Raw genomic sequence first — 115,343 nt, 5'->3', positions numbered from 1 at the left:
CGCGAACCGCCTGCGCAAGCAGGAATTGATGTTCGCGATTCTTAAAAAGCGCGCCAAGGCTGGCGACACGATTTTCGGCGACGGCACGCTCGAAGTGCTGCCGGACGGCTTCGGTTTCCTGCGCTCGCCCGAGACATCCTATCTCGCGAGTACGGACGATATCTATATCAGCCCGTCGCAGATCCGCCGCTTCAATCTGCATACCGGCGATACGATCGAAGGCGAAGTCCGCACGCCGAAAGACGGCGAACGTTACTTCGCGCTGGTCAAGGTCGACAAAGTCAACGGGCAGCCGCCCGAGGCCTCGAAACACAAGATCATGTTCGAGAACCTCACGCCGCTGCACCCGAACAAGCCGCTGCCGCTCGAACGCGAAATGCGCGGCGAAGAAAACGTCACGGGCCGGATCATCGACATGATCTCGCCCATCGGCAAGGGCCAGCGCGGCCTGCTGGTGGCGTCGCCGAAGTCGGGCAAGACCGTGATGCTGCAGCACATCGCGCATGCGGTGAAGGCGAATCATCCTGACGTGATCCTGTTCGTGCTGCTCATCGACGAGCGTCCGGAAGAAGTGACGGAAATGCAGCGGTCGGTGCGCGGCGAAGTGATCGCATCGACGTTCGACGAACCCGCCGCGCGTCACGTGCAAGTGGCCGAAATGGTCATCGAGAAGGCGAAGCGCCTGGTCGAAATGAAGCACGACGTGGTGATTCTGCTCGACTCCATCACGCGTCTCGCGCGTGCGTACAACACGGTCGTGCCGGCGTCGGGCAAGGTGCTGACGGGCGGTGTCGATGCCAACGCGCTGCAGCGTCCGAAGCGGTTCTTCGGCGCGGCGCGCAATATCGAGGAAGGCGGGTCGCTGACCATCATCGGCACGGCGCTGATCGAAACCGGCAGCCGCATGGACGACGTGATCTACGAAGAGTTCAAGGGCACCGGCAACATGGAAGTGCACCTGGAACGCCGCCTCGCGGAGAAGCGTGTTTATCCGTCGATCAACCTGAACAAGTCAGGCACGCGCCGCGAAGAACTGCTCATCAAGCCGGACCTGCTGCAAAAGGTGTGGGTGCTGCGCAAGTTCATTCACGACATGGACGAAGTCGAAGCGATGGAATTCCTGCTCGACAAGATCCGTCAGACGAAGAGCAACTCCGAGTTCTTCGACATGATGCGCCGCGGCGGGAGTTGATCCCTGCTCGACACAAAAAACCGCCTGCACCGTCAGGCGGTTTTTTTATGCTCGCGGGCATGCCGCGCTTCGTACAATCGATCTGTCTTCACGATCCGCACGACCGATGGCCAATCTTTTCACCCGCTGGCTCGGCGCGCAACGCCGCGAGCGCGCGCTGCGCAAACACGCTATCGACGACGCCCTCTGGCAACGCACGCTCGATGCGTTCCCGTTCTACCGCCACCTGAACGCGGCCGACCGCGAGCGTCTGCGCGAGACGACGAGCCTCTTCATCGCGCAGAAGGAATTTTCGACTGCGCATGGACTCGAGCTGACGGACGAGATGATCGTGTCGATCGCCGCGCAAGCCTGCCTGCCGGTGCTCAACCTGGACCTCGATCTGTATGGCGGCTGGGTCGGCGTGATTATCTATCCGGGTGAGTTCGTCATCAGGAAGACGGTGGAGGATGAAGCCGGCGTCGTTCACGAGATCGAGCACGACGCGAGCGGCGAAGCATGGGAAGGCGGGCCGGTCGTGCTGTCGTGGGAAGACACGCAGATGGCCGATGCCTCGGACGCGTACAACGTCGTAATCCACGAGTTCGCGCACAAGATCGACATGGTCAACGGCGAAGCCGACGGGCACCCTCCGCTCTTTCGCCGCTGGCACGCGCCGCTCGACAACGCCGCCTGGTCCGATATCTTCGATAACGCCTACGACCAGTTCTGCGCCCGCGTCGATGCCGTGCCGCAGCGGCGCTGGAGCCGTTTCGAGCGCGAATCGCTGATCGATCCTTATGCGGCGGACCATCCGTCGGAGTTCTTCGCCGTGTGCAGCGAGGCGCTCTTCGTCACGCCGGACGCATTCGAATCCGAGTACCCGGAGCTCTATCGGCTGCTTGCGCGGTATTACCGGCAGGATCCGGCGAACGTCGGTGCGCTGACCGGCTACTCCGCCTGACCGCAAAAAGTGTCGAGCGGCTGATTTTCTGGCATAATCGCCATTTTTCGACCCCAGGCAAGTGACTCGCGAAAAGCGCCGTGAAACGGTGCGGCGGGTTGGCTACCGCCAGATACCAGGAAAGACCATGAAAGAAGGCATTCACCCGAATTATCGCGAAGTCCTGTTCGTCGACATGTCGAACGACTTCCGTTTCGTGACCCGCTCGACCATCCAGACGCGCGAGACCGCCGAATTCAACGGCAAGACGTACCCGCTCGCGAAGATCGAAGTGTCGTCGGAATCGCACCCGTTCTACACCGGCCAGCAGAAGATCATGGACACGGCCGGCCGCGTCGAGAAGTTCAACAACAAGTTCGCACGCTTCTCCGCCAAGAAGTAAGTTGGGCTTCAGGTTTCAGCAAAAAGGGCAGCTTCGGCTGCCCTTTTTTGTCGGCGCGCGGTTTGTGCGTCGCGCCGCTGCATCGCAAGCGTGGAGCGTCGTCCCGCATTGAACGCTGCAACCCGCGACACGACTACAATGCCGGATGCTCCAGCCACGCTGCGTTTCGGCGCATCTCTCAGGCCCGTCTTTTCACCAAGCTTCTCGCATGCGATCTGTCGTTCGTCTGACCGCCTCCGCCACCAGCGCCCTGCCGCGCTGGCTGCTGCTCGCCATCTGCATCACCTATGCGTCGTTTGGCCTCTTTGGCCGCGATCCCTGGAAGAACGAAGACGCGGCCGGCTTCGGCGTCATGTGGACGATGGCCAACGGCGACGCCCGCGACTGGCTCCTGCCGAACCTGATCGGCAAAGCCGCCACCGGCGACGGCCCGCTGATGTACTGGCTCGGCGCGACGTTCATTCGCGTGCTGAGTCCATGGGTCGATGCGAGCAACGCATCGCGCGTCATTACCGGGCTGCTGTTCTGTCTCGCGTGCGCGTTCGTGTGGTACTCGGCCTATTTGCTTGGCCGGCGTGACGAAGCCCAGCCCTTTAAATACGCTTTCGGCGGCGAGCCGGAACCGCGTGACTATGGCCGCACGCTCGCCGATGGCGCGCTGCTCATCCTGCTCGCGTGCTTCGGTCTGGCCGAGCGCGGCCACGAAACCACGCCGCAACTCGCGCAGTTCGCCGGCACCGCGATGCTCATCTACGGCCTCGTTCGCAGCCTGGACAAGCCGATCCACGGCGCGCTCGTGTGGGGCGCGGCGATCGGCGTCGTCGGGTTGTCGAGCTCGCCGGTGCTCGTGTTCGCGCTTTTGCTCTGCACGCTCGCGATGACCGTCATCGTGCGTCAGGTGCGCGCCGCGCCGCTGCTGATTTACGGCTTGCCGGTTGCGGTCGTGCTGATCGCCGCCTGGGTGCTGCCGACGCTGCACTTCTTCCCCGACGACGGCGAATGGTGGCTGCGTCAATGGTGGCGCAACAGCTTCCATACTTTCACCGCGCCGCCGTCGCTGGAACTGGGCTACGCGATCAAGAACCTCCCGCTCTTCACGTGGCCCGCGTGGCCGCTCGCGATCTGGGCGTTCGTGAGCTGGGGCGGCATGCGCCGCTCGCCGCACGTCGCGGTGCCCTTGTCGATCATCGGGCCGCTGCTGGTGCTGGTGGTGCTGCAGGCGCACGAAACCAACCGGCTCTTCATGCTGCTGCTGCCGCCGCTCTCGGTGCTCGCGACGTTCGCGCTGCCCACGCTCAAGCGCGGCGCGATCAACGCGATCGACTGGTTCGCGATGCTGAGCTTCACGATCATCGGCACGCTGGTCTGGCTCGTATGGACGGCCGGCATGTTCGGCTTTCCCGCGCCGATGGCCCGCAATCTCGCGCGTCTGGCGCCGGGCTTTCATCCCGAGTTCAAGCTGATCTCGTTCGTCTGCGCGGTCGCCGTGACGGTCTGCTGGTTCATGCTCGCGCGCTGGCGTCTCACGCGTCATCCGAAGGTGCTGTGGCGCAGCGTCGTATTGTCGAGCGCCGGCACCACGCTGATGTGGGTGCTGCTCATGACATTGTGGCTTCCGGTGGTCAACTATAGCCGCACCTATCGCGACGTCGCGGAGCAGATCGCATCGCATCTTCCGCCTGATTACACCTGCATCTCCCCGGCGCGCCTGGGCGACGCGCAGATCGCCACGTTCGCCTATTTCGGCGGCATGCAGTTTGCATTCGACGAAGACTGCGACGTGATCCTGCGTCAGGATCGCGCGGACTTCGGCGATCCGTCGTCGATGTCGACGTTCGAATGGAAGCTCGTCTGGGAAGGCCGGCGCGTCGCCGATCGCGACGAGCGGTTCCGCCTGTATGTGCGCATCCAGCGTCCGGTGCCGCCGCCGGCAAAACCCGTGCGCAAGCGCAGCCTGCGCCGGCCGCAATAAAAGGACATGACCTCGATATCACCCGTTCGTACCGGCACGACCGGCATGTGGAGCGATGTGCGAAAGATCGCATCGCTTGCATGGCCCGTGCTGATCGGCCAGCTCGCGGTGATCGCGTTCGGCGTGATCGACACCGCGATGGTCGGCCGCTTCTCCGCCACCGATCTCGCCGCGCTCGGCCTCGGTTCGTCGATCTATATCTCCGTCTACATCGGGCTGACGGGCATTCTGGTCGCGCTGCAGCCGATCGCCGGGCAACTCTTCGGCGCGGGCCGCGAAAGCGAGATCGGCGAGGAGACGCGTCAGGCGCTGTGGCTCGCGGCGGTGCTCGCCGTCGCCGGTTTCGTCCTGCTCTATTTTCCCGAACCGCTGCTGAGTCTCGCCAAAGCCCCGCCTGCGCTGCATGACCGCACGGTCGATTATCTGCGCATCCTGTCGTTCGGCTTGCCCGCGAGCCTCGCGTTTCGCGTCTACAGCTCGCTGACGAACGCGGTCGGCAAGCCACGGCTCGTGATGTTTCTGCAGATCGGCGGACTCGTGCTCAAGTTTCCGCTCAACACCTGGTTCATCTTCGGCGGCTTCGGCGTGCCCGCGCTCGGCGGGCCGGGCTGCGCGCTCGCGAGCACGCTCATCAACTGGGTGCTGGCGATCGTCGGCATGACGGTGCTGCTGAAGTTCGAGTTCTTCCGTCCATTCGGCATCTTTTCGCGCTTCACGTGGCCCGTGTTCAAGCGACAGGTCGCGCTTCTGCGGCTCGGCATTCCGATGGGCCTCTCGTACCTGATCGAAGTGACGTCATACACGTTCATGGCGCTCTTCATCTCGCGCTTCGGCACGACGACGCTCGCCGGTCATCAGATCGCGGGCAATCTCGGCGCCGTGCTGTACATGACGCCGCTGTCGATCGGCATCGCATCGTCCACGCTGGTCTCGCAGGCGCTCGGCGCGCAACGCTTCGACGATGCCGCGTCGATCTCGCGTCACGGCATCGGCATGGCGTGCGTCCTGGCGCTCGGGTATGGCGTCGCGCTGCTTGCCGCGCGGCCGCACGTGATCGGCGCCTACACGCCCGATCCGAACGTCATCGCCGCAGCCATGCCGCTCGTGCTCATCATCTTCTTCTATCACCTCTGCGACGCGCTCCAGATCACCACGGCGTTCATTCTGCGCGCGTACAAGGTGACGATCGTGCCGACCGTCATCTATGCGATCGCGCTATGGGGCATCGGACTCGGCGGCGGCTATCTGCTGGGCTTCGATGTCGGCGGCGCAGTGCCCGCTTCGCTGCAAGGCGCACGCGGTTTCTGGATCGCCAATTCGCTCAGTCTCGGCGTGGCGGGCGTCGGCCTCTTTCTCTACTGGCGGCGCGTGAGCACCCGACATATCAGCACCGTCGACCTGCGCTGAGCCGATTCGTCGCAAAGCGTCAACGCTTTCGCACGGACAGTAAGAACAACGTAGGCGTCCAGTAGAATCGCGCGTCGAGGAACCCTCGGAGCGAGTGGATGAGCCGCGTTATCAGCAAACAAAAATGGATCCTGGCCGCAACCACCGTACTCGCCGCGCTGGCGTTGAGCGTGGCGAATCATCGGGCCGATGCGGCGCGCGCCGTCAGCGTGTCGCCGCAAGGCAAGGTCGCCCAGGTGAGGCAGGTCGTCGTCAAGTTCGACGAAGCAATGACCGCGTTCGGCAGCCCCGCTGCCGCCGCCCCGGCGAAGCTGGCATGTGACGGCGCGCCCGCGGCCGCCACGGCGGGCAGTGCGCGCTGGATCGACCAGAAGACCTGGGCCTTCGACTTCAACAGCGACCTGCCGCCCGGCGTGCGCTGCGCCGTCGATCTCAACGCGGGCATCAAGTCCGCCGCGGGCAACGCGCTCGCGGGTCCGAGTCACTTCACGTTCCAGACCGGCGGTCCGTTCGTGACGCGCATCGAGCCGAGTGGCGGCGACATCGAAGAAGATCAAGTCTTCGTGCTGCGCCTGAACGGTCCGGCGACGCAAGCCTCCGTGCTCGATCACGTCTGGTGCGAATCGAGCGCGCTCGGCAACCGCATCCCCGTGCGCATGACCGATGACGCGACCCGCACGGCTCTCCTCGAACATTTCCGCTACCAGAAAGAAAGCGATCGCGTGCTCACGCTCGCTTGCCAGCAGCGGCTGCCGTCCGCCTCGAAGATGCAGCTCGTCTTCGGACAAGGCGTGACGGGGCCGAGCGGCATCCCGAACGACGTCGAGAAGCGCTTCGATTACACCGTGCGCGAACCGTTCAAGGCCGGCTTCACGTGCGAGCGCGAGAACGCGAACGCGCCGTGCACGCCGCTGAGTCCCGTCCGGCTCTCGTTCACCGCGCCGATCAGCCGCGCGGACGCAGCGAAGTTCGTGTTGCGCGGGCCGAACGGCAGCGTCGCCCCGCGCTTCAATCCGGACGACAAGGATGCCGAAGTAAGCGCCGTCGAGTTCGCCGCGCCACTGCCGGAGCGCGCTGCGCTCACCATCGAAGCACCGTCGAATCTGAAGGACGTAAGCGGCCGCGCGCTCGCCAACGCGGACTTCTTCCCGCTCAAGACGGCCACCGCCGGGATGCCGCCGCTCGCGAAATTCTCGTCGGGATCGTTCGGGATCATCGAGCGGTTTGCCGAGCCGGACATGCCCGCCATGCTGCCGGTCACGCTGCGTCACGTCGAAGCGGACCTGCACGTGCAAGGGCTCAACGCCGGCGCTTCCAGGATCACCAAGCTGAAGCTCGATGCGGACACGGACATCCGCCAATGGATGCGAACCGTCGACGTGTTCAACGGCATGACGATGTCGCGCTCGAGCGTCCAGGCGCGCATGCCCGAAGCGTTGCATAACGGCATCGCGCCGGTCATCGTGCGCAATCAGGATGGCACCGTGAGCAGCGATCCGGCCATCGACATTCGCTCGCTCTCGCTCCTGACCAAACGCGCGGGCGTTGAAACGCTGACGCTGCCCGCCGCCGATCCGAAGGCACTGCGGCCGTTCGAAGTCGTCGGCATTCCGTTCACGAAGCCCGGGTTTTACGTCGTCGAACTGGCGTCGCCGGCGCTCGGCGCATCGCTGATGGGCAAGCAACAGTCGATGTTCGTCCGCACGTCGGTGCTCGTCACGAACCTCGGCGTGCATTTCAAGCAAGGGCGCGAAAACAGCGTCGTCTGGGTGACGACGCTCGACAAGGGCAAGCCCGTGCCGAACGCGCAAGTGCGCGTGACGGACTGCAACGGCGATCAGGTCGCCACCGCCACCACCGATGCGCAAGGCATCGCGAGGATCGACAAGCCGCTCGCGGCAGCGCGCGAGTGCGGCGAACGGAGCCTGGCCTACGACGGCTTCTTCGTATCGGCGCGTGTGAACGATCCCGTCACCGGTCCCGACATGGCCTTCGTGCAATCGGACTGGAATCGCGGCATCGAATCATGGCGCTTCAACGTGCCGACCGACATGAGCGTCACGCGCACCGCACGTGCCCACACCATCTTCGACCGCACGCTGTTGCGCGCGGGCGAAACGGTGTCGATGAAGCATCTGCTGCGCGTCGAGACGCTCGGCGGCTTCGCGTTCGCGAAGAAGTATCCGACGCGCGTGACCATCCGCCATATCGGCAGCGGGCAGACGTGGCATCTGCCGCTCGCGTGGGCCGCGGACCATAGCGCGGATTCCACGTTCAACGTGCCCGCAGCGGCGAAGCTCGGCGAGTACAGCGTATCGCTCGACGACGGCAAGTCCGGTGCAAGCAGCACCGACGACGAGGACAACGGCGGCCCGGTCAGCGAGTCGTACGCGACGGGCAGCTTTCGCGTCGAGGAATTCCGCCTGCCGGTTTTCAAGGGCTCCATCTCGGCCGGCGACAGCAAATCGCCGGGACTCGTCGCCGCGAAGGAAGCGCCGGTTTGCGTGCGACTCGAATATGTGCAAGGCGGCCCGGCGTCGAACCTGCCGGTGCAGGTGTCGGCGCTCGTGCGCGACGCGTACCCGTCCTTCGCTTCGCAATTCGAAGGATTCAGCTTCTCGCCGTATCGCAAGCCGGCGAACGATGGCGCAAGCGCGCCCGCCGAGGATCAGGAAGGCGATGGCGGCGAAGAGCAGCAAGGCGATTCCACGACGAAACTGATCGCCGACAAGGTGCGCGTGACGCTCGATCGCGATGGCGCGGGCAAGCTGACCGTGATGCCGCTGCCCGCCGTCGATGCGCCGAAGCGCCTCGCGCTCGAAGCCACCTTTGCCGACCCGAACGGCGAGATTCAGACGATCAGCGGCGCGGCGACGCTCTGGCCCGCCGCGGTCGCTGTCGGCGTGAAGGCCGGGCATTGGGTGTCGGTCGGCGATACCGTGCCGGTCCAGGCGCTCGCGCTCGATCTGCAAGGCAAGCCGCGTGCGGGGGTATCGATCGAAATCAAGGGCATTGCGCGCGTGATGTCCAGCTCGCGCAAGCGTATGGTCGGCGGCTTCTATGCCTACGACAACCACAGCGAGACCAGCGACCTCGGCACGCTCTGCAGCGGCAAGAGCGACGATCACGGCCTGCTCTCCTGCGACGCCAAGCTGAAACAGGCGGGCAACGTCGATCTGATCGCGGTCGCGAAAGACGGCGACGGCCACGAAGCCAACGCGAGCACGTCGGTCTGGGTCACGCGCGAGGACGAACTGTGGTTTGGCGGCGAGAACACGGACCGCATCGACGTGTTGTCGGAAAAAACCAGCTACGAACCGGGCGAAACCGCGCGCTTCCAGGTGCGCATGCCGTTTCGCGCGGCGACGGCGCTCGTCGCCGTGGAGCGCGAGGGCATCGTCGAGACGCGCGTCGTCGAACTGAACGGCAAGGATCCGACCATCGAGCTGAAGGTGCAGGACGCGTGGGGGCCGAACGTGTACGTGTCGGTGCTCGCGCTGCGCGGACGCGTGCGCGAGGTGCCGTGGTACTCGTTCTTCACGTGGGGCTGGAAAGCGCCGGTCGAATGGGCGCGTGCGTTCTGGTACGAAGGGCGCCAGTATCAGGCGCCGACGCCGCTCGTCGATCTGTCGAAGCCCGCGTTCCGTTACGGGCTTGCGTCGATCAAGGTCGGCACGGCGTCGCACAAGCTCGCGGTCAGCGTGAGTCCGGACGCGAAGTCGTATTCGGTGCGCACGACGGCGCATGTGAAGGTGAAGGCCGCCCTGCCCGATGGCAAACCCGCGCCGGCCGGCACGCAGATCGCTGTCGCCGCCGTCGACGAAGCCTTGCTCGAACTCATGCCCAACCAAAGCTGGGACGTGCTGGACGCGATGCTGCAACAGCGCGCATACGGCGTGGAAACGGCGACCGCGCAAATGGAAATCGTCGGGCGGCGTCACTTCGGGCGCAAGGCCGTGCCTGCGGGCGGCGGCGGCGGACACGGCGCGACTCGCGAACTCTTCGATACCCTGCTCCTGTGGAATCCGCGCGTCACGCTCGATGCCAACGGCGAAGCATCCGTCGATGTCCCGCTAAACGACGCGCTCACGCGCTTCAGGATCGTCGCGATCGCGGCGGTCGGCGCGGGCCGTTTCGGCACGGGCAGCGCATCGATCCAGACGTCGCAGGACTTGCAGCTCATCTCCGGATTGCCGCCGCTCGTGCGCGTCGGCGACTCGTTCCGCGCGCAGTTCACGCTGCGCAACGCGACGTCCCGCACGATGCGGGTCGTGCTTGCGCCGCACGCGGGTCCGCTCGCGCTCGATGCGCGGACCATCGAACTGGCGGCGGGATCGTCGCAGGAAGTGGCCTGGGATGTGACCACGCCGGATGTGCTCGGCGCGAACGCTTCCGCCAGCCTCGTCTGGGATGTGAGCGCCAGCGAGCAAGGCACGGGCAAGGCCACCGACGCCGTGAAACTCACGCAGCGCGTCGTCGCAGCGATTCCGGTGACGGTGCAGCAGGCGACCATCGCACAGGTCGATGGCACGCTCGCGCTGCCCGTCGCGCCGCCCGCCGATGCAACGCAAGCGGCCGATGGCGCGGTGCGCGGCGGCATCGCGGTATCGCTGCAACCGAAGCTCGCGGACGGCTTGCCGGGCGTGCGCCGCTGGTTCGAGCGTTACCCGTACAACTGCCTCGAACAGCAGACCTCGCGCGCACTCGGCTTGATGGACGCCGCGCAATGGCAAGGCGTGCTCACGCGCATGCCGGCTTATCTCGATGGTGACGGCCTCGCGAATTACTTCCCGCCGTTCGACGATCAGCGCGCGAGCGGCAGCCCGGCGCTGAGTGCGTATCTGCTTGCCGTGACGGACGAAGCCGCGAAGGCGGACCGCCGCTTCGCGCTGCCCGCCGATCTGCGTGACCGGCTGACGGCGGGCCTCGCGAACTTCGTCGAAGGCAAGGTCGAACGCAAGTTCTGGGCGCCGCGCAACGACCTCGACTTCGAGAAGCTCGCGGCCATCGAAGCGCTCTCGCGTTACGGTCTCGCGCAGCCGCGCATGCTCGGCTCGATCACGGTCGCGCCGAATCAGTGGCCGACATCGGCGGTGCTCGACTATTACGCGATTCTGTCGCGCGTCGACGGCATTCCGAATCGCGAAGAAAAGCGCGCGCAGGCCGAGCAGATCATTCGTGCGCGGCTCACGTATCAAGGCACGCGTCTCAGTTTCTCCACCGAGCGCGACGACGACCTCTGGTGGCTCATGACGAGCGTCGAGACGAACGCCGCGCGCACTGCCCTGCTCTTCGCCGATGCGCCCGGCTGGAAGGAGGAGATGCCGCGTCTCGTCGCGGGCCTGCTCGCGATGCAGCAGCACGGCGCATGGCAGACGACCACGGCCAACCTGTGGGGATCGCTCGCGGTCGGCCGCTTCTCGCGCCTGTTCGAAAGCACGCCGGTGACGGGCAGCACGGCGGTCGCGCTCGGCTCGTCGGTGCGTGACGTGAACTGGGATGCAGCCGCGCCGGCGGCGATAGCGTCGACGGCGTCGGTCACGCCAATCACCAAGACCGCCAACACGCGCAGCACGATGCTGCCGTGGTCGACCGGCTCGCTCACCCTTACCCAAAACGGCACGGGCAAGCCGTGGGCGACCATCGAAAGCCTTGCGGCAGTTGCGCTGAAGGCGCCGCTCGCGGCCGGTTATCGCATCACGAAGACGGTGACGCCCGTGGAGCCTGCGGTCAAAGGCGTGCTCTCGCGTGGCGACATCGTGCGCGTGCGGCTCGAGATCGACGCGCAAAGCGACATGACCTGGGTCGTCGTCAACGATCCGATTCCCGCCGGCGCGACCATCCTCGGCTCCGGCCTCGGCCGCGATTCCGAAGCGGCGACGCGCGGCGAGAAGCAGGCCGGCGCGGCGTGGGCGACGTTCATCGAGCGCAGTTTCGACGGCTATCGCGCGTATTACGACTATCTGCCGAAGGGCGCGCTGAAGGTCGAATACACGATGCGGCTCAACAACGCCGGCACGTTCGGCCTGCCGCCGACGCGCGTCGAAGCGCTCTACGCTCCGTCGACATTCGGTGCTTTGCCGAATGCGCCGATGGTCGTCAAGCCGCTCGCGGCGAAGTGACATCGTGAAGCGCGCCGCCTGCTTCGTCATCGCGATGGCGCTCTGCGCGGCCGCTCACGCCGCGCCGGGCTTCGACGACGTGCGCGCGAACTGGCGCAGCTCCGACTGGCTGCTGCTCGCCCGCGACGGCGAAACGCTGCAACGCACGCGCATCGACAAGAGCGCGCGGCGCGGCGACTGGATCGCGCTTGCGGAGGTGTCGCCGGCGCTGCGCGAAGCGATCGTCGTTTCGGAGGACAAACGATTCTACGAGCACGCGGGCGTCGACTGGCGCGGGGCCGCCGCCGCCGCGTGGGGCAACCTGTGGAACACGCGCACGCGCGGGGCATCGACGATGACGATGCAGCTCACCGGTCTTATCGGCGAGGAAGGCAGAAAGCCGTCCGGGAGGCGGTCGCTCGCGGAAAAAGCGCAGCAGACGGTCAGCGCGTTGTGGCTCGAGCGCACGTGGCGCAAGGACCAGATCCTCGAAGCGTATCTGAACCTCGTGCCGTTTCGCGGCGAGATCATCGGGCTGTCGGCGCTGTCGCAGACGCTCTTCGACAAGGCGCCTTCGGGCCTCGACGAGCGCGAAGCCGCGCTGGCCGCCGCGCTCGTGCGCGCGCCGAATGCGCCGTATGCGAAAGTTGCGGCTCGCGCGTGCCTCATCCTGCGCGACATGCAGTCCTTGCACGCAGACGGCAAACCGAAGGCGGCCGATCCCTGCGTCAACCTCGACAGCTACGCGCAACTGACGCTCACGCGCACGGCCTCCGCGCCGTCGTACGCGCGCGGTGACGATGCGCTCGCGCCGCATTTCGCGCGGCGTATCGCGGGTGAAGTGCATCCCGCAGCCGGCGCGCGCGTGCGTTCGACGCTCGATGCGCGGCTTCAGCGCTTCGCCCGCGACACGCTCGCCCGCACGCTGGCCGAGCTGAACGCGCACGCGCATCCGCGCAACGTGCACGACGCGGCGGCGATCGTCATCGACAATGCTTCGGGCGAAGTGCTCGCCTGGGTCGGATCGGCGGGCGGCTTGTCGAACGCACCCGAAGTGGATGCCGTGCTCGCGCAACGTCAGGCCGGCTCGACGCTCAAGCCTTTCCTGTACGCCCAGGCGATCGACGAAAAGCGCCTGACCGCCGCCACGCTGCTCAACGACGCCCCGCTCGATCTCGCGACGGGCGGCGGCCTCTATATCCCGCAGAACTACGATCACGACTTCAAGGGCTGGGTGAGCGTGCGCACAGCGCTCGGCTCGTCGCTGAACGTGCCGGCCGTGCGGGCGCTCGTGCTGGTGACGCCGCATCGCTTTGCGAAGACGCTCGTCGCGCTGGGCCTGCCGCTGTCGCAAGCCGGCGATTACTACGGCTTCAGCCTCGCGCTCGGCAGCGCCGATGTGACGCTCGCGTCGCTTACGAATGCGTATCGGGCGCTGGCGAACGGGGGCATCGCGCGGCCAGCTTTCGATCTAGCGGACCATCCGGCGGCGCCTGCCGGAACGCGCGCGTTCAGCCCGGAGGCGAGCTTCATCGTCACCGACATGCTTGCCGACAACAACGCGCGCACCCGCACGTTCGGCTTCGACAGCGTGCTCGCCACCCGCACGTTCAGCGCGGTCAAGACCGGCACCAGCAAGGACATGCGCGACAACTGGACGGTCGGGTTCACGTCGCGCTATACGGTGGGCGTGTGGGTCGGCAACGCGGACGGCGCGCCGATGTGGGACGTCTCCGGCGTGACGGGCGCAGCGCCCGCGTGGAATGCGCTCGTCAACTATCTGCATCGGCGTACAGGCAGCCGCGCGCCCGATGCGCCGCCGGGCGTCGTGAAGACGCGCGTCGCATATCAGGACGATATCGAGCCGGCGCGCGACGAATGGTTCGTGCGCGGCACGCAGATGGACCGGATTGGCCTGACGGCGACGGCTGCGGCGGCAACCCGCGCCGTGCGCCTCGATGCGAAGGCCGCGAAAATCGGCGCACCGACCGACGGCACCATTTTCGCGCTCGATCCGGACATTCCGCCCGCGCGCCAGCGCGTGTGGTTCGAACGCACGGGCGGCGGCCGTCTCGTCTGGCGGCTCGATGGCAAGCCGTTCGGTCACGATGCCCGCGCCGCCTGGCTGCCGTGGCCGGGCCGGCATGTGCTCGAACTCGTCGATGCGCGCGGCGAAACGGTCGACAAGGTCGGCTTCGAAGTGCGCGGTGCGTTCGCAAAGACAGCCGGGCCGGCATCGAAATAAGTTGCCTGGATCACGCGAACATTGGCATCGCGAAAATTCTCTCGCCGACGATTGCTTCGCGGCAGGCTACTTATCTCTCCGACGTTAAAGATTGTGCGCAAACGCGGCGCATCCTGCCGGGTCATGCAAAATGCCCACGGTCGACGCCCAGGGCGGAAAATTGTCCTATGCTTGACGGCGTTGCCCGCCTGATTCATTCGACGGTACGTGCCTGAGCGTTTCCGATCCACTGTTTCGATTCCTTTGTCCGGAGTGTCGTCATGCTGAAGAAGCTGTTGATGCTGTGCGTTGCGTTCATGCTGTCCATCGGCGCCGCGTTGGCCGCCGTCGATGTCAATACCGCCGATCAAGCCGCGCTCGAAGCGGTGAAAGGGCTCGGGCCGGTAAAATCGAAGGCGATCGTCGATGAACGCACGAAGAACGGACCGTATAAGGACGCGGACGACCTCGCGAATCGCGTGAAGGGCCTCGGCACGAAATCGGTGGCGAAGCTGGAGGAGAATGGACTGACCATCGGCGGCTCGTCGCTGCCGCCGACCGGCAAGACTTCGACGCCCTCGTCGACGAAGCCGCAGGGCGGCGCGGCGCCCAATTCGACGATCAGGTCATCGACGGCGGCGACCGCGGCGACATCGCCCGCGGCCACGAACGAGCGGACGCCGGCTGTGACGCCGGCGTCGGGCCCGTCCACTGCTTCCGGCAAGAAGAAATCGAGCGCGACGAGTGCCGCAGCATCGGCACCGGCCGCGACGAGCGACGCGAAAGCGTCCAAATCAAAGCGCAAGAAAGACAAAGCGGCGAGCGCCACGGCCGCCAGCGGTCTGTGAAGCGCAACGTTACCCGAAACCTTTTGTAGTGAGATAGAAATGAGCCTACTCGATATCCTCGCCTCCTCCCTCGGCAACTCGTCGCAACAACGCGGCCAGAGCGGCGGCGGTCAGGCCGCGCTGATCGCGGCGGCGCTTGAGTTCGTCAACAGCCAGCCTGGCGGCATCGCTGGCCTGATTCAGCGTTTTCATCAGAACGGCGCGGGCGATATCGTGTCGTCGTGGATCGGCACGGGTGAGAACAAGCCGATTAGCCCGGGACTGCTGACTAATGTGCTCGGGTCCGAGAATGTCGGCGCGCTGGCGCAGAAGGCGGGCGTGTCGGGCGATCAGCTTTCGGGATTGCTGGCGACGGTGCTGCCGCATATCGTCGACCGTGCGACGCCGAACGGCGAAGTGCCGCCGGAAGGAAAGCTGGATCTGACGGGCGTGCTGGGGTCGCTGGGCGGCCTCGCCGGGCTGTTCGGGGGAAGCGAGAGCCCGAAGCAGGGATAAGACGCGGTTCGTCCTGCATTGGGATGACTTGAAGGCCCCGCCCGGCGAAGCCGGGCGGGGCTTTTGCTTTTTCGACTCCGCGGCTTAGAGAGAGGCGCGGATGCGGTTCAGGCGAACCGCTGGCGTTTCGCCGTAGTGGCGCAAGCATGCAGCTATGCGAGAAATGCGATCACGCACGGCCCGGGCAATGTGCGGGCGCTGCTGCGATGCCGGCCGAGGAGGCGATGGCGCGCAGTCGGCCAGGTTCGTGGGAAGTTCGCACGCGATTAACCCTCCCGCGGTCCGCCGCTATCAGCTTCTCCAATCCATCTATGCAGAGAATGTCAGTCCGTATGAGCTGAACAGCGAGATGTATTTGATACGGTATCCAAACTAAATACCGCAGCCACCTCATGCAAATTTCCGACTTTGAAATTCCGTACTACAGTTCGGATCAACCGCCAAAGCGACTTCATTCAGGCGCAACAAACCGCACCGGGAGCGCAAGCCGCGCTTCAATCAGACTAGCCAGTTCTAACCACGTACTACCCAAGAAAAAAGGCAACGGTCCCCCGTTGCCTTTCCACCGCTCCCCCGCCGTAGCAAGGGAGCAAACCACACCTTAATGCACCACCCGGTCAAATACAAACTCGCCATCCCGGATATCAACCGGAATCACATCCTTAGGCCCAAAGCGCCCCGCGAGAATGAGCTTGGCCACCGGATTTTCGATCTCCTGCTGAATCGCCCGCTTCAACGGCCGCGCACCGAACACCGGGTCATAACCCACCTTCGCGATCTGCTCCAGCGCCGCATCCGACACATCGAGCTGCATATCCAGCTTGGCCAGCCGGTCATGCAAGCGCTGCAGTTGAATCTTCGCGATCGACTCGATATTCGCCCGATCAAGCGAATGGAATACCACGACATCATCGATACGATTCAGGAACTCCGGCCGGAAATGCAGTTTCACTTCTTCCCAGACCGCGTCTTTCACCTTGTCGTGCGGTTCGTCGACCATGCCCTGAATCACATGCGATCCAAGATTCGACGTCATGACGATCACCGTGTTCTTGAAGTCCACGGTACGGCCCTGTCCATCGGTCATGCGGCCATCGTCCAGCACTTGCAGCAGCACGTTGAACACATCCGGATGCGCCTTCTCGATCTCATCGAGCAGAATCACGCTATACGGCTTGCGGCGCACCGCTTCAGTCAGATAGCCGCCCTCTTCGTAACCGACGTATCCCGGCGGCGCGCCAATCAACCGCGCGACGCTGTGCTTCTCCATGAATTCGCTCATGTCGATGCGGATAAGATGCTCCTCCGAATCGAACAGAAACGCCGCGAGCGCCTTGCACAGTTCCGTCTTGCCGACGCCCGTCGGCCCCAGGAACAGGAACGAACCATACGGACGGTTCGGATCGGAAAGACCCGCGCGTGAACGGCGAATCGCATCGGCCACCGCGCCGATCGCTTCATCCTGGCCGACGACGCGCTCATGCAGCTTGCCCTCGATCTGCAGCAGCTTCTCGCGCTCGCCCTGCATCATGCGCGACACGGGAATGCCCGTTGAACGCGACACCACTTCCGCAATCTCCTCCGCGCCGACCTGCGTGCGCAAGAGACGCGGACGCGTCGGATTGTTCTGCTCCTGCGATTCCGCCTGCGTGACCTGCTTCAGCCGCGCTTCGAGCTCGGGCAGCTTGCCGTACTGCAACTCGGCGACCTTCTCGAGCTTGCCCTCGCGCTGCAAACGAGCGATGTCAGCGCGCACTTTCTCGATCTCTTCCTTCAGTTGCGCGCTGCCCTGCACCGCGGCCTTCTCGGCGGTCCAGATTTCCTCGAGATCGGAATACTCGCGGTTGAGCCGCTCGATTTCCTCTTCGATGAGTTGCAGCCGCTTCTGCGATGCCTCGTCCTTTTCCTTTTTCACCGCCTCGCGTTCGATCTTCAACTGAATGAGACGGCGATCCAGCTTGTCCATCTCTTCGGGCTTCGAATCGATTTCCATCTTGATGCGCGACGCCGCTTCGTCGATCAGATCGATCGCCTTGTCCGGCAGAAAACGGTCGGTGATATAGCGATGCGACAGTTCCGCCGCCGCGACGATCGCCGGATCCGTGATTTCGACGCCGTGGTGAAGCTCGTACTTCTCCTGCAAGCCGCGCAGGATCGCGATGGTCGCTTCCACCGACGGTTCATCCACGAGCACTTTCTGGAAACGGCGCTCCAGCGCCGCATCCTTCTCGATGTACTTGCGATACTCATCGAGCGTCGTCGCGCCGATGCAATGCAGCTCGCCGCGCGAGAGCGCAGGCTTCAGCATGTTGCCCGCATCCATCGCGCCTTCGGCCTTGCCGGCGCCGACCATCGTGTGAATTTCATCGATGAAGACGATGGTCTGCCCTTCGTCCTTGGCGATGTCGTTCAGCACGGCCTTCAGGCGTTCCTCGAACTCGCCGCGATACTTCGCGCCCGCGAGCAGCGCCGCCATGTCGAGCGACAGCACGCGCTTGCCCTTGAGCGTCTCCGGCACTTCGCCGTTGACGATGCGCTGCGCGAGCCCTTCGACGATCGCCGTCTTGCCGACGCCCGGCTCGCCGATCAGCACGGGGTTGTTCTTCGTGCGGCGCTGCAAAATCTGAATGGAGCGGCGGATTTCGTCGTCGCGGCCGATCACCGGATCGAGCTTGCCGGCGCGTGCGCGCTCGGTCAGATCGACGGTGTACTTCTTGAGCGCCTCGCGCTGGCTTTCGGCGTCCTGGCTGTTGACCTGCGCGCCGCCGCGCACCGCGTTGATCGCGGCCTCCAGCGCACGGCGCGTGAGCCCGTGCTGCTTCGCGATGCGGCCGGCCTCGCCTTTGTCATCGGCGACCGCCAGCAGGAACATTTCGCTCGCGATGTAGGTGTCGTTGAGCTTCTGCGCTTCCTTGTCGGCGTTGTTGAGCAGGCCCGCCAGATCGCGGCTAACCTGCACGTTGCCATCGGTGCCCTGCACTTGCGGCAGACGGCCGATCGCGTCGTTGACCGCCGACTGCAGCGCCTGAACCTGCACGCCCGCATGCGACAGCAGCGAGCGCGCGGAGCCGTCGCGCTGCGCGAGCAACGCGGACAGCAGATGCACAGGCTCGATATATTGATTGTCGTTGCCGACCGCCAGACTCTGCGCGTCGGACAAGGCTTCCTGAAACTTGGTGGTGAGTTTGTCGATTCTCATTTTTGGACAGCTCCAATTCTGAATACGACCAAAATGAGGCAGTTTCGCCCGCTTTCAAGCATGGTTTCGCTCAACGAGCGCATTTTTTTGGGTCTTTGGGCGCGCGAACGGCGTCTTTGGATACGAGCCGTAGCGCGAACGGACGTTCAGCGCGGCGTATCGGACGATACGATCGCAATCGCGGGCCTGGCACCCTCATTCGCGACGCCCAGCAGCCGCGCGAGTTCGTTCTCCGGCTCCGAGAGTTCGGCAACGGTACGCTTGTCGAGTTCGGCGAGAAAGGCATCGCGGGCGGCGGCGAGCGCGCCGCGCAACCGGCAGACCGGCTGGATCACGCAATGGCGATGATCGCCCTCGCGCGCGAAACAGCCGACGATCGCGAAATCGCTCTCGGTTGCCCGCACGATCTCCCCGATCGTCAGCGAACGCGCCCGCTCGGCGAGCCGCAGGCCGCCGCGCCGCCCGCGCACCGTCTCCACCCAGCCCAGGTCTCCCAGTTGCTGGACGATCTTCATCAGATGGTTCCGCGAGATGCCGTAAGCGTCGGCGATTTCCTGAATCGTCGAGAGGCCCGACGGCCGCACCGACAAGTAGAGCAGGACGCGCAACGCATAATCGGTGTAGTCGGTCAGTCGCATGATGTCGTGCGATGAGTGAAGAGCCGGGTGCGGCAATAAATCCGCGCGATCCCAAGGGGCGATCGACCCGCGTGGGCGTCACACGGTCTAATATCCGGGCGCAGCCTGGATGAGACACGCATTTTGCGCCAGATGAGTGCCTGCCGTCAGGAAATACCCCATCGACGTCTGCCCGACCGATTTACGCCATGAGTCAAGACCCTCCGAGCGCCGCCGACACACGCGAGCGCGAACCGAACGAAACCAACATCCGCGCGCTGGTCGAAGCGTTTTACCGCCGCGTGGACGATGATCCCCTGCTCGGCCCGATCTTCGCCCGCGAACTGGCCGGCCGCTGGGACGAGCATCTCGCGAAGATGACGACCTTCTGGTCGAGCCTCGTGCTGGGTTCGAAGCAGTATCGCGGGAACGTGCAGGAAGCGCATCGGCCGTTGGAAGGCATCGAGCCACGTCACTTTGCGCGCTGGCTGTCGCTGTTCCTGAACATGGTCGAAGCGCGCTACGCGCCGGCCGCCGCGGTGCAGTTCATGGAACCGGCGTTGCGCATCGCGCAGAGCCTGCAGTTGAGCAAATTCGGCTGGGACTACCGGATTCCCGCCGAACAGGAGGAACTGCTGGCGGCGCTGAAACGCCAGCGCACCGGCGGCAACGATGAGCCGCGCTTTCCCGAGCGCCCCGCCGGCGAGCCGTTTCCCGCGAAATTCGTCGGCAAGCCCGTCGACGAGCGATAACGATCAGTTTTCCGGCGTCGTCCAGCGCGCGAGCGCGGCGTCGTCGGATTCGCGGGCGTCCACCCAGCGCTCGCCGCGTTCGGTCTTCTCCTTCTTCCAGAAGGGCGCTTGCGTCTTCAGATAGTCCATCACGAACGCGCACGATTCGAACGCTTCCGCGCGATGCATCGCCGTCGTCGCGACGAGCACGATCTGATCGAGCGGCTTCAGCTTCCCCACGCGATGCACGATCAGCACGTCCGAGCCCGGCCAGCGCTCGCGCGCCTGATCGGCGATCGCTTCCAGCGACTTCTCGGTCATGCCCGGATAGTGCTCGAGTTCCATCGTCTCGACGGGGCTGCCTTCGTTCAGGTCACGCACCGTCCCGATGAAGCACGCCACCGCGCCGACCTTCGGATTGTCGGCGCGCAGTGCGGCGACTTCCGCGCCGAGATCGAAATCGGCTTCCTGCACGCGGATTTTGGCGAGCGTCGTCATGTCAGCCGCCCGTTACCGGCGGGAAGAATGCGACTTCGCAGCCATCGGTGATGCGCTGCGAGGCGTTCGTCATCACGTGATTGCAGGCCACGCGCAGCGTGCGGCCTTCCGCGAGCGTCTCGGCCCACACGCCGCCGCGCATGCGCAGCCAGGCGCGCACGTCGCCGACATTGACGACCGTGTCCGGCACGCTCACGGTCTCGTTCGCGACGCCCAGTGCCTCGCGCACGCTCGCAAAAAATCTCAGTTCGACTTTCATTTACGCCGGTCCTTCGCCATCGCTTAGCGCATCAGTTCTGAAAAGGGGATGAAGCGCACCATCTCGCCCGCGCTGATCGCATGATCCGGCGGATTGTCGATGAGTCCGTCGCCCCATACCGTCGACGTCAGCACCGCCGAACTCTGGTTCGGAAACACGTCGAGTCCGCCCGTCTCGTTCACGCGCGCGCGCAGGAATTCGTTGCGGCGGTCACCCTTCTTCTGCGTGAAGTCGGCGCGCATCGAGTAGACGCGCGGCGCGACGTTCGCCACGCCCGCCAGCCGCAGGATAAACGGCCGCACGAAGAGCAGGAACGTGCAAAAGCTCGATACCGGATTGCCCGGCAAGCCGATGAAATACGCCTCGTCCGGTTCGCTCGCCTGTCCGCGCCTCACCGCGCCGAACGCGAGCGGCTTGCCCGGTTTCATCGCGATCTGCCACATGGCGATGCGGCCTTCCGCCTCGACAGCGGGCTTCACGTGATCTTCCTCGCCGACCGACACGCCGCCGCACGTCAGAATCAGGTCGTGGTCGAGCGCGGCGCGGCGCAGGGTATCGCGGGTCGCGTCCAGCCGATCCGCCACGATGCCGAAATCGGTGACGTCGCAGCCGAGCTTCGCGAGCAGCGCGCGCAGCGTGAAGCGGTTCGAGTTGTAGATCGCGCCGGGCGCGAGCGGCTCGCCGGGCATGCGCAGTTCGTCGCCGGTAAAGAAAATCGCGACGCGCACACGGCGCACGGCTTCCAGCGACGCGCATCCCACCGATGCCGCAAGCCCCAGCGCCTGCGGCGTCAGTTGCGTGCCCGCCGGCAGGATCACCGCGCCGCGCTCGATGTCCGCGCCCTGCCGCGTGATCCATTCGCCTGCCTCGGGCGCTTGCGCGAACGCGACGCTCCCGTCGCCGGATGCGCGCGCCATCTCCTGCATCACGACCGCGTCCGCGCCCGGCGGCACCGTCGCGCCCGTGAAGATGCGCGCCGTGCCCGCCGCGAGCGGCCGCGGTTAGCCCGCCGGGCACCGCTGCGAAACGGGCAGCGCGACCGGCGCAGCGTCGCTGGCGGCGGCGAGATCGGCGGCGCGGACCGCGTAGCCGTCCATCGAGCTGGTGTGCATCGGCGGGACGTCGAGCGGTGAGATCACGTCGGCGGCCAGCACGCGGCCGAGCGCATCGAGCGTGTCGATGCGCTCGACGCCATCCACCCGGCGCGCGGCATCGAGCAGAAGGCCGAGGGCGTCGGCGGTGGCGAGCATCGGAGGACGGGGTTGTGATGACATGGGTTCGCTGAGGCGCGCGGCGCGCTTGTGTGATGAGACGGCAGGTTATGAGCAACTATTGTAGCGAGTAGCCGGCCGGCTTCGCCCGCGCGCGAAGCATCGAAGATAAAGAAACCGAACGACCGTCACGCGCCAAAGCCGCCCCGCCCCGGTGATACACTCGCACCACACTTTCCGCCATCCATTTCCATGAAATTCTGTTCCGTCTGCGGCCATGAGGTCGGCCTGAGCATTCCGCCCGGCGACAACCGCGAGCGCTATGTATGCGGCCAGTGCGGCACCGTCCACTACCAGAATCCGCGCAATGTCGTGGGCACCGTGCCGGTGTGGGACGACAAGGTCTTGCTGTGCCGCCGCGCGATCGAGCCGCGCTACGGCTACTGGACGCTGCCCGCGGGCTTCATGGAAATGGACGAGACGACGAGCGAAGGCGCGGCGCGCGAAACGCTGGAGGAAGCCGGCGCGCGCGTCGAGATTCAGAGCCTTTTCACGCTGCTCAACGTGCCGCACGTGCATCAGGTGCATCTGTTCTATCTGGCGCGGCTGCTCGACATCGAAGTCGATGCCGGCGAGGAAAGCCTCGAAGTGCGTCTTTTCGAGGAAAGCGAGATTCCCTGGGACGAGATTGCGTTCCCGACGGTCGGGCAGACGCTGCGCTTTTTCTTTGCCGACCGCGCCGCCGGCAATTTCACGCTGCACACGGGCGATATCTTCCGCACCCTGCGTGAAGGCTGAAGCAGCGCCCGCCGATCATGGTCCCCTGGCTCGCATTTGACGATCCGTTCCCGCCCGTCGAGCGCGCGCTCGGCGCATCGAGCGGTGCGCCGGGCTTGCTCGCCGCGAGCGCGGATCTGCTGCCCGCGCGCCTCATCGACGCTTACGGCCGCGGCATTTTCCCGTGGTACTCGGACGGCCAGCCGGTGCTCTGGTGGAGCCCCGACCCGCGCATGGTGCTCGTGCCGGCCGAGTTCAAGGTGTCGCATTCGCTGCGCAAGACGCTCAAGCATGTCGTGCGCGATCCGCTGTGGGAAGTGCGCGTCGACGACGATTTCCCCGCCGTCATGCGCGCGTGCGCGCAGACGCCGCGCGAGGGCCAGCGCGGCACGTGGATCACGGGCGATATCGTGGATGCGTACACGTCGCTGCATCGCCAGGGGAAAGCGCATAGCGTGGAGACGTGGTTCGACGGCGTGCGCGTCGGCGGGCTGTACGGCGTCTCGTTCGGGCGGATGTTCTTCGGCGAATCGATGTTCGCGCACCGCACCGATGCGTCGAAAATCGCGCTCGCCGCACTCGTCGGACACTTGCGCCGCAACGAAATAGAGATGATAGACTGCCAGCAGAACACGTCGCATCTGGCGTCGCTGGGCGGCCGCGAGATTGCCCGCCGCGCGTTCGTCGCGCATCTGCGCAAGGCAGTCGCCGAACCGCCCATTTCCTGGCGCTTCGACAAATCCGTCCTCGCCGGTCTCATCGAGACGCCCGCGCGCTGACGCCTTCAGCGCGTTGCGTCCCGCCAGGCGCGACGCTTGCAACGCAGTACTGACGACAAGCACGATTAGCCAGGCGCCGCTTGCCCAAAAGCCGGCGATGCCGGCCACGAGAGACGACGCCTGCGAGAGCCTCCAACGTGACACATCCGAACGAGCTGCCGCTGTCACCGCTTTCCGCGCTGCAATTCTATGCAACAGCGCCTTACCCTTGCAGTTATCTGGAAGGGCGCGTCGCGCGCTCGCAAGTCGCGACGCCGAGCCATCTCATCAACTCCGATGTCTACACGGAACTGGTCAAGGCCGGTTTCCGGCGTTCGGGCGTGTTCACCTATCGTCCTTACTGCGACGGCTGCCGGGCCTGCATTCCGGTGCGCGTGCCGGTCGGGCGCTTCGTGCCGAACCGGGCGCAGCGGCGCGTGTGGAAGCTGCACGGCGGTCTCGTCGCGAGCGTCGCGCCTTTGCATTACGACGAAGAGCATTACGCGCTTTACATGCGTTACCAGTCAGCGCGGCATGCGGGCGGCGGCATGGACCGCGACAGCCGCGATCAATACGAGCAGTTCCTGCTGCAAAGCCGGATCAACTCGCGGCTCGTCGAATTCCGCGAGCGGCCCTCGCCGGACACGCCGGATGCGCCCGGCCCGCTGCGCATGATCAGCATGATCGACATCCTCGGCGACGGACTCTCGTCGGTCTATACGTTCTTCGAGCCCGATATGCCGAAGACGAGCTTCGGCACGTTCAACATTCTCTGGCAGATCGAGCAGGCGAAAAGCCTCGACTTGCCGCACGTCTATCTCGGCTACTGGATTCGCGAAAGCGAAAAGATGGCGTACAAGGCCAATTTCCGGCCGCTGGAAGGCTTGATCGACGGCCACTGGTCGCTGCTCGATCCCGCCTCGACACACTCGGCGGGCGCGCTGCCGATGCCCGGGCGCATGAACGGCCCGAGCCAGCCGAAATAGCCGCCGCGCATCCAGGCGCTTCAGGCAGTCCGGCAGACGCGCCAAAGCCGCTAAAATAGCGGTCTCAAAAAATTCGCCGTCGCCGGCTTTCATTTCGTGTTCAGTTCTCTCTATCCGCTCGCGCGTTCGCGCCTCTTTCGCATGGACGCGGAAGACGCGCATCACCTGACGCTGCGCATGCTCCGCGCGGCTGGCCGCACCGGACTCGCCGGCATGCTCGGCAGACACGGCCCCGACTCTCCCCGCACGGTGATGGGCCTTACTTTCAGAAATCCTGTCGGCCTCGCGGCGGGTCTCGACAAGGACGGCGCGTGCATCGACGGGCTCGCGGCCCTCGGTTTCGGCTTCATCGAAGTGGGCACGGTCACGCCGCGCGCGCAGCCGGGCAATCCGCGTCCGCGCATCTTCCGGCTGCCGGAAGCGGGCGCGCTCATCAACCGGATGGGCTTCAACAACGGCGGTGTCGATCAGTTCGTCGCGAACGTGCAGGCCGCGCGTTATCGCGGCGTGCTGGGGCTCAACATCGGCAAGAACGCGGATACGCCGATCGAGCGCGCCGCCGACGATTACCTCTATTGTCTCGAGCGCGTCTATCCGTTCGCGAGCTACGTGACGATCAACATCTCGTCGCCGAACACGAAGAACCTGCGCCAGTTGCAGGGCGCGGGCGAACTCGACGCCCTCCTCGGCGCGCTCAAGGACAAGCAGCAGCGCCTGTCCGACCTGCACGGCAAGCTCGTGCCGCTCGCGCTCAAGATCGCGCCCGATCTCGACGACGAGCAGATCAAGTCGATCGCCGGCACCCTGCTCACGCATCGCATCGACGGCGTGATCGCCACCAATACGACGCTTTCGCGCACGGCCGTCGCCGGCATGCCGCACGGCGACGAAGCGGGCGGGCTGTCGGGGCGTCCGGTATTCGATGCATCGAATGAAGTGATTCGCAAGCTGCGCGCGGAAGTGGGCGCGGATGTGCCGATCATCGGCGTGGGCGGGATTTTCTCGGGCGCGGATGCGCGCGCGAAGCTCGCGGCGGGCGCATCGCTCGTGCAGATTTATACGGGGCTGATTTATCGCGGGCCGGCCCTCGTCACCGAATGCGTCGAGGCGCTTGCATAGGAATATCGACATAAGCAAACGATCTGACGCGCGGCTTGCGTTTTATCTATGATGCCGCACCTATCGGGCGGACGCGCGAGACACGCGCCGCCCTCAAGCCAACACCAGGAAAACAACACGATGAAACTGTCCACGCTCAAGAAGCTCGTCGCCGCCAGCCTGATCGGCGCATCCTTCACCGCCGTCACCACGGCTGCGCATGCCGAGGATCTGCTCGATCAGGTCAAGCAGCGCGGCACGCTGCGCGTCGGCCTCGAAGGCACGTTCCCGCCGTTCAACTCGAAGTCGCCGTCGGGCGAGCTCGTTGGCTATGACGTGGACATCGCGAAGGCCGTCGCCGCGAAGCTCGGCGTGAAGCCGGAGTTCGTCACGACGGAGTGGAGCGGCATCATCGCGGGCCTGCAGGCAGGCAAGTTCGACGTGATCGTCAACCAGGTCGGCATCACCGACAAGCGCAAGGAAACGCTCGACTTCTCGCCGGCGTACACCTACTCGAACGCGCAACTGATCCAGCGCGCGGACGACAAGCGCGAGTTCAAGTCGCTCGAAGAACTGAAGGGCAAGAAGCTCGGCGTCGGCCTCGGCACGAACTACATGGACATGGCGAAGTCGGTGCCGGGCATCGACGTCAAGACGTATCCGGGCGCGCCGGAATATCTGCGCGATCTGGCTGCGGGCCGTCTCGACGCCGCGCTCAACGACCGTCTGATGCTCGCGTATCTGCTCAAGAACTCGCAATTGCCGCTGCGCACGGGTGCGAGCGTCGGCGCGGGCAACCCGTCCGGCATTCCGTTCAAGAAGGGCAATCCGAAGTTCGCGAAAGCGATCGACGACGCGGTGACCCAGCTCGAGAAGGACGGCACCTTCGCGAAGATCTCCGACAAGTGGTTCGGCATCGACGTGACGAAGCCGGCCAAGTAAGCGCGGACTGACCGGCATTCGGCAGTGGGCGGCATCGTTTTGCGGTGCCGCCCTTCTCTTTTTGGCGTCCGGTTTATGATGGGCGCTTTGCGCGCGGCGCTTGCTTCGGATTCGCGCGCTTTCCGCTTACGTTTCCCCTTTCATGTCCACGACTTCCCTGCTCGTTCAATCGGCGCCGGTGCTGGCGCAAGGCGCGCTACTGACGATCAAGTTCGCGCTCTACTCGATGTTCTTCGGCCTCATCGGGGCCGTCGTGCTCGCGTTGATGGGCATCAGCCACAACCGTGGCCTGGTCGCCATCGGGCGCTGCTATGTGAGCATCATGCGCGGCACGCCGCTGCTCGTGCAGATATTCGTGATCTATTACGGCTTGCCGAGTCTCGGCATCTCGCTCGAACCGACGCCCGCCGGCGTGATCGCGCTATCGGCGAACGTCGCGGCGTACCTGTCGGAAAGCATGCGCGGCGCGATTCTCGGCATCCATAGCGGGCAATGGCTCGCGGCGTACAGCCTCGGGTTGTCGCGCACGCAAACGCTGCGCTACGTGATCGGGCCGCAGGCGTTGCGCATCGCGGTGCCGAGCCTGTCGAACAGCCTCATCAGTCTCATCAAGGATACGTCGCTCGTATCGGTCATCACCGTCACGGAGCTTCTTAGAAGCGCGCAGGAAGTGATTGCATCGACGTATCAGCCGCTGCCGCTTTACCTCGCTGCCGCGTTCGTCTACTGGGTGCTGTGCAGCGTGCTGGAAGTTGTGCAGCGCGTGTTCGAGCGGCGTCTCGCGCTGCCGGGACGCCACTAGCGCGCCGCTGCCCTTCAGTCGGTCTCGAAGGGAAAGCGCACGCCGAGATCGCGCCGCGCGGCGTCCATGATCGCCATCATGCGCATGGACGTCGCGTGCGGCATGACCGGGCTTTCCGTCGCGCCGGCGCGCAGCAGTTCGCAGAAATGCGCGGTCTCGTAGTTGAGGCCGCCGCCCGTGAACGGCTCGTCCAGTTCGACCGTGCGCCCGTCCGTATAAGCGATGGTCGCGCGCGCCGGATTCCACCAGTTCTCGTGGATCGTCACCGTGCCGAGCGTTCCGCCGATCAGCGCATCGCCGCGCCCCTGCATGTCGAGCCCGCAGAACGTCTGCGAAATGCCGCGCTCGTGGCGCACGTTCAGACTCGCGAACACGTCGACGCCCGTTGCCCCGACCCGGCCGATGGTTTGCACGTCGATCGCCTCGCCGAGCCAGTCGACCGCGAGAAACGCCTCGTAGATGCCGATATCGAGCAGCGCGCCGCCGCCCGCATCGAGCGAAAACGACGGATGATCCGAAGGCACATTCGCCATCGAGCAACCCGCGCGCACGAGACCGATATCGCCGATCGGATCGCTTTGCAGATGCGCCTTCAGACGGCGATAGAGCGGATAAAACGGCGGCTTCATCGCCTCCATGAAGAGCAGCTTCGATGCGCGCGCCGCATCGATCATGCGCTGCAGCGTGCGCGCGTTCACGGCGGCGGGCTTTTCGCACAACACCGGCTTGCCCGCTTCGAACGCGCGCAACGCGTAATGCGGGTGACTGTCCTGCATCGTCGCGATATAGAGGGCGTCGATGTTGTCGAGCAGCGCGTCGAAGTTCTCGAACGCACGCGCGCCGAACGGCTCGGCGAGTGCGCGGGCAGGTTCCGGGCGCCGCGACCACACGCCCGCGAGCGTCGCGCCTTCCACGTGTTGCAGACTGCCGGCGAAGCGCTGCGCGATGCGTCCCGCGCCGACGATGCCCCAGCGGATCGTTTCGAGATTGGTGTTGGTATGCGTCAAGCGCGCCTCCGCGTTGTGTTCGTCGTGCGGGGCATTGTGCCTGAACACGCGTCGCAGAAAGCACAAAGCCGGGACTTCTCCCGGCTTCGCTCGGACAGCATGGTCGCCCTTCGACGGGCGATGGCGTCAGACGCCTGCGGAAGCGTTGACGTCCGGCGGCGTCGCGCGCTCGCCCATGCGCTCGAGCGAAAATGCGCGCCCGACTTCCTCGGCGGCGAGATCGACGAGCGCACGCGTCGCGCGCTCGGCCGCCGCCGGGTCTTTTGCCTCGATCGCCTCGACGACATTCAGCTGCGCCGCGAGCGTCGCTTCGCGCACGGACTCGATGCCATCGACGATAGGATTCACCGTCACCAGCGCACCGCGCACGATGGCGGTCATCTGCCTGAAGAACTGGTTGCCGCTCGCGGCCACGATGCGCGTATGCAGCACTTCGTCCGCCGCTTGATAGCCGGGCTCGCCGACGTGCAGGCGCGACAGCGCCTCGAAAGCGTCGCGGATGCCGGCGATTTCATCGGGCGTCGCGCGGGCGGCTGCGAGCGCGGCGGCGCGCGGCTCGATCAGCATGCGGAATTCGATTACATCGCGCAGAAACGTCTGATCCGGCTTGGCGCGGAAGCGCCAGCTCACCACGTCTTCGTCGATGAGACGCCAGTCGCTCATCGGGCGGATGCGCGTGCCCGTTTTAGGCCGCACGTCCAGCATGTGCCGCGCGAGCAGCATCGAGAGCGCCTCGCGCATCACGGTGCGGCTTACGTCGAATTCTTTCGAGAGAATGTCCTGCGGTGGCAATATCGCGCCATATTTTTGCTCGACGATCCCGGAGACGAGTCCGTCCATGACTTTCGCCACCAGCGACCGCTCTTTGTTTTCATCCATTACGCTTCTCCCCTTTCCGCCTGTCCGTAGCCGTGTGTGTCCGTGCGCATCGCATCGCTTCGCGCGTCCCTTGGCGGCAAGGCACGATGACTGCTTTCGCATTCGATCATCGCGCTATACGTTGCGTCTTCGTGGCGTCGAAAACCAGTCGGGGGGACTCCTGACAGGGTAATCCCTCTCGCCTTCGCACGAAGCGCCGCCGTATCTGCCGCTTGCCTTGTCCGTCCGCTTGTTTCTCCTAGCTGCGCTTGCGCCGCGCGCGTGCCTCCATTCATCAGCAAAACTGAGGAATGGCGGCACCGCAGCGCGGCGCTGGCGTTCACTATTTTCGGCCGTGGTATTCGCCGGCCGCTGATACAGTCATTTGAGCAAGCATCCAGTAGGCTTTCTGTGCGAACGCGAACGCTCACCCGATTGGGGGCGGCTATTGTATGACGCGTTGCAGCGAATATCGTGCAGTGCTTAGTACATTCCCCCGACGAATGCGACGCTGAAAACTGCGTTCGTCTGCACTTATGCCGCGCCGTTGGTGGAGCGCGTGCGCCTTGCGTCGATTCGCATCGACCGAAGATCCAGCGACTGGCGCTCGGCCAGTGTTTGCTGATAAACCGTCATGTAGTCGGCCGCGACGCGCTCGACCGACAAACGCTCGAGATTCTCCGTCGCACGCACTGCGTACTGGCCGCGCGCCTGCGAATCGATGAGCAGCCAGCGCAGCTTTGCCGCGAACTGCGCGGGATCGCCCGGCGGCACGAGGACGCCGGCCGCGCCATCGTCGAGCAAATCGGGGATGCCGCCCACGCGCGTCGCAACGATTGCGCAGCCAGCTTCGCGCGCCTCCGCGATCACGAGCGGACACGGGTCCTGATGCGAGGCGAGCGCGAACACATCGGCGCACGCGAGGTACGGACGCGGGTCCGCGACAAAGCCCGTGAACTCCACCGCATCAGCAATGCCGAGTTCGGCGGCGAGCGCTTCCATCGCGCTGCGCTCGGGACCATCGCCGATCAGGTACAGGTACGGCGCCGGCAGGAATTCGCGCTGATCTTCCGATTGCGTGCGTACCAGCGCGAAGGCCTTCAGCAGATCAGCGATGCCTTTGCGCCGATACAGCCCCGCGACGCACACCACGTTCGGATGCCTCAACCGCACTTGCCTCGCCATTGGCCGGCACACGAGCCGTGGCGCGCCGACCGCGCCGTTAAGCACGACCGAGAGCCGCTCCTTGCCGATGCCGCGCTCCTCAAGCGTGAGCGCGACGGCGTCGCTCACGGCGACCATGCGATCGCCCGCGCGCACCAGCGATGCGCTCTTCTGCAACTCATGATGCACCGTCGTCACCAGCGCGAAACGCCGGCGCATGCTGCCGAAGCGCGAGATGAGCGCGCCCGTCATCATGTGCGCGTGAACGATGTCGGGATCGAAACGATCGATGAGTCTGTTGAAGCCCGCGATCATCGACGGCACGCGCCAAGGCTGGCGCGACTGCTGAAGCGGAATGTGCGTGATGCCATGCCGGCGCAAGAGCGGCTCGAAACCGCCGCCCGACGAAGCCACCACCACGTCCTGCCCCATCCGCGCCTGCATGCATGCGAGGTCCACCATCATGTTGACGGTGCCGTTGCCGATGGTCTGCGCGTGACTGGCGAGATGGACTATTCGCATGGGGGAGCAGGTTGCACGCGTACCCGTCATACGTGAGTACGCCGGGCGCGTTAATTCGTTATTTTTCTGGATGTGACGACGGATGGCGCGCGAGCGGCTCGACGCGCGCCGGCACGGCTTACAGCAGTTCGTATGTGTCGGCGAATGCGCTTGCGCCGATCGGACGTTTGCCCGAGCCTGTCGCTTCGCGCGCCTGACGGCTCTTTCTCGTCAGACCGATAAAAGGCATCCCGTGTTCAAGGAACGGTCCTTCGGTCTTTCTGAAGCCGAATGCTTCGTAGAAACCGCGCAGGCTGGCGGGAGCCGTCAAACGCACGGCGCGGCCGGGCCAACGTTCCGCACACACGGCAAGCACGCGTTCGATGAGCGCATGCGCGGTGCCGTCGCCACGACGCAAAGGGCTTGTCAGTATCTTGTCCACCACGACTTCCGGATCTTCGACATCGCCTTCATGAATGCGCGCATAGGCCAGCACTGGCATTGCACGCGTCATGTCGTCGGTGGCGAAGACGTGTACGCCGGTTTCATCGCGGCCGTCCGCATCGAGATGAACATGCGATTGCTCGACGACGAACACCGCACTGCGCGCGCGCAGAATCAGATATAGCTCGCGCGCAGTGAGCTGTTCGAAATCCAGGATTTTCCAATTCATGTTCTTTTTCTCCTTGCTTGCCGGTTATCCCGGCGTTGACGATTGAACGTTAAGTCGCGCGCGGCAATGTTTCAGTGCGCGGGCGCACCGACGCTCGACGTTGCAGCCCCGTCAAATAAGGCCTGAAGCGCATTGGACGTTCGGGGAAAAAACGTCTTCCAAAACAGCGCCACATACGTCGAAGCGTCTTGCGCAAATTCGCGCAAGGACTGCGCACGTGTGTCGATTGCGCTCGCGTCGCCCGGCACCTTCATGGGAAAATCAAAATGCATACCGCCATCGAACGCGATAGAAACGCAGGTAAAAACAACGAGGACTTCGAAACGCACGCGGTATCGGTTGCCGGCTTCTCCGGTCCCGAGGTCACACCATGAGCGCGTTTCATACCAGCGCTATGACGACTTCCAGCGTCAGTCGTTCACGCGTTGTTTCGCTCGACCCGCTGCGCATCCGTGCGCGGCGTCATCGTGCGCACGAGTTGCATCACGGTGAGCGCATCTGGCGCGATGGTGCAAGCCCTGTCGATCTATGGATCGAGCTTCTTCACGGCAACGGACTCGAGCCGCATGCGGCGCTCGCCTTCACCGTCATGCAAGACTTCGAAGACGATCAGTTCACGCTCGCGCGGCTGCCGCAAGAAGACATCGAAAAGCTATACGGGTTGCAGGTGCAGGAGCTATCGGTGTTCGATTCGCTGGAAGAACGCGCCATCGTGCAGACGCGGCGCAACAACATCGTGCTCGTCGAAGTCGATGCGTTCTATCTGCCGGATACGCGCGGCCTGTCGTATCGCTCGAAACATGCGAAGACGACCATCGGCATCGACGTGATCGATGCCAATGCAAAGCGGCTCGGCTACTTTCATCACACGGGCTATCACCTGCTCCATGACGACGATTACGACGGCGTTCTGAGAACCAACGCCGCGCATGAAGCGGGACAATCCGGTGCAGCGGGCACAGTGCAAGGGCAGACGCTCTTTCCGCATGTGGACTTCGTCAAGCGCGTGCGCGATCCGTTGTCGGGGACGGCGCTGGCGGAAGCATCCGCTGATCTGCTTTGCGCGCATCTTCTGCGGCGTCCGCCGCATAACCCGATCGAACGATGGCGCGCCGCGTTTCCCGCACACGTCGATACGATGCTCGCGCGAGGCGAACCCTATGCGCGCCTCTATGCCTGCAACGTGATGCGTCAGCTCGGCGCGAACTTCGAACTGCTCGCGCATTACCTGCAGTGGATGCGCGAGCAGGGCTTCGACATTCCGGTGTCCACGCAACTCGGCGCACGCAGGATCGCAAGCGAAGCGATGGTCATGCAGTGCCGTCTTGCGCGCGCGCTGTCGCGCTCCGAAGACGACATGTGCGATGCATCGTTCGACGCGATGCAGGAAGCCTGGGAACGGGTCGTGCCGCCATTGGCCGATATTGTCTGTTGATCGTTTCATGGCGCGCCTGAGCCGGCACTTCGACCGCTTGTGTCGGCGCAGGAGCAACATCGAGTCATCGAACGCGAATATGTCATTCGCATTTCATCGGCATGTGATGAGATGAATGGCGTCGAACATTGTCCTCGATGAAACGTTTCTGTGCGGTCGCACCACGGTTCTCCTCAGTCGAAAAAGCACGATACGTCGATTCCGGCGCGCAAACGTTTTACGCTGGCGTCGGTTTCGTCAGCCCGGAGCGGAGCCTCCGGCAGAGGCTTATGTGGGGCGCAGCACGCCACGCCGTGGTGCGCCAGGGCGCATTCGAACGAGGCTTTGCCCACAGAATCTGCGAAACGTGCAGCGGGCGCAACGTTTAGGCATTTCGCGAGAATCGGCCGCGTTGACTGTTCGACGCCCCCCAAGCCCCGTGTGGAAAGGCTCGAGCGGACCTCATGGCCACCCGCGCAAATGACACGTTCGCCAGGCCACCAAACGGATGGAACACGGATGAATCAATTTTATTTATCCCTACGATAGTAGGTGTCCGCTCGGAGTGGCGGTTGTCTGCGAGGCTTATCGCACGGTGATGAACGAAGATCGGGCCGCGGATTCGCGGGAATGCGCTGACCATAGCCTTCGCGGCGCATTCGTATTCTTAAGACCACCGATGTTCAAGACTGAAACAAAAGCGAAGCGCTGCGCCGCATCACAACCGGCACGCCGGCGACGAGGCCCCACCAGCATTGACATTGCCCGCATTGGCACAGTCCTCGCTAAAAGAGTCGCGCAACCCGAACCGACGCGACCAACTAGATCAACTCAAGCGAGGACGGGCTGCTAACGGGGCTGGTGTGAGGCGTTTTCGGTAGCGGCAGCAAGCCGCGCCAGAGAACGGTGACACCAGTATAAAAAGTGAAGCGCAACGCGCGAAGTTACGAGAGAAAAAATCATGCTGACCCTCCAGTCCGACCTGCACGGCAACCACCTGCTTGGCGCGCTTCCCGCGCACGAATGGCAAGCGCTGACTCCGCATCTCGAACTCGTTCAACTCCGCACTGAACAACTGCTCTGTGACTCGGGCCAACGCATTCATCACGTGTACTTCCCGACGACGGCCATCATCTCCCTGCTTCACACCATGGAAGACGGCGGCTCGGTTGAAATCGCCGCCGTGGGCCGCGAAGGCATGACCGGTGTGCCGGTGCTGACGGGCGGTGAAACGATGCCGACTCGCGTACAGGTGCAGTGCCCCGGCTTCGCTTATCGCATGAGCGCGCAGGCGCTCCGTGATCAGTTCGGCCGCTCCGACTTTCTGCGCCGCCTGATGCTGCTGTACATGCAAGCCCTGCTCACGCAGGTTGCTCAGACCGCGGCATGTAATCGTCACCACTCGCTGAACAAGCAACTGTGCCGCTGGCTGCTGATCGAGATCGACCGAACCGCATCGAACGAACTGCAAGTGACGCAGCAACTCATCGCCGACATGCTGGGCGTGCGTCGCGAAGGCGTGACCGAAGCGGCGGGCAAGCTGCACGACGCGGGCCTCATCCATCACAGCCGCGGCTGCATCAAGGTCGTGGATCGCGAAGGTCTCGAAGCGCGCGCCTGCGAGTGCTACGGCCTGGTCAAGCGCGAGTTCGACCGTCTTCTGCCGCGTTTGCGTGCGCAGGAAGCCGTGTCGGCGTCCAGCGTCTGACGATGCAGATGCAGACGCGCAATACGCACGACATGTTCGGCTGGACGGCACGCGCTCTCGACGTGTCGCTGATCATCGCAGGCGGGGTAATCGCGCATTCGATGCGCTTCTCCTCGCTCGATTTCAGCGATATTGAGAGACTGCTGATCGCTTTCAATAGCGTCCTCGCGTTGTTGCTGTTCCCCGCGTTCGGCGTGTACGACACCTGGCGCGGCAAACCGCTGCCGATGATGCTCGCGCGCGTCACGCTCGCGTGGATCGCCGTGGTCACGGGCGCCCTACTGCTCGCGTTCACGCTGCATCGCATGGATGCGGTGTCGCGCCTGTGGCTGGGTTACTCGACGCTGATTTCCGGCGCGCTCATCGTGTTCGCGAAGTGCGCCGTCCATTTCGGCCTGCGCGTGATGCGCGGACGCGGCTTCAATCAGCGCACGGTCGCGATCGTCGGCGCGCAGGGCTTTGCGCGCACCCTCCTCGCGCACCTGAGCAGCACGCCCGAGCAAGGCTTTACGCCGGTATGCCTGCTCGATACGACGGGCGATGAAGAACTGCAAGCGACGGGCGTCGGCAGCAGAATAGGCGCATCCGCTCGCCTGCCGGTGCTGAACGACTTCGATGAACTCGTCGAGAAGGTGCGCGCCGAGGAAATCAACGAAGTGTGGCTCGCGTTGCCGCTGTCGCAAGAGCACACGATCTATCGCTTCGTGCATGCGCTGCGCCATGATTTCGTGAATCTTCGGCTGATTCCCGACACGCGCAGCATCTCGCTCTTCAATCATTCGATGACCGATGTCGCCGGCCTCGCAACCATCAACCTGACGACATCGCCGGTCAATACGCTGCAGATGTGGCCGAAGCTGCTGTTCGACCGCTGCTTCGCCGCCGCCGCGCTGCTGGCGCTGTCACCGTTGCTGGTGGCGATCGCCATCGCGATCAAGGCGACCTCCGATGGCCCGGTGTTCTTCACGCAGCATCGCAAGGGTGCGGACGGGCGTCCGTTCCGCATCTACAAGTTCCGCTCGATGGCGGTCCACAAGGAAACGACGGGCCATGTCACCCAGGCGACGCGCAACGATCCGCGCGTGACGAAGATCGGAGCGTTCCTGCGCCGCACGAGCCTCGACGAACTGCCGCAGTTCATCAACGTGCTGTTCGGGCATATGTCGGTGGTCGGGCCGCGTCCGCACGCGATCGAGCACGACGATCTGTACAAGGATCTCGTGTACGGCTACATGTTCCGCTATCGGATCAAGCCCGGCATTACCGGCTGGGCGCAAGTGAACGGCTATCGCGGCGCGACGGAGAAGGTCGAAAAGATGCAGAGCCGCGTGAAGTTCGACCTGTTCTATATCCACAACTGGTCGTTCTGGTTCGACATCAAGATCGTCGCGTTGACGCTGTTCAAAGGATTCATCGGACGCAACGCGTACTGATTTGCACACATCAAAAAAAGGCCGGGCGACTCGCGTTGCCCGGCCTTTTTCGCTTGTGTTGCGGCGCTTCAGTAGTCGATGCGCTCGACGCCCTGCTCCGTGCCCAGCAGACACACGTTCGCCCCGCGCGCCGCGAAGAGACCGACCGTCACCACGCCCGGCCACGCGTTGATTTGCGCTTCGAGCGCGCGAGGATCGGTGATCGACAGGCCTTTCACGTCGATGATCTCGTTGCCGTTGTCGGTGATAAAGGGCATGCCGTCCTTCGTCACGCGCACAATCGGCACGCCGCCGAGCGCCGTCAGCTTGCGGCCGATCGCCGTGCGCGCCATCGGCACGACTTCGATAGGCAGCGGGAAGGTGCCCATCACGTCGACGCGCTTGCTCGCATCGGCGATGCAGACGAACACGTCCGCCACCGACGCCACGATCTTCTCGCGCGTGAGCGCGCCGCCGCCGCCTTTGATCATCGCGCCGCTCACGTCGATTTCGTCGGCGCCGTCGACATAGACCGGCAGCGATTCGATATCGTTCAGGTCGAACACCTGGAAGCCGTGCGATTCGAGCCGCGCGGTCGTGGCCAGCGAGCTCGACACCGCGCCGCGATAACGCGACTTCGATGCGGCGAGCGCGTCGATGAAGCAATTGGCCGTCGATCCGGTGCCGACGCCGATGATCGAGCCTTCCGGCACCTGCGCGTTCACATAGTCGGCGGCGGCCTGGCCGACCAGCTGCTTGAGTTCGTCCTGAGTCATGAAGTGGTGCTGCGCGTGAGAGAAAACTCCGATTTTATCGGAGCCCGCGCGACGGCCACGCGTTTTTGCGCGGGTTCAGGCGATGGCGTGCAGGAAGCCGAGCGGATCATGCGTGCGCGCAACCGATGCGATGAACGCGAACACGGCGATCGCCAGCACGCCGAAGACCGCGCGTGCGCCCTTCGTGCGGCCACGCTTCAGCGCGAGCGTGCCGAGCACGATGTAGACGACGAGGCCGGCGATTTTCGCGGACAGCCACGCGGCGTTCGGCCCGAAGCCGATGATCGCGACCAGCGCGACGGCGCTCGCGAGCAGCAGCGTATCGACGATATGCGGGACGATTTTCGTCGCGCGTGCGGTGAGCAGCCGCGAGTTCGTCAGCATCCAGATCCAGCGCAACGCGAAGCCCGCGATGCTGAGACCGGCGCACGCCATATGCAGCGCGCGTATCGGCAGAAAGTAATCGCCCATGTTTTCGTTGAGTCTTATCGAGGGAAGTATTTGTCGAGCAGCGCCTGCGCGATCGCATCGGTTTCGGCGTCCGCATCGCCCTCGTAGTCCGACGGGCGGAAATGCATCTGGAACGCGCTGAAGACGCGGCGCGTGCGGTCGTCGAATACGCCGTCGGCGGCGATGTCGTAGCCGTAGCGCTTGAGCTTCTGCTGCAGCGCGCGCACGTCGACGGGCGCTTTCGGATCGCGGCCGGCGAGATGCGTCGCGACCGCCGGTGCATCGGGCCATGCGCCGATGCCCGCATCGTATAGCGTGCGCCACGGAAACAGCGGGCCGGGATCGATCTTGCGTTGCGGTGCGATGTCGCTGTGGCCGACGATGCGCGTCGGCGGAATGCCGTATCGCTCGACGATGTCGCGGGAGAGCTTCACGAGGGCGTCGATCTGCGCCGGCGGATACGGTTGCCACGCGCGGCCGGAGGGGGTATCGACGGGGCCGAGATTCACGTTCTCGATACCGATCGACGAAGCGTTCAGCTCCGTCGCGCCCTGCCAGTAGCTTTGACCCGCATGCCACGCACGCTTGTCTTCCGGCACGAGCTGATAGACGACCGGCTCGCCGTCGTGGATGCGCGGGGCATCCGGCACGACGTAATGGACGCTGACCTCGTCGCCGGTCAGGACGGCGAGCGAACGCGCTTCGTCGATCTCGGTGTAGTGCATCACGAGGAAGCGCACGCGGGAATCGGCGTTTTTCGCGTGATATTGCGTGTCGGCGATGTAGGTGCCGCGGTTTTGCATGGTGGAAGTGCAGGCGGTGAGGGTCATGGCGATGGCGCAGGCAAGCGCCACTGACGACAGGCGAAGCACGACGCGCACGTTACTTCTTCACTCCCCGCTGCCGCACCGCCTCGAACAGACACACCCCGCTCGCCACCGATACGTTCAGGCTTTCCACCGTCCCCGCCATCGGAATGTTCATGATCTCGTCGCAGGTCTCGCGCGTGAGGCGGCGCATGCCCTCGCCTTCCGCGCCGACGACGATCGCCACCGGGCCGTCCAGCTTCGTCTCATACAGGCTCGCCGTTGCTTCGCCCGCCGTGCCGATCACCCAGACGCCCGCGTCCTTCAGTTCGCGCAGCGCCCGCGCCAGATTCGTCACGGTGATGTACGGCACGCTTTCCGCCGCGCCGCTCGCCACTTTCGCGGCCGTCGCGTTCAAACCGGCGGAACGGTCGCGCGGCGCGATCACCGCATGCGCCCCGGCCGCATCCGCGACCCGCAGGCACGCGCCGAGGTTGTGCGGATCGGTGACGCCGTCGAGCACCAGCAGCAATGGCGTACCGGAGATGCCGTCGAGCAGTTCGGCCAGATTCTGCGCGAGCGGCAGGTCGTTCGCGCGCGCGACCACTCCCTGATGCTGGATGTTGCCCGCGAGGCCCCACAGGCGCGATTCATCGGCGGCGATCAGGCGCACGCCCGCTTCCTTCGCGGTCCGCAGAAAGTCCTGCATGCGCCGATCCTTGCGCGTGGGGTCGTACAGCACCTCCTCGATCGACGATGCATCCGCGCGCAAACGCGCCGTCACCGCGTGAAAACCGTATAGAACCTTGAGACGTGACATGACTGATCTGAACCTTCGCTGGAAACCATGAAAAGCACGACGCGGTCCGACGCGAAAACGCATCGGACCGCGCGTAATGTAGTGGGCGATCGACCGCGCCCGTCAGCGCTTATCCGCGCTTCTTGCGAGCCGGTCTCGCCTGCGCCGGCGACTTCGACGCCGCGCCGCGCTTCTTTGCCGCGCCGCTGCGCGCCGTAGCCGTCCCGCCCTTCTTCGAGCCGCCGCGCTGACGCGTGCCCGGCGTATCGTCATCGGCCAGCTGACGGATGCGCGGACCCGACGACGAACCATTGCCGCCCGGCGCGCCATGCTCCGGCGCGGGCGACGGCCTCGGCGACGGCTTCACCGGCGTATCGCGCACGAGGCGGAAATCGATCTTGCGCGCATCGAGATCGACGCGGCCGACCTGCACGCGCACGCGGTCCGTCATGCGATAGCGGATGCCGGTGCGCTCGCCGCGCAGTTCGTTCTTGATCTCGTCGTACTGGAAGTAGTCGGAGCCAAGCTCCGTCACGTGCACGAGCCCTTCGATGAACAGCGAATCGAGTTGCACGAAGATACCAAACGACGTCACGCCGTTCACCATGCCGCCGTATTCCTCGCCCAGCTTGTCGCGCATGAAGTAGCACTTGAGCCATGCTTCGACATCGCGCGAGGCTTCGTCGGCGCGGCGCTCGTTCGACGAGCAATGCAGCCCCAACTCCTCCCACACCGCGACGTTGTTGCGCGAGCGGCCGCGCGCGCTGTCGTCGGCCAGTTGCATTTCGCGCGCCGCCTTCGTGAGGCCGGTGCTAAGCGATACGTCGTGTCCGATGCTCGGCACGTACTTCTTGCCCTGCAGAATCGCGTAGATCGCGCGGTGCGTGAGCAAGTCGGGATAGCGGCGAATCGGGCTCGTGAAGTGCGCGTACGCCTCGTACGCAAGCCCGAAGTGGCCGATATTGTCCGGACTGTAGACCGCCTGCTGCATCGAGCGCAGGACCATCGACTGAAGCATCTGCGCGTCAGGCCGGTCGCGGATTTGCGCGATCAGCGCTGCGTAATCGCTTGCATGCGGCTTGTCGCCGCCGGTCAGCGTGAGGCCCACGCCGCGCAGAAACTGGCGCAGGTTCTCGAGCTTCTCTTCGGTCGGCCCCGCGTGCACGCGATAAAGGCCCGGATGCTTGTTGCGCTTGAGAAAATCCGCCGCGCAGACGTTCGCGGCCAGCATGCATTCCTCGATCAGCCGATGCGCGTCATTGCGATGACGCGGCACGATCTGCTCGATCTTGCCTTGCGAGTTGACGACGATGTACGTCTCGGTCGTGTCGAAGTCGATTGCGCCGCGCTTCTGCCGCGCCGCGTGCAGCGACTTGAACACGCCGTGCAGGTTCTGCAGGTCCGGCACGCGCTCGGCGCGTCGCGCGGCTTCGGGCCCCTTCGTGTTGGCGAGGATCGCCGCGACTTCCGTGTAGGTGAGCCGCGCCGCCGAGTGCATCACGCCGGGATAGAACTGATACGCCTTGATCTCGCCGCGCGCCGTGATGACCATGTCGCACACCAGCACACAGCGATCGACATCCGGGTTCAGCGAGCACAAGCCGTTCGAGAGCTTCTCCGGCAGCATCGGAATCACGCGGCGCGGGAAGTACACCGATGTGCTGCGATCGAGCGCGTCGACATCGAGCGGCTCGCCCGGCTGCACATAGTGCGAGACGTCCGCGATCGCCACCAGCAGACGGAAGCCCGAGCCGCGGCCGACGGTGATCGGCTCGCAATAGACGGCGTCGTCGAAATCGCGGGCGTCTTCGCCGTCGATCGTGACGAGCGGCACGTCGCGCAAGTCGACGCGATGCCGGATATCCGCCGGACGCACTTCGTCGGGCAGCTTCGCGGCTGCGGCGAGCGCGCCTTCGCTGAACTCATGCGGCACGCCGTACTTGCGCACGGCGATTTCGATTTCCATGCCGGGATCGTCAATGTCGCCGATCACTTCGGCCACGCGCCCGAGCGGCTGCGAATGCCGGCTCGGGAAATCCGTCAGATCGACGGACACCACTTGCCCGACCTTCGCCTTCTTCGGATTCTGCGTGATCAGGATGTCGTGGCCGATGCGCTTGTCTTCCGGCACGAGGAGCAGCGCGCCATTCTCGTTGATAAGCCGCCCGATAACGCGCTTGTTCGCGCGCTCGGTGACCTCGACGATATGGCCTTCCGGCCGCCCGCGCCGGTCGTAGCCGACGATGCGCGCGAGCACGCGATCGTTGTGCATGACCTTTTGCATCTCGCCGTTCGGCAGGAACAGATCGTCCTGGCCGTCGTCGCGAATCAGGAAGCCGAAGCCATCGCGATGACCCTGCACGCGGCCCGCGACGAAGTTCGACGGATGAGTGAGCTGGTAATGGCCGCGCTTGTCGAGGCGGATTTGCCCGTCGCGTTCCATGGCCGCCAGTCGCTTGAAGAAGCCTTCGCGCTCCTGGCGCTTGATCGACAGCGCCTCGGCGATGTCGTTCGCGGCATGTGGAGTCTCGCTCGTGCGCAGCACACCGAGGATTTCTTCGCGGCTGGGAATCGGATACGGATATTTGCTCAAGGGCTTGATAATGTTCTTCTCGTTGAACGGGACTTTCGCGTGTTTTGCCGCGAGTCGAGCGGCAATCGTCGAAACGATTCTAACACCGTGCCATACGGCGGTTTGCCGTGATTCTTGCCGTGCAGCGCTTACGCCGATGATCATTCCGATGGCCGCTTCGACGCGGATTGCGTGCAAACGCCGGTCCAGAGAAATCATCGCAAGGAAGGCTTGACACGCCTCAGGAACACGCTACAATGGCGTTCTTTGCTGCTGAACGCACGCAAAACACGCAGTACACGCACCCTTGCCCAGGTGGCGGAATTGGTAGACGCACTAGGTTCAGGTCCTAGCGGTGGCAACACCGTGGAGGTTCGAGTCCTCTCTTGGGCACCAGATGTTGGAAAACGCCACCCTCGGGTGGCGTTTTCTTTTTATGCAGAGACTGTGTTTTTCGTCTCTGGCCGGTGTGAGCGTCTGCAGTTGACACCACCCGGCTTCCCGCTAAAATAGCGGGCCTGCTGTACCCCTTGGCCCAGGTGGCGGAATTGGTAGACGCACTAGGTTCAGGTCCTAGCGGTGGCAACACCGTGGAGGTTCGAGTCCTCTCCTGGGCACCAAGGTCCCTCTCGCGAAACACGCGAACGCGCAACAGCGCCGCAATCAGCCCCACGCTTCAACGTGGGGCTTTTTGTTTGCCGCGACGTCTTCTTCATTGCGAAATTAATTCAGCGCCCTTTCGTATTCGTTCCAATCTTTCGTTTGATCGAAGGCAAATGGATTAATCCAGAATCCGGTTATCCATATTAGCCCCGGACTAACACTCGCTCTCCGTTCGAATTCAGCACGCCATTAAGCAGCGGCGTACACTCGTCGTGCCCGCGCGACCGCTCTGCGCTGCCGCGCGCTCGATACGGCCTGGGTATCACGCCTTGCCGCATCTCAACGCTGACTAATCAGAACCGAACTGGAGACCAGGCGATGAGTTGGACGCGAGAACAAAGAAACGTGACGATTGCGACTTATCTGGGCTGGACGCTGGATGCATTCGATTTCTTCCTGATGGTCTTCGTATTGAAAGACATCGCAGCCGAGTTCAAAACCAGTATTCCCGAAGTTGCCTTTGCCATTACGTTGACGCTCGCCATGCGCCCCGTCGGCGCGCTGATTTTCGGCCGGCTGGCGGATAAATACGGCCGCCGTCCGACACTGATGATCAACATCGCGATCTACTCGCTGCTGGAATTGCTGTCGGGGTTATCGCCGAATCTGATGACGCTACTCGTTCTCCGCGCGCTTTTCGGCATCGCGATGGGCGGCGAATGGGGCGTGGGTTCCGCGCTGACGATGGAAACCGTGCCGCCGAAAGCGCGCGGCTTCGTTTCCGGCCTGTTGCAGGCGGGCTATCCGAGCGGTTATCTGCTGGCGTCGATCGTCTTTGGCGTGCTCTATCAATACGTAGGCTGGCGCGGCATGTTCTTCGTCGGCGTCGCGCCGGCGCTGCTCGTGCTCTATGTGCGGGCGCACGTGCCGGAATCCCCCGCCTGGCGCGCGATGGAAAAGCGCGAGCGGCCCGGTCTGATTGCGACGCTGAAGCAGAACTGGACGCTCTCGCTTTACGCGATCGTCCTGATGACCGCATTCAATTTCTTCTCGCATGGCACGCAGGATCTTTATCCGACGTTTTTGCGCGAACAGCATCATTTCGATCCGCACACGGTGTCGATGATTACCATCGTGCTGAATATCGGCGCGATCGTCGGCGGACTATTTTTCGGCGCGATGTCGGAGCGAATCGGACGGCGCGTCGCGATTTTCATCGCGGCATTGATCGCATTGCCGGTGCTTTACTTGTGGGCTTTCTCGGCGGGACCTGTGGCTCTCGCAATCGGCGCGTTCCTGATGCAGATTTCCGTCCAGGGCGCGTGGGGCGTCATTCCAGTGCATTTGAACGAGATATCGCCGGATGAGATTCGCGCGACGTTTCCGGGGCTCGTATATCAACTCGGCAATCTGCTGGCGGCCATTAATGCCACGATGCAAGCAGGCATCGCGACAGCGCACGGAAATAATTATGGAATGGCGATGGCGATCGTCGCGGGGACGGTCGCGGTCGTTATTGCGGCGTTGATTTTCTTCAGCCGCGAGCGCAAGGGAATCGATATGACGCGGTCGGCGCAGGAAATGAGAGCGGCCGGGTAGTTCGGGCGGCACTGGGGCTCCCCGCTGCAGCGGAGCCTTGGTGTCTCGTTGACCTGCGCGAGTCATCTGGCGGCGACTACACCGAAGGCGACGAACACATCAGACGCATCAAAGCGGTTATCCTTTTTTCGCGGTCCGGCGAAATCTCGCCGCTGCCGTGAGAAGTGCGTGCTTCAAGACTTGCGTATCCTGAGTCCTTTGCCGCACGCATAACCGCGCCGCGCACAGCGCCGCGCTCTCCACCGGTTCCGTCCGCCAAACATGAATCGATGAAAGACCGCTATCTCGACTTCGTCAATTCGCCCTTCGGCACGAGCCTCGCCCGCGCGCTCGGGCTGCCGAAGCCCGAGGTGCTGCGCCGCCATCGACCGGGCGAAGCCGAGTTCGGCGCCATAGCCGCCATCGGCGCCGGGCCGTCGCCGCAAATGTTCGATCAGCTCATCCGCGTGCTCACTGCCATCGGCATGACGGGCATCGCCCATGACAGCGCGCCCGGCTGGCTGGCGCTCGCGCAGGCCCAGGGCGCGATGAGCGGCCGATTCGAACCGTCCCCCGCCGATGCCGCCGCGACACACCGCGTCCACGCGCTGATCTTCGATGCAACCGGCATCACCGAAAGCAGCGCGCTTCGGCCGATGTACTCGTTCTTCCACGACGCGATACGCTCGCTCGCCAAAAGCGGACGGATCATCCTGCTCGGGCGTGCGCCCTCGTCATGCGCGAGCCCGCGCGCCGCCACCGCCCAGCGCGCGCTCGAAGGCATGACGCGTTCGCTCGGCAAGGAGGCGCGCAACGGCGTCACGTCGAATCTGCTTTACGTGGCCGGCGACGCAGATATCGAAGGCGCGCTGCGGTTCTTCCTCTCACCGCGTTCGGCCTACGTCTCGGGGCAGGTCGTGCATACCGACGGTCCCGCTGCCGCCCCGGCAAGCTACGCGACACCGCTCGCCGGCACGCGCGCCGTGGTGACAGGCGCGGCGCGCGGCATCGGCGCATCGATTGCGACCGTGCTGGCGACGCAAGGCGCGATCGTCACCGGAATCGATATCGAGGCGGCCCGCGACGCGCTCGACCAGACCATGCTCGCGATCGAAGACGCGTCGCCGTCGGGCGGCGCGCATGCCGCGCTCATCGCGGACATCGCCGCTCCCGATGCGCCCGCCGAGATCGCGGCGGCGCTTCTTGCGTCGGGCGGCGTCGATATCGTCGTGCACAACGCGGGCATCACGCGCGACAAGACCATCGCGCGCATGACCGGCGAGATGTGGGACAGCGTGCTCGAGATCAATCTGCTCGCGCAGGAACGCATCGACGATGCGCTCCTCGCTCGAAACGTGCTGCGTGCGGGAGGCCGCATCGTGGCGGTGTCGTCGATCAGCGGCATTGCGGGCAATCGCGGACAGACGAACTACGCGACATCGAAGGCCGGCGTGATCGGGCGCGTGCAAAGCATGGCGCCGCTCTTGCGCGAACGCGGCATCACGATCAACGCGGTCGCGCCGGGCTTCATCGAAACGCACATGACCGCGCGCATGCCGTTCGCGACGCGTGAAGCGGGACGGCGCCTCAACTCGATGGGACAAGGCGGCCTGCCCGTCGATGTCGCCGAAACCGTCGCGTGGCTTGCGAGTCCGTCGTGCGCGAACATCACGGGCAATGTCGTGCGCGTGTGCGGCCAAAGCCTCGTCGGAGCCTAGCGATGCAGACGCCTTTGTCCGCATCGCCGATGCAACGCGCGCGCACCGTCGTCATCGACACCTTGCCGCCGCCCGCCAAACTCTATGGGCGCCTGCTGCCCGGCCTGTTCAGACGCGGCCGTGCGCCGGAACTGCCCGCGCTGCGGCTCGTGCGCCCGGACGTGCGGCTCGACGCCGAGCACATCGGCCGCTATGCGCGCGTGTGCGGTTTCATCCCGGAACATGGCGTGCCGCTGACGTTCCCGCATGTGCTCGCGTTTCCGCTGCATCTGATGATGCTCACCGACCCGTCGTTTCCGTGGCCCGCGCTCGGCATGGTGCATCTCGCGAACAGCGTGCGCCTGCGCAGGCCGCTCGCCGCCGGACAGCGCGTGCGTATCGAAGTGGAATGCGGGCCGGTCGTGGCGCACGAGAAAGGACACGCTTTCACGCTGCACACGCGCATTTATCGACGCGGGGAAGCCGTCTGGGATGGCGACAGCGTCTATCTGAAACGCGGCGTCAGAAGCGAGAGCGCCGCGCCGCTGCCACGTGCCGCGGAAGCGCCCGACATGCCGCTCGTTCGCGAAGCGCGCTGGCAACTCCCCTCGCAGCTCGGGCGCGATTACGCGAAGGCGTCGGGCGACTTCAATCCGATCCATCTGCACGCGCTCAGCGCGAAGGCGTTCGGTTTTCCGCGCGCCATCGCTCATGGCATGTGGACGCTCGGACGCACGCTCGCGGCGCTGTCTCCGTCGAAGGCGCTCGCTGCGGGTCACGCGCACGGCGATTTCAAGCTGCCGCTCTACCTTCCCGGCGATGCAACCCTGTGGAGCGCCGAGCCCGCGCCCGATGTACGCGACTTCGAAGTGCGCGACCTTGCGGGCGAGCGTCCACATCTGCGCGGGCGTTTCGAATGGGAGTTGCCATGAACGAAGTGCGCCGCGTCGCGATCATCGGCAGCAACCGGATTCCGTTCGCGCGATCGAACACGGCTTACGCGACGGCTTCGAATCAGGACATGCTGAGCTTCACGCTGCAAGGGCTCGTCGATCGCTTCGACCTCCACGGCGTGCGGCTCGGCGAAGTGGCGGCCGGCGCGGTCCTCAAGCATTCGCGCGACTTCAATCTCACGCGCGAAGCCGCGCTCGCGACGACGCTCGCGAAGCAGACGCCCGCCTACGATGTGCAGCAGGCATGCGGCACCGGCCTCGAAGCGGTGATTCTCGTCGCCAACAAGATCGCGCTCGGGCAGATCGATGCGGGCATCGCGGGTGGCGTCGATTCGGCATCGGATGCGCCGATCGGCGTGAACGAACGCCTGCGCAAGATCTTGCTCGAAGCGAATCGCAGCCGTTCAACGCGTCAACGCGCCGGCGCGCTCGCGAAACTGCGGCCTGGCATGTTCTTCCGGCCGGCACTGCCGCGCAACGTGGAGCCGCGCACCGGGCTTTCGATGGGCGAGCATTGCGAGCTCATGGCCAAACGCTGGAAGATTTCTCGGGAAGCGCAGGACGCGCTCGCGCAGCAGAGTCACCTCAAGCTCGCGGCGGCTTACTCGCGCGGGTTCTTCAACGACCTGCTGACGCCGTTTCATGGGCTCACGCGTGACAACAATCTTCGTCCGGATGTATCGCTCGATCAGCTTGCGCAGTTGAAGCCCGTATTCGATCGCGATGCGGGTACGCTCACTGCCGGGAATTCGACGCCGCTCACCGATGGGGCTTCGGCGGTGCTGCTGGCGTCCGAGGAATGGGCTGCGCGTCGCGGGTTGCCGGTGCTTGCTTATCTCACTGTTTCCGCTAACGCGGCGGTTGATTACATCGATCAACGTGAAGGGTTGTTGATGGCGCCCGTGTACGCGGTGCCGCCGATGCTCGCGCGTGCCGGTCTTACGCTGCAGGATTTCGATTTTTACGAGATTCATGAGGCGTTCGCCGCACAGGTGCTTTGTACGCTCGCTGCCTGGCAGGACGAAGAGTATTGTCGCGACGTGCTCGGACTTGTGGGGCCGCTCGGCGCTGTCGATCTCTCGCGGATGAACGTGAGCGGGGGATCGCTCGCTGCGGGGCATCCGTTTGCGGCGACCGGCGGGCGCATCGTCGGGACACTCGCCAAGTTGCTCGCGAATGCGCCCGAGCGCGGCGATGGGCGGCCTTTGCGGGGGCTTATCTCCATTTGCGCTGCGGGCGGGCAAGGGGTTGTGGCGATTTTGGAGCGGTAAGGCTGATCGTGCTGGGAGCTTGGTTTCGTGTCGGTCTAGTAGCTCGCCCCTTTCCGGGGCGGGGGTCACTTTCTTGGCTGTCGACCAGAGTTGGCGCTTTACCGCCTTACTCTGGTCCCATGCAAGAAAGTAACCTAGAAAGCAGTTTTTTTCGAACCGCTCGCAGCACTAATCGTGTGGTCACTTCGTAGAACATCGGTGGCACTCAGCTTGAAAGAGCCTTGAATCACCTTCCGCGCCCACTGAGCGCCACGTCCTCCGAGCCCCTTGGCTCGTCAAAACCAGTGGGGCGCAACGTGTTACGCCAAAACATGTGTAAGCGCCTCATCGCACGACGGTGGCACTCGAACTAATTAGCAACCTTGAACCACTTCTCACGGCATTGAGCGCCACGTCCCTCTGAGCGGTTAGCTCGTTGAAACCCGTCCGCGCAACGTGCTACGCGAGACCATATGCAAGCGCTTGCACACGACGGTGGCACACGAATCTATCAGCACCTCGCGCCACGTCCTCCAAGTCCTTGGCGCGTTCATCCATCGGGGCATAACCTACTCCCCGAAGCATCAACGGAAGAAAGGCACCTGCTTCATCGTTAACGATGACATCCCGCTTCGCCCCATCTCCCGCGCGATGCCCGCCCTGCTGCCGCAATCAAGGATGTCCCATGCCGCCCACGCGCCCTTGCCTCCTTCCCCGCTCGCTTCGTGGCCTGCTTGCGTTCGCGTTTCTCGTCATCGGTCTGCACGCCCACGCGCAAGAAAGCGATGCCACAAGCATCGGCACGCAAACCATCGATCAACAAGTGCACTGGCTCTCGCAAGCCGCCGCTAACGGCACGCTCGCCGCGCTCGACGACAACCAACTCACCACCCTCTTTCGCTCGCTCGATCCCCACACGCTCCCCCGTTATCTGCAACAGGGACTCGGCGAATACGCATCCTGCGAATTCACCATGCTGCGGCGCGAACGCATCAACGGCCGATGGCCCAGGCGCGCCGATCACATGCTCGTGCGCGTCACCCACGAACCGCTGCGGATCTACGCAAAGTGGCTGCCAGATGGCGCTCACGCCGGCCAGGAAGTCATCTACGATGCATCCAAACGCCCCGGCGAACTCTACGGTCATCTCGGCGGCATGCTCGGCGTGTTGCCGATGTGGGCATCCGTCAACGGGCCGCTCGCCCGCGCTCAATCGAATCATTCGATCCGCGAACTCAGTATCGACGCCATCACGCAACGCTTTATCGACGAAGGCCGCAAGTTCGCCGCGACAGGCATCACGCAACCCTCGAACGTTGAAGTGAAAACCGTCCACGGCGTGCGCGTCGTCGCCCTGACGTACACCGCGCCCGATGGCCAGCCGGGCTTCTATGCGAAACGCGAAGTGCTTGGCCTCGACCTGGAACAGCCGCTCTTTCGCACCGTCGAGTCGTTCGACGACGACGGCAATCCGTTCGAAAGCATCGTCTTCGAGCACGTCGCCCCGAAGCCGTTCGACGATCTGACCTTCGATCCCGAGAATCCCGACTATCGCTTCTGAAGCGCCCGCTGACTTCCTGACACGCGCTGTAACGCCTGCTTCTCGCCCGCAACGCAAGATTTAAGTTTCGCCTAAGAATGCGTCGATACGCTTGCCCGACTTCATCATCGACATCAACGCGGCCGCATCGGCAAGCGGCCCGCATCGTCATGCAAACACAAGGAGTTCGCTCATGAACCTCCGCTCCAATCTCCGGCCCGCCCGAGCCATCAAGCGGTTTCTTAGTCACCACGAAATCGCGACGCTGCTCTTGCTGCTGCACGCGCCGATCGACGTGATGGCCGCCACGCCCGACGTCGCCTCGTTGCAGGAATACGGTTATGTCGAAATCGTGTCGCCCGACGCAACCGGCCAGAAAGTGCGCCTCACCGAAGACGGCAACGCCGTGCTGCGCGGCCTCGGCGTGAAGTAAGCGGTCCGCCATTCATCGCGAAGTCTGTAATAATCGGTCGATACATTCACCACCGACCGAAGGAGCGACTCGCGATGTCCGCTACTGAACCCATCGTTCAACGTGTGCTGCTGACCAACGACGACGGCATCGACGCGCCCGGCCTCGCCGTGCTCGAAGCCGTCGCCGCGGAACTGGCGCACGAAGTCTGGGTGATCGCACCCGAACACGATCAAAGCGGCACGTCGCACTCCATCAGCCTGCATTCGCCGCTGCGCATCTCGCGTCAGGGCGAGCGGCGCTTCGGCGTGCAAGGCACTCCCGGCGATTGCGTCGTGATGGCCGCGCGCCATCTGATGAAGGACGCCCCGCCCACGCTCGTGCTGTCGGGCATCAATCGCGGCGCCAACCTCGGCGTCGAAACAATGTTCTCCGGCACCGTCGGCGCCGCGATGACGGGGCTGTTGCTCGGGCTGCCGTCCATCGCGCTCAGTCAGACCTTCTCCGATCGCGAGAACGTGCGCTGGGATACCGCGCGTGAACTCGCGCCCGGCGTCATCCGCCGGCTGCTCGCCATCTCGCACGACGCGCCCACGTGTCTCAACGTCAACTTCCCCGATTGCGATGCATCGGCCGCCGGTCCGCTGACCGTGACGCGGCAGGGCGTCGGACTCGTGGAGGGCATCGACGTCGTGCCGGAAGTCGATCCACGCGGCATCGATTATTTCTGGCTGCGCTTTCAGCGCGGACCGCGTGAAAACGCACCCGACAGCGAAACGGCCGTCGTCGCGTCGAAGCGCATTTCGGTCACGCCGCTGCACTTCGACCGCACCGCGTTGCAGACCTTCGAGACGCTTCAGGCGGCCCTGCAAAGCAACGCCTGATCCGAAAATCAAAGCGCCATCACAAGAACAAGGACATCACATGACGCATTACATCGGCCGCCTCGGGGCGCGCGCGGTGACGACCGCGTTTCTCGCGTTCGCGGCAGCCGGCGCGTTCGCGCAAGCGGCGACGCCGGTCGGCACATGGCAAACCATCGACGACACGACGGGCAAGCCGCGAGCGATCATCCAGATCGTCGACGACGGCAACGGGCAACTCGAAGGCAAAGTCGTGCGCGGCATCGGCGAATTCGATCACCCGGAGCGGCGCTGCACGTCCTGCACGGACGAGCGCAAGGACCAGCTGATCAAAGGGATGACGATCATCACCGGCATGAAGCGCGACGGCGACGCGTGGACCGGCGGGCACATTCTCGACCCGGAGAACGGCAAGCTCTACAAATGCAGGATGAGGCTCGAGAGCGGCGGGCAAAAGCTGGTGGTGCGCGGCTATATCGGCGTGTCACTGCTCGGCCGCTCGCAAACGTGGCTGCGGCAGGAATGATGCGCGCGACGCACCTATAAACGACAAAGCCGGCGAAGACTCCGCGTCTTCGCCGGCTTTTTAGCGACGCGCAAGCGCGTCACGTCTTTCTTGCTGCGCTCACGCGGCGTGGCGCACGGGCGCCGCGACATGCTGCACACGCGCCGCGGCAATCTCCGGCACGCCGGCGATAACGTCCACCGCCGCGACAGGCATCTCGGCCGGCACTCTCATGCGCGACGTCATGAGCGCATAAAGCGATTCCCCCGCCGGGCCGAACAGTTGCGTCATCACGCGCAGCAACACACCCGACTCGTGCCACGCCTTGAAACGGCGATGGCAGGTCTGATACGACGGATACTTGCGCGGCAGCGTGGACCACGACGCGCCGCTGTACATCACCCAAAGCACGCCGTTCAGCACCGCTCGCGTGTTGGCGAGCGGCCGACCGCGCAACTCCGAACGCGGGCGCAGTTCAGGGAGCAGAGGAGCAACCATCTGCCATTCTTCGTCGGACATATCGCGGTAAGGCTTCACGGTATTCTCTCCAATTAGCTGACTAATAACTGGCTAGAACAATACCGAGTGACTTCCGGCTGGCAAATCAGAGGCATCCGAATCTTGAAAATCCGGCCCAAGCCTTATGCCGTTTGGCTAACAGCACATTTTTGATTTCTCGTATTAACCTAGGTAAGCGATACGTTCACTGTGCGGCGCGGCGTCTCGAGATACTCCTGCGACTGCATCTCGACAATGCGCGATACCGTGCGCGCGAACTCGTTGGCCATCGGTCCTTCCACGTAGAGCTGCTCGGCAGGCACCGCCGCCGACATCAGCAACTTGACCTTGTGGTCATAGAACACGTCGATGAGCCACGTGAAGCGGCGCGCCTCGGACGCCATGCGCGGCGACATCTGCGGCACGTCCGACAGGATCACCGCGTGGAAGCGGCTCGCCAATTCCAGATAGTCGTTCTGTGAGCGCGGGCCGCCGCACAGCGTCGCGAAATCGAACCAGACGACGCCATCGGCCTTGCGCAGTGCCTTGATTTCGCGTTTCTCGATATGCAGGATCGGGCTTTCATCCGGCACTGCCGCGAGCTTCGCGTAGTCCGCGCGCAGCGCCTTGTCCGCCGCTGCGCCGAGCGGCCAGTGATACGCCTTCACCTGAGACAGCGTGCGCTTGCGATAGTCGGTGCCGGCATCCACGTTCAGCACGTCGAGATTTTTCTTGATGAGCTCGATCGCCGGCAGCAGGCGGTCACGATGCAATCCTTCGGGATACAGCGTGTCCGGATCGTAGTTGGACGTCATCACGAACTGCACGCCGTTCGTGAACAGGCGATCGAGCAGGCGATAAAGGATCATCGCGTCGGCGATATCGGAGACGTGGAACTCGTCGAAGCAGATCAGCCGATACCGCTTCGCAATGCGCCGCGCGAGCTCATCGAGCGGGTCGGCTTGGCCTTTCAGCTCTTCCAGCTCGCGATGCACTTCGCGCATGAACTCGTGAAAATGCAGGCGCGTCTTGCGCTGCACCGGAACGACGGCGTAGAAGCTGTCCATCAGGAAGCTCTTGCCGCGCCCCACGCCGCCCCACATGTAGACGCCTTTCGGCAGATCGGGACGCACAAGGAACTTCTTTAGCGCGTTCGAGCGGCGCGCCTTGTACGCCACCCATTCCTCGTAGCAGCGCTGCAGCCGCTCGACCGCCGCAAGCTGCGCCGCGTCCGATTGATAACCCCGCGTCCGCAGTTCGTTTTCGTAGTATTCGGTGACGTTCATCTTCTGCCGTTTGAAATGACGAAGGCGAGCGGTTGATCCGCTCGCCTTCGTTTCGCGATGCCGTCGGGGCCGTTCACTCGTCAACAGCCACGCTGTTTTCAGGTGAACGGACCCCGTGCGAAGCGTCGAGCGTTACATGTTCAGCGCGCGCTTGTCCACCGCCAGCGCCGCTTCGCGCATCACTTCGGACAGCGACGGATGCGGGTGGCAAATCCGGCCGATGTCTTCCGACGCCGCCTTGAACTCCATCGCCACGACCGCTTCCGCGATCAGGTCCGACGCGTCCGCCGCGATGATGTGCACGCCGAGGATCTCGTCGGTCTTCGCGTCCGCGATCATCTTGACGAAGCCCTCGGCCTTGCCGATACCCAATGCGCGGCCATTGGCCATCATCGGGAACTGGCCGGTCTTGATCTCGCGGCCTTCGGCCTTGAGCTGCTGTTCCGTCTTGCCGACCCACGCGATTTCCGGTTCCGTGTAAATGACCCACGGCACGCAGTTGTAGTCGATATGCGGCTTCTGGCCGTCGATGATTTCCGCCACCGCCACGCCCTCGTCTTCCGCCTTGTGCGCGAGCATCGGGCCGCGCACCACGTCGCCGATTGCGTAGACGCCCGGCACGCTCGTCGCGCAGTGGTCGTCGACGTCGATGAAACCGCGCTCGTTCGCCTTCAGGCCGATCGCTTCGAGACCGAGGTTATCCGTGTTCGGCACGCGGCCGATCGACACGATCAGGCGATCCGCGTCGAGCGTTTGCGCATTGCCGGCGTTGTCCGTATAGGCGATCGAAACGCCCTGGCCCGTCGTCTTCACTTCGCCGATCTTCACGCCGAGATGAATGTCGAGGCCCTGCTTCTTGAACTGCTTCGCGGCTTCCTTCGCGAGCGATTCGTCCGCTGCGCCGAGGAATTGCGGCAGCGCTTCGAGCACGGTGACTTCCGCGCCCAGACGACGCCACACCGAGCCGAGCTCCAGGCCGATCACGCCCGCGCCGATCACGGCGAGCTTTTTCGGCACCGAGTCGAACGACAGCGCGCCTTCGTTGTCGGCGATCAGCTTGTTGTCGACCGGAATGTTCGGCAGATGACGCGCCTTCGAACCCGTCGCGATGATCACGTTCTTCGCCGTGACGACTTCCGCTTCGCCTTCGCCCGACACTTCGATCTGCACGCCCGCGCCGGTCTTGCCGGTGAACTTGCCATGACCCTTGAGCCACGTAATCTTGTTCTTGCGGAACAGGAACTCGATGCCCTTCGTCATCTTGTCGACGATGCCATCCTTGCGCGCGAGCATCTTCGACACGTCGAGCTCCACGTCCGCCACGCTGATGCCGTGATCGGCGAGATGCTTCGACGCGTTTTCGAATTCTTCCGACGACGCGAGCAGCGCCTTCGACGGAATGCAGCCCACGTTGAGACACGTGCCGCCGAGCTTCAGCGCGCCGGCCGGGTTCTTCCACTTCTCGATACACGCAACCGTCTTGCCGAGCTGCGCTGCGCGAATCGCCGCGATATAGCCGCCCGGGCCCGCGCCGATCACGACGACATCAAATTCTTTGGACATGACTTTCCTTGAGGTGACTCCGCTTCTGCGGAGACGCTTTACGCGGCGCGCGCGAGCCTATCGCGCGCGCCGGGGCAACGATGCTTCTTACAGATCGAGCAGCAGGCGCGCCGGATCTTCCAGCGCGTCCTTCATCGCGACCAGCGACAGCACGGCTTCACGGCCGTCGATGATGCGGTGGTCGTACGAGAGCGCGAGGTAGTTCATCGGGCGGATGACGATCTGGCCGTTCTCGACGACCGCACGTTCCTTCGTGGCGTGCACGCCGAGAATCGCGGACTGCGGCGGGTTGATGATCGGCGTCGACAGCATGGAGCCGAACACGCCGCCGTTCGAGATGGAGAACGTGCCGCCCGTCATTTCGTCGATGGACAGCTTGCCGTCGCGCGCCTTCGCGCCGAACTCGGCGATCTTCTTCTCGATGTCGGCAAGGCTCATTTGATCCGCGTTGCGCAGGATCGGCACCACCAGGCCGCGCGGCGAACCGACCGCGATACCGATGTCGAAGTAGCCGTGATAGACGATGTCATTGCCGTCGATCGACGCGTTCACCAGCGGAAACTTCTTCAGCGCGTGAACGGCGGCCTTCACGAAGAACGACATGAAGCCGAGCTTCACGCCATGTTCCTTCTCGAAGCGGTCCTTGTACTTGTTGCGCAGATCCATGACCGGCGCCATGTTGACTTCGTTGAACGTCGTCAGGATGGCGTTGGTCTGCTGCGATTCGAGCAGACGCTCGGCGATACGCGCACGCAGGCGCGACATCGGCACGCGCTGTTCCGGGCGATCCTTCAGCCACTGATCAGCCGATGCCGGCGCGTTCACTTGCGGCAGCGACGGCTTCGCAGCCTTCGCGGGCGCGGCGGCCGGAGCCGGTGCGGTGGCCTTCGCAGCCGGTGCGCCTGCCTGTGCGGCGAGGGCATCGCCCTTGGTGATGCGGCCGTCGCGGCCCGTGCCCGACACCTGATCGGCCGATACGCCCTTCTCCGCCAGAATCTTCGTTGCGGCCGGCGACGTTGCACCGCCCGTCACGGAACCGCCCGTTGCGCTCGCGGTGGCCTGTGCATTCGCCGACGACGATGCAACCGCCGGTTCGGCTTGCGGCGCGGGCTTCACTTCCGCGTCGCCGGCAGCGGCGACGGCGGCGGGCGCTTCGCCTGCCTTTGCTTCGGTATCGATCTTCGCGATGATTTCGTCGGCGGTGACGATATCGCCGTCATGCTTGATGACTTGTGCGAGCACGCCGGCGGACGGCGCGGGCACTTCGAGCACGACCTTGTCGGTCTCGATTTCGATCAGGATTTCGTCCTGGGCGACAGCCTCGCCCGGCTTCTTCTTCCACTGCAGCATGGTGGCTTCCGAGACCGACTCGGAGAGCTGGGGAACCTTGACTTCTACGATAGCCATTTCTGTATTGTCCTAATGCGTGTCTGTGTGTACGAGCATCGGGACCGGCACACGTTTCGCGCGCCGGTCACGGTCAGGCAGATTACTTCGCGATGGTCTGCGCGCCCTTCAGGCGGCCGAACGCGCCTTCGACCAGCGCCTTCTGCTGCTCGTAGTGCTTCGCGTAGTAGCCGACTGCCGGCGAGGCCGAAGCCGGGCGGCCGCTGTACGCGAGCTTCATCCCTTCCTTCATGCCTTCACGCAGATGGTGCTCGACGTAGAACCATGCGCCCTGATTCTGCGGCTCGTCCTGCACCCAGACCACTTCGGTCGCGTTCTCGAACTTCTTGAGTTCCGAGTCGAACTGCTTGTGCGCGAACGGATACAGCTGCTCGATACGCACGATGGCGACGTCGTTCGCCTTCGCTTCGCGGCGATGCGCGACGAGGTCGTAATACACGCGGCCCGAGCAGCAGACCACGCGCTTCACCTTCTTCGCGTCGATGGCTTCGTCCACTTCGCCGATGACCGGCTGGAACGAACCCTTCGCCAGTTCCGACAGATCCGACACAGCTTCCTTGTGACGCAGCAGCGACTTCGGCGTCGCGATGATCAGCGGCTTGCGGAACAGGCGGATCATCTGGCGGCGCAGCAGATGGAAAATCTGCGCGGGCGTCGTCGGCTGGACCACTTGCATGTTGTGATCCGCGCACAGTTGCAGGAAGCGCTCGATACGCGCCGACGAGTGCTCCGGACCCTGGCCTTCGTAGCCGTGCGGCAGCATCATCGTGAGACCCGAGACGCGGCCCCACTTCACTTCGCCCGACGAGATGAACTGGTCGATCACGACCTGCGCGCCGTTCACGAAGTCGCCGAACTGCGCTTCCCACGCGACGAACGTGTTCGGCTCGGCGGTCGAATAGCCGTACTCGAAGCCGAGCACCGCTTCTTCCGACAACACGGAGTCGATGACGGTGAACTTGGCCTGCCCTTCCGCGATGTTCTGCAGCGGGATGTACGTGCCGTCGTTCCAGCGTTCGCGGTTCTGATCGTGCAGAACGGCGTGACGGTGCGTGAACGTGCCGCGGCCTGAATCCTGACCCGTCAGACGCACCGCATAGCCCGATGCGACCAGCGACGCGAACGCGAGATGCTCGCCCATGCCCCAGTCGAGCTTCGATTCGCCACGGCCCATTGCGCGGCGATCGTTGATCACGCGCTCGACGAGCGGATGCAGCTTGAAGTTCTCGGGAATGGTCGTGACACGCTCGGCGAGGCGCTTGAGTTCCGCGAGCGGGACGGCCGTATCGGCGGCGTCGGTCCACTTGCGGTTCAGGAACGGCACCCAGTCGACCGCGTACTTGCTCTTGTAGTTCGAGAGCACCGGATCGATCGTGTGATGGCCTTCGTCCATCGCCTGACGGTACGCCTTCACGAAGTTATCGGCGTCTTCAGCGGTGATCACGCCTTGCTGCACCAGCTTCTCGGCGTACAGCGCGCGCGTGCCCGGATGCTTCGCGATGGTCTTGTACATCAGCGGCTGCGTGACCGCCGGCGTGTCCTGCTCGTTGTGACCCAGCTTGCGGAAGCAGACGATGTCCACCACCACGTCCTTGTGGAACTTCGTGCGGAAGTCGATCGCGAGCTGCGTGGCGAGCACGACGGCTTCGGGATCGTCGCCGTTCACGTGCAGCACCGGCGCCTCGATCATCTTGACGACGTCCGAGCAGTACAGCGTCGAGCGCGAATCGCGCGGGTCCGACGTCGTAAAGCCGATCTGGTTGTTGATGACGATATGCAGCGTGCCGTGCGTGCCGTAGCCGCGCGTCTGCGCGAGATTCAGCGTTTCCATCACGACGCCCTGGCCTGCGAAGGCCGCGTCGCCGTGAATCTGCACCGGCAGCACTTGCAGGCCTTCTTCGTCGCCACGGCGATCCATACGCGCCTTCGCCGAACCTTCGACCACCGGGTTCACGATTTCGAGGTGCGACGGGTTGAACGCGAGCGACAGGTGAACCGGGCCGCCTTCGGTCGACACGTCCGACGAGAAGCCCTTGTGGTACTTCACGTCGCCGGCCGGCAGATCGTCGACGTGCTTGCCTTCGAATTCGGCGAAGAGGTCAGCCGGCATCTTGCCGAGCGTGTTGACCAGCACGTTCAAACGCCCGCGGTGCGCCATGCCGATGACGATTTCCTGCACGCCGTTCTTGCCCGCATGACGGACGACTTCGTCCATCGACGCGATGAAGCTCTCGCCGCCTTCCAGCGAGAAGCGCTTCTGGCCGACGTACTTGGTGTGCAGGAAACGCTCGAGGCCTTCGGCGGCCGTCAGGCGATTCAGAATGTGCTTCTTCTTTTCGTTCGAGAAATTGGGCGTCGAGCGGATCGACTCGAGGCGTTCCTTCCACCAGCGCTTCTGTTCCGGATCGCTGATGTACATGTACTCGGCGCCGATCGTGCCGCAATACGTGTCGCGCAATGCCTTGACGATCTCGCGCAGCGTCGCGCGCTCGAAACCGAAATACAGGTTCGTGGCGCTGAACGTCTGGTCCATGTCGGCTTCAGTGAAGTCGTAGAACGCAGGCTCGAGTTCGGGGATATGCGGACGCTCGCGGCGCTTGAGCGGATCGAGATTGGCCCATTGTGAGCCGAGAAAGCGATACGCGCCGATAAGGGACTGAACGTAGACTTGCTTGCGCGCGGTGGCGAGGTCTTCCGTTGCGCCTTCACGCGGGAGGAAGGCGTTCGACTTCGCGCGTTGTGCGAAAGATTCGACGATGGGGCCGTGGGCCACGTCGTTGTGATTGGTGCCGTCCGATGCGGGCACGTTCTGCAACGCATCGAAATAGGCTCGCCAGGTCTCGGGCACTGACGCGGGATTATCGAGATATGCCTCGTACAACTCTTCGACGTACGGAGCATTACCGCCGAACAGATAAGAGTTCGACTGGAATTGCTTCATCATTTTACGCTCACCTTTCTTCGAGTTTCTCGAGGAAGTGCGGGTTACAAAACCTTCCGCGACACGGCCTGACCGTTTAGCGGATTGCGCGAATCAAGTCTGCTTGGAAGGACCTAAAATGCGACAGCTAATCCGAGTAGCATAGCACATAACCATTCGTCATATGACCGGTGGTCGCACCGTCGCTCTCGTCTTCGCCCTTCTGCAACGGGCATTTGCGGGCGCTGATCCGCGTTGCAAGGGCGCATGCTCCCGATATTTAACGGTTGCCGCCGGACAATCTTTAGCGGCATTGACGGCCACTAAACACAAAAGCCGCCCGAAGGCGGCTTTTGCTTGTCACTGCTGTGAGGCTTAGTCAGCAGCCGACTCGCGGCTTGCGCGACGGCGCTCATGTTCCTTCAGGTGACGCTTGCGCAGACGGATCGATTGCGGCGTCACTTCGACGAGTTCGTCGTCATCGATGAACTCGACCGCGTATTCCAGCGAAAGCTGGATCGGCGGCACGAGGCGCACGGCTTCGTCGGTGCCCGATGCGCGCACGTTGGTCAACTGCTTGCCCTTGATCGGATTCACGACGAGGTCGTTGTCGCGGCTGTGAATGCCGATGATCATGCCTTCATACAGCGCATCGCCGGGCGATACGAACATGCGGCCGCGATCCTGCAGCTTCCACAGCGCGTAAGCGACAGCGGCGCCATCGTCCTGCGAGATCAGCACGCCGTTGCGGCGCTCGCCCACCGAGCCTTCCTTGACCGGCGCATACGAATCGAAGGTATGGCTCATCAAACCCGTGCCGCGCGTGAGCGTCAGGAACTCGCTCTGGAAGCCGATCAGACCGCGCGCCGAAATCTTGTACTCGAGGCGCGTGCGGCCACGGCCGTCGGACGTCATGTCGAGCATTTCGCCCTTGCGCCGGCCGAGTTCTTCCATCACGCCGCCCTGATGCTGGTCTTCGATATCGACCGTCAGGTTTTCATACGGCTCGCACTTCACGCCGTCGATTTCCTGCAGCACCACGCGCGGACGCGACACCGCGAGTTCGTACCCTTCACGGCGCATGTTCTCGACGAGAATGGTCAGGTGCAATTCGCCACGGCCCGACACTTCGAACGTGGTTTCGTCGCCGGTATTTTTCACGCGCAGCGCGACGTTGTGATTCAGTTCCTTCGTGAGACGATCGCGGATCTGGCGGCTCGTCACGAACTTGCCTTCCTTGCCCGCGAGCGGCGACGAATTCACGAGGAAGTTCATCGTGAGCGTGGGTTCGTCGACGGTGATCATCGGCAGGGCTTCCGGATTCTCCGGCGCGCAGATGGTCACGCCGATGCCGATTTCCTCGATGCCGTTGATCAGCACGATATCGCCCGCTTGCGCTTCTTCCACTTGCACGCGCTCGAGGCCGTGGAACGACAGCACCTGATTGATCTTCCGATTCAGGATTGCGCCGTCCGGGCCCGAACGCACCGCGACCTGCATGCCGGGGCGGATGCGGCCACGCGCGACACGGCCCACGCCGATACGGCCGACGTACGAGTTATAGTCGAGCGACGTGATTTGCAGTTGCAGCGGACCGTCAGGATCGGCCGGGCGAACCGGCACGTGCTCGAGGATGGCTTCGAACAGCGGACGCATCGTGCCTTCGCGCACGTCCGGATTCAGTCCGGCAAAGCCGTTCAGACCCGATGCATAGACGATCGGGAAATCGAGTTGCTCTTCGGTGGCGCCGAGCTTGTCGAACAGATCGAAGGTCTGGTTGATCACCCAGTCGATGCGCGCGCCCGGACGATCCACCTTGTTGACGACGACGATCGGCTTGAGGCCGAGCGCGAGCGCCTTCTTCGTGACGAAGCGCGTTTGCGGCATCGGGCCTTCGACGGCGTCGACGAGCAGCAAGACGGAATCGACCATCGACAACACGCGCTCCACTTCGCCGCCGAAGTCGGCGTGCCCGGGGGTGTCGACGATGTTGATGTGCGTGCCTTCATACTCGACCGCGCAGTTCTTCGCGAGGATCGTGATGCCACGTTCCTTTTCGATGTCGTTCGAGTCCATGACGCGCTCGGCGACCTGCTGGTTTTCACGGAACGTGCCCGATTGACGGAGCAACTGGTCGACGAGCGTGGTCTTGCCGTGGTCGACGTGAGCAATGATGGCGATATTGCGGAGGGCGCGAGTCATAAGGGATATCTTGGTTGTGCGCCGTCGAAGCGAACCCCGGGAGTTGAAAACTCCTGGCTGGCTCGGCAGACCGTCGATTGAGCGTCACATCGTGCATGACGCCTGGCGTGGATCGCTCGGAAGACTTCAGGGATTTGAACTACTCTTCCGGCCCGGCGCGGTGAGAACCGTAAAGTATAGCACGCACAAACGTCGTCTTTTCGACAATAGGACACTACCCGAACCTCTAGCGAGGCCTTCGACGGCGCCGCGCCGGGCCGCCGAACGCGGCGAGACGTGCTGACGCTCGTCGCATAAGGCCGCAAGCGAAACGCGCCGTTCATTGTAAGCGGATCCAGAAAAGTCCCTTGCAGGCGGCGCAACGCCGCGCCTATAATCCTGCCTAGTCCACTATTGCACTTGCATATTCCTTTCATGAGCGACGCCCCAAAACCCACGTCGATCGACAGCTATGTGCTGAGCGAGAGCGTCGGCTATCTGATCAGTCGCGTGCGCTCGACGCTCTGGAACATGGTGACGCAGCACACGACTGCCGAACTCGGCATCACGAGTACGCAGGCGAGCATCGTGTTCATGCTGGCGGTCGGCAAGTGCTTGACGGCGGCCGACATTGCCCGCGAATACGGCATCGACGCGAGCGCGGTCACGCGTCTCATCGACCGGCTGGAAAAGCGCGGGCTGCTGTCGCGCGTGCGCAGCAACGAAGACCGCCGTGTGGTGCGCCTCGCGCTCACGCCCGACGGCCGCGCGATGGCCGAGCAGGTCCCGGCGATCTTCACGCGCGTGCTGGATACGCTGCTCGCCGGCTTCACGCCGGAGGAAGTCGGGTTCCTGAAAAGCATGCTGCGGCGGATTCTCGCGAACACCTGCGATCCCGCTGCCGCGTGCCTCGCCGGCACCGTCGAAAAGCCCGGCGCGCCTTCGCGATGACGCGCGGGACGATCCGTCTGCCAGCGCATCTGAAATAGTTGCAACGTCCATAATCCATACCTCTCTCAAGAGACGAGCGATGAAACACCTTTCCTTGTCCGCACTTTGGCCCGCGAGCCGATTGCGCCGCGCGCAGAGCGCCGTGGCCGCCGCCGTGGCTGCGCTCGCGATCGCGGGCTGCGCGAACTACGCGGGCATTTCGAGCGACAAGCAGATCACCGCACCGGAAACGCTGGAGTCCACCCAGAGCGTGCCGGCGCAAGGCGGCCAGTGGCCGAGCCTCGACTGGGCGAAACAGTTCGGCGATCCGCAACTGCCGCAACTCATCGACGAGGCGCTCGCGGGCAATCCGAGCATCGCGCAGGCGCAGGCGCGCATTGCGAAGGCGTCGGCTTATATCGAGAGTTCGCGTTCGTCGCTTTATCCGCACGTCGAGGCCAAATATTCGTGGACGCGCGAGCTCTATTCGGCCAACGCCCTCTTCCCGCCGCCCTACGGCGGAACGTGGTACAGCGAGAACAACGTGCTCGCGAGCGCGTCGTGGGATCTGGATCTGTGGGGCAAGAACCGCTCGCGCCTGAACATGGCGGTCTCGCAGCAGAAGGCGGCCGAAGCCGACATGCAGCAGGCGCGCGTGACGCTGGCGGCATCCGTGGCGCGCACGTACAACCAGCTTGCGCTGCTCTATGCGCTGCGGGATGTGACGCAGCGCGAGATCTCCAATCGCGAGAACGTGGGGCGCATCACGAGCGGGCGCGTCACCGCCGGTCTCGACACGAATGTCGAGCAGCGCACCGCCGAAGGCAACGTCGCGACCAGCCAGACCAATCTCAGCGAACTCGACGGGCAGATCCAGTCGGTGCGCTATCAGCTGGCGGCGCTGCTGGGCAAAGGCCCCGATCGCGGGCTGCAGATTGCCAATCCGTTGATCAATCCGGACATCAACGTCGCGCTGCCGGACAACGTGCCCGCCGATTTGATCGCACGCCGGCCGGATATCGTCGCGTCGCGCTGGCAAATCGAAGCGGCGACGCACAACATCAAGGAAGCGAAGGCCGAGTTCTTCCCGGACATCAACCTCGCGGCAGGCTTCGGTTTCGACGCCTTCGGCTGGGGCCGCTTCCTGACGGCGAGCAGCCGGCAGATTCAGGCTGGCCCGGCAATCCACCTGCCGATTTTCGACGCCGGCGCACTGCGCGCGCAGTTGAAGGGCCGCTACGCCGACTTCGAAAACGATGTCGCCAATTACAACCAGACGCTCATCAACGCGCTGAACGACGTGGCGACCAACATCGCCGCGATCCGCGCGCTCGACAGGCAAATGGCCGACGCGCAGCGCGCGCTCGCCGCCGCCACGAGCGCCTACCAGCTCGCGGTGATCCGCTACAAAGCGGGCCTGTCGCCGCAACTGCAAGTGCTGACGGCGGACCAGAACCGCCTCGCCAACGAGCAGACCGTCACGAACCTGCGCCTGAAGCGCAGCGATCTTCAGATCGCGCTGATCCAGGCGCTCGGCGGCGGTTTCGACGCGACGAGCACCGACCTTGCCATCGACGGCAGCGGACAGCGCCAGGCCGTGAACCAGCAAGCGGCATCGCACTGAGCCGCGCACAAGAACACGCATTAAGACCAATACGGAATTTTCGGAGCCCTTCATGAGCGACCCTAAACAGAACGCCGCCAGCGCACCCGCCTCCGCGCCGGCGCCGAAGCAAAACAACGGCAAGCGCCGCCGGCTGATGGCGCTGATCGTGCTCGTCATCATCATCGCGGCTGTCGCGTACGGCCTGTACTACTTCCTCGTTGCGCGCTTCCACGAAGACACCGACGACGCCTACGTCAACGGCAACGTCGTGCAGATCACGCCGCAAGTGGTCGGCACAGTCATCTCCGTCAATGCCGACGATACGCAGACCGTGAAAGCCGGCGATCCGCTTGTCGCGCTCGATCCGGCCGATTCCAAGGTCGCGCTCGATCAGGCCGAAGCGAATCTCGCGCAGACGGTGCGCCAGGTCCGTACGTTCTTCGTGAACAACAACCAGTACGAAGCGCAGATCGCCCTGCGCAAGTCGGACTTGTCGCGGGCGCAGGACGACCTTCGCCGCCGCCTGACCGTCGCACAGACGGGCGCGGTGTCGCAGGAAGAAATCTCGCACGCGCGCGATGCGGTTCGCAGCGCGCAAGCCGCGCTCGACGCAGCACAACAGGAGCTCGCGTCCAACCGCTCGCTGACGGCCAACACGACGATCGCCGATCATCCGAACGTGCTTGCCGCTGCGGCGAAGGTGCGCGATTCGTACATCAACTATGCGCGCAACACGCTGCCCGCGCCGGTCACGGGCTATGTCGCGAAGCGCTCGGTGCAGGTCGGCCAGCGCGTGGCGCCGGGCAATCCGCTGATGGCGATCGTGCCGCTCAACGCCGTGTGGGTCGACGCCAACTTCAAGGAAGTGCAGCTGAAGCACATGCGTATCGGCCAGCCGGTCGAACTGACGGCTGACCTGTATGGATCGGGCGTGGTGTTCCACGGCAAGGTGATCGGCTTCTCGGCCGGCACGGGTTCGGCGTTCTCGCTGCTGCCGGCGCAAAACGCGACGGGCAACTGGATCAAGGTGGTGCAGCGTCTGCCGGTGCGTATTCAGCTCGATCCGAAGGAACTGGAACAGCATCCGTTGCGCATCGGCCTGTCGATGAACGTGGATGTCACGATCAAGGACGAGCAAGGCGGTCAGCTCGGCGCGGCGCAAAACACGGTGTATCAGACGAACGTGTTCGACAAGTACGGCGAGCAGGCGGACGCGGAAATCGCGCGCATCATCCAGCAGAACGCCGGTACGGGCGCCGGCACGCAGGGCACGCCGCCGTCGGCTTCGCGCGGCAACGCGACGAAGTCCGCGTCGGCCGCCAAGCTGATGTAAGCGGCAGCATCGCGGACTCCACACATGTCTCAAGCTAACGTCGTTCATCCGCCGCTCTCGGGCGGGAAGCTGGTGGTCGGGACGATCGCCGTGTCGCTCGCGGTGTTCATGAACGTGCTCGACACGTCGATCGCCAACGTCTCGATTCCGTCGATCTCCGGCGACCTCGGCGTATCGTCGGATCAGGGCACGTGGGTCATCACGTCGTTCGCGGTCGCCAACGCGATCTCGGTGCCGCTGACCGGCTGGCTCACGCAGCGTATCGGCCAGGTGCGGCTGTTTCTCGGCTCGATCATCCTGTTCGTGCTCGCGTCGTGGCTGTGCGGACTCGCGCCGACGCTGCCGTTTCTGCTTGCCGCTCGCGTGCTGCAAGGCGCGGTCGCCGGCCCGATGATCCCGCTGTCGCAAACGCTGTTGCTCGCGAGCTATCCGCGCGAGAAAGCGCCGATGGCGCTCTCCATGTGGTCGATGACCACGCTGATCGCGCCCGTCGCCGGCCCCGTGCTCGGCGGATGGATCTCGGACAACATTTCGTGGCCGTGGATCTTCTACGTGAACATCCCGGTCGGCATTGCGGCGGCGCTCGCGACGTTCGTGATCTTCCGCGACCGCGATTCCGCGATCCGCAAGGCGCCGATCGACACGGTCGGGCTCGCGCTGCTCGTCGTGTGGGTCGGCTCGCTGCAAGTCATGCTCGACAAGGGCAAGGACCTCGACTGGTTCAACTCGACGACCATCGTCGTGCTCGCGCTGATCGCCGTCATCTCGTTCGCGTTCTTCATCGTGTGGGAGCTGACGGCGGAGCATCCGGTCGTCGACTTGTCGCTATTCGAATTGCGCAACTTCACGGGCGGCACGATCGCGCTGTCGATCGGTTACGGGCTGTACTTCGGCAATCTCGTGCTGCTGCCGTTGTGGCTCCAGACAGATATCGGCTACACGGCGACGAACGCCGGTCTCGTGATGGCGCCCGTCGGCGTGTTCGCGATCCTGCTCTCGCCGATCACCGGCAAGTTCTTGCCGCGCACGGATCCGCGCCGCATCGCGACGGCCGCGTTCCTGGTGTTTGCGCTGTGTTTCTGGATGCGCTCGCGCTATACGACCGGCGTCGATACGTGGTCGCTGACGCTGCCGACGCTGATTCAGGGCATCGGCATGGCGGGCTTCTTCATTCCGCTCGTGTCGATCACGCTGTCGGGGCTGCCGGGGCATCGCATACCGGCGGCGTCCGGACTGTCGAACTTCGTGCGGATCATGTGCGGCGGTATCGGCACGTCGATTTTCTCGACGGCGTGGGAGCATCGGTCGATCGTGCATCACGCGCAACTCATCGAACAGGCCAACGCCTACAACCCGACGTTCGTGAATTCGATGCAGCAGATGGGCGCGCTCGGCATGTCGCAGGAACAGACTTACGGTCTCTTCAACAGCATGGCGACGCAGCAGGCCGCGCAGCTTGGCGTGAACGACATGTTCTATATTTCAGCGGGAATTTTTGTCGCGCTGATCGCGCTGATCTGGATCACGCGGCCCGAACGCGCGGGCGGCGGGGATTCGGCGGCGGCGGCATCGGCGGCGCATTGAGTCTTTCTGCACCGCGCACGTGAAAAAGCCCGGAATCTTGCGATTCCGGGCTTTTTCGTTTGTGCTTAGCTTGCCGTGACGACGAGGCGCTCCGGCGCGAGCACGCCTTCGCCTGCTTTTGCCACGCCGAGCAAACGGCCGCCTGCCTGCGCGTAGACGCGCACGCGGCCCGCCTCGATGTGCTCCGGCGACACTTCGGCCAGTTTGAGCCGCTGCCCGTGCAGAAACCGGCGGCATGCTTCGTCGTCGAGCCGCACCGCGGGAAACGTGGACAACAGCGCGTCCACCGGCTGCAGCCGCGCGTCGCGATCCGCTTCGTCGAGTTCCGCCAGTTCGTCCAGCGTCAGCGCATGTTCGAGCGTCAGCGCGCCCACGCCCGTGCGACGCAGCGCCGTCAGATGCGCCCCGCAACCCAGCGCCTCGCCGATATCCTCCGCCAGCGTCCGCACATAGGTGCCCTTGCTGCACGTCACGCGAAAGGTCACGAGCGGCAACGCGCACGCGATCATCTTCAGCGCGTGAATCGTCACCTGACGGCCTTCGCGCTCGACCGTCTGCCCGGCGCGGGCGTATTCGTAGAGCGGCTTGCCATCGCGCTTTAGCGCCGAGTACATCGGCGGAATCTGCACGATATCGCCGATGAACCGCGTCATCGCCGCTTCGACGGCCGCTTCATCGCACGCGACGTCGCGCGTTTCCACCGCTTCGCCTTCGGCATCGCCCGTCGCCGTGCGGATGCCGAGACGCATCGTCGCTTCGTAGGTCTTGTCGGCGTCGAGCAGGTCTTGCGAGAACTTGGTCGCTTCGCCGAAGCAAAGCGGCAAGAGGCCAGTCGCGAGCGGATCGAGCGTGCCGGTATGACCCGACTTTTTCGCCAGATAAATGCGCTTCGCCTTGATCAGCGCGTCATTGCTCGACAGCCCGAGCGGCTTGTCCAGCAGCAGCACGCCATCGAGCGCGCGGCGCACGAGCTTCGGCCGGGCGGCGTGGTTCTTCGAAGCGGTCATCGCTCAGGCGCCTTCCTCGTCGTCCTTGGCGCGCGTCGCGTTTGCTTCGTCGATCAGGCGCGACATCTCGACGGCCTTTTCGATCGTCTGGTCATAGTGGAAATGCAGCGTCGGCACCGTATGGATGTGCAGCCGCTTGAATAACTGGTTATGCAGATGGCCGGCCGCGTGGTTCAACGCTTCCTGCGTTTGCATCGGATCGCCCGTGAGCGTCGTGAAATAGACCTTCGCGTGCGCGTAGTCCGGCGTGAGTTCGACGCTTTGAATCGTCACCATCCCGACGCGCGGGTCCTTCACCTCGCGCATCAACTCCGACAAATCTCGCTGAATCTGATCCGCAATCTGCACGTTGCGGTTCGCGGATGTCCGTCTTTTAGCCATGATCTTGTTCCGTTTTCTGTCTTGCCGCCGCGCCAAAGAAAAAGGCGGAGCCAGCCGTTTGGCCCGCTCCGCCTCGAGGCTCAGCGTATTGATGCGTTACAGCGTGCGAGCCACTTCCGTCACTTCGAAGACTTCCAGCTGATCGCCTTCGACGATGTCGTTGAAGTTCTTGATCGAGATACCGCACTCGAAGCCCTGACGCACTTCCTTGACGTCGTCCTTGAAGCGCTTGAGCGATTCGAGTTCGCCGGTATGGATGACGACGTTGTTGCGGATCACGCGCACCGACGAGGAACGCTTGACGAAACCGTCCGTCACCATACAGCCCGCGATCAGGCCGACCTTCGGCACGCGGATCACCTGGCGCACTTCGACCATGCCCGTCACCGTCTCGCGCTTCTCCGGCGCGAGCATGCCGGACATCGCCGCCTTCACCTCATCCACTGCGTCATAGATGATGTTGTAGTAACGGATGTCGATGCCGTTCGATTCGGCGAGCTTGCGGGCTTGCGCATCCGCACGCGTGTTGAAGCCGATGATGACCGCCTTCGACGCCGTTGCCAGGTTGACGTCCGACTCGCTGATCGCGCCGACCGCGCTGTGCACGATCTGCACGCGCACTTCGCCGGTGGACAGCTTTTGCAGCGACTGCACGAGCGCTTCCTGCGAGCCCTGCACGTCCGCCTTGACGATGAGCGGGAGGTTCTGCACTTCGCCTTCGCCCATCTGCTCGAGCATGTTCTCGAGCTTGGCGGCTTGCTGCTTCGCCAGCTTCACGTCGCGGAACTTGCCCTGACGGAATAGCGCGATTTCGCGCGCCTTGCGCTCGTCCGGCAACACGATGACTTCTTCGCCCGCCGCCGGCACTTCCGACAGACCCTGGATTTCCACCGGGATCGACGGACCTGCGGTCTTCGTCGGCTTGCCGGTTTCGTCCAGCATCGCACGGACGCGGCCGTAGGCGCTGCCTGCCAGAACCACGTCGCCGCGATTCAGCGTGCCCGACTGCACCAGGATGGTTGCGACCGGACCCTTGCCCTTGTCCAGCTTGGCTTCGATGACGAGACCCTTGGCGGCAGCTTCGACCGGCGCGGTCAGTTCCATCACTTCGGCTTGCAGCGAGACGTTTTCCAGCAGATCGTCGATGCCCTGGCCGGTTTTCGCCGACACTTCGAGGAACGGCGAATCGCCGCCGTACTCTTCCGGCACCACGCCTTCCGCGACGAGTTCCTGCTTCACGCGGTCGGGGTTGGCGTCCGGCTTGTCGATCTTGTTGATCGCGACGACGATCGGCACGCCGCCCGCCTTCGCGTGAGCGATTGCTTCCTTCGTCTGCGGCATCACGCCGTCGTCGGCTGCGACCACCAGAATGACGATGTCGGTCGCCTTCGCACCGCGCGCACGCATTGCCGTAAAGGCTTCGTGACCCGGCGTGTCGAGGAAGGTGATGACGCCGCGCGGCGTATCGACGTGATAAGCGCCGATATGCTGCGTGATGCCGCCCGCTTCGCCCGCCGCCACTTTCGCGCGACGGATGTAGTCGAGCAGCGACGTCTTGCCGTGGTCGACGTGACCCATCACGGTCACTACCGGCGGACGCGGCAGACGCTCCGCCGTTTCCTCGGTCGTTTCGCCTTCGGTCAGCAGCGCTTCCGGATCGTCCAGCTTGGCCGCAACCGCGCGGTGGCCCAGTTCCTCGACGACGATCATCGCGGTTTCCTGGTCCAGCACCTGGTTGATGGTGACCATCTGGCCAAGCTTCATCATTACCTTGATGACTTCCGAAGCCTTCACCGACATCTTGTGCGCAAGGTCGGCCACCGAAACGGTTTCCGGCACGTGCACTTCACGGATGATCGGCTCGGTCGGCGCCTGGAACGTGGTCTGATCCTGATGCTTGCCACGGCCCTTCGGACCGCCGCGCCAGCCGCGATCGACGCCGCCGCTCGTGTCGCCGCGCGTCTTGATGCCACGGCGCTTCGATGCGTCGTCCTGCCAGCCGCCCTTGCTGCCGGCCTTCTTCTTGTCGCCCGAAGGAGCCGCCGCTGCGGGCGCAGGTGCGCCGGCAGCCGGCTTCTTGACGGCGGGACGCGCTGCCTGCGCGCCTTCCGGCTTCGCAGGCTTGTGCAGCGTACCCTTCGCTTCGGCAGTCTTGGCCGCTTCCGCCGGCTTCGCAGCCGGGGCCGGTTCCGGCGCCTTGACCTGCGCCTTGCGCGGGGTGTTCATCATCTCGCGGATGGCGCGTGCTTCGGCTTCAGCCGCCGCACGGCGCTTCGCGATGGCTTCTTGCTCCATGCGAGTCTTCTCAGCGGCCGCCTTCGCGTCTTCTTCCGCCTTCTTCGCGGCTTCACGCTGGGCGGCGCGCTCGCTGGCGGCCTTCTCTTCCGCTGCCTTTTCGGCGGCGGCAGCGGCTGCGCGCTGAGCGCTGTCGTCTTGCTTGTCTTGCTTGTCCTGCTTCGGCTCGGCCTTCGCCTCGGCGGTGACCGGCGTACGCGCCTCCTGACGTGCAGCCTGAGCCGCACGGGAGATTTCCGCTGCCTGCGCCGCCGCCGTCGCGCGGCGTTCCGCCTCGGCTTCCTGCTTGCGGCGCTCGGCTTCAGCGGCTTCCTCGCGGGCGCGGCGCTCGGCTTCCTCGCGCTCGAGCTGGGCCTGACGCTCCTTCAGCTCGCGCTCTTCGCGCTCGAGCTGCTCGGCGGCGCGGCGCGCTTCTTCTTCGCGGCGCTGCAGTTCGGCCTCGTCGACTTCCGGCTCTTCGACGTGATTGGGCGTTTCGACAGGCTGCTCGACGCCGGTTTCGTCGCGCTTCACGAAAACACGTTTTTTGCGCACCTCGACCTGAATGGTGCGAGCTTTACCCGTTGCGTCGGATTGCTTGATTTCCGACGTATGCCGGCGGGTCAAAGTGATCTTGCGCTTGTCGGCGTCGGCGGAACCGTGCGACTTGCGCAAATGATCGAGCAGACGCGCCTTGTCCGTCTCGGACAGGTCGTCGTTCGCGCTCGCTTTCTGGACGCCAGCCGCCTGCAACTGCTCGAGCAGGACGCCCGCAGGCATTTTGAGTTCCGCGGCAAATTGGGCTACGTTGTTACTCGCCATTCATTCCTCTTGATGCAAGGACCAATCCTTGCGGTTAGATCGGGGTCATGCGGCCAAACCGGCCGCGATATATCAGTGCGCCATGGTCATTTCTCACTGGAACCAGTGTTCACGTGCTTTCATGATCAACGCCTTAGCGGCATCCTCTTCCATACCGGTCATTTCGACCAGTTCATCTACTGCCAACTCCGCGAGGTCATCGCGGGTTTGAACCTGGTGCTCCGCGAGCTTCGCGAGAAGCTCGTTGTCCATGCCTTCCAGACTCTTCAAATCGAGCGCGACGCCTTCCACCTTCTCTTCGTTGGCGATGGCCATCGTCAGCAGCGCATCACGCGAGCGGTTGCGCAACTCGTGCACGGTGTCTTCGTCGAAAGCTTCGATTTCGAGCATCTCGTTGAGCGGCACATAGGCGATTTCTTCGAGGCTCGTGAAGCCTTCGTCGATCAGGATGTCGGCAACTTCCTCGTCGACATCGAGACGCGCCATGAACAGGTCGCGCAACTTGCCACGCTCTTCGTTCTGCTTCAACGCCGACTCGTCCGGCGTCATGATGTTGATCTGCCAGCCGGTGAGCTCGCTGGCGAGTCGAACGTTCTGGCCGCTGCGGCCGATGGCGACCGCGAGTTCGCTTTCGTCAACGACGACGTCCATCGAATGCTTTTCTTCATCGACGACGATCGACTGGACGGCTGCCGGCGCAAGGGCGCCGATCACGAACTGCGCGGGGTCTTCCGACCATAACACGATGTCGACGTTCTCGCCACCGAGCTCGTTCCTCACAGCCTGCACGCGCGAACCGCGGATGCCCACGCAAGTGCCGATCGGGTCGATGCGCTTGTCGTAGGCGATCACCCCGATTTTTGCACGCACGCCAGGATCGCGCGCGGCCGCCTTGATTTCCAGCAGCCCTTGTTCGATTTCCGGCACTTCGAGTTCGAACAGCTTCATCAGGAACTCGGGCGCCGTGCGCGAGAGTTCGATCTGCGGACCGCGCGCGGTGCGATCGACCTTCGCGATGTACGCGCGCACGCGGTCGCCCACGCGCAGGTTTTCCTTCGGAATCAGCTGGTCGCGGCGCAGCAGCGCTTCCACACGACCCGATTCGACGATGAAATTGCCCTTGTCCAGACGCTTGACCGAGCCGGTCATGATCTTTTCGCCGCGCTCGAGGAAGTCGTTCAGGATCTGCTCGCGCTCGGCGTCGCGCACCTTCTGCAGGATGACCTGCTTCGCGGCCTGTGCACCGATACGGCCGAATTCGATCGACGGGATCGGTTCCTCGATGAAATCGTCGACCTCTGCGTCGGCCTTCTGCTCCTTCGCTTCGAACAGCAGGATTTCCTGATCCGGCTCTTGCAGGCCGGCCTCGTCCGGCACTACGCGCCAGCGGCGGAACGTTTCGTGTTCGCCGCTTTCACGGTCGATCGCGACACGGATATCGACATCTTCCTCGAACAGCTTTTTCGTTGCCGAAGCCAGCGCAGCCTCCAGGGCTGCGTACACCACGTCCTTGTTGACGTTCTTTTCGCGCGCCAGCGCATCCGCCAGCATCAAAACTTCGCGACTCATTGTTTGCGGCTCCTAAAGTCAACTTTGGGGACGAGACGTGCTTTATCGAGGTCCGCGACCGTGAAATCGAGCATTGCGGCGCCGTCCTTCCCTTCAAATTCCAATTCGATCTTTTCGCCTTGCGGGGCGTGCAGAATGCCCCGGAACGACTTGCGGCCGTCCAGCGGCTTTTTCAATGTGATGACGATTTCGCTTCCCGCGAAGCGCTCGAAATCGGCCAGCTTCTTGAGCGGGCGATCGAGCCCCGGCGACGACACTTCGAGGCGGTCATAGTCGATGTTCTCGACCTCGAGCACGTACTGGAGCTGACGTGTGACTTTTTCGCAGTCTTCGATGGCGATACCGGCCGGCTGGTCGATATAGATGCGCAGCATGCCGCCTCCCGAACGCTCGAGATCGACAAGCTCGTAGCCCAGGCTCGAGACCGTGGTTTCAATCAATTCCGTCAGTTGCACAGTAACTCCAAGGTGTTCGCGCATCGCGCCGCGAAACACCTGCGGGCGAGCGCCTTGACCGGGCGCGCACCCCTGCTCCCGAGATGCCGAACCAAAAAGCCAAAAAAAAAATGGGCGCAACGCCCATCTTTTTCAACCGAGGTCGCACCCGGGCAGCGCGAAAACTATGTGCCCAGCGACTTCGTGATTTTAGCCATTTTTCGGGATAAACGCAAACGTAACGCCCGCGTTCGGCACTGTTTCGCGCCGGATCGCATGCTTTTTTGCTTTGTGTCGATGCCGCGGGCTGCGCGCTTTCGAATTCGGCCGACAGCGCCGCTATCGACCGGTCCTGTTCGTCGCCCGGTCAGGCGACGAACAGGTTTTCATCGTCCGCGCGAGCGATTGCGCGGACCGCCGCGACCTGCGCCGGCCTTGCCCTGCGTCGCAGCGGGCTGCTGTCCGCCGCCCTGACGATTGCCGCCGCGCGGGCCATTGCCGCTTGCGCGCTTGGCCGGGCCATTGGCACCCTGCGGGCCGCCTTGCGGACGAGCGCCGCGCTGGCCCGGACCACGACCGCCGCTGTTCGCGCGGTTGCCGTTGGGCTCGCCGCCGGCGCGATTGCCGTTCGCTTCCTGGCCACCGCGCCGGCCGGAACCGCCCGCATTGGCGCTGTTCCCGCCGAAACCGCTGCCCAAGCCGAACCCGCCCGGCATGCCGCCCGCCGCGCCGCGCCGCCCGCCGCGAACCGGCGTTTGCGCCATGCGCAAGTGCGAACTCAGCACCGGCTCACGGGTGATGAAGCCCATCGAGGTTTGCATCGGATCGGGCTGCACACGCGGCGTCGAACTGCGTCCGCCCTTCTCGGCGACCGGGGCCTTCAGGCCCACCGACTCCATGAGACTGCGCACCTGATTGTCTTCCAGCTCTTCCCACTTGCCGCGCTTCAGGCCGCGCGGCAACGCGATCGGACCGTGACGCGTGCGGATCAGGCGGCTGACCATCAGGCCGGCCGCTTCGAACATCCGGCGCACTTCGCGATTGCGGCCTTCCGCCAGCGCGACGTGATACCAGTGATTCGTGCCTTCTCCGCCGCCGTCCTGAATGCGCAGGAAGTTCGCGGGGCCGTCGTCGAGTTCGACACCCTTCAGCAGCTTCTGCTTCATTGCCTCCGACAACTGGCCGACGACGCGCACCGCGTACTCGCGCTCGACGCTGTATCGCGGATGCATGAAGCGGTTCGCGAGGTCGCCCGAGGTGGTGAGCAGCAGCAAGCCTTCGGTATTGAAGTCGAGGCGGCCGACCGCGAGCCACTTGGCCGTTTTCATCGACGGGAGCTTGTCGAACACCGAGGGACGCCCTTCCGGGTCCGCGTGGCTGACGATCTCGCCCGTCGGCTTGTGATACAGCAAGATGCGCGGCGGCTTGCTCGCGAGCTTGCGCTTGAGCGGCTTGCCGTTGACGCGCACCTGGTCGGTCGGCATGATCCGCTGCCCGATGTGCGCCGGCTCGCCGTTCACCGACACCCGCCCCGCGATGATCAGTTCTTCCATGTCGCGACGCGAGCCCATGCCCGCATCGGCGAGAACCTTGTGGAGCTTCGGTGTGTCGTCGTCCGGCTCGAGCACGCGCTTTTGCTGGGTGGCATTGCGGCCGCGGCGCAGCATCGGCGCACGCACGCCGCCAGAACCGTTGTCCGCGTCGAATGCGGGCGACGTCACGTAAGCGAACACGTCGTCGACGGCAGCGGCGGCGGCCTTCTCGACCGTCGCCGGGCCCGCATCGTTGCGCTTACCGCGCTTGTCCTGCTTGTCGCGGGTCTGCTGGGGCGCCTTGCGACGACCGCCTTCGCGCGGTGCGGCGGCTGCCGTTTCGCCCGATGCCTCGATTCCCGCCTCGCCCGGATTGGGGCGCGCGTTCTTGCGCCCGCCTTGTTTGCGCGCGGGCTTCTCGCCCTGCTTTTCGGTCTGCGGCTCGCCGCCGGCGTTACGCGGCGTCTTCGCGCTCGCGTCCTTGCGCGGCATGCGTACCTGCGCGACCACGACGCCATCGGGCGGCGCCTCCGTCACCGCGCCCGGCGCGGCGGGCGCGCCATCGGCGCCCTTCGTCTTGGCGACAGCGCGGCGTCGCGCGATCAGACTGCGCGGCCCGCGACGCAGGCCGCGGCGCGGACGATCGTCGCCGTCGGCGCTCTCGTCGCTGCGCGTGCGTTCGCCGGCATCGGCCGAGTCATGGGCGTCCGCGGCATGCATGGGCCGCGCGGATTCGGGCGAATCGCTGTCGTGGGAGTGTGTCAAAACAACCTCAAATGTCGAAGTGCGCGCCCGGGCGGACGCGCCAAAAATATCCACTGATCGGACCGGCCTCCGTCTTCGACGTAATCTTTTATCGAAGACCGGGTGAATCAGGGGCCATGCAATTGCATCAGGCGCGGCGCGCCTTCGGTTCCTCTTCGGAATCGTCGTCGGTCAGGTCGACGCCGGACGACGGGCGTGCGGCCTGTTCGTCGCCGTGCGCCTCGCGAGCCGCATCCGCGCTGCCGGCGTCTGCGGCTTCGTGCTCCGGCTTCAGCGGCTGCACGCGAAATTCGGTCAGCGACGAAGCGGCGGTCTCGCCATCCACGTTCGCATGATCCGTTCCGGCTTTTTCGTTACTTTCCGCTGCCTCTGCGGCGGTTTGATCGATATCGGCTACCTGCGCGTCCTGCTCGCCGCTTTCGCCCGTGGCGTCTTTCAGCGACGCCTGCGCCGCCGCGCCATCCGGGAAATTGATCGAATGCTGCGCGAGCAACGATGCTTCCAGTTGCGACGACGGATTGTCCAGCGCGGGCAGTTCGTCGAGCGCGGTCAGGCCGAGATCGTCGAGAAACTGCTTGGTCGTCGCGTAGAGCGCGGGCCGGCCGGGTACATCTCGATGACCGATCACCTCGATCCATCCGCGATCTTCCAATTGCTTGACCACTTGCGTATTGACGGTGACGCCGCGAATCTCCTCGATATCGCCGCGCGTCACCGGTTGCCGATAAGCAATGATAGCCAGCGTTTCCATGACGGCGCGCGAATACTTCGGCGGCTTTTCCGGATGCAGCCGATCGAGATAAGTCCGCATGGCGGCCTTGCTTTGAAAGCGCCATCCCGACGCGAGCGCCACGAGTTCGACGCCGCGGTCCGACCATGCGGCCTGGAGCTCTTCGAGCAGCGTACGCACGGTATCCGCCGATATGTCTTCGGCGAAAAGCTTGCGCAACTCACTCAGCCGCAGTGGCTCCTGCGCGCAGATCAAAGCGGTCTCGAGGACGATTTTCGCCTCTTGGGTATTCATGCAGCTTGGGTCAACCCTGTATGGTCAATGATCCAATTTCAAATCGAGCCTGAGCGGATTCAAACGGCACCGCAGCGGTGCACGCGATAAAGCTGGACGCGGAGTTTCAGACGCGCTCGCCCGATTGATCGGTCATATTGATTGGGAGCACGCACCGGGGGGAGGCATCAATGGGCGATCGGTGAGCGAATCGCCGGGCCATCCCAGCCGGACGAGGTGGCGCTTTCCTAGGCGAAAGCGCATGACTGAGCGCCATATTACGCAAAAAGAACCGGGGCGTAAAGGTGATTGATTCCCTGCCCCGGCGCTCACTCATCAGGTGCGTAGCGCGAGAAAACGCCGCAAGCGTTCGACGCCTTCGTCGAGCCGCGCGGGGTCGCATGCATAGCACCAGCGCACGAAACCTTCGCCTTCCGCGCCGAATGCGCTGCCCGGCGCAAGTCCGAGCCCCGCCTCGCGCACCAGCGCCTTGCACAGCGCCAGACTGTCCGACGCGCCGGGCAGCGAGAAGAACACGTACATCGCGCCGTCGGGGGCGCGGACATCGACACCGTCGATGCTTTGCAGCGCCTTGACGAGGTGATCGCGGCTTGCCCGCAGATCGGCGACGAGCGATTGCGTGAAGGCTTCGCCCTCCTCCACGGCGACGATGCCCGCCTGCTGCACGAAAGACGGCGCGCAGGACGTGTTGTATTCGACCAGTTTGCCGAGATCGTCCATCAAGGCCGTCGGCGCGACGATCCAGCCGAGACGCCAGCCGGTCATGAGCCACGCCTTCGAGAACGAATTCACCGCGATCACGCGTTCGTCGCGCGCCGCGAGATCGAGGAACGACGGCGCGACCGTTGCGCCCGCGCCGTAGTAGAGCCGCTCATAGACTTCGTCCGCGACGATCCAGATGCCATGCCGCCGGCAATGCTCAAGCACGATGCGTTGCTCGTCGCGCGTCATCGTCCAGCCGGTCGGGTTGTTCGGCGAGTTGATCATCAGCATGCGCGTGGAGGGCGTCAGCGCCGCGAGCAGTTGCTCGACGTCCAGCGTCCAGCCGCGCGGGCCGTAGCTCAGCGAAACCGTGTCGACCGTCGCGCCCAGGATCTTCGGGATTTCGACGAGGTTCGGCCAGAGCGGCGTCACCGCCACCACGCGATCGCCCGCGCCGACGACGAGTTGCGCCGCCAGCATCAGCGCATTGACTCCGGCGCTCGTCACCGCGATGTTTTCCGCGGGCGTCGCGCCGTGCAGTGCGCTGACATAGCGCCCCAGCGCCTCGCGCAGCGGCGCGATGCCGAGATTGTGCGTGTAGAACGTTGCGCCATCGGCGAGCGCGCGGCTCGCGGCATCGCGGATGAAAGGCGGCGTGACGCGGTCCGACTCGCCGAACCAGAACGGCAGCACATCGGGCACGCCGAACCCCGCGTTCGCCACTTCGCGGATCTGCGAAGGCCGCAGCGCCCGCACGGCATCGCGCGCGTTGGGAGCGCCGCGCATCTCCGCCTGCGCGCCCGTCAAGCCGCTCAATTCAACGATCACCGCGCCTTCCGATTCACTCATCGCCCGCTCCGTCGAAAAAAACGAAGTCTAACGCGGCCGCGTCGATTTCGAGATGACCTGCCGCTCGTTCCGGCGTTATTTCGGGCTTATTCCGGCCTTATTCCAGTTCTTCCGCGCGCGCAGGCAGCCCCGCGATCAACGCCCAAACCGATTCGGCCGCAGGCGACAACGACCGGTCGCGCCGGCGCACCAGCTCGACGGTGCGCTCGGCACGCGGCTCGAGCGGCAACGCCACGAGCGATGAGTCCGCCGGCAGCGGCAGCGCGAGCCAAGGCAACACACTGACGCCGACGCCCGCCTCCACGAGACCAAACACGGTCGCCGAATGACCAAGCTCCTGAACGACGTGCGCGTCGACGCCATGCTCCTGCATGACGGCATCGATGATCGGCCGGCTGCCGGACGCATAGTCGAGCATCACCAGCCGTTGGCCCGCGAGCGCCGCCCAGGGCGCGGCGCGCTCCTGCGCGAGCGGATGATCGCGTCGCGCGACGAGACAGAAGGAATCGGTCATCACCGGTTGGCACTCGAGCTCGTCGGCAGCGAACGGCCCGATCACGACGCCGAAGTCCACTTCGCCCGATTTGACCTTGCGGACCACGTCGGACTGCACGTCATCGCGCAGACTCAGGGTGATGAGCGGATGCTGCCGCAGACACGAGGCGATCACGCGCGGCATCAGCCGGCACGCGACCGTCGGACTTGCGGCGACGATCACGCGTCCGCGACGTTGCTGGCCGAGATCGCGCACCTCGCGCAACGCTTCGTCGAGATCGGCGAGCAGCCGCGATACCGTGCCGACGAGATCGACGCCGACGTCCGTCAACTGCACCTCGCGCGTCGTCCGGTCGATCAGTTTCAGGCCGATCTCGCCTTCCAGCTCGCGCACGCAGCGGCTGACCGCCGATTGCGTGAGGCCGATTTCATCGCCCGCGCGGCTGAAGCTGCGCAGCCGGGATACTTCGATAAAGACGCGCAGTTGCCGCAACGTCACGTTCAGAGGCGCGTTCATTACACAGAATCATCAATAGCCGGTTTTCATGCCGGATTATAGGGGCGCTGCGTCGCCGCTCGCTTATCGGCCCTGGTTTCGCTGCGGTGCAGCAATCCGCATTGAACGCACGGCGGATGGGCCTGCTGCACAGGATTGGTGATTGTCCCGATTTCTTAATCAATCCGTTTCGGGTCTGATACGGGCCATGCTGGCATCGCGTCAGCCTACTGCCATGCGGGTTCCCGGGATTTCGCGATACGCATGGCACGGTTCTCGCATTTCATTGCGCACAAAGGTCGGAGCCATACGCGGACATCTTGCAGCACTGCCGCGGCCGCTTCGGCCTTTCCTTGGTATTCGTTCATCGGATTCCGACCAGAGTGCGCGGCGCGGGGCAGCGCACCGGGGTTAGCTTCGCTGAGGTGAGATATGGTGCTGTTCGACGATTTGAGAGATAACGAGTGGGCGCTGGTCGAGGCGTTGTTCTGTTCCGAGCCGGCGCGTAGCGAACGGCGCGGCCGTCCGCGCGTCGAAGCGCGCTCGGTGGTGAACGCCGTGCTGTGGGTGTTGTCGACCGGCGAAGGCTGGTCGAAGCTTCCTGGCCGTTATCCTTCGCCGCCTACCTGCCGTCGTCGCTTCGACGAATGGCAAGCCGATGGCACGCTCGCGGAAATCGTGAAGCGGCTGTCGAGCAACGGCCGTGAAGTTTCGCTGCGCGGACGCATCGGTTCTAGCGCGGTGAAGCCGCCCGCACCGCCCAGCCGTGACCGCTTGCGCGGCGCTTTCTGGACCAATCCGGAATCCTGGCGCGCGCCCGCGAAGATGGCCTGAGTCAGTTGCTTCGGTCGTAGCCGGTTGCGCGCCGGCTACGGCGGTCTCTCTTCCTTTGCGCGCGTCGTAACTCTTTTCTCTCGCAAGAGCGCTAGCCGCTTTACGCGATACATCTCTTTACCATTGCTTACAGCGGCACGATCCGACGAGGCATAGCTTGTGGAGTGGATGAACACGTCCACGAGGACTCGAAGGACTTTCCATGAAGGCATCGACTCTGCTCGTCCGGGGCGCGCTGCTCGCGCTCGTAGGCGTAGCGGCAGCCGGCCAGGCCCAGCCGCCGCTCGCATCATCGGAATTGCGTTTGGGCGCCCGCACGTCGGCGGCTTCGCAACAGAATGCAGCGCGCGCCCGTACTGCGACACCGCCCGCGCCGCGCGGCGACCTGCGCGGGGACATCGCGAGCAATGTCCGCGCTCGGCCGGACAACGATCGCGAGGAACGCTCACCGCAACACTGATTGCGGCGGTTCGTTATCGCGGAACCCCGCGCGCTGGCATCAGTCACACCTTATGCCATGAGCACAGCATGGCAACAGTGATATCCGGTCTGCCCGTATCCCCAGGATACGGGCTTTTTTTCGACCTTCACCGCCCGCACCAGCGACGACGCTGCCCCTCGGCCCGTTCACCGATCGGTCCGCGCCGTCCAGGGGCGCTGACTAGATTCTCGCTTCGAGCATCGCTTCGTGGCCGCCGAACGTGTATGGCTCGGCACGGCGCAAATCCCAGTCGGTTGAACGCTCATCTCTCGACAGCCGCGAAAATTCCTGCTTTCCACGCTCGGTGACGACGGCGATATCGACTGGCGCGTGGAACCCGGGCGCCGGCGCGACGGTTCGTTGGCGCGCGAGTTCGAGCAGCCCGAGGGCGCGAAGACGGTCGAAAACGTTGGGGCGTTTCGCCCACGGAACTTGACGATACTGGGCTCGGCGAAGTGCTTCGAGTACGGCTTCGTTGGAATACGTGGTCATCTCGTTCTTTCTTCCTGTGCAGCCATGACGACGCTCGTGACGGTCGCAAGACAGCCGCGACGTCGACTAAACGCGGCGCGCCGAATTTCGCGCTGACGAGCGAGACTGCCGTTCGCAGCCTGAATGTTTGGCCGCCGCTTGCGTTAGGTGCTGCTTTCTCTTAAAACCCCCGTTGACGCGCGCTGATCACGCGCCTTCTACATCCCCGCCGATGCGCTCTCGAAAACACGATGACGGAGCGAATTGTCCTTAAACCAATACGTTACCCCAATCAAATCGGTTCTATTTACTTTATTGCTGCTTTTTTTCGCATTGTTAGCGCTTTGGCCGCGAAGGCGCAAGCAGATCGCCATCGTTGGCCTGTTACTCGCCTGGGGCTTCGGTACAGGCTGGTTCGCGAGGCCGCTGTTCGTCCTCGCACAGTACGGTTATGAAAAGACGATACCGCCTGCCTTCGCTCCTAAAACGACGATTGTCCTGATGGGCGGCGGCACTTCCCGCAGCGACGCCGGACTCGTTCCCAAGCGGGCCGCGATGCCGCGCATCGATGCCGCGGCGCAGGTTTATCGCGAGTGCCGCGCGAAAGGCGCGTCCTGCCGCGTCATCCTGAGCGGCGGCGACCCGCAGGATCACGGTCAAGCGGAAGCCGACAACTATGCGCCTTACGTCCTGGCGCGCGGAGTGCCATCCGCCGACCTCACGCGCGAGAACAAAAGCCTGAACACCTACGAGAACGCACAGAACGTAGCCGATATCTTAGGGAACGCGCACGATGGCGCTTTGATCGTCATCACGTCGGCTTACCACATGCGGCGTTCTGTCCGGGCTTTCGAGGCGTTCGGCTATGAACCGCAACCCTATGTCTCCGACGTCCGGCGCTCACGGCTCACGCTCATTCCGCGCTTCAAGAGCTTCGAAAACAGCGAGTTGGCGCTGCATGAACTCGTTGGACTGGCCCGGTTTCATGTCTATCGCTGGCTGCATCTATATTAGGGGCGCCATATCAAAATAATCAGGACTAAAAAGTACTGAAACGCGCCGGTATGATTTTGCTCCGGCCTCGATGGCTGGACGAAATCGCCTGTCCGACATCTTGCGTACTTGTTTTGGGCTTACGATCGACCAGGCGGAATCGTCGCCCGCCGGCTGGCCCGCGTCATCGCCGTCGTCATTGACGCACGAGCGCGCCGTCATCGGCAGGAGCGCTTTTTGCTCGTCTCGATGCGTCTGTCCAACCGGATCGGCAGGCGATTCCCGGGTTCAACTGCTATTAGGAGCTAAAAATGAAGAAAGTGTCCCTGGCTGTTCTGTTGTCCATTAGCGCAGTCGCATCGGCCTATGCGCAAAGCGAACAAGGCGTGCGGATGAGCACGGATCCCGCAACGATCGCGGACGTCGAATCGCGCGCGCAAGCGCTGCAATCGCGCCAGTCGAGCATGCAAGACATGCAGATGGACCAGTCGACGTCGGGCAAGTCGGGCCATCACAAGAAGTCGCACGGCAAGTCGAAGAAGCAATCCGCCGAGTAACGCGCTTCGGCTTCCGGCCCGCAGCGCGGGTCGTCGCGCCGTCACTGCGATGCACACGCGTCGCGTGACGGCGTGGATTGCTTTTTACTTTCGTTTCGCGCTTAGCCGCGAGCAGTCCGGTGCGCGATCCAGTCGCCACCTTCTATGCGCGGCAGTCCTTGCGCCGCTGCCGCCGTCACCGGGTAGATCAGACAGTCGATGGGCGTCGCCGCGCCGTCCAGCTCGACTTCGACGTGCAAACGATGCGCGCGAAAAAGCCCTTCCACGCCCGGATACACGTGTTCGATCTCATCCAGCACGGGCACGAGCGCGTCATCGATCCGATAAACCTCCCCATGAATGGGCGCGCCTGCGTCGTCCAGCACCAGTCCCGGGTACGAGCCGAAATCGTATAAACGGCCGGCCACGTGCGCAGCGCTGATTCTGGTCGGCGCCGCAATCGCATGACGTTGTGCAGCCGCGTTGATATCGTTGACTTCGCCCGCTCGCAGCGTGCCGTACACGAAAACGTATTGCATCGGAGAAACCGCTCCCACGTCGATAATCAGGTGAGCGACCATTATCGCCGCTCAAAAACCCGCTGCGCTCGCTGCTCGACTAACATCGACGGGTCGCGGCCGGTGTCCAGTGCCGTCATGCAACACGAGCACAGACTGATACGAACATGGCGTCCTTCGCCCATTCACGGCCGATCAACGAGGAAGTCGAACATCTCGACATTCCCGTCGAGCATTCGCCGACGCTCGACCATCCCATCCGCGTACGGTCGCGCCCGGTGCCGTCCGGCGTGCGGATCGCGCTGCATACGCATGCGTGGGCGCAGGTGGCGTACACATCGCGCGGCGTGCTCCGCGTCGCGACCGCCGATTCCACCTGGATGGTGCCGCCCTCGCGCGCGATCTGGGTGCCGCCCAACGTGACCCACGAAGTCGTGATCGTCGAGGACGCGTATCTGCGCACGCTGTACGTGGATGCCAGCGTCGTGCCGGCGGGGCTGGATGCGTGCCGTGTCGTTGAAGTATCGCCGCTACTGCGGGAAGTGATTGCAGCGCTCGACGACAAGCCGATCACCCGCGAGCGCGAGCGGCTGCTCGGCACCCTCGCGCTCGATGAAATCATTCGCTCTCAGCCCTTGCCGCTTTCCGTGCCGATGCCCACGGAAAAGCGCCTGCGCGCGCTCTGCAACGCGGTGCTGGCGGACCCCTCGCATGCGGACCTGGAACGCTGGTCATCGGAAGCGGGCGCGAGCACGCGGACCATCGCGCGGCTTTTCAGGCGGGAACTGGGTGTGAGCTTTTCGCAGTGGCGTCAGCAGGCGGTACTCGCGCGAGCCATTCCGCTCTTGAGCCAGGGGCGGCCGCTCGCACAGGTTGCACGTGAGCTGGGTTATCAGAGTCAGAGTGCGTTCTCGGCGATGTTCCGCCGCGCTTTCGGCGAAAGCCCCCGCGCCTTCTTCGCACGCGATTCCAGCGACGGAGGCAACGGCGACAGCCTCTAATTGGCTAGGTCGAAAGCCTCAGACGCGCCGAACCATGTGCCTTATAGCGCCGAGTTGCGCCAGCCGCGGCCCGGCCGGTCGATAGCCCATGCGCACATAGAGCCGCGCGGCGGGGTTATCGACGAACACGCGCAGTTGGCATTCGGCCAGACCGCGCGCCCGGGCCCACCGATGGGCGGTGTTGAGGAGGAAGGTGCCAGCGCCCCGCCCGCGATAGCCCTGCGCGATCTGCACGTCGCGAATATGAAGGGAATGATGTTCCTCGGTGACGCGCATCATGCCGATCGGCACGCCGTCCGCTTGCAGAATGAAGTTCTCCGACTCTCGCCAGCTCGACAGGAACAGATCGCCGCGCCAGACGAGGTTGTGCCGCCGGTAGTAGCCGACCATGTTGTCGTGCGTGAGCGCTTCGGCGAAGGCGAAATCGGCCATCGTCGCCTGGCGGAGTTGATAGAGGGAAAGGTCTTCGGTCGGGTCGAGCATCGCACGCATGCAGGCACGGGACAGTGCCTCCACACTATGACAGCGCGAGCGTGCTGGCAATCAAAATGCGAGGATCACAGCGTGGTTTCCGCTTAATCAGGAAATCAGGCAGCAAATGCGGGGAGAACGGGCAAAAAAAATCCAGCCCGAAGGCTGGATTTTCTCATCTTGAGCTGGCGGAGCGGACGGGACTCGAACCCGCGACCCCCGGCGTGACAGGCCGGTATTCTAACCAACTGAACTACCGCTCCAACTCTTTCATCGCGCCCGCGAGAGTGACGAATCTCGCGAAACGTGCAGCGCTTGACTAGCAGCCGCCGATGTTCTGGCGTCCCCTAGGGGATTCGAACCCCTGTACTCACCGTGAAAGGGTGATGTCCTAGGCCTCTAGACGAAGGGGACAACAAACTTATTGCAACCCTGCGGCGAAAAAAAACCGGCTAATCAGCCGGACTACTCCTGCTCGCAAGGCATTGGCGGAGCGGACGGGACTCGAACCCGCGACCCCCGGCGTGACAGGCCGGTATTCTAACCAACTGAACTACCGCTCCAACTCTTCCATCGTCTCACGCGCCTGACTGGCTCATGAAACTCGCAGCGCTTTCAACTAGCAGCCGCCGATGTTTTGGCGTCCCCTAGGGGATTCGAACCCCTGTACTCACCGTGAAAGGGTGATGTCCTAGGCCTCTAGACGAAGGGGACAGAAACTTGTGATTCTGTCTTTACAGCTTGCTTCGCTGATTCTTTTTGCTGCTTCGAATCAACGAAGACCGAGATTTTAAACAACTTCGAGTATCTTGTGAAGTATTTTTTGCGGCTTCCGGTTTCGGCTACTACTTCGCAAATTCACTTCATCTGTTCTTTGGTGGAGGTAAGCGGGATCGAACCGCTGACCTCTTGCATGCCATGCAAGCGCTCTCCCAGCTGAGCTATACCCCCTTGCAGAACAGAAACGAGATTCTAGCGGCCGTTTTCGAACTTGTAAATACCTTCTGGCCGAACAATCGAACTTTTTTTGCCTGTCCGCCGCTTTCGCGCGCAATGGGCACTTTCGCCCATTGCGCGCCGCTTCTTCAGGCAGCCGCCTTCCCGAGCCGGCGCAGCACCGTTTCGCGGCCGAACAGCATCAACACGACATCGATGGACGGCGTATGCGTCGTGCCCGCGACGAGCAGACGGACCGGCATCGCGAGCTGCGGCATCTTGAGCTTGTGCGCGCTCAGCGTCGATTTGAACGCGGCCGAAATCGCTTCCTTGCTCCATTCGGCCTTTTCGAGCGCCGTGCGCAGATCGGCGATCGCCGGGCGCACCGCGTCGGTCACGTGCTGCGCGTAGGCGTCGGGGTCGATGGCCGGCTCGCGATAGAACATCGCGGCGTTTTCGGCGATCTCCTTGACCGTCGATGCGCGATCCTTGAGCAGCGCGACAACCTGATCCAGCGGCGCGCCGCCGTCGATGGCCGCGGCGTCGATTCCGGCTTGGGCGAGGAACGGCCTTGCCAGTTCCGCGAGCCGCGCGTTGTCCGCTTCCTTGATGTAATGCGCGTTCAGCCAGTTGAGCTTGTCGTGGTCGTACTGCGCCGGCGACTTGCCGAGATGGTCCAGATCGAACCACTCGACGAACTGCTCACGCGAGAAGATTTCCGCATCGCCGTGCGACCAGCCGAGCCGCGCGAGATAGTTCACGACCGCTTCCGGCAGATAGCCCGCATCGCGATAACCGACGACGCTCATCGCGCCGTGGCGCTTGCTCATCTTCTCGCCCTGCTCGTTCAGCACAGTCGGCAGATGCGCGTACACCGGCGGCTCGCCGCCCAGCGCGCGCAGGATGTTGATCTGGCGCGGCGTGTTGTTCACGTGATCGTCACCGCGAATGACGTGGGTGATCTTCATGTCGAGATCGTCGACGACCACGCAGAAGTTGTACGTCGGCGTGCCGTCCGGGCGCGCGATCACGAGATCGTCGAGTTCTTCGTTCGAAATTTCGATGCGCCCTTTCACTGCATCGTCCCACGCGACGACGCCCGTCAGCGGATTGCGAAAGCGCACGACCGGCTGCACGCCTTCGGGCACCGGCGGCAGCACCTTGCCGGGCTCCGGGCGCCACGTGCCGTCGTAACGCGGCTTCTCGCCCGCGGCGCGCTGGCGCTCGCGCAGCGCGTCGAGCTCTTCCGTCGACATGTAGCAGTGGTACGCAAGCCCGCTTTCGAGCATCTGCGCAACGACTTCGCGATAGCGATCCATGCGCTGCATCTGATAGAACGGGCCTTCGTCGAAGTCGAGGCCGAGCCACGCCATGCCTTCGAGAATGGCATCGACGGATGCTTCCGTTGAGCGCTCCACGTCCGTGTCCTCGATGCGCAGCACGAAGGTGCCCTTCATCTTGCGCGCGAACGCCCACGGATAGAGCGCGGAGCGGATATTGCCGAGATGGATGAAGCCGGTCGGGCTCGGGGCGAAGCGTGTACGGACTTGGGTCATTGCGTTGTTCTCGAAATACTCGATGGCCGGCGCTCGCAAACCGCGATGCCTTGCGCGCGTCTCACAGCCGGTTGCTCGAAGCGCTCTGACGGAACGAAAAGCGCCGTGGGCACGAGGCGCGCGCCACCTAGAAAATGAGACGAAATTATACTCGTCGACCGCTTCACGCCGCCCCGCCCGGCTTTGTTTTATGATGTGCGCGCCGTTTTCCCTCGCACGCGAAACCGTCCTCGAAAGCGGCCCTTTCACATCCGTCGCACCCGTCGCACCGCTGGAGTTCGCCTTGAAGTCATCGTCACCTCGTCTTTCGCGCCGCGCGTTTTCGCTCGCGGCGGCATCGTCCGTTCTCGCCGCCTGCACCACCACGGGCGGCGGCAGCTCCGGCGGCGGCGCGCCCGTCGCGGCCACGCCCGCGCCTAACGCAGCTCCGCAGCGCCCGGCCCGCATCGGTCTCGCGCTCGGCGGCGGCGCGGCGCGCGGCTTCGCTCACATCGGCGTCATCAAGGCGCTCGAGGCCCGCAACGTGCCGGTCGATCTGGTGGCTGGCACGAGCGCGGGTTCGGTGATCGCGGCCTTGTACGCTTCGGGGATGAACGGCATTGCGATCAACAAGCTCGCGCTGACGATGGACGAAGCGTCGATCAGCGACTGGGCGATGCCCTTTCGCACGCGCGGCATCCTGCAAGGCGTCGCGCTGCAGAACTACCTCAACAAGACGCTCGACAATCGGCCGATCGAGAAGATGGCGAAGCCGCTCGGCATCGTCGCCACGGATCTCAGGAGCGGCCAGCCGATTCTCTTTCAGCGCGGCAATACGGGCATCGCGGTGCGCGCGTCGTGCAGCGTGCCGTCCATTTTCGAGCCGGTGAAAATCGGCGGCCACGAATACGTCGATGGCGGCCTCGTCAGCCCGGTGCCGGCTGCGTTCGCGCACAAGATGGGCGCGGATTTCGTGATTGCCGTCGACATCTCCGCGCGTCCGGAAACCGCGCTCACGCAGAGTTCGTTCGACGTGCTGATGCAGACCTTCACGATCATGGGCCAGTCGATCAAGGCCTATGAACTCGACAAATACGCGGACGCGGTCATTCGCCCGAATCTCAACGCGATGAGCAGCAGCGACTTCAGTCAGCGCAACGCAGCGATTCTGGCGGGCGAAGAAGCAGTCTCGAAGATGTGGCCGGCGCTGCAGCGGCAGCTTGCGGAGCGCGGCGTGCGCGTTTGAACGACACGCTGAAGCCAGTTGGACGATCCCAAAAGACGAAGGCCACGCATTTGCGTGGCCTTCTCTCTTTAGCGTAAGGACTTCACCTCGTCGGCAGTGACGTCGCTTCGCTGCCCGCCCCACGTCACGCGCAGATAGTTCGTCAACCGCGCTATCTGCTCGTCGCTATACGTGCCGGCGAAAGCGGGCATGTGCTGCATGCTTTCGATGCCCGGAAACGCCTGCGCTTCGATACCGTCGAGCATCGAGACGATCAGGTTGCGCGGATCGCTCTGACGCAGCGTCGAGTTCTGCTTCATCGCCACTGCGACATGCGGCTTGCCCTCGCCCTCGCGTCCGTGACAGCCGGCGCAGGAATCGAGATAAAGATTGCGGCCCGCTGCCAGTTGCGCGGCATCGCCGCTCTGGACTGTCATCGGCGCGGGTGCGGGCGGCGCATCGCCCAGCAGATACACCGTCAGCGCGCGCAGATCGTCCGGATTCAGATGCTGCGTGCTCAGATAAACGACAGGATGCATCTCGCTGAACGCCGAGCCTTGCTTCGCGAAACCGGTGGAGAAGAACGCCTGCAGGTCCGGTCCGGTCCAGCCGCGCGCCGCCAGTGCGGCGGGCGTGATGTCCGGCGCACCGACGCGTCCGAGCGTTCCGCCCTGCAGCGTCTGCGCGCCCTCAAGCTGACCGAACGCGCCGCGCGGCGTGTGACATTCCGTGCAGTGACCGAGCGCGTTGGCCAGATAGCGGCCGCGCGTCCAGTCGGCGGAATGTCCCGTCGAGGCGTCCGGCAACTGATCCTTCAGGAACAGCGCGTCCCAGAACCGCACGGCGAAGCGCACGTTGTACGGGAACTTGAGATCGGCGCCGATGTTCGGCACGGCCGCCGGCTTCTGCGACATCAGATAGGCGTAGATCGCATCGCTGTCCTCACGCGTCATCTGCCGATACGACGTGTACGGCATCGCCGGATACAGCTTGCCCTTCGGCGTCTTGCCGTCGTGAAGTGCGGCGTAGAAGTCGTCCGCGCTCCACTGGCCGATGCCGTATTTCGAATCGGGCGTGATGTTCGTGCCATGGAACGTGCCGAACTGCGATTCCAGTTTCACGCCGCCCGCGAACGGCGCGCCGCCCGTCGAGGTGTGGCACGCGGCGCAATCGGCGGCTTGCGTGAGATAACGTCCACGCGCGACCAGTTCCGGCGAACTGGTCTTCGGCGCAGCGTTCTCATGGCTGCCGCAGGCGGACAACGCGAACGCGCCGGCTGCCGCGAGAACGAGCGGCAACGCCCGGATTGCACGCGAGAAGCGGCGAGTGACGGTTACGGTCGATCCCATCATGCGGCGTCCTTCACGAGTCCCGGCGTGGACAGCACGAGGTCCTTCACCGCCTCGTAGTAACGGACGTAGCCGGTGCAGCGGCAGATGTGATCGTTGAGCGCGTCCATGATGGTCGCTTCGATCTGATCCTTCGCGATCGGCTCGCGCTTGAGCCGCTCCAGCAGCACGGTCGTCGCGTTGACGAAGCCCGGCGTGCAATAGCCGCACTGAAAGCTGAAGTGCTCGAGGAACTTCTGCTGCACCGGCGCGAGTTCGACGACTTCGCCGTGCTCGTTGCGCTTCGCGTGGCCTTCGATGGTCCGCACGGTCTTGCCGTCGAAGAAATGCGCGCCATTGATGCACGTGCGCACTTCCTCGCTCGTGCCGTCGGCACGATCCACGATGACGACGCACGCGTGGCAGACGCCCTGCCCGCAGCCAAGCCGCGAGCCCGTGAGGCCCGCGTATTCGTGCAGGAAATCGATCATCGGCAGACCGGCGGGGACTTGCATCGGCCCGACCTTGTTGCCGTTGATGGTCATCGAGAGCGAGCGTGTTTCGACGCCCGCGGCGGATTGGATCGCCGTCATGCGAGCACCTCCTGAATGTTCTTCGGCGTCACCGGCAAAGCGGTGAAGCGATGGCCGATCGCATGCGCGATCGCGTTGACGATGGCTCCGACCACCGGGATCATCACCACCTCGGCGATGCCCTTCGGCGGGTCGGTCTCACTGAGCGGCGGCAGCACTTCGCCGGTCTGTTTCCACACGGCGACGTCGCTTGCGAGCGGCAAGTGATAGCGGTTGAAGTTCCAGGTGCCGTTGCCGGGGCCGTCTTCGTAGAGCGGCAGATATTCGTGCAGCGCGTGGCCGATGCCCATCGCGAGGCCGCCTTGCAACTGGCCCGACACGAGTTGCGGCGAGATCTGGTTGCCGCATTCCATGATCGAGTGATGCGACAGCAGTTCGACCTTGCCGCTCGCCTCGTTCACCGCCAGTTCGACGAGCGTGCCGATCGCGCTGTAGTACGTGACCATCGCGTTATTGCGCTGCACGGGCGGGATCATCAGCTTCTTGCGATCGAGCACCGTGTAGCCCTTGGCCGCGGTCTTGCCCGTCTCTTGCGCGCCTTCGCCGCCAAAGCGCACCGAGAGGCCATCGAGCGGAAGCTGATCGGGCGTGCCCGCGATATCGAATTGCGCCTCGCTCCATTGCCAGCGGTTGAACGTGTGCACGGCCGCGCCCGTCACGAGGCCGAGGTCGTGCGCTTTCTTCGCAAGGACTTCGAAGGCAATCGGCTCGAGGCCGTCGGCGGAGAGCTTGCCGTCGACCCAGCGCGCATCCTCGATACGCACGATGAACGACGTCGCCTGCCCGCCGCCGATGCCTTGCGACCAGATCGCCATGGCAGCGGGCCACAGGCCGTGACGGAACACGACGCGCGCCGCCTCGCGTGTGGCATGCGAGAAGTAGTACGCCGAGTTCGTCGCGCTCGCGGGCGACATATAAGCCGGCGACCAGCGTGGATTCGCGCTCAGGCGCTCCTGCTCCGCCTGCGACATGATGTACGGATCGCCGCTCGTCACGACCGGCAAATCGAGCCAGTCCGTGACCGCCATATGAACCTTGGAGGCCGGCTTGCCCAGCCATTTCGCGACGACGAGCGCCTGCGCCGTCGACGATCCGGTGCCGATTTCCGCGCCCGAGTGCGACAGCGCGATGCGCCCGTCCGCCGTGAACTCGACCTTCGCAAACGCGCTTTCCGCGCCGGTGCCGAAGTCCTTCTGCGTGCAGGCAAAGCCGACGCCATAGCGCATGCCCGGATGCGCGGCCTCGTATTCCACCTTGCGCTTCGCACGCTCCGTCCACAGCGGATGCGTCTTCGCCTTGCGCAACACGTCCTCGGCGCGCACGGCGCCGGCGGGGATCGCACCCTGCGTGTTTTTCATGCCGCTGCGCATCACGTTTTTGAGGCGCAAGTCGATCGGATCGATGCCGAGCTGCGCGGCGATATCGTCGATCATCATCTCGGTGGCCGCCATGCTCTGCAGCGTGCCGTAGCCGCGCGCGGAGCCGGCGTCGACTGCGCGCGATGCAGTCGCGACCGCGATGAGATCGCTCTTCGGGATGTAGTAGATCGATTGCGCAGCGGTTGCGCCGACCATCGCCACCGACGGCGAGAAGTTGCAGCGCCCGCCGCCGTTCGCGCTGAAGTCGCCCTTGAACGACTGAATCTGGCCGGTCTTCTTGTCGACCGCCATGCGATAGCGCATGTCGAATGCGTGGCGCTTGAGCGAACTCTGGAACTGCTCGAAGCGGTCGAACGCGAGGCGCACCGGGCGGCCGTCACCGTACATGGCCGCGACGAGACCATAGAACGGCACGTTGTAGTGATCCTTCGAGCCGTAGCCGACCGTGTAGCACGGATGCAGGAACAGGTTCTTCACCGGGAAGCGCGACTTGCCTGCCATCTCCAGCGCGCTTTGCGCCACTTCATGCGGTCCCTGCGTCGGGATGACCATGTGCAGCGATTGCGTCGCGGCGTCGTACCAGCAGTTCGCGTTATCCGGCTCGAGCGCGGCGGTATCGACGGATTGCGTCTTGTACTCGCGATCCACCACGAGCCATTCCGCCGGCGGATGATCCAGCTCGTCCGCGATGGCCTGCGCGTGGAACACGCCCTGCTCGTCGAGCTTGCCGTGCTCGTGGGCATCGGCCCAGACCGGCTCGCGCTTCTTCATCATGTGCGGGAAGAGCGGCGAGTCCTTCATGCTGGAGAAGGTGTCGTCGTCATACGGCGTCTTGCCGCCGACGCGCACGAAGCGGAACGTCGCCCACGGATCGCGCTCGACGAACGCCGTGCGCTCGCCGTAACGGACGACGCCTTCGCGGAACTGCAGCTTGTCCTTCGCGAGACGAAAGCGCGCGAAATCGTGATAGATCAGAATCGCGACCGCCTGCCCCAGATACGCGGGTGTCTTGCCGACGGGCAACAACATGTCGTCGCCGTAGAAAGCGGGAAACGCGAGCTTGTCGCGCGCGAGATCGTCGGCAGTAACCACGCGATCAGGCGCGAGCCCGCCGTCGAGCGACGAAAGATCGATGCCCGCGTAAGTGCGATCCGCGAGCGTCGTGCGCAGAACGAGCGCGTGCGACTGCTCCTGCGGCCAGTGCGGCATATCCTTGGCGCGGATGTCGCGAGCGAACACTTTCGCGCCCGTTACTTTCGCGATGCCGTCGATGCGGAACTTCGCGTTGCCGCTCGCCGCATCCCACTGCACGGGTGTCAGGATCTTTTCTTCGAACAGGGCCGCGAACGCGCGGCTGCCCAGGGGCGCAATGAAAACCGACACGCCCGCGAGCGCGCCCGCCTTCAGAAAACCACGACGCGACAGGCCGAGTTTTCCCATGTACTTCTCCTCAAATGAACGCCCGGAAACCATCCGTTGGACGGACGGCCACACGCCGCCTCGACGCGGGCATGTAAGATTTTGTTCGTGATGCCAAACATCGACGCGCGAATTACTACGGCGTCTGGGCGTGATGGAATGCGGCCGGCGTTGCTTGCCGGCGCACAGCGGGCGCGATTTTAAGTGGCAGGGGAAGCGTGAACAACGCTGGCGGCGTCAAGTTCTGTCAAGATTCGCGGGCGGCAAGCCGTGCGGGCTGCCGTGCGGGCTATCTATGGCGCGCGCCAATGAAAAACGGCGGCCTCTCGCGAGCGCCGCCGTTCTTTGAAGCCGATGCAGTGGGGAATTCAGTAATCCGCGTCTTCGATCCACGCCGCCTGAATCGCTTCGAGGATTTTCTCGTTGGATTTTTGCGGATCGTCGTCGAAACCGTCGAGTTCCGTCACCCAGCGATGCAGATCCGTGAAACGCACGTATTGGGGATCGACATCCTGATGCGCGTCGGTGAGCGCCATCGCGATCTCCTGGGTATCCGTCCACTTCATGGGCGAGCCTCCTGTCAGTGATTTTCCTTGGCATGATTGATGGAGTACCGGGGAATCTCGACCACCAGGTCGTCCTCGGCCGGCATCATCGCCTGACATGATAACCGCGAAGTCGGTTCGAGGCCCCAGGCCTTGTCGAGGAGATCGTCTTCGGTCTCCTCCGACGGTTCCAGCGCGTTGAAACCCTCGCGGACGATGACGTGGCAGGTCGTGCACGCGCACGACTTCTCGCACGCGTGCTCAATTTCAATGCCGTGTTCCAGCAGGTTGTCACAGATGCTCTTGCCGGCATCGGCGTCGATCACCGCGCCGTCCGGGCAGAGTTCGACATGAGGCAGCACAACGATTTGAGGCATGGTTTTCCGTGGATACTTGAGTGGATCAGACGTCGTCGAGCTTGCGGCCGGCGAGCGCGCGGCGAATGCTCTTGTTCATGCGGCGCGCGGCGAACTCGTCGGTGGCGGCGGATAGCGCCTTCGTCGCGTCTTCGATTTGCTGCGTCGAATCGCCCTTCGAAAGCGTCGCCAGTTCGGCCGCTAGCGCGTCGATCTGCGCGCGCTCGGCGTCGTCGAGCAGTTCGGCGTCAGCGGCGATGGCCGCGTGCGTCGCTTCGACGAGGCGCTCCGCTTCGACCTGCGCCTCGCGCAGCGCGCGGGCGCGCATGTCGGTCTCGGCGGTCTTGAAGCTCTCTTCGAGCATGCGGGCGACGTCGTCATCGGCGAGACCGTAGGACGGCTTCACCACCACCGACGCCTCCACGCCCGACAACTGCTCGCGAGCGAACACGGACAGCAGGCCGTCCGCATCGACCTGATAGGTGACGCGGATACGCGCGGCGCCCGCGGCCATCGGCGGAATGCCGCGCAGTTCGAAGCGCGCAAGCGACCGGCAGTCGGACACAAGCTCGCGCTCGCCCTGCACGACGTGAATGGCCATCGCCGTCTGGCCGTCCTTGAAGGTCGTGAAATCCTGGGCGCGGGCGGTCGGGATCGTCGAGTTGCGCGGAATGATCTTTTCGGTGAGGCCGCCCATCGTTTCGACGCCGAGCGACAGCGGGATCACGTCGAGCAGCAGCCAGTCGTCGCCTTCGCCGCGCCGGTTGCCCGCGAGCAAATCCGCTTGCACCGCGGCGCCGAGCGCGACGACCTGATCCGGATCGAGATTCACGAGCGGCGGCTGGCCGAAGAACGCCTCGACCGCGCGGCGGATGACCGGCATGCGCGTCGCGCCGCCGACCAGCACGACGCCCTTGATGTCGGCAGGCGTGACTTTCGCGTCGCGCAGCGCCTTCTTCGTCGGCCCGAGCGTACGGGCGACGAGCGATTCGGTCAGCGCGGCGAACTGCGCTTCGGTCACGGCCACGTCGATGTGCGCGCCGGTCGACAGCGTCGCCTGCACGCGCGCTTCGTTCGCCGACGAGAGCGCTTCCTTCGCGGTGCGCACGTGATCGAGCAGCAGGCGCACGTCTTCCGGCGCTTCCGGCTGAACGCCCGCCTGGGCGAGCACATGCCGGTACAGCGCTTGATCGAAGTCGTCGCCGCCGAGCGCGGAATCGCCGCCCGCCGCGAGCACTTCGAAGACGCCCTTCGTCAGCTTGAGAATCGACAGATCGAAGGTGCCGCCGCCGAGGTCATACACCGCGTAGAGGCCTTCCGCGCCATTGTCGAGGCCATAGGCGATCGCCGCCGCGGTCGGTTCGTTCAGCAGGCGCAGCACGTTCAGGCCCGCGAGCTTCGCCGCGTCCTTGGTCGCCTGGCGCTGGGCTTCGTCGAAATACGCGGGCACGGTGATGACCGCGCCGACGAGATCCTCGCCGAGCGTGTCTTCCGCGCGATAGCGTAGCGTCGCAAGTATTTCCGCCGATACTTCGACCGGGCTTTTCACGCCATCGACGGTGCGAATCTGCACCATGCCGGGCGCGTCGATGAAGTCGTACGGCGCGTTCTCCGCGCCCTCCACTTCGGTCTTGCCGCGGCCCATGAAGCGCTTGACGGAGACGATCGTGTTGCGTGGATCGGTGGCGGCTTCTTCCTTCGCGATGCGGCCGATGCGCCGGCCGCCCTTGTCCAGATAGCGCACGACGGACGGCAGCAGCACGTGGCCGTCCTCGTCGGGCAGCGCTTCGGGCACGCTGTTGCGCACGGCGGCCACGAGGGAATTCGTGGTCCCGAGATCGATGCCGACCGCGACGCGCCGCTGGTGCGGCGCAGGCGCCATGCCGGGTTCTGAGATTTGCAGTAAAGCCATCGTTGGTCTTGTGGGGTTGTATCCGGCGCGTGCTGGTCAGTGTTCGAGCCGCTCGATCTGCTCGCCGATCTCATGCGCCACGCGCTCGATGAACATCAACTGACGCACCGCTTCGCTCGCCGCCTGGTCCGCCTTGCTGTCGATCAGCGCTTCGAGCTTCGTGAAGCGCACGCGCTCTTCGTCGCGCAGTTCGTCGAGCAATGCTTCTAGCGCGCCGACGTTCTTCGCGGCGGCGGCATCCTCGATATTCTCGCGCCATTCCATCTGCTGCATCAGGAAAGCCGGCTCCATCGCCGTGTTGTTTTCTGCGCCGACATCGACGCCGCGCAGCGACAGCATGTAGCGCGCGCGCTTGAGCGGATCGCGCAGCGTCTGATACGCCTCGTTCGCGCGCGTCGCCCATTGCATCGCGAGGCGTCGCTGGGCGTCGCCGGCGGCGGCGAAGCGGTCAGGATGAACCTGCGCCTGCACGGTGCGATAGGCGTCGTCGAGCTTCTGGCGATCGACGGCGAACGTCTGCGGCAGGTCGAAGAGATCGAAGTGACTGTCGGTGAGCGTGGCCATGACGTTGGTGTGTGTTCAAGAAACGCGAATGAAAAAGGCGGCCAGCGCCGCCTCTTATGCCGAAACCGCCGGCGTCACTCGCGTCATACGCGGAACGATTCGCCGCAGCCGCATTCGTCCTTCGCGTTCGGATTATTGAAGCGAAAGCCCTCATTCAGCCCTTCGCGGGCGAAGTCGAGTTCGGTGCCGTCGAGGTACGCGAGGCTCTTCGGGTCGATCACGACCTTCACGCCGGCCGATTCGAACACCATGTCTTCCGGTGCGAATTCATCGACATACTCGAGCTTGTAAGCCAGACCCGAGCAGCCCGTCGTGCGCACGCCCAGGCGCAGGCCGAGGCCCTTGCCGCGTCGCGTCAGATACTTCTGCACGTGTTGTGCCGCCTTCTCCGTCAACGTGATTGCCATAGTCTTCGCGTCTCTCGCGCTCAAATCCCGCCTTGTCGCAGCGTCGCCGCCGATGATGCGGCGCCGCTGCGGCCATGCCTTGCTTCGAAAACCGTATGCGCGCGCTGATGCTCGCGCGCTCGTCCTTACGCTGCCTGCTGCTTCGCTTGCGCTTCCTGCGCTTGCGGAGCCGCGGCGCCGTGACGCTCCTTGTAATCGGCGACCGCTGCCTTGATCGCGTCTTCCGCGAGAATCGAGCAGTGGATCTTCACCGGCGGCAGCGCCAGTTCTTCGGCGATGTGCGTGTTCTTGATCGACAGCGCCTCGTCCAGCGTCTTGCCCTTCACCCATTCGGTGACGAGCGAGCTCGACGCGATGGCCGAGCCGCAGCCGTACGTCTTGAACTTCGCGTCTTCGATCACGCCGTCCGCGCCGACGCGGATCTGCAGCTTCATCACGTCGCCGCAAGCGGGCGCGCCGACCATGCCGGTGCCGACGGTGTCGTCGTCCTTCGAGAACGAGCCGACGTTGCGCGGGTTTTCGTAGTGGTCCAGAACCTTGTCGCTATAAGCCATGATTCAAACTCTCCTTTATTCGATGACGCGCGTCGCTCAGTGCGCCGCCCACTGAATGGTCGAAATGTCGATGCCGTCCTTGTGCATTTCCCAGAGCGGCGACAGATCGCGCAGTTTCGCAATCTTGCTCTTGAGCAGGTTGATGACGTAATCGACATCCTGCTCGGTCGTGAAGCGGCCGACCGTGAAGCGAATCGAGCTGTGCGCGAGTTCGTCGTTGCGGCCGAGCGCACGCAGCACATATGACGGCTCGAGCGAAGCCGACGTGCACGCCGATCCCGACGACACCGCGACATCCTTCACCGCCATGATCAGCGATTCGCCTTCCACGAAATTGAAGCTGATATTGAGGTTGTGCGGCACGCGGCGCTCCATGTCGCCGTTGACGTACACCTCTTCGATATCCCGCAGGCCCTTGAGCAAGCGGTCGCGCAACATGCGAATGCGCTCGTTCTCGGTCGCCATTTCCTCGCGCGCGATACGGAACGCCTCGCCCATGCCGACGATCTGATGCGTCGCGAGCGTGCCCGAACGCATGCCGCGCTCGTGACCGCCGCCGTGCATCTGCGCTTCGATGCGCACACGCGGCTTGCGGCGCACGTACAACGCGCCGATGCCCTTCGGGCCATACGTCTTGTGCGCGGAGAACGACATCAGATCGACCTTCAGCTTTTGCAGGTCGATTTCGATCTTGCCCGTGGCTTGCGCGGCATCGACGTGGAAGATGATGCCTTTTGCACGCGTGATCTCGCCGATCGCCTCGATGTCCTGAATCACGCCGATCTCGTTGTTCACGCTCATCACCGAGACGAGAATCGTGTCCGGGCGGATCGCCGCCTTCAGCTTTTCCAGGTCGATGAGACCGTCGTCCTTTACGTCCAGATACGTGACTTCGTAGCCTTCGCGCTCCAGCTCGCGGCAAGTGTCGAGCACGGCCTTGTGCTCGGTCTTCACCGTGATGATGTGCTTGCCCTTGCTCTTGTAGAAGTGCGCCGCGCCCTTGATGGCGAGGTTGTCCGATTCCGTTGCACCCGAGGTCCAGATGATTTCGCGCGGGTCGGCGTTGACGAGCGCGGCGACGTTCTCACGCGCTTCCTCGACTGCACGCTCCGCATCCCAGCCATATTGATGGCTGCGCGAGGCCGGATTGCCGAACTGCTCGCGAAGATACGGAATCATCTTGTCCACCACGCGCGGATCGATCGGCGTCGTCGCGCTGTAGTCCATGTAAATGGGCAGGTGGGGAATATCGTTATTCATCAGTCGCTCCGGATTAAACGGTCAAATCGTCTGCCAGGCCGCTGCCTGCCGCGCTGCCATTGCCGGCTTCGCGCGGCGGCGCAGATCATCCGGCCAGATTGAAAATGGAATTCGGCCCCTTGGGCACGACACGCGCGGCCTCGACGCCAGCCGGCTCGGCGCGCCGGTCGCGCAGCACGGCCTCGGAACCTTCGCGGGCGCGCTGCTGGTCGACCAGGTCTTTCAGCGAGACGGAATCGAGGTACTCGACCATCTTCTGATTGAGCGTCGCCCACAGTTCGTGCGTCATGCAATGGCCGTCGTGCTGCTTCGTGCCTTCGCAAGTGCCCTTGCCGCCGCATTGGGTCGCGTCGATCGGCTCGTCGACCGCGATGATGATGTCGGCCACCGTGACGTTTTCCGCGCGGCGCGCGAGGTTGTACCCGCCACCCGGACCGCGCACCGATTCGACGATCTCATGGCGCCGCAGCTTGCCGAACAGTTGTTCGAGGTAGGAAAGCGAGATGCGCTGGCGCTGACTGATGCCTGCCAGCGTCACCGGGCCCTGCTCCTGGCGCAACGCCAGGTCGATCATCGCCGTGACGGCGAAACGGCCTTTCGTGGTGAGTCTCATAATTGGGGGCTAACGCTAATACTCGATGATTTTCGTCAAGTATAAATATCCCACAGTTTTAGTCAAGTATCCGGGGCGAAATATGTAGCGGTTTAAGGGGATTTTTTCGTGCGCTGTTTCCGAGCCGTGTGGGCCGCCGCCGGTCAGGCCATCAACTGGGCGCGAAGGGTCTTGAGCAAGCCGGCGCACGCGTCTTCACACTGATCCAGCACGCGCTCGAAGCCGTCGTCGCCACCGAAATACGGATCGACGACGACGCGGCTGTCATCCAGGGTGGCGAACTCCATGAGCAGGCGGATCTTGTCCCGGTGCTCCGGCGGACAGACCGATGCGAGCGCCGAAGCGTTCGCGTCATCCATCACGATGAAAAGGTCGAAGCGCGCGAAATCTTCCGCCGCGACCTGACGCCCGCGCAGGCTCGACAAGTCGTAGCCCCGCTTCTTCGCTATGCGCTGGGCGCGCTCGTCCGGCGGCTGGCCGATGTGCCAGTCTCCGGTGCCCGCCGAATCGATGATGATCCGGTCCGCGAGCCTCGCACGCCCGACCAGATCGCGCATCACCGCTTCCGCACTGGGCGACCGGCAGATGTTGCCGAGACAAACGAAGCAGACAGCGATCGAATTCATCGGGACGAGAGCGTAGAGAACGATGGGAGCGGCGCGGTCGGATTATACAAAGTAGTGACAAAGCGCGCCGGGACGGCCGTTCGGCGGATCAGCGTTCGTCGCGGTGGATATCGTGAGTGACGAAACGCGCTTCGCCGTTCGGCATCTCCAGCCAGTCACGATGCGCGAGCGTGCGGCGGATATCGGTGAGCCCGCTCTCCCAGTGCTCGCGCATGGTGGACAGGCCGAACTGATAGTCCTTGTAATGGCCCTCGTATTCCTTCTGCCGGTAAATCAGGTGGATGACGTTGTACCGCTTCGAGCACGAAAGCTCGGCGGCGAGGCGGCACCACTCGTCGTTCTTGCGGACGTCCTCCGGCACGAGATCGAGCACATGCTGCAGCACGTTGCGGTATCGCTGCGCGCGCTGCATCTGATCCGTGACGAGGCGGGTGCGGCTCGAATACTGGACGTCCTTTACGCGGCCCATTACATCGACGATGCTGTCCGGGACCGGTCCGCGCGCGCTCCACAAGTCGACCTGAAAACCGAGCGTGTCGCGGCGTGGTGTCGCCTGCGCGATCTCGTAGAGCGGCGTGTTCGACATGAGGCCGCCGTCCCAGTAGAACTCGCCGTCGATTTCGACAGCCGCGAAACCGGGCGGCAGCGCGCCCGACGCCATGAAATGCTCGGCGCGCAGTTTCATCTGCGTGTTGTCGAAATAGGCGAAGTTGCCCGTGCCGACATTGACCGCGCCGACCGACACGCGCGTCTCGCCTGAATTGATGCGATCGAAGTCGCAGAGACGTTCGAGCGTGGCCTTGAGCGGCGTCGTGTCGTAATAGCTCGCGGTTTGCGGCGAACCGGCGGCGAGCGGCGACGGCGGCGGGAAACGCGGCACGAAGAAGCCCTTTTGCCCTTCGACGAGCGCCCCGACCGCCTGCAGCGCCGTAAACGCCTTACGGATCTCGTCGGGAGATTCGAAGAAGGCGCGCTCGGCGAAGGCGGGCAACGGGAAACCGAAGGCCGGCTGGCAGATGGTTTCCCAGAACTCCAGCAGACGCGTTGCGCGCTTCTCCGGCGCATTGCCCGCAATGATCGCCGTATTCAGCGCGCCAATCGAAATACCGGCGATCCAGTTCGGATGGATATCCGCCTCGTGCAGCCCTTGATAGACGCCCGCCTGATAGGCACCGAGCGCGCCTCCGCCCTGGAGCATCAGCGCGATGGTCTCGTAGGGCGGCAACGCGATGCGCTTGCCGGACGCGGCACCGGCGGTGGCTTCGGGCGCGGCTTCGTGCTCCGCGAGCGGTTCCATGTCTGCCATGAAGCGTCGCTCCTTATTGCATGTGCCAGCCGTGGCTCACGACGAACGACTGCCCCGTCAGCGCCGCTGTTTCGAACGCGGACAGGAAGAGCACCGTCTGCGCGACGTCGTCGACCGTGGTGAACACGCCGTCCACCGTGCCGCCGAGCATCACGCGCCGAATCACTTCTTCCTCGCTGATGCCCAGTTCCTTCGCCTGCTCCGGAATCTGCTTGTCGACGAGCGGCGTGCGCACGAAACCCGGGCAGACGACATGCGAACGGACATTGTGCTTCGCGCCCTCCTTCGCGAGCACGCGGGCGAGGCCCAGCAAACCGTGCTTCGCCGTCACATAAGCCGATTTCAACGGCGACGCTTCGTGCGAATGCACCGATCCCATATAGATGACCACACCGCCGCGATCGTCCTTGTACATATGCCTGAGCGCGGCGCGCGTAGTGAGGAACGCGCCGTCGACGTGGATCGCCATCATCTTTTTCCAGTCGGCATAGGCGTAGCTCTCGATCGGATTGACGATCTGAATCCCCGCGTTCGACACGAGAATGTCTACTGAACCGAGTTCCGCCGCGACGCGCTCGATGCCGCTATCGACGGCTTCCTCGTCGGTCACGTCCATCGCAATGCCGATCGCCTTGCCGCCTTTCGCACGAATCTCGGCGGCCACGGCGTCCGCGCCGGCCTGATTCAGATCGGCGATGGCCACCGCCGCGCCTGCATCGGCCAACGTGAAAGCGATTGCGCGGCCAATGCCACTCGCCGCGCCCGTGACTACTGCCGTTTTGCCGTCGAGCTTACCGTTCTGTGACATGCGAATCTCCCTATCGGATGACTGAATGACAACACGCGATGCAGAGGGCCATCAAGCTGGCCGTTCGGCATAGGAACAATCGCGCAGAGGATGCGACACCGCCTATGCCGTTCGGCCGACTGTTGGGCGCGGCCCGGACCGGCTATTGTGCATGAACGTCGTGATGCACCGCACCAGCGTATGAACCCGTAAGCCGCGAGCGTGTGCTCCGCTACAATCGACCGTTTAGCTTCTCTTTACGCGCCATTCGCCATGCTCAGTTACCGCCACGCCTTTCATGCCGGCAATCACGCCGACGTGCTGAAGCACGCGATCGTCGTTCAGATGCTTCGCTATCTCGGGACGAAGGACAAGTCGTACTGGTACATCGACACCCATGCGGGCGCGGGCGTGTATGCGCTCACCGAAGGCTTTGCAGCGAAGAACGCCGAGTACGAAACCGGCATCGCGCGGCTGTGGGACCGCACGGACTTGCCGCCGCTGCTCGCGGATTTCGTCGACGAAGTGCGGGCGCTGAATCCGGAGGGCGGCTTGCGCTTCTACCCCGGCTCGCCTTATCTGGCCTGGCGCGCGATGCGCGAGCAGGACCGCATGCGGCTCTTCGAGTTGCATAGCACGGAAATCGACGTGCTGCGCCACAACTTCCGCGACGCGGGCCGCCGCGCCATGATTTACGAAGGCGACGGCTTCGACGGCATCAAGGCGCTTCTCCCGCCACCGCCGCGCCGGGCGCTGATTCTGATCGATCCGTCTTACGAGGACAAGCGCGATTACGCACGCACCCTATCGTGCCTGGAGGAATCGCTGAAGCGGTTCGCGACGGGAACCTACGCGGTGTGGTATCCGCAAGTCGCGCGGATGGAATCGCAGCGGTTCGCGGAACAGTTGAAGGCGATTCAGCCGAGTGGATGGCTGCACGCCACACTGACCGTCAAGGCCGCGCCGGCGGATGGCTTCGGCCTGTTCGGCAGCGGCATGTTCATCCTGAACCCGCCGTACAAGCTGGCGAGCGAGCTAAAGGCCGCGCTGCCCTATCTCGTCGATGCGCTCGGGCAGGACGCGAACGCATCGTTCAAGCTGGAGCATCGCGCGGATTGAGCGCACGCGAGTTCAGGGATACGCCCCGGGTTGCCGCCGGTAATAGCCTTGGCCGTTCGCCGGCGGCGCGGCGCTCTCGCCGCCATATTGGATGTACGGCGAAACGACGATGGGCTGCTGCTCCTGTTGCGGCAGCCCGGGCAGCGTCGCCATCGGCACCATGCCCGGCGCACCGAGCGGCGCGCTTTGGAGGACGGTGCCGCTCACGCCGCTGTGAATGCCGGTCTGCGTGTCGAGCACGAGCGGTTCACCGCCGGGCTTGGCGAAAGCGCCCTGGGTGAAAGGAATGCACACCGCTGCGAGAGCACAGATACGCAACGTCATTGTTTTGCGAATGGAGCCTGGCATCGCTTGCTCGATTGAATAGACGAAACGCTTTACCTTACCCCGCTGGCAAGCTTTACGCTAGGCGCTCCAATCCGCACGAGATCCGAAGGAGTATCGATGAAACTCACAAGCGCGCTACTTGCCGTCTTCACCGCCTTCTGCAGCGCGACCGCCATCGCGCAGACGGCAGTTCCGGCACACGGCGGCATGCCGGGCATGCACGCGGAACAATCCGCAGCTAGCGACACCGACCTTCCATCCACGGCGGCTTTTCAGGCAGCCGACCAGTCGATGATGTCGGCGATGTCCGATATCGAATACACGGGCGACGCGGACCGCGATTTCGTCGCGCACATGATCCCGCATCACCGGGGCGCCGTGGCCATGGCGAAAATCGAACTGAAGTACGGGAAAGACGCGAAGCTGCGCAAGCTGGCGAAGGACATCATCGCGGCGCAGGACAAGGAAATCGCGTTCATGAATCAGTGGCTGGCCGCGCATCCGGCGAAGAAGTGAGATTCGCTCTGGCTGCGTAGCACGCCTGAAAAGACAAAAGCCCCGCGATGCGGGGCTTCTCGTTCAACTTCTGGCGCTTTTCGCGCCGGGCGATTTCGCCTTAGAAGTTGTAGCCGTTGTTTTCGAGCGAACGGATGCGCTTTTCCAGCTGAACCACGTCCGACGATTGCGCGAGGTACTCTTCGCGGCGGCGTTGTTCGGCGGCTTCAAACCAGATGCTGAGTTTTTCGAGCAGGATTGCAAACATGATGTTTCTCCAAGGATTCTGTTGGTCCCTGGCGTTCGGGTCAGGGATAACCCGCATTAGGGATAACCCGGATTATAGCGACACCCTTGGTGATGCGGTAGTGAAATGCATGCATCAAGTGCATTCTGTTTCGGAATGGTGCGCGGGTAAGAACGCCGTAACCGCTTGACTCGAAACGAATAAGCCAATTCATCGCACCATATCGGTGCGTCTACTGCGCCAATTTGTCCAAGATCGGGCAATCGGGCCGCCCGTCGCCATGACAATGCTTCGCCAGATGTGCGAGCGTGTCGCGCATATCGGTCAGCTCCGCGATGCGCCGGTCAAGCTCCGCGACGTGCTCCTGGGCGATCGCCTTCACTTCGGCACTCGCGCGAGACCGGTCTTGCCAAAGCGCCAGCAGCTTCCGGATGTCCTCGACGAGAAAGCCGAGCCTTCTCGCCTGTCGGACGAAGCGCAGCGCATGCACTTCCTGCGGCCCGTACACGCGATACCCCGCCGACGTGCGTCCAACCGGATTGAGCAGTCCAACACTCTCGTAGTAACGAATCATCTTGGCCGTCACGCCCGACGCGCGTGCAGCCTCGCCGATGTTCATGGTCAACTCCCTGATCATTTATCGACTCGACTCTACACCTTCCCATCATGGCAAGGTATACGATGGGGGTACGCAGAGTCATTTAAAGAGGAAACCGACATGACGGAATTTCAGGTTCAGGGTATGAGTTGCCAGCACTGTGTTGCCGCGGTCACGCGCTCGATTCAGGAAATCGATCCGCAAGCGCAGGTGCGCGTCGATCTCGAAAAAGGCAAAGTCGCGGTCGACTCCACGCAATCCGAACAGGCACTGAAGGACGCCATCGACGATGCGGGGTACACGGTCGTCGGCGTCGCGTCGGCATGACGGGCGCGGAGCGCTTCACTGTCGCGCTGATCGGCGCGTCGGGACTGTTGGGGCGTGCGGTTGCCGTCGAATTGGCGCGGCACGCGAAAGATTGGCGCGTCGTGTGTACGGCGCATCGCCGTGCCGCTGCCGGCAGCGTGCCGCTGGATATCCGCGATCACGACGCCGTGCGCGCCTTCCTGCGCCGCGAGAAACCGCAGGTGATCGTCGTCGCCGCGGCGGAGCGTCGGCCGGACGTGTGCGAGAACGATCCCGCGCTCGCCCGCGCATTGAACGTCGACGCGCTCGGCGCGATTGCCACCGAAGCGCGCGCGCTGGGCGCGTGGGTGCTGTCGATTTCAACCGATTATGTGTTCGACGGCACGTCCCCGCCGTATTCGCCCGATGACGCGCCCGGCCCGCTCAACGCCTACGGCCAAAGCAAGCTGGACGGCGAAAACGCGCTGCTCGCCTGCGATCCACACGCCTGCGTGCTGCGCTTGCCGCTGCTTTACGGGCCGGTTGTCGACTGGAGCGAATCCGCAGTGACGAGCCTCACGCCGGCGATCGTCGCATCGGCTGATCCGGGCAACGCGCCCGCCACGATGGATGCATGGGCGACGCGGTATCCGACGTACACGCCCGATGTCGCGGTCGTGATTCGCGGGATGATCGCGCATCACGCGCGGGGCGCGACGATTTCCGGCATCACGCAATGGTCCGGCGACGAGCCGATGACGAAGTTCGACATCGCGGAACGCATCGCGCGGGCGCTGAATGTCGACGCGAAACTCGTTGCGCAGCGCACGCCGGCCGATGCGACACCTCGACCGCGCGATTGCCATCTCGATTCGGCGCGGCTGGAGGCGCTCGGCATTGGCCAGCGCACGCCGTTCAATACGGCCATCGCACACGTGCTGGCCCGCTATCCCGCGCTGCCGCCGCATTGACGTTCAGTGGAAATCGCGGCTCGCGGCGGCGAGGCGGCCGAGCAGCGAAGTATGGTCTTCGAGCCGTTGCGCAACCAGATGCCGCACGTCGCCCTCGTTCTGCCAGACGCCGTGCACGCCGAGCAGCGATGACCCAAGCAACACCTTGCGCTGCTTTTCAACGAGCCCCGGCCAGACGATCACGTTGATCGCGCCCGTTTCGTCTTCGATCGAAACGAAGATCGTGCCGTTTGCCGTGCCCGGCCGCTGACGCACCGTCACGATGCCGCATGCGCGCACGATGCGCCCGCTTTTCAGTTCCGCCAGATCGGCGGCGGTTCTAAAGCGCAGGCGCGAGAGCTTCGCGCGCAGCAACGCCAGCGGATGGCGATTGAGCGTGAGCCCGAGACTCGCGTAGTCATCGACGATTTCGCGGCCTTCCGATGCCTGCGGCAACGCGAGCGGCGCTTCGGTCATCGGCGCATCGCGCAGCAGTTCCGGCGCACGCTGCTGCGCAGTGACGGCCCACCACGCCTGACGCCGATGTCCCGCAATGCTCGCAAGCGCATTGCCGGCGGCCAGCGCCTCGAGTTCGCGGCGGGACAGGGCCGCGCGCCGCGTGAGATCGTCCACATCGGCGAAAGGCGCTTCGGCGCGCGCGATCATGATCCGCTCGGCCGCTGCCTGCGGCAAACCCTTGATCAGTTGCAGACCGATGCGCACGCCCGGCCCATTGGCGCCGTATCGCTGCGCGGCCAACATGATGCGCGCTTTCAGCTTGCGCGCACCGCGCCGCATGGTCTTGCGGAACACCTGATCCGGCAGCGGTGTGCCATAGAACTGCTGCCGCCGCCGCTCTCTGCCGGGATCGAATACGACGCGCTCGCCGTTGCCGGGCGCCCTTTCCAGCACGGATTCCCAGTCGCTCAGCGAAACATCCGGCGCGAAAACTTCGACGCCGTGACGCCGCGCGTCCTGCACGAGCTGCGACGGCGAATAAAAGCCGAGCGGCTGGCTGTTCAGCAAGCCGGCAAGAAAAGCCGCGGGCTCGTAACGCTTGATCCACGCGCTGAAATAGACGAGCAGCGCGAAACTCGCCGAATGACTTTCCGGGAAACCGTATTCGCCGAACCCCTCGATCTGCTTGCAGACGCGCGCCGCAAAGTCGTGCTCGTAGCCGCGAGCGAGCATCTTTTTCATCAGATCGGCCTGATATTCCTCGAGATGACTGCCGCGTCGCCAGGCGGCCATCGCGCGGCGCAGTTGATCGGCCTCTTCCGCCGAATAGCCCGCCGCGACCATCGCGAGCTTCATCACCTGCTCCTGGAAAATCGGCACGCCGAGCGTGCGGCCGAGCACGGGCCGCAGTTCTTCCTTGGGATAGTCCGCATCCTCCAGGCCCTGCTTGCGTCGCAAATACGGATGCACCATGCCGCCCTGAATCGGGCCGGGCCGCACGATCGCCACTTCGATCACGAGGTCGTAGTATGTTTGGGGCCGCAAGCGCGGCAGCATGCTCTGCTGCGCCCGCGATTCGATCTGAAACACGCCGATGGTGTCCGCGCGGCAACACATTTCGTACACCGCCCTGTCTTCGCGGCGAATGTGCGTAATGCCGAAATTCGGGACGCCGCGCCGCAGCGCAACGAATTCGAGCGCGCGCCGGATCGCCGACAGCATGCCCAGCGCGAGCACATCCACTTTCAGGAGCTTGAGCTGGTCGATGTCGTCCTTGTCCCACTGGATCACGCAGCGGTCTTTCATCGCGGCGTTTTCGATCGGCACGAGCCGCGACAGCCTTTCGCGCGCAATCACGAAGCCGCCGACGTGCTGCGACAAGTGACGCGGAAATCCGCGCAGTTCGCGCGTCAGGCGGATGAGATGTCGCGTGATGTGCGAGTCCTCACTAAAACCCGCCTCCTTGAGATAACCGGCGACCGCCGACGGCCCGTCCCACCACTGCTGCGACTTGCCGATGCGCTCGATCAGCGATGCATCGAGCCCGAGCGCCTTGCCGACGTCCTTCAGCGCGCTTCTCGTGTGATACGTCGTGACCGACGCCGCCAGCGACGCGCGATGCCGCCCGTACTTCTGATAGATGTACTGGATGACTTCCTCGCGTCGCTGATGCTCGAAATCGACGTCGATATCGGGCGGCTCGTTGCGCGCCCGCGAGATGAAGCGCTCGACCAGGAGGCCCATCCGGACCGGATCGAGTTCGGTGATGAAAAGACAGAAGCAGATGATGGAATTCGCTGCCGAGCCGCGTCCCTGACAGAGGATGCCCTTGCTGCGCGCAAACGCGACGATGTCGTAGACCGTCAGAAAATACTTCTCGTATTTCAGTTCGGCGACGAGTTCCAGTTCTCTGTCGATCTGGCCGATGGTGCCGGCGTCGAAACCGTCCGGCCAGCGCTGCTTCGCGCCCTCGATGACCTTCTTGCGCAGATAGCTGGCGGGCGTCTCGCCGCGCGGAACCAGTTCCTCGGGATATTCGTACTCGAGCTCGTCGAGCCGGAATGTGCAGCGGGCGGCCACTTTGAGCGTTTCCGCGATCGCCGCCTTCGGATACAGCGCGCCGATACGCAAGCGCGTGCGCAGATGCCGCTCCGCGTTCGCTTCGAGCGCATACCCGCACTCGCCGAGCGGACGGCCGAGGCGAATGGCGGTCAGCGTGTCCTGCAACGGCTTGCGCGATCGCGCGTGCATCAGCGCGCCGCTTGCCGCGACGAGCGGCAGACCGCTCGCCTCGGAAATCACGCGGCATGAGGCGAGGCGCTCGTCGTCGCTGCCGTCTTGCCACAACTCCAGGGCAAGCCACGCCCGTCCCGCTGCGAAACCGGCGAGCCAGTGGGCGCGGTCGAGCGTGTCGGCGAGCGTTGCCGAGCGTTGCGGCACGAGAATCAGCAGGCAGCCGGGCAGATGCTTCAGGTGCGCGATATCGCCGCGCAAATCGGTGACATCCGTGGCGTCGGACGACGCGGCGGGATCGGTGAAATCTTCCGGGCCCAGCCGATAGCGGCCTTTCGGCGAACGCGAACGCGCCAGCGAAATCAGTTCCGACAGATTGCCGTAGCCTTCGCGGTTCGTCGCGAGCGCGATGAGCGTACAGAACGGCTGGCCGTCGGCATCCGTCAGATGCAGTTCAGTGCCGATGATGAGCTTCAACGTCGGCTTGTCGGGTAGCGGCTGGCCGGCAAGCCGCGCGGCCTCGATGGCCGCTTTCGCCTTCGCCTCGATGTCCTTGATCGCGCCATACGCACGGACGACGCCCGCGAGCGAACATTCGTCGGTGATGGCGAGCGCGGTATAACCGTGCTCGAGCGCGGCGAGCGCCAGTTCTTGCGGATGCGACGCGCCGCGCAGGAACGAAAAGTTGCTCAGGCAATGCAATTCGGCGTAACCGGGCAAAAGCGCCGACGCGGACACCGCGCCCGACGAACCGCTGCCTTCGCCGCTCAGACCGATGATGTCGTTCAGATCGTCCATGAGCGCGTCATCCGAAAAATCCGTGCAGGAACCAGGCGCCACTCAATCGCTCGCGATAGAGCCAGAACATGCGGCCGCGATCGTCCGAAGCGACGTAATAATCGCGCTGAACACCGTTGCCGTCCCACCATCCCGCCTCGATGCGCTCCGTGCGGCTGATCAGCTTCAGCGGACGACGGTAGAACGGCCGCTCGTTGCGCAGTTTCAGCGGCTGCGGCGTCTCCAGAATCCACGACGGTCGCGGCTGCGAAGGCACGGCCAGGTCGGGCAGTTCGAGCTGCTCGCCAGGTTCCATGTCCGCCGCTTCCATTTCCTGATCTTCGTCGGGAGCCGCTTCGGCAGGCGCCTCCTTCGGCTTTTTGCCGCGCTTCGGCTTGGCATCGCGCGCGACCTGATAGGGCTCGACTGTCATCGCCGCCTCCGGCCGATGATCCTCCCGCTCGACCAGTTGCACGACGTTTTCGGCGCCCAGCCGCGCACTCAGGCGTTCGAGCAGTTTCGCCATCGATTCGTTATCGGAAGCCGGCATCGGAAACAGCGTGTCGGACGGCGGCGTGTGCTCGCTGACCTTGTCGGCAAGCAGCTTCATCTCGATGACCGGCGCGATGAGCGCCGTCTGATTCAGCTTTTCGCGCAGCAGCCAGAGGATGTGGTCGGCATCGCGCGTCGGCACGGCCCAGGCAATCTGAAGCGTCGAAGTCTTCGGCGCGTTGCGCGCAGCCAGTTCGTGTTCGAGCAGCAGCGCAAACCCGCTGACTGCGGCGTGATGCGCGCTCAGCCAACCGGCCAGTTGCAGCACGAGCCGGCGCGCCGCGAACAGCAAGGCCTCGGCACTATCGACGCGCGCCTGCAATTCGAGCCGCGCTTCGAACGATGCCGGCGCGCAAAACGCCTCGCGAGGATCGGGGGCCTGCCCGTACGCCTGTGCGAGCCACTGCAGAATGCCTTGTCCGAACCGGCGCGCCACGCCTTTACGCGGCAGGCGGCGCAGATCGGCAAGCGTCGAGCAGCCGATCTGTTCGAACACGTTGCCATGCGATTCCGCCGACGGAACGAGCGATACGGGCAAGGCATCGAGAACGCGCACGAGCGTCGTCTCTTTCACGATCCGCACGCGACGCGTCACCCGACGCGTACGCGCGTGCGCGAGCAGCCACGCGCCCCACGCGGTTGGCGCGCACCCTAGACGCGAGGTGAATCCGCAGCCCTTCACCGTGGACGCCACCTTCAATAGCAGCGCGCGCAGTCCGCCAAACAGCCGCGTGCTACCACTGACTTCCAGCAGCACCGTATTGGCGTGCGCAAGCACGACCTTCGGCGTAAATGCGAGCAAGGCCAGCGCGACAGCTTCGAGCGCGCGCTGCTCCTCGCTGATATCGACCGCAAGCAGCGTCAGGCGCGGCGCCAGCGCGAACGCGTGCGAGCGTGTGCTGCCGGGCCGCACGCCAAGCCGAAACGCGATGAGATCGGGCAGCAGAATGCGCGCGTGATCGGCAAGCGCAAAGCAAGGCTCGTCGATGGCGTCTGCCGCGTGGTCATTGCCCGTCGGCCTCGCTCCAGGCGAAATCGAACTCGCCGATGCGGATGGCATCGATGGCGGCCTGACTGCTTCGAGCGATAAAAGCGGCAATGTCACCGCTATCCACAACATGATTGACCTCTCGTGCTTTCCTTTGCTGGCTCGCGCGTCGCAGATGCTCGGGCAACGCTGGCAACTGCAACGGCAGGCGCAGCTGCAATGGCTTTCCCAGCAGCGGACCACGCCGCTTGATGATGTCGATTTCCAGCATGACAGCCTGCATCCATTCGCGGCGGTTCATCGTCTGCGCGGCAGGCGGCAATATCGGCTTGCAAACCATGCGCAGCGGCGCGGCGGAAGATTGCTTCGCGGCATTGAGCGGGCGAAACAAAAACGCCAGCGATTGAGACTCCTGGGCCGCCACCTGCAGCCGGCGCAAGGCTTCAGGACGCGCCTTGGGCAGCCAGATCAACACCGCGCCGATGCCCTCCTGCTTCAGCGACTGCTCCGCGGCCCAAAGCACCTGTTCATCGGCCGCTCTGACCCAGACCAGCTTGTTCGTTGCGATGTGCATTGCCCGGAAGGCGGCGAAGTTGGGCATCCACGGCGGCGCGACGAATACGACGGATCGGCTTTGAGTGGTCGTCAGCTCTCGAAGCGAGCGTGCAAGCAGTCTGATTTCACCGACGCCGCTCTCTTCGATCAGCACCTCGGTGACGGAGCCGGGCAGCCAGCCTGCGCCAGGCAAAACGCGATCGAGCAAGCGATAACCGCTCGAGATAACGTTTGGATGCGACGTGCTGAACTGCTCGCCTTGCCAAAGCTGCTGCTGCAAGCGGGCAGTCAGTTCGAAATCGAGCAATGAAAGTGCGGCACCCATGAGTTCCCGTTCGAAATTGGACGGGGCCGCTCATGCGTGACACGTGACGGCCTCTAGCTATACTGTATATTTATACAGTATTTCGAGGCGAATGGTAACTGCGAAGGGGCTGATAGGAGCGGAGTCTAGGAGCGCGAGCGATGAAGGGGACCTGTGATATCGCGTAAATTGCGCCCCAACGCAAAAACCCCACCTTTGCGGGGTGGGGTTTTTGTTTTTAGCATGAGGAGCCTGACGATTACCTACTTTCACACGGGCAATCCGCACTATCATCGGCGTGGAGTCGTTTCACGGTCCTGTTCGGGATGGGAAGGGGTGGTACCGACTCGCTATGGTCATCAGGCATGACTTGTTGTTGCGCGCCTTGTGGGGCGCACAACCAATCTGGGAAGAAGCAGTAATGAATTCGGGTGGTGACTGTGGCACAGTCGCTTACTCAACCAGCGGTGCATCCCCTGCGGGGATCGGAAACACACTGGTTATAGGATCAAGCCTTACGGGCAATTAGTATCAGTTAGCTCAATGCATTACTGCACTTACACACCTGACCTATCAACGTCCTGGTCTGGAACGACCCTTCAAGGGGCTCGAAGCCCCGGGGATATCTCATCTTAAGGCGAGTTTCCCGCTTAGATGCTTTCAGCGGTTATCTCTTCCGAACATAGCTACCCGGCGATGCCACTGGCGTGACAACCGGTACACCAGAGGTTCGTCCACTCCGGTCCTCTCGTACTAGGAGCAGCCCCCTTCAAATATCCAACGCCCACGGCAGATAGGGACCAAACTGTCTCACGACGTTTTAAACCCAGCTCACGTACCTCTTTAAATGGCGAACAGCCATACCCTTGGGACCGGCTACAGCCCCAGGATGAGATGAGCCGACATCGAGGTGCCAAACACCGCCGTCGATATGAACTCTTGGGCGGTATCAGCCTGTTATCCCCAGAGTACCTTTTATCCGTTGAGCGATGGCCCTTCCATACAGAACCACCGGATCACTATGACCTGCTTTCGCACCTGCTCGACTTGTCGGTCTCGCAGTTAAGCACGCTTATGCCATTGCACTATCAGCACGATTTCCGACCGTACCTAGCGTACCTTCGTACTCCTCCGTTACACTTTGGGAGGAGACCGCCCCAGTCAAACTGCCTACCATGCACTGTCCCCGATCCGGATCACGGACCAAGGTTAGAACCTCAAACAAACCAGGGTGGTATTTCAAGGACGGCTCCACGGAAACTGGCGTTCCCGCTTCATAGCCTCCCACCTATCCTACACAGATCGGTTCAAAGTCCAATGCAAAGCTACAGTAAAGGTTCATGGGGTCTTTCCGTCTAGCCGCGGGGAGATTGCATCATCACAAACACTTCAACTTCGCTGAGTCTCGGGAGGAGACAGTGTGGCCATCGTTACGCCATTCGTGCAGGTCGGAACTTACCCGACAAGGAATTTCGCTACCTTAGGACCGTTATAGTTACGGCCGCCGTTTACCGGGACTTCAATCAAGAGCTTGCACCCCATCATTTAATCTTCCGGCACCGGGCAGGCGTCACACCCTATACGTCCACTTTCGTGTTTGCAGAGTGCTGTGTTTTTATTAAACAGTCGCAGCCACCAGTTTATTGCAACCTCTTCACCCTCCTGGCGCAGGCCAGTCAAGCTACAGAGGCGTACCTTATCCCGAAGTTACGGTACCAATTTGCCGAGTTCCTTCTCCCGAGTTCTCTCAAGCGCCTTAGAATACTCATCTCGCCCACCTGTGTCGGTTTGCGGTACGGTCACTATTAGACTGAAGCTTAGAGGCTTTTCTTGGAACCACTTCCAATTGCTTCGCTTCCGAAGAAGCTCGCGCCACGCCCTTGAATTACGCACCCGGATTTGCCTAAGTGCCTTCTCCAACGCAGCGACCGGGACTTCCAACACCCGGACAACCTTCCGCGATCCGTCCCCCCATCGCATCTAACAATGGTGCAGGAATATTGACCTGCTTCCCATCAGCTACGCATTTCTGCCTCGCCTTAGGGGCCGACTCACCCTACGCCGATGAACGTTGCGTAGGAAACCTTGGGCTTACGGCGAGGGGGCTTTTCACCCCCTTTATCGCTACTCATGTCAGCATTCGCACTTCCGATACCTCCAGCACGCTTTTCAACGCACCTTCGCAGGCTTACGGAACGCTCTCCTACCACACGTACTTGCGTACGTATCCGCAGCTTCGGTGACTGGCTTGAGCCCCGTTACATCTTCCGCGCAGGACGACTCGATCAGTGAGCTATTACGCTTTCTTTAAAGGGTGGCTGCTTCTAAGCCAACCTCCTGACTGTTTTAGCCTTCCCACTTCGTTTCCCACTTAGCCAATCTTTGGGACCTTAGCTGGCGGTCTGGGTTGTTTCCCTCTTGACACCGGACGTTAGCACCCGATGTCTGTCTCCCGTGATTGCACTCTTCGGTATTCGGAGTTTGCTATGGCGTAGTAATCCGCAATGGACCCCACAACCATGACAGTGCTCTACCCCCGAAGGTGATACACGAGGCACTACCTAAATAGTTTTCGGAGAGAACCAGCTATTTCCAAGTTTGTTTAGCCTTTCACCCCTATCCACAGCTCATCCCCTAACTTTTCAACGTTAGTGGGTTCGGTCCTCCAGTACGTGTTACCGCACCTTCAACCTGGCCATGGATAGATCACTTGGTTTCGGGTCTACGCCCAGCAACTGATCGCCCTATTCGGACTCGCTTTCGCTACGCCTGCCTTAATCAGTTAAGCTCGCTACTGAACGTAAGTCGCTGACCCATTATACAAAAGGTACGCCGTCACCCCTTGCGAGGCTCCGACTGTTTGTATGCATGCGGTTTCAGGATCTATTTCACTCCCCTCCCGGGGTTCTTTTCGCCTTTCCCTCACGGTACTGGTTCACTATCGGTCGATCACGAGTATTTAGCCTTGGAGGATGGTCCCCCCATCTTCAGACAGGATTTCACGTGTCCCGCCCTACTTGTCGTACCCCTAGTTCTTCCACGCTGCTTTCGCTTACAGGGCTATCACCTGCTATGGCCGCACTTTCCAGAGCGTTCAGCTAACAATGCAGATAAAGAGTACAGGCTCTTCCCATTTCGCTCGCCACTACTTTGGGAATCTCGGTTGATTTCTTTTCCTGCGGTTACTTAGATGTTTCAGTTCACCGCGTTCGCTTCTCGTGACCTATGTATTCAGTCACGGATGACCCATACGGGCCGGGTTTCCCCATTCGGACATCTCCGGATCAAAGCTTGTTTGCCAGCTCCCCGGAGCTTTTCGCAGGCTACCGCGTCCTTCATCGCCTGTGATCGCCAAGGCATCCACCACATGCACTTGTTCGCTTGACCCTATAACGAGTGTGTCTCTCTCGAGCGCACCCGCCATAGGCTGAGTATTCGCGTTGTGCCGTATTCCAAGTCATCATTAAGATCACTTTTCATACTTGATACAATCACTACCCTGAGTACCTACTCACGCCCATCTCTAAGCGCTTTCGCTACTCTCTTTACTACTTCTTCCAGATTGTTAAAGAACGTTTAGCCGACAAGCGTAATTCACTACTTGCGACATCAACTGGCTATAGTCGCCAATGCGCAGCACTCATCCGAGCGCTGTGCATTGAGGACTTGGTGGAGGATGACGGGATCGAACCGACGACCCCCTGCTTGCAAAGCAGGTGCTCTCCCAGCTGAGCTAATCCCCCGTGTGCAGGGCCTGTTCAACCCGTCTCGACCGTTGGTGGGTCTGGTTGGATTCGAACCAACGACCCCCGCCTTATCAAGACGGTGCTCTAACCGACTGAGCTACAGACCCTTAGCCTGTCTTTCTGACAGCCGATAAGCGTGAGCGCTTAACTTAGTGTGCGAAGCTCGAGAAAGGAGGTGATCCAGCCGCACCTTCCGATACGGCTACCTTGTTACGACTTCACCCCAGTCATGAATCCCACCGTGGTAAGCGCCCTCCTTGCGGTTAGGCTACCTACTTCTGGTGAAACCCACTCCCATGGTGTGACGGGCGGTGTGTACAAGACCCGGGAACGTATTCACCGCGGCATGCTGATCCGCGATTACTAGCGATTCCAGCTTCACGCAGTCGAGTTGCAGACTGCGATCCGGACTACGATC

At 63.7% G+C, this 115,343-nt stretch carries 93 protein-coding genes, 9 tRNA genes, 3 rRNA genes and 2 pseudogenes (2 of these 107 cut by a window edge); 43 read left to right on the top strand and 64 right to left on the bottom strand.

Features of this window, described 5'->3' with window-relative positions; translation table 11 throughout:
- From rho to LDZ21_RS05905, 9 genes are all read left to right on the top strand, one after another.
- Positions 1 to 1,192, top strand: the 3' portion of a protein-coding gene (gene rho, locus LDZ21_RS05945) for a transcription termination factor Rho (RefSeq protein WP_035968253.1). 74 nt of this gene lie to the left of the window's left edge; only the last 1,192 of its 1,266 coding nucleotides appear in the window; its start codon lies beyond the left edge, outside the window; its stop codon occupies positions 1,190 to 1,192.
- Between the two features lie 106 nt (positions 1,193 to 1,298).
- On the top strand, positions 1,299 to 2,135 hold the full coding sequence (locus tag LDZ21_RS05940) for a M90 family metallopeptidase (protein WP_244794597.1): 837 nt from the start codon (positions 1,299 to 1,301) through the stop codon (positions 2,133 to 2,135).
- A 127-nt stretch (positions 2,136 to 2,262) separates the two neighbouring features.
- Positions 2,263 to 2,517: a type B 50S ribosomal protein L31 gene (locus LDZ21_RS05935; RefSeq protein WP_244794596.1), complete on the top strand. Its 255-nt coding sequence runs from the start codon at positions 2,263 to 2,265 to the stop codon at positions 2,515 to 2,517.
- Positions 2,518 to 2,725: 208 nt separating this feature from the next.
- Positions 2,726 to 4,489, top strand: coding sequence for an ArnT family glycosyltransferase (locus tag LDZ21_RS05930; RefSeq protein WP_035968247.1), 1,764 nt, complete (start codon positions 2,726 to 2,728; stop codon positions 4,487 to 4,489).
- 45 nt (positions 4,490 to 4,534) lie between these two features.
- A complete protein-coding gene (locus LDZ21_RS05925; RefSeq protein ID WP_244794776.1) occupies positions 4,535 to 5,896 on the top strand; it encodes an MATE family efflux transporter in 1,362 nt (453 codons plus the stop codon).
- Between the two features lie 98 nt (positions 5,897 to 5,994).
- Positions 5,995 to 12,018, top strand: coding sequence for an Ig-like domain-containing alpha-2-macroglobulin family protein (locus LDZ21_RS05920; protein WP_244794595.1), 6,024 nt, complete (start codon positions 5,995 to 5,997; stop codon positions 12,016 to 12,018).
- Positions 11,981 to 14,242, top strand: coding sequence for a penicillin-binding protein 1C (gene pbpC, locus LDZ21_RS05915; RefSeq protein WP_404980525.1), 2,262 nt, complete (start codon positions 11,981 to 11,983; stop codon positions 14,240 to 14,242). The genes LDZ21_RS05920 and pbpC overlap by 38 nt, the downstream gene beginning before the upstream one ends.
- 260 nt (positions 14,243 to 14,502) lie before the next feature.
- Entirely contained in the window at positions 14,503 to 15,069 is a 567-nt protein-coding gene (locus LDZ21_RS05910; RefSeq protein ID WP_244794594.1) for a ComEA family DNA-binding protein, read from the top strand.
- Positions 15,070 to 15,108: 39 nt separating this feature from the next.
- The gene (locus LDZ21_RS05905) at positions 15,109 to 15,564 is read left to right on the top strand and encodes a YidB family protein (protein ID WP_244794593.1); all 456 of its coding nucleotides are present in this window, start codon (positions 15,109 to 15,111) and stop codon (positions 15,562 to 15,564) included.
- 601 nt (positions 15,565 to 16,165) lie between these two features.
- Here LDZ21_RS05905 and clpB read toward each other — a convergent pair.
- On the bottom strand, positions 16,166 to 18,763 hold the full coding sequence (gene clpB / locus LDZ21_RS05900; protein WP_244794592.1) for an ATP-dependent chaperone ClpB: 2,598 nt from the start codon (positions 18,761 to 18,763) through the stop codon (positions 16,166 to 16,168).
- 146 nt (positions 18,764 to 18,909) lie between these two features.
- Positions 18,910 to 19,401: an Rrf2 family transcriptional regulator gene (locus LDZ21_RS05895; RefSeq protein ID WP_244794591.1), complete on the bottom strand. Its 492-nt coding sequence runs from the start codon at positions 19,399 to 19,401 to the stop codon at positions 18,910 to 18,912.
- Positions 19,402 to 19,589: 188 nt separating this feature from the next.
- Here LDZ21_RS05895 and LDZ21_RS05890 point away from each other — a divergent pair, with 188 nt between their 5' ends.
- Positions 19,590 to 20,132: a group III truncated hemoglobin gene (locus tag LDZ21_RS05890; protein ID WP_244794590.1), complete on the top strand. Its 543-nt coding sequence runs from the start codon at positions 19,590 to 19,592 to the stop codon at positions 20,130 to 20,132.
- Between the two features lie 3 nt (positions 20,133 to 20,135).
- On the opposite strand, the gene moaE is transcribed toward LDZ21_RS05890, so the two are convergent.
- From moaE to LDZ21_RS05875, 3 genes and pseudogenes are all read right to left on the bottom strand, one after another.
- Entirely contained in the window at positions 20,136 to 20,609 is a 474-nt protein-coding gene (gene moaE / locus LDZ21_RS05885; RefSeq protein ID WP_244794589.1) for a molybdopterin synthase catalytic subunit MoaE, read from the bottom strand.
- 1 nt (position 20,610) lies between these two features.
- Positions 20,611 to 20,868, bottom strand: coding sequence for a molybdopterin converting factor subunit 1 (moaD, locus tag LDZ21_RS05880; protein ID WP_244794588.1), 258 nt, complete (start codon positions 20,866 to 20,868; stop codon positions 20,611 to 20,613).
- 23 nt (positions 20,869 to 20,891) lie between these two features.
- A pseudogene (locus LDZ21_RS05875) lies at positions 20,892 to 22,118 on the bottom strand (molybdopterin molybdotransferase MoeA).
- Positions 22,119 to 22,331: 213 nt separating this feature from the next.
- Here LDZ21_RS05875 and LDZ21_RS05870 point away from each other — a divergent pair.
- From LDZ21_RS05870 to LDZ21_RS05845, 6 genes are all read left to right on the top strand, one after another.
- Positions 22,332 to 22,877 carry an NUDIX hydrolase gene (locus LDZ21_RS05870; RefSeq protein ID WP_035970516.1) on the top strand — a complete coding sequence of 182 codons (546 nt, stop codon included), beginning with the start codon at positions 22,332 to 22,334 and terminating at the stop codon, positions 22,875 to 22,877.
- Positions 22,878 to 22,894: 17 nt separating this feature from the next.
- Complete coding sequence (gene aat / locus LDZ21_RS05865; protein ID WP_244794587.1) at positions 22,895 to 23,635, top strand: leucyl/phenylalanyl-tRNA--protein transferase; 741 nt, start codon at positions 22,895 to 22,897, stop codon at positions 23,633 to 23,635.
- A gap of 137 nt (positions 23,636 to 23,772) precedes the next feature.
- Entirely contained in the window at positions 23,773 to 24,600 is an 828-nt protein-coding gene (locus LDZ21_RS05860; protein ID WP_244794586.1) for an arginyltransferase, read from the top strand.
- A 96-nt stretch (positions 24,601 to 24,696) separates the two neighbouring features.
- Entirely contained in the window at positions 24,697 to 25,719 is a 1,023-nt protein-coding gene (locus LDZ21_RS05855) for a quinone-dependent dihydroorotate dehydrogenase (RefSeq protein WP_244794585.1), read from the top strand.
- Between the two features lie 120 nt (positions 25,720 to 25,839).
- Positions 25,840 to 26,640 carry a cystine ABC transporter substrate-binding protein gene (locus LDZ21_RS05850; protein WP_035970512.1) on the top strand — a complete coding sequence of 267 codons (801 nt, stop codon included), beginning with the start codon at positions 25,840 to 25,842 and terminating at the stop codon, positions 26,638 to 26,640.
- 142 nt (positions 26,641 to 26,782) lie between these two features.
- Positions 26,783 to 27,442, top strand: a complete 660-nt coding sequence (locus LDZ21_RS05845) for an amino acid ABC transporter permease (protein WP_035970510.1) — start codon at positions 26,783 to 26,785, stop codon at positions 27,440 to 27,442.
- A gap of 14 nt (positions 27,443 to 27,456) precedes the next feature.
- Here the strand turns inward: LDZ21_RS05845 and LDZ21_RS05840 are convergent, their stop codons facing one another.
- From LDZ21_RS05840 to LDZ21_RS05820, 5 genes are all read right to left on the bottom strand, one after another.
- A complete protein-coding gene (locus tag LDZ21_RS05840) occupies positions 27,457 to 28,515 on the bottom strand; it encodes a Gfo/Idh/MocA family protein (protein WP_404980526.1) in 1,059 nt (352 codons plus the stop codon).
- 60 nt (positions 28,516 to 28,575) lie between these two features.
- Positions 28,576 to 29,328, bottom strand: coding sequence for a FadR/GntR family transcriptional regulator (locus tag LDZ21_RS05835; protein ID WP_035970509.1), 753 nt, complete (start codon positions 29,326 to 29,328; stop codon positions 28,576 to 28,578).
- A gap of 513 nt (positions 29,329 to 29,841) precedes the next feature.
- On the bottom strand, positions 29,842 to 30,993 hold the full coding sequence (locus LDZ21_RS05830; RefSeq protein WP_244794583.1) for a glycosyltransferase family 4 protein: 1,152 nt from the start codon (positions 30,991 to 30,993) through the stop codon (positions 29,842 to 29,844).
- A gap of 118 nt (positions 30,994 to 31,111) precedes the next feature.
- On the bottom strand, positions 31,112 to 31,645 hold the full coding sequence (locus LDZ21_RS05825; protein ID WP_035970507.1) for a GNAT family N-acetyltransferase: 534 nt from the start codon (positions 31,643 to 31,645) through the stop codon (positions 31,112 to 31,114).
- A gap of 71 nt (positions 31,646 to 31,716) precedes the next feature.
- Positions 31,717 to 31,974, bottom strand: a complete 258-nt coding sequence (locus LDZ21_RS05820; RefSeq protein WP_244794582.1) for a hypothetical protein — start codon at positions 31,972 to 31,974, stop codon at positions 31,717 to 31,719.
- A gap of 65 nt (positions 31,975 to 32,039) precedes the next feature.
- Between LDZ21_RS05820 and LDZ21_RS05815 the strand changes: the two genes are divergently transcribed.
- From LDZ21_RS05815 to LDZ21_RS05805, 3 genes are all read left to right on the top strand, one after another.
- Positions 32,040 to 33,080 (top strand): DUF1839 family protein, encoded by a 1,041-nt coding sequence (locus tag LDZ21_RS05815; protein ID WP_244794581.1) that lies wholly within the window; start codon positions 32,040 to 32,042, stop codon positions 33,078 to 33,080.
- 940 nt (positions 33,081 to 34,020) lie between these two features.
- On the top strand, positions 34,021 to 34,767 hold the full coding sequence (locus LDZ21_RS05810) for a Crp/Fnr family transcriptional regulator (RefSeq protein ID WP_035970502.1): 747 nt from the start codon (positions 34,021 to 34,023) through the stop codon (positions 34,765 to 34,767).
- A 32-nt stretch (positions 34,768 to 34,799) separates the two neighbouring features.
- Entirely contained in the window at positions 34,800 to 36,200 is a 1,401-nt protein-coding gene (locus LDZ21_RS05805) for an undecaprenyl-phosphate glucose phosphotransferase (RefSeq protein WP_035970524.1), read from the top strand.
- A 68-nt stretch (positions 36,201 to 36,268) separates the two neighbouring features.
- On the opposite strand, the gene rpiA is transcribed toward LDZ21_RS05805, so the two are convergent.
- The 5 genes from rpiA to rnr all read right to left on the bottom strand — a co-directional run bounded on the left by rpiA (position 36,269) and on the right by rnr (position 41,603).
- A complete protein-coding gene (gene rpiA, locus LDZ21_RS05800) occupies positions 36,269 to 36,955 on the bottom strand; it encodes a ribose-5-phosphate isomerase RpiA (RefSeq protein ID WP_244794580.1) in 687 nt (228 codons plus the stop codon).
- A 75-nt stretch (positions 36,956 to 37,030) separates the two neighbouring features.
- Positions 37,031 to 37,426: a SirB2 family protein gene (locus tag LDZ21_RS05795; protein WP_244794579.1), complete on the bottom strand. Its 396-nt coding sequence runs from the start codon at positions 37,424 to 37,426 to the stop codon at positions 37,031 to 37,033.
- 14 nt (positions 37,427 to 37,440) lie between these two features.
- A complete protein-coding gene (locus tag LDZ21_RS05790; RefSeq protein ID WP_244794774.1) occupies positions 37,441 to 38,235 on the bottom strand; it encodes an N-acetylmuramoyl-L-alanine amidase in 795 nt (264 codons plus the stop codon).
- A gap of 52 nt (positions 38,236 to 38,287) precedes the next feature.
- A complete protein-coding gene (rlmB, locus tag LDZ21_RS05785; protein ID WP_035970564.1) occupies positions 38,288 to 39,031 on the bottom strand; it encodes a 23S rRNA (guanosine(2251)-2'-O)-methyltransferase RlmB in 744 nt (247 codons plus the stop codon).
- A gap of 109 nt (positions 39,032 to 39,140) precedes the next feature.
- Positions 39,141 to 41,603 carry a ribonuclease R gene (gene rnr / locus LDZ21_RS05780; RefSeq protein WP_244794578.1) on the bottom strand — a complete coding sequence of 821 codons (2,463 nt, stop codon included), beginning with the start codon at positions 41,601 to 41,603 and terminating at the stop codon, positions 39,141 to 39,143.
- A 288-nt stretch (positions 41,604 to 41,891) separates the two neighbouring features.
- Between rnr and LDZ21_RS05775 the strand changes: the two genes are divergently transcribed.
- From LDZ21_RS05775 to LDZ21_RS05730, 10 genes are all read left to right on the top strand, one after another.
- Positions 41,892 to 41,978 (top strand) — tRNA-Leu (locus LDZ21_RS05775).
- Between the two features lie 137 nt (positions 41,979 to 42,115).
- Positions 42,116 to 42,202 (top strand) — tRNA-Leu (locus tag LDZ21_RS05770).
- Between the two features lie 361 nt (positions 42,203 to 42,563).
- Positions 42,564 to 43,784 carry an MFS transporter gene (locus LDZ21_RS05765; protein WP_244794577.1) on the top strand — a complete coding sequence of 407 codons (1,221 nt, stop codon included), beginning with the start codon at positions 42,564 to 42,566 and terminating at the stop codon, positions 43,782 to 43,784.
- A 269-nt stretch (positions 43,785 to 44,053) separates the two neighbouring features.
- Positions 44,054 to 45,481 carry a 3-oxoacyl-ACP reductase gene (locus LDZ21_RS05760; protein ID WP_244794576.1) on the top strand — a complete coding sequence of 476 codons (1,428 nt, stop codon included), beginning with the start codon at positions 44,054 to 44,056 and terminating at the stop codon, positions 45,479 to 45,481.
- 2 nt (positions 45,482 to 45,483) lie between these two features.
- Positions 45,484 to 46,392, top strand: coding sequence for a MaoC family dehydratase (locus LDZ21_RS05755; RefSeq protein ID WP_244794575.1), 909 nt, complete (start codon positions 45,484 to 45,486; stop codon positions 46,390 to 46,392).
- Complete coding sequence (locus LDZ21_RS05750) at positions 46,389 to 47,684, top strand: acetyl-CoA C-acetyltransferase (RefSeq protein WP_244794574.1); 1,296 nt, start codon at positions 46,389 to 46,391, stop codon at positions 47,682 to 47,684. Before LDZ21_RS05755 ends, LDZ21_RS05750 begins: the two co-directional genes overlap by 4 nt.
- A gap of 664 nt (positions 47,685 to 48,348) precedes the next feature.
- Positions 48,349 to 49,224 (top strand): DUF1571 domain-containing protein, encoded by an 876-nt coding sequence (locus LDZ21_RS05745; protein ID WP_244794573.1) that lies wholly within the window; start codon positions 48,349 to 48,351, stop codon positions 49,222 to 49,224.
- Between the two features lie 172 nt (positions 49,225 to 49,396).
- The gene (locus tag LDZ21_RS05740; protein ID WP_244794572.1) at positions 49,397 to 49,636 is read left to right on the top strand and encodes a hypothetical protein; all 240 of its coding nucleotides are present in this window, start codon (positions 49,397 to 49,399) and stop codon (positions 49,634 to 49,636) included.
- A gap of 74 nt (positions 49,637 to 49,710) precedes the next feature.
- Positions 49,711 to 50,499 carry a 5'/3'-nucleotidase SurE gene (gene surE / locus LDZ21_RS05735; protein WP_244794571.1) on the top strand — a complete coding sequence of 263 codons (789 nt, stop codon included), beginning with the start codon at positions 49,711 to 49,713 and terminating at the stop codon, positions 50,497 to 50,499.
- Between the two features lie 40 nt (positions 50,500 to 50,539).
- Entirely contained in the window at positions 50,540 to 51,004 is a 465-nt protein-coding gene (locus tag LDZ21_RS05730; RefSeq protein WP_244794570.1) for a DUF2147 domain-containing protein, read from the top strand.
- A 99-nt stretch (positions 51,005 to 51,103) separates the two neighbouring features.
- Here LDZ21_RS05730 and LDZ21_RS05725 read toward each other — a convergent pair whose 3' ends face one another.
- The 6 genes from LDZ21_RS05725 to typA all read right to left on the bottom strand — a co-directional run bounded on the left by LDZ21_RS05725 (position 51,104) and on the right by typA (position 60,859).
- Positions 51,104 to 51,520 (bottom strand): transposase, encoded by a 417-nt coding sequence (locus LDZ21_RS05725; protein WP_052006079.1) that lies wholly within the window; start codon positions 51,518 to 51,520, stop codon positions 51,104 to 51,106.
- A gap of 149 nt (positions 51,521 to 51,669) precedes the next feature.
- Complete coding sequence (gene zapE, locus LDZ21_RS05720) at positions 51,670 to 52,767, bottom strand: cell division protein ZapE (protein ID WP_035970553.1); 1,098 nt, start codon at positions 52,765 to 52,767, stop codon at positions 51,670 to 51,672.
- A gap of 132 nt (positions 52,768 to 52,899) precedes the next feature.
- Complete coding sequence (gene lpdA / locus LDZ21_RS05715) at positions 52,900 to 54,330, bottom strand: dihydrolipoyl dehydrogenase (protein WP_244794569.1); 1,431 nt, start codon at positions 54,328 to 54,330, stop codon at positions 52,900 to 52,902.
- An 87-nt stretch (positions 54,331 to 54,417) separates the two neighbouring features.
- Entirely contained in the window at positions 54,418 to 55,737 is a 1,320-nt protein-coding gene (odhB, locus tag LDZ21_RS05710) for a 2-oxoglutarate dehydrogenase complex dihydrolipoyllysine-residue succinyltransferase (protein WP_244794568.1), read from the bottom strand.
- 82 nt (positions 55,738 to 55,819) lie between these two features.
- Positions 55,820 to 58,681 carry a 2-oxoglutarate dehydrogenase E1 component gene (locus LDZ21_RS05705; RefSeq protein ID WP_035969172.1) on the bottom strand — a complete coding sequence of 954 codons (2,862 nt, stop codon included), beginning with the start codon at positions 58,679 to 58,681 and terminating at the stop codon, positions 55,820 to 55,822.
- Between the two features lie 351 nt (positions 58,682 to 59,032).
- Positions 59,033 to 60,859: a translational GTPase TypA gene (gene typA, locus LDZ21_RS05700; protein ID WP_244794567.1), complete on the bottom strand. Its 1,827-nt coding sequence runs from the start codon at positions 60,857 to 60,859 to the stop codon at positions 59,033 to 59,035.
- Between the two features lie 414 nt (positions 60,860 to 61,273).
- Between typA and LDZ21_RS05695 the strand changes: the two genes are divergently transcribed.
- The 4 genes from LDZ21_RS05695 (at position 61,274) to LDZ21_RS05680 (ending at position 66,291) form a co-directional block, all read left to right on the top strand.
- A complete protein-coding gene (locus LDZ21_RS05695) occupies positions 61,274 to 61,789 on the top strand; it encodes a MarR family winged helix-turn-helix transcriptional regulator (protein WP_035969178.1) in 516 nt (171 codons plus the stop codon).
- 79 nt (positions 61,790 to 61,868) lie between these two features.
- Positions 61,869 to 63,392 (top strand): efflux transporter outer membrane subunit, encoded by a 1,524-nt coding sequence (locus tag LDZ21_RS05690; protein WP_244794566.1) that lies wholly within the window; start codon positions 61,869 to 61,871, stop codon positions 63,390 to 63,392.
- Positions 63,393 to 63,444: 52 nt separating this feature from the next.
- Positions 63,445 to 64,707, top strand: coding sequence for an EmrA/EmrK family multidrug efflux transporter periplasmic adaptor subunit (locus LDZ21_RS05685; RefSeq protein ID WP_244794565.1), 1,263 nt, complete (start codon positions 63,445 to 63,447; stop codon positions 64,705 to 64,707).
- Positions 64,708 to 64,731: 24 nt separating this feature from the next.
- Positions 64,732 to 66,291, top strand: coding sequence for a DHA2 family efflux MFS transporter permease subunit (locus LDZ21_RS05680; protein ID WP_035969184.1), 1,560 nt, complete (start codon positions 64,732 to 64,734; stop codon positions 66,289 to 66,291).
- A 65-nt stretch (positions 66,292 to 66,356) separates the two neighbouring features.
- On the opposite strand, the gene truB is transcribed toward LDZ21_RS05680, so the two are convergent.
- The 9 genes and pseudogenes from truB to LDZ21_RS05635 form a co-directional block, all read right to left on the bottom strand.
- Complete coding sequence (gene truB / locus LDZ21_RS05675) at positions 66,357 to 67,298, bottom strand: tRNA pseudouridine(55) synthase TruB (RefSeq protein ID WP_244794564.1); 942 nt, start codon at positions 67,296 to 67,298, stop codon at positions 66,357 to 66,359.
- 3 nt (positions 67,299 to 67,301) lie between these two features.
- Positions 67,302 to 67,679 carry a 30S ribosome-binding factor RbfA gene (gene rbfA, locus LDZ21_RS05670; protein ID WP_035969188.1) on the bottom strand — a complete coding sequence of 126 codons (378 nt, stop codon included), beginning with the start codon at positions 67,677 to 67,679 and terminating at the stop codon, positions 67,302 to 67,304.
- A gap of 96 nt (positions 67,680 to 67,775) precedes the next feature.
- Positions 67,776 to 70,775 carry a translation initiation factor IF-2 gene (gene infB / locus LDZ21_RS05665; protein WP_244794563.1) on the bottom strand — a complete coding sequence of 1,000 codons (3,000 nt, stop codon included), beginning with the start codon at positions 70,773 to 70,775 and terminating at the stop codon, positions 67,776 to 67,778.
- A gap of 93 nt (positions 70,776 to 70,868) precedes the next feature.
- On the bottom strand, positions 70,869 to 72,344 hold the full coding sequence (gene nusA / locus LDZ21_RS05660) for a transcription termination factor NusA (protein WP_035969193.1): 1,476 nt from the start codon (positions 72,342 to 72,344) through the stop codon (positions 70,869 to 70,871).
- Positions 72,341 to 72,799, bottom strand: a complete 459-nt coding sequence (gene rimP / locus LDZ21_RS05655) for a ribosome maturation factor RimP (RefSeq protein WP_035969196.1) — start codon at positions 72,797 to 72,799, stop codon at positions 72,341 to 72,343. Before rimP ends, nusA begins: the two co-directional genes overlap by 4 nt.
- A 365-nt stretch (positions 72,800 to 73,164) precedes the next feature.
- The gene (gene rluB / locus LDZ21_RS05650) at positions 73,165 to 75,030 is read right to left on the bottom strand and encodes a 23S rRNA pseudouridine(2605) synthase RluB (protein WP_244794562.1); all 1,866 of its coding nucleotides are present in this window, start codon (positions 75,028 to 75,030) and stop codon (positions 73,165 to 73,167) included.
- Between the two features lie 220 nt (positions 75,031 to 75,250).
- A pseudogene (gene scpB / locus LDZ21_RS31285) lies at positions 75,251 to 76,099 on the bottom strand (SMC-Scp complex subunit ScpB); the annotation flags it as partial.
- 315 nt (positions 76,100 to 76,414) lie between these two features.
- Positions 76,415 to 77,587, bottom strand: coding sequence for a pyridoxal phosphate-dependent aminotransferase (locus LDZ21_RS05640; protein WP_244794773.1), 1,173 nt, complete (start codon positions 77,585 to 77,587; stop codon positions 76,415 to 76,417).
- 160 nt (positions 77,588 to 77,747) lie between these two features.
- The gene (locus tag LDZ21_RS05635) at positions 77,748 to 78,650 is read right to left on the bottom strand and encodes a LysR family transcriptional regulator (protein WP_244794772.1); all 903 of its coding nucleotides are present in this window, start codon (positions 78,648 to 78,650) and stop codon (positions 77,748 to 77,750) included.
- Between the two features lie 423 nt (positions 78,651 to 79,073).
- Here LDZ21_RS05635 and LDZ21_RS05630 point away from each other — a divergent pair, with 423 nt between their 5' ends.
- Together LDZ21_RS05630 and LDZ21_RS05625 are read left to right on the top strand one after the other, a co-directional pair.
- The gene (locus LDZ21_RS05630) at positions 79,074 to 79,475 is read left to right on the top strand and encodes a transposase (RefSeq protein WP_035969202.1); all 402 of its coding nucleotides are present in this window, start codon (positions 79,074 to 79,076) and stop codon (positions 79,473 to 79,475) included.
- A gap of 202 nt (positions 79,476 to 79,677) precedes the next feature.
- The gene (locus LDZ21_RS05625) at positions 79,678 to 79,935 is read left to right on the top strand and encodes a hypothetical protein (protein ID WP_244794560.1); all 258 of its coding nucleotides are present in this window, start codon (positions 79,678 to 79,680) and stop codon (positions 79,933 to 79,935) included.
- A 201-nt stretch (positions 79,936 to 80,136) separates the two neighbouring features.
- On the opposite strand, the gene LDZ21_RS05620 is transcribed toward LDZ21_RS05625, so the two are convergent.
- Positions 80,137 to 80,448 (bottom strand): hypothetical protein, encoded by a 312-nt coding sequence (locus tag LDZ21_RS05620; protein WP_035969206.1) that lies wholly within the window; start codon positions 80,446 to 80,448, stop codon positions 80,137 to 80,139.
- A gap of 243 nt (positions 80,449 to 80,691) precedes the next feature.
- Between LDZ21_RS05620 and LDZ21_RS05615 the strand changes: the two genes are divergently transcribed.
- A complete protein-coding gene (locus LDZ21_RS05615) occupies positions 80,692 to 81,441 on the top strand; it encodes a YdcF family protein (RefSeq protein ID WP_244794559.1) in 750 nt (249 codons plus the stop codon).
- A gap of 290 nt (positions 81,442 to 81,731) precedes the next feature.
- Complete coding sequence (locus LDZ21_RS05610; protein WP_244794558.1) at positions 81,732 to 81,977, top strand: hypothetical protein; 246 nt, start codon at positions 81,732 to 81,734, stop codon at positions 81,975 to 81,977.
- 101 nt (positions 81,978 to 82,078) lie between these two features.
- On the opposite strand, the gene LDZ21_RS05605 is transcribed toward LDZ21_RS05610, so the two are convergent.
- Positions 82,079 to 82,495 carry a gamma-glutamylcyclotransferase family protein gene (locus tag LDZ21_RS05605; RefSeq protein WP_244794557.1) on the bottom strand — a complete coding sequence of 139 codons (417 nt, stop codon included), beginning with the start codon at positions 82,493 to 82,495 and terminating at the stop codon, positions 82,079 to 82,081.
- 146 nt (positions 82,496 to 82,641) lie between these two features.
- On the opposite strand from LDZ21_RS05605, the gene LDZ21_RS05600 reads away from it, so the two are divergent.
- Positions 82,642 to 83,475 carry an AraC family transcriptional regulator gene (locus tag LDZ21_RS05600; protein ID WP_244794556.1) on the top strand — a complete coding sequence of 278 codons (834 nt, stop codon included), beginning with the start codon at positions 82,642 to 82,644 and terminating at the stop codon, positions 83,473 to 83,475.
- An 18-nt stretch (positions 83,476 to 83,493) separates the two neighbouring features.
- Here LDZ21_RS05600 and LDZ21_RS05595 read toward each other — a convergent pair whose 3' ends face one another.
- From LDZ21_RS05595 to gltX, 7 genes are all read right to left on the bottom strand, one after another.
- Entirely contained in the window at positions 83,494 to 83,958 is a 465-nt protein-coding gene (locus tag LDZ21_RS05595; protein WP_244794555.1) for a GNAT family N-acetyltransferase, read from the bottom strand.
- Positions 83,959 to 84,132: 174 nt separating this feature from the next.
- Positions 84,133 to 84,209, bottom strand: a tRNA-Asp gene (locus LDZ21_RS05590).
- A 75-nt stretch (positions 84,210 to 84,284) separates the two neighbouring features.
- A tRNA-Glu gene (locus LDZ21_RS05585) sits at positions 84,285 to 84,360 on the bottom strand.
- Between the two features lie 72 nt (positions 84,361 to 84,432).
- Positions 84,433 to 84,509 (bottom strand) — tRNA-Asp (locus LDZ21_RS05580).
- A 75-nt stretch (positions 84,510 to 84,584) separates the two neighbouring features.
- A tRNA-Glu gene (locus tag LDZ21_RS05575) sits at positions 84,585 to 84,660 on the bottom strand.
- A gap of 161 nt (positions 84,661 to 84,821) precedes the next feature.
- Positions 84,822 to 84,897, bottom strand: a tRNA-Ala gene (locus LDZ21_RS05570).
- 134 nt (positions 84,898 to 85,031) lie between these two features.
- Positions 85,032 to 86,438, bottom strand: coding sequence for a glutamate--tRNA ligase (gene gltX / locus LDZ21_RS05565; protein WP_244794554.1), 1,407 nt, complete (start codon positions 86,436 to 86,438; stop codon positions 85,032 to 85,034).
- Positions 86,439 to 86,721: 283 nt separating this feature from the next.
- Between gltX and LDZ21_RS05560 the strand changes: the two genes are divergently transcribed.
- The gene (locus LDZ21_RS05560) at positions 86,722 to 87,663 is read left to right on the top strand and encodes a patatin-like phospholipase family protein (protein ID WP_244794553.1); all 942 of its coding nucleotides are present in this window, start codon (positions 86,722 to 86,724) and stop codon (positions 87,661 to 87,663) included.
- A gap of 68 nt (positions 87,664 to 87,731) precedes the next feature.
- Here the strand turns inward: LDZ21_RS05560 and LDZ21_RS05555 are convergent, their stop codons facing one another.
- The 14 genes from LDZ21_RS05555 to LDZ21_RS05490 form a co-directional block, all read right to left on the bottom strand.
- Positions 87,732 to 88,994 carry a cytochrome c gene (locus tag LDZ21_RS05555; protein WP_244794552.1) on the bottom strand — a complete coding sequence of 421 codons (1,263 nt, stop codon included), beginning with the start codon at positions 88,992 to 88,994 and terminating at the stop codon, positions 87,732 to 87,734.
- Positions 88,991 to 89,563 carry a (2Fe-2S)-binding protein gene (locus LDZ21_RS05550; RefSeq protein WP_244794551.1) on the bottom strand — a complete coding sequence of 191 codons (573 nt, stop codon included), beginning with the start codon at positions 89,561 to 89,563 and terminating at the stop codon, positions 88,991 to 88,993. Before LDZ21_RS05550 ends, LDZ21_RS05555 begins: the two co-directional genes overlap by 4 nt.
- On the bottom strand, positions 89,560 to 92,382 hold the full coding sequence (locus LDZ21_RS05545; RefSeq protein WP_244794550.1) for a xanthine dehydrogenase family protein molybdopterin-binding subunit: 2,823 nt from the start codon (positions 92,380 to 92,382) through the stop codon (positions 89,560 to 89,562). Before LDZ21_RS05545 ends, LDZ21_RS05550 begins: the two co-directional genes overlap by 4 nt.
- A gap of 347 nt (positions 92,383 to 92,729) precedes the next feature.
- Complete coding sequence (gene iscX, locus LDZ21_RS05540) at positions 92,730 to 92,927, bottom strand: Fe-S cluster assembly protein IscX (RefSeq protein ID WP_035969227.1); 198 nt, start codon at positions 92,925 to 92,927, stop codon at positions 92,730 to 92,732.
- A gap of 14 nt (positions 92,928 to 92,941) precedes the next feature.
- Complete coding sequence (gene fdx / locus LDZ21_RS05535) at positions 92,942 to 93,283, bottom strand: ISC system 2Fe-2S type ferredoxin (RefSeq protein WP_035969229.1); 342 nt, start codon at positions 93,281 to 93,283, stop codon at positions 92,942 to 92,944.
- A gap of 25 nt (positions 93,284 to 93,308) precedes the next feature.
- Positions 93,309 to 95,174 carry a Fe-S protein assembly chaperone HscA gene (hscA, locus tag LDZ21_RS05530; RefSeq protein WP_244794549.1) on the bottom strand — a complete coding sequence of 622 codons (1,866 nt, stop codon included), beginning with the start codon at positions 95,172 to 95,174 and terminating at the stop codon, positions 93,309 to 93,311.
- A gap of 36 nt (positions 95,175 to 95,210) precedes the next feature.
- On the bottom strand, positions 95,211 to 95,738 hold the full coding sequence (gene hscB, locus LDZ21_RS05525) for a Fe-S protein assembly co-chaperone HscB (RefSeq protein ID WP_035969233.1): 528 nt from the start codon (positions 95,736 to 95,738) through the stop codon (positions 95,211 to 95,213).
- An 83-nt stretch (positions 95,739 to 95,821) separates the two neighbouring features.
- Positions 95,822 to 96,145, bottom strand: a complete 324-nt coding sequence (gene iscA / locus LDZ21_RS05520) for an iron-sulfur cluster assembly protein IscA (RefSeq protein ID WP_035969235.1) — start codon at positions 96,143 to 96,145, stop codon at positions 95,822 to 95,824.
- A 125-nt stretch (positions 96,146 to 96,270) separates the two neighbouring features.
- The gene (iscU, locus tag LDZ21_RS05515) at positions 96,271 to 96,699 is read right to left on the bottom strand and encodes a Fe-S cluster assembly scaffold IscU (protein WP_035969238.1); all 429 of its coding nucleotides are present in this window, start codon (positions 96,697 to 96,699) and stop codon (positions 96,271 to 96,273) included.
- A gap of 36 nt (positions 96,700 to 96,735) precedes the next feature.
- Positions 96,736 to 97,959: an IscS subfamily cysteine desulfurase gene (locus LDZ21_RS05510; RefSeq protein WP_244794548.1), complete on the bottom strand. Its 1,224-nt coding sequence runs from the start codon at positions 97,957 to 97,959 to the stop codon at positions 96,736 to 96,738.
- Between the two features lie 85 nt (positions 97,960 to 98,044).
- On the bottom strand, positions 98,045 to 98,572 hold the full coding sequence (gene iscR / locus LDZ21_RS05505) for a Fe-S cluster assembly transcriptional regulator IscR (RefSeq protein WP_035969242.1): 528 nt from the start codon (positions 98,570 to 98,572) through the stop codon (positions 98,045 to 98,047).
- Between the two features lie 143 nt (positions 98,573 to 98,715).
- Positions 98,716 to 99,198, bottom strand: coding sequence for a low molecular weight protein-tyrosine-phosphatase (locus LDZ21_RS05500; RefSeq protein ID WP_244794547.1), 483 nt, complete (start codon positions 99,196 to 99,198; stop codon positions 98,716 to 98,718).
- An 88-nt stretch (positions 99,199 to 99,286) separates the two neighbouring features.
- On the bottom strand, positions 99,287 to 100,504 hold the full coding sequence (locus tag LDZ21_RS05495) for a DUF3734 domain-containing protein (RefSeq protein WP_404980529.1): 1,218 nt from the start codon (positions 100,502 to 100,504) through the stop codon (positions 99,287 to 99,289).
- Positions 100,505 to 100,517: 13 nt separating this feature from the next.
- On the bottom strand, positions 100,518 to 101,312 hold the full coding sequence (locus LDZ21_RS05490) for a 3-hydroxybutyrate dehydrogenase (RefSeq protein ID WP_035969247.1): 795 nt from the start codon (positions 101,310 to 101,312) through the stop codon (positions 100,518 to 100,520).
- Positions 101,313 to 101,564: 252 nt separating this feature from the next.
- Between LDZ21_RS05490 and LDZ21_RS05485 the strand changes: the two genes are divergently transcribed.
- Entirely contained in the window at positions 101,565 to 102,410 is an 846-nt protein-coding gene (locus LDZ21_RS05485) for a 23S rRNA (adenine(2030)-N(6))-methyltransferase RlmJ (RefSeq protein ID WP_244794546.1), read from the top strand.
- Positions 102,411 to 102,422: 12 nt separating this feature from the next.
- Here LDZ21_RS05485 and LDZ21_RS05480 read toward each other — a convergent pair whose 3' ends face one another.
- Positions 102,423 to 102,758 (bottom strand): hypothetical protein, encoded by a 336-nt coding sequence (locus tag LDZ21_RS05480; RefSeq protein ID WP_244794545.1) that lies wholly within the window; start codon positions 102,756 to 102,758, stop codon positions 102,423 to 102,425.
- A gap of 96 nt (positions 102,759 to 102,854) precedes the next feature.
- On the opposite strand from LDZ21_RS05480, the gene copM reads away from it, so the two are divergent.
- A complete protein-coding gene (gene copM, locus LDZ21_RS05475; RefSeq protein WP_244794544.1) occupies positions 102,855 to 103,253 on the top strand; it encodes a CopM family metallochaperone in 399 nt (132 codons plus the stop codon).
- A gap of 100 nt (positions 103,254 to 103,353) precedes the next feature.
- On the opposite strand, the gene LDZ21_RS05470 is transcribed toward copM, so the two are convergent.
- Positions 103,354 to 103,500 carry a DUF3563 family protein gene (locus LDZ21_RS05470; protein WP_152562693.1) on the bottom strand — a complete coding sequence of 49 codons (147 nt, stop codon included), beginning with the start codon at positions 103,498 to 103,500 and terminating at the stop codon, positions 103,354 to 103,356.
- Between the two features lie 211 nt (positions 103,501 to 103,711).
- Positions 103,712 to 104,098, bottom strand: coding sequence for a Cu(I)-responsive transcriptional regulator (cueR, locus tag LDZ21_RS05465; RefSeq protein ID WP_244794543.1), 387 nt, complete (start codon positions 104,096 to 104,098; stop codon positions 103,712 to 103,714).
- A 99-nt stretch (positions 104,099 to 104,197) separates the two neighbouring features.
- Here cueR and LDZ21_RS05460 point away from each other — a divergent pair, with 99 nt between their 5' ends.
- Together LDZ21_RS05460 and LDZ21_RS05455 are read left to right on the top strand one after the other, a co-directional pair.
- Positions 104,198 to 104,404 (top strand): heavy-metal-associated domain-containing protein, encoded by a 207-nt coding sequence (locus tag LDZ21_RS05460; protein ID WP_244794542.1) that lies wholly within the window; start codon positions 104,198 to 104,200, stop codon positions 104,402 to 104,404.
- The gene (locus tag LDZ21_RS05455) at positions 104,401 to 105,333 is read left to right on the top strand and encodes a dTDP-4-dehydrorhamnose reductase family protein (protein ID WP_244794541.1); all 933 of its coding nucleotides are present in this window, start codon (positions 104,401 to 104,403) and stop codon (positions 105,331 to 105,333) included. The genes LDZ21_RS05460 and LDZ21_RS05455 overlap by 4 nt, the downstream gene beginning before the upstream one ends.
- Before the next feature lie 3 nt (positions 105,334 to 105,336).
- Here the strand turns inward: LDZ21_RS05455 and LDZ21_RS05450 are convergent, their stop codons facing one another.
- The 8 genes from LDZ21_RS05450 to LDZ21_RS05415 form a co-directional block, all read right to left on the bottom strand.
- A complete protein-coding gene (locus LDZ21_RS05450; RefSeq protein WP_244794540.1) occupies positions 105,337 to 108,801 on the bottom strand; it encodes an error-prone DNA polymerase in 3,465 nt (1,154 codons plus the stop codon).
- Between the two features lie 7 nt (positions 108,802 to 108,808).
- Positions 108,809 to 110,392: a Y-family DNA polymerase gene (locus tag LDZ21_RS05445; protein ID WP_244794539.1), complete on the bottom strand. Its 1,584-nt coding sequence runs from the start codon at positions 110,390 to 110,392 to the stop codon at positions 108,809 to 108,811.
- Positions 110,337 to 111,200, bottom strand: coding sequence for a translesion DNA synthesis-associated protein ImuA (gene imuA / locus LDZ21_RS05440; protein WP_244794538.1), 864 nt, complete (start codon positions 111,198 to 111,200; stop codon positions 110,337 to 110,339). Before imuA ends, LDZ21_RS05445 begins: the two co-directional genes overlap by 56 nt.
- 229 nt (positions 111,201 to 111,429) lie before the next feature.
- Positions 111,430 to 111,543: ribosomal RNA gene (rrf, locus tag LDZ21_RS05435) — 5S ribosomal RNA — on the bottom strand.
- Positions 111,544 to 111,683: 140 nt separating this feature from the next.
- Positions 111,684 to 114,566 (bottom strand): 23S ribosomal RNA (locus LDZ21_RS05430).
- 280 nt (positions 114,567 to 114,846) lie between these two features.
- Positions 114,847 to 114,922 (bottom strand) — tRNA-Ala (locus LDZ21_RS05425).
- Between the two features lie 33 nt (positions 114,923 to 114,955).
- Positions 114,956 to 115,032: transfer RNA gene (locus tag LDZ21_RS05420), tRNA-Ile, on the bottom strand.
- A 61-nt stretch (positions 115,033 to 115,093) separates the two neighbouring features.
- Positions 115,094 to 115,343, bottom strand: a 16S ribosomal RNA gene (locus LDZ21_RS05415) (it continues 1,282 nt past the right edge of the window).
- The 16S, 23S and 5S rRNA genes sit together here with 2 tRNA genes alongside, the layout of an rRNA operon.

It is taken from the genome of Caballeronia grimmiae, assembly GCF_022879615.1.
In the GTDB taxonomy this organism is placed as follows: Bacteria; Pseudomonadota; Gammaproteobacteria; order Burkholderiales; family Burkholderiaceae; genus Caballeronia; species Caballeronia grimmiae.
Note: the sequence above shows the minus strand (reverse complement) of the source record. Positions and strands in the feature narration are given on the sequence as shown.

Bases quoted from the DNA above. Each gene is read 5' to 3' on its own strand.
- LDZ21_RS05940 (WP_244794597.1), top strand. From the start codon at position 1,299: ATGGCCAATCTTTTCACCCGCTGGCTCGGCGCGCAACGCCGCGAGCGC.
- LDZ21_RS05935 (WP_244794596.1), top strand. From the start codon at position 2,263: ATGAAAGAAGGCATTCACCCGAATTATCGCGAAGTCCTGTTCGTCGAC.
- LDZ21_RS05930 (WP_035968247.1), top strand. From the start codon at position 2,726: ATGCGATCTGTCGTTCGTCTGACCGCCTCCGCCACCAGCGCCCTGCCG.
- LDZ21_RS05925 (WP_244794776.1), top strand. From the start codon at position 4,535: ATGTGGAGCGATGTGCGAAAGATCGCATCGCTTGCATGGCCCGTGCTG.
- LDZ21_RS05920 (WP_244794595.1), top strand. From the start codon at position 5,995: ATGAGCCGCGTTATCAGCAAACAAAAATGGATCCTGGCCGCAACCACC.
- pbpC (WP_404980525.1), top strand. From the start codon at position 11,981: ATGCGCCGATGGTCGTCAAGCCGCTCGCGGCGAAGTGACATCGTGAAG.
- LDZ21_RS05910 (WP_244794594.1), top strand. From the start codon at position 14,503: ATGCTGAAGAAGCTGTTGATGCTGTGCGTTGCGTTCATGCTGTCCATC.
- LDZ21_RS05905 (WP_244794593.1), top strand. From the start codon at position 15,109: ATGAGCCTACTCGATATCCTCGCCTCCTCCCTCGGCAACTCGTCGCAA.
- clpB (WP_244794592.1), bottom strand. From the start codon at position 18,763: ATGAGAATCGACAAACTCACCACCAAGTTTCAGGAAGCCTTGTCCGAC.
- LDZ21_RS05895 (WP_244794591.1), bottom strand. From the start codon at position 19,401: ATGCGACTGACCGACTACACCGATTATGCGTTGCGCGTCCTGCTCTAC.
- LDZ21_RS05890 (WP_244794590.1), top strand. From the start codon at position 19,590: ATGAGTCAAGACCCTCCGAGCGCCGCCGACACACGCGAGCGCGAACCG.
- moaE (WP_244794589.1), bottom strand. From the start codon at position 20,609: ATGACGACGCTCGCCAAAATCCGCGTGCAGGAAGCCGATTTCGATCTC.
- moaD (WP_244794588.1), bottom strand. From the start codon at position 20,868: ATGAAAGTCGAACTGAGATTTTTTGCGAGCGTGCGCGAGGCACTGGGC.
- LDZ21_RS05870 (WP_035970516.1), top strand. From the start codon at position 22,332: ATGAAATTCTGTTCCGTCTGCGGCCATGAGGTCGGCCTGAGCATTCCG.
- aat (WP_244794587.1), top strand. From the start codon at position 22,895: ATGGTCCCCTGGCTCGCATTTGACGATCCGTTCCCGCCCGTCGAGCGC.
- LDZ21_RS05850 (WP_035970512.1), top strand. From the start codon at position 25,840: ATGAAACTGTCCACGCTCAAGAAGCTCGTCGCCGCCAGCCTGATCGGC.
- LDZ21_RS05845 (WP_035970510.1), top strand. From the start codon at position 26,783: ATGTCCACGACTTCCCTGCTCGTTCAATCGGCGCCGGTGCTGGCGCAA.
- LDZ21_RS05835 (WP_035970509.1), bottom strand. From the start codon at position 29,328: ATGGATGAAAACAAAGAGCGGTCGCTGGTGGCGAAAGTCATGGACGGA.
- LDZ21_RS05830 (WP_244794583.1), bottom strand. From the start codon at position 30,993: ATGCGAATAGTCCATCTCGCCAGTCACGCGCAGACCATCGGCAACGGC.
- LDZ21_RS05825 (WP_035970507.1), bottom strand. From the start codon at position 31,645: ATGAATTGGAAAATCCTGGATTTCGAACAGCTCACTGCGCGCGAGCTA.
- LDZ21_RS05815 (WP_244794581.1), top strand. From the start codon at position 32,040: ATGACGACTTCCAGCGTCAGTCGTTCACGCGTTGTTTCGCTCGACCCG.
- LDZ21_RS05810 (WP_035970502.1), top strand. From the start codon at position 34,021: ATGCTGACCCTCCAGTCCGACCTGCACGGCAACCACCTGCTTGGCGCG.
- LDZ21_RS05805 (WP_035970524.1), top strand. From the start codon at position 34,800: ATGTTCGGCTGGACGGCACGCGCTCTCGACGTGTCGCTGATCATCGCA.
- rpiA (WP_244794580.1), bottom strand. From the start codon at position 36,955: ATGACTCAGGACGAACTCAAGCAGCTGGTCGGCCAGGCCGCCGCCGAC.
- LDZ21_RS05795 (WP_244794579.1), bottom strand. From the start codon at position 37,426: ATGGGCGATTACTTTCTGCCGATACGCGCGCTGCATATGGCGTGCGCC.
- LDZ21_RS05790 (WP_244794774.1), bottom strand. From the start codon at position 38,235: ATGACCCTCACCGCCTGCACTTCCACCATGCAAAACCGCGGCACCTAC.
- rlmB (WP_035970564.1), bottom strand. From the start codon at position 39,031: ATGTCACGTCTCAAGGTTCTATACGGTTTTCACGCGGTGACGGCGCGT.
- LDZ21_RS05765 (WP_244794577.1), top strand. From the start codon at position 42,564: ATGAGTTGGACGCGAGAACAAAGAAACGTGACGATTGCGACTTATCTG.
- LDZ21_RS05760 (WP_244794576.1), top strand. From the start codon at position 44,054: ATGAAAGACCGCTATCTCGACTTCGTCAATTCGCCCTTCGGCACGAGC.
- LDZ21_RS05755 (WP_244794575.1), top strand. From the start codon at position 45,484: ATGCAGACGCCTTTGTCCGCATCGCCGATGCAACGCGCGCGCACCGTC.
- LDZ21_RS05750 (WP_244794574.1), top strand. From the start codon at position 46,389: ATGAACGAAGTGCGCCGCGTCGCGATCATCGGCAGCAACCGGATTCCG.
- LDZ21_RS05745 (WP_244794573.1), top strand. From the start codon at position 48,349: ATGCCGCCCACGCGCCCTTGCCTCCTTCCCCGCTCGCTTCGTGGCCTG.
- LDZ21_RS05740 (WP_244794572.1), top strand. From the start codon at position 49,397: ATGAACCTCCGCTCCAATCTCCGGCCCGCCCGAGCCATCAAGCGGTTT.
- surE (WP_244794571.1), top strand. From the start codon at position 49,711: ATGTCCGCTACTGAACCCATCGTTCAACGTGTGCTGCTGACCAACGAC.
- LDZ21_RS05730 (WP_244794570.1), top strand. From the start codon at position 50,540: ATGACGCATTACATCGGCCGCCTCGGGGCGCGCGCGGTGACGACCGCG.
- zapE (WP_035970553.1), bottom strand. From the start codon at position 52,767: ATGAACGTCACCGAATACTACGAAAACGAACTGCGGACGCGGGGTTAT.
- lpdA (WP_244794569.1), bottom strand. From the start codon at position 54,330: ATGTCCAAAGAATTTGATGTCGTCGTGATCGGCGCGGGCCCGGGCGGC.
- odhB (WP_244794568.1), bottom strand. From the start codon at position 55,737: ATGGCTATCGTAGAAGTCAAGGTTCCCCAGCTCTCCGAGTCGGTCTCG.
- LDZ21_RS05705 (WP_035969172.1), bottom strand. From the start codon at position 58,681: ATGATGAAGCAATTCCAGTCGAACTCTTATCTGTTCGGCGGTAATGCT.
- typA (WP_244794567.1), bottom strand. From the start codon at position 60,859: ATGACTCGCGCCCTCCGCAATATCGCCATCATTGCTCACGTCGACCAC.
- LDZ21_RS05695 (WP_035969178.1), top strand. From the start codon at position 61,274: ATGAGCGACGCCCCAAAACCCACGTCGATCGACAGCTATGTGCTGAGC.
- LDZ21_RS05690 (WP_244794566.1), top strand. From the start codon at position 61,869: ATGAAACACCTTTCCTTGTCCGCACTTTGGCCCGCGAGCCGATTGCGC.
- LDZ21_RS05685 (WP_244794565.1), top strand. From the start codon at position 63,445: ATGAGCGACCCTAAACAGAACGCCGCCAGCGCACCCGCCTCCGCGCCG.
- LDZ21_RS05680 (WP_035969184.1), top strand. From the start codon at position 64,732: ATGTCTCAAGCTAACGTCGTTCATCCGCCGCTCTCGGGCGGGAAGCTG.
- truB (WP_244794564.1), bottom strand. From the start codon at position 67,298: ATGACCGCTTCGAAGAACCACGCCGCCCGGCCGAAGCTCGTGCGCCGC.
- rbfA (WP_035969188.1), bottom strand. From the start codon at position 67,679: ATGGCTAAAAGACGGACATCCGCGAACCGCAACGTGCAGATTGCGGAT.
- infB (WP_244794563.1), bottom strand. From the start codon at position 70,775: ATGGCGAGTAACAACGTAGCCCAATTTGCCGCGGAACTCAAAATGCCT.
- nusA (WP_035969193.1), bottom strand. From the start codon at position 72,344: ATGAGTCGCGAAGTTTTGATGCTGGCGGATGCGCTGGCGCGCGAAAAG.
- rluB (WP_244794562.1), bottom strand. From the start codon at position 75,030: ATGCATGCCGCGGACGCCCATGACTCGGCCGATGCCGGCGAACGCACG.
- LDZ21_RS05640 (WP_244794773.1), bottom strand. From the start codon at position 77,587: ATGCGCGGCGCTCCCAACGCGCGCGATGCCGTGCGGGCGCTGCGGCCT.
- LDZ21_RS05630 (WP_035969202.1), top strand. From the start codon at position 79,074: ATGGTGCTGTTCGACGATTTGAGAGATAACGAGTGGGCGCTGGTCGAG.
- LDZ21_RS05625 (WP_244794560.1), top strand. From the start codon at position 79,678: ATGAAGGCATCGACTCTGCTCGTCCGGGGCGCGCTGCTCGCGCTCGTA.
- LDZ21_RS05620 (WP_035969206.1), bottom strand. From the start codon at position 80,448: ATGACCACGTATTCCAACGAAGCCGTACTCGAAGCACTTCGCCGAGCC.
- LDZ21_RS05610 (WP_244794558.1), top strand. From the start codon at position 81,732: ATGAAGAAAGTGTCCCTGGCTGTTCTGTTGTCCATTAGCGCAGTCGCA.
- LDZ21_RS05605 (WP_244794557.1), bottom strand. From the start codon at position 82,495: ATGCAATACGTTTTCGTGTACGGCACGCTGCGAGCGGGCGAAGTCAAC.
- LDZ21_RS05600 (WP_244794556.1), top strand. From the start codon at position 82,642: ATGGCGTCCTTCGCCCATTCACGGCCGATCAACGAGGAAGTCGAACAT.
- LDZ21_RS05595 (WP_244794555.1), bottom strand. From the start codon at position 83,958: ATGCTCGACCCGACCGAAGACCTTTCCCTCTATCAACTCCGCCAGGCG.
- gltX (WP_244794554.1), bottom strand. From the start codon at position 86,438: ATGACCCAAGTCCGTACACGCTTCGCCCCGAGCCCGACCGGCTTCATC.
- LDZ21_RS05555 (WP_244794552.1), bottom strand. From the start codon at position 88,994: ATGATGGGATCGACCGTAACCGTCACTCGCCGCTTCTCGCGTGCAATC.
- LDZ21_RS05550 (WP_244794551.1), bottom strand. From the start codon at position 89,563: ATGACGGCGATCCAATCCGCCGCGGGCGTCGAAACACGCTCGCTCTCG.
- LDZ21_RS05545 (WP_244794550.1), bottom strand. From the start codon at position 92,382: ATGGGAAAACTCGGCCTGTCGCGTCGTGGTTTTCTGAAGGCGGGCGCG.
- iscX (WP_035969227.1), bottom strand. From the start codon at position 92,927: ATGAAGTGGACGGATACCCAGGAGATCGCGATGGCGCTCACCGACGCG.
- fdx (WP_035969229.1), bottom strand. From the start codon at position 93,283: ATGCCTCAAATCGTTGTGCTGCCTCATGTCGAACTCTGCCCGGACGGC.
- hscA (WP_244794549.1), bottom strand. From the start codon at position 95,174: ATGGCTTTACTGCAAATCTCAGAACCCGGCATGGCGCCTGCGCCGCAC.
- hscB (WP_035969233.1), bottom strand. From the start codon at position 95,738: ATGGCCACGCTCACCGACAGTCACTTCGATCTCTTCGACCTGCCGCAG.
- iscA (WP_035969235.1), bottom strand. From the start codon at position 96,145: ATGGCAATCACGTTGACGGAGAAGGCGGCACAACACGTGCAGAAGTAT.
- iscU (WP_035969238.1), bottom strand. From the start codon at position 96,699: ATGGCTTATAGCGACAAGGTTCTGGACCACTACGAAAACCCGCGCAAC.
- LDZ21_RS05510 (WP_244794548.1), bottom strand. From the start codon at position 97,959: ATGAATAACGATATTCCCCACCTGCCCATTTACATGGACTACAGCGCG.
- iscR (WP_035969242.1), bottom strand. From the start codon at position 98,572: ATGAGACTCACCACGAAAGGCCGTTTCGCCGTCACGGCGATGATCGAC.
- LDZ21_RS05500 (WP_244794547.1), bottom strand. From the start codon at position 99,198: ATGAATTCGATCGCTGTCTGCTTCGTTTGTCTCGGCAACATCTGCCGG.
- LDZ21_RS05495 (WP_404980529.1), bottom strand. From the start codon at position 100,504: ATGGCAGACATGGAACCGCTCGCGGAGCACGAAGCCGCGCCCGAAGCC.
- LDZ21_RS05490 (WP_035969247.1), bottom strand. From the start codon at position 101,312: ATGTCACAGAACGGTAAGCTCGACGGCAAAACGGCAGTAGTCACGGGC.
- LDZ21_RS05485 (WP_244794546.1), top strand. From the start codon at position 101,565: ATGCTCAGTTACCGCCACGCCTTTCATGCCGGCAATCACGCCGACGTG.
- LDZ21_RS05480 (WP_244794545.1), bottom strand. From the start codon at position 102,758: ATGCCAGGCTCCATTCGCAAAACAATGACGTTGCGTATCTGTGCTCTC.
- copM (WP_244794544.1), top strand. From the start codon at position 102,855: ATGAAACTCACAAGCGCGCTACTTGCCGTCTTCACCGCCTTCTGCAGC.
- LDZ21_RS05470 (WP_152562693.1), bottom strand. From the start codon at position 103,500: ATGTTTGCAATCCTGCTCGAAAAACTCAGCATCTGGTTTGAAGCCGCC.
- cueR (WP_244794543.1), bottom strand. From the start codon at position 104,098: ATGAACATCGGCGAGGCTGCACGCGCGTCGGGCGTGACGGCCAAGATG.
- LDZ21_RS05460 (WP_244794542.1), top strand. From the start codon at position 104,198: ATGACGGAATTTCAGGTTCAGGGTATGAGTTGCCAGCACTGTGTTGCC.
- LDZ21_RS05455 (WP_244794541.1), top strand. From the start codon at position 104,401: ATGACGGGCGCGGAGCGCTTCACTGTCGCGCTGATCGGCGCGTCGGGA.
- LDZ21_RS05450 (WP_244794540.1), bottom strand. From the start codon at position 108,801: ATGGACGATCTGAACGACATCATCGGTCTGAGCGGCGAAGGCAGCGGT.
- LDZ21_RS05445 (WP_244794539.1), bottom strand. From the start codon at position 110,392: ATGCCATCCGCATCGGCGAGTTCGATTTCGCCTGGAGCGAGGCCGACG.
- imuA (WP_244794538.1), bottom strand. From the start codon at position 111,200: ATGGGTGCCGCACTTTCATTGCTCGATTTCGAACTGACTGCCCGCTTG.